The sequence below is a fragment of the Xanthomonas euvesicatoria genome, assembly GCF_013112235.1.
Taxonomy (GTDB): domain Bacteria; phylum Pseudomonadota; class Gammaproteobacteria; order Xanthomonadales; family Xanthomonadaceae; genus Xanthomonas; species Xanthomonas euvesicatoria.
On sequence record NZ_JABFFS010000001.1, the window covers coordinates 3,092,427 to 3,207,769 of the forward strand.

At 64.3% G+C, this 115,343-nt stretch carries 82 protein-coding genes, 5 tRNA genes and 2 pseudogenes (2 of these 89 cut by a window edge); 53 read left to right on the plus strand and 36 right to left on the minus strand.

All coding sequences use genetic code 11. The features are described from left to right. Positions 1–920 carry the 3' portion of a recombinase RecA gene (gene recA, locus HLH45_RS13470; protein WP_008574635.1) on the plus strand. The gene continues 115 nt to the left of window position 1, outside the view, so the window shows 920 of its 1,035 coding nt (coding positions 116–1,035); its start codon lies off the left edge, out of view; the stop codon is at positions 918–920. Between the two features lie 17 nt (positions 921–937). Here recA and HLH45_RS13475 read toward each other — a convergent pair whose 3' ends face one another. Beyond that, a complete protein-coding gene (locus HLH45_RS13475; RefSeq protein ID WP_008574633.1) occupies positions 938–1,201 on the minus strand; it encodes a hypothetical protein in 264 nt (87 codons plus the stop codon). 16 nt (positions 1,202–1,217) lie between these two features. Here HLH45_RS13475 and recX point away from each other — a divergent pair, with 16 nt between their 5' ends. From recX to HLH45_RS13500, 5 genes are all read left to right on the plus strand, one after another. Beyond that, positions 1,218–1,706 carry a recombination regulator RecX gene (gene recX, locus HLH45_RS13480; RefSeq protein ID WP_008574632.1) on the plus strand — a complete coding sequence of 163 codons (489 nt, stop codon included), beginning with the start codon at positions 1,218–1,220 and terminating at the stop codon, positions 1,704–1,706. A 101-nt stretch (positions 1,707–1,807) separates the two neighbouring features. Beyond that, positions 1,808–4,456 carry an alanine--tRNA ligase gene (alaS, locus tag HLH45_RS13485; protein WP_008574630.1) on the plus strand — a complete coding sequence of 883 codons (2,649 nt, stop codon included), beginning with the start codon at positions 1,808–1,810 and terminating at the stop codon, positions 4,454–4,456. 139 nt (positions 4,457–4,595) lie between these two features. Beyond that, the gene (gene csrA / locus HLH45_RS13490; protein WP_003481884.1) at positions 4,596–4,808 is read left to right on the plus strand and encodes a carbon storage regulator CsrA; all 213 of its coding nucleotides are present in this window, start codon (positions 4,596–4,598) and stop codon (positions 4,806–4,808) included. Positions 4,809–4,892: 84 nt separating this feature from the next. Next, positions 4,893–4,985, plus strand: a tRNA-Ser gene (locus tag HLH45_RS13495). Between the two features lie 1,140 nt (positions 4,986–6,125). After that, the gene (locus HLH45_RS13500) at positions 6,126–8,084 is read left to right on the plus strand and encodes a methyl-accepting chemotaxis protein (RefSeq protein ID WP_046932051.1); all 1,959 of its coding nucleotides are present in this window, start codon (positions 6,126–6,128) and stop codon (positions 8,082–8,084) included. Positions 8,085–8,494: 410 nt separating this feature from the next. On the opposite strand, the gene HLH45_RS13505 is transcribed toward HLH45_RS13500, so the two are convergent. Next, on the minus strand, positions 8,495–9,196 hold the full coding sequence (locus tag HLH45_RS13505) for a pirin family protein (RefSeq protein ID WP_011347116.1): 702 nt from the start codon (positions 9,194–9,196) through the stop codon (positions 8,495–8,497). A 131-nt stretch (positions 9,197–9,327) separates the two neighbouring features. Between HLH45_RS13505 and HLH45_RS13510 the strand changes: the two genes are divergently transcribed. Then, positions 9,328–10,272 (plus strand): LysR family transcriptional regulator, encoded by a 945-nt coding sequence (locus tag HLH45_RS13510; protein WP_008572145.1) that lies wholly within the window; start codon positions 9,328–9,330, stop codon positions 10,270–10,272. 44 nt (positions 10,273–10,316) lie between these two features. Then, on the plus strand, positions 10,317–11,309 hold the full coding sequence (locus HLH45_RS13515; protein WP_008572144.1) for a DedA family protein/thiosulfate sulfurtransferase GlpE: 993 nt from the start codon (positions 10,317–10,319) through the stop codon (positions 11,307–11,309). Positions 11,310–11,472: 163 nt separating this feature from the next. Here the strand turns inward: HLH45_RS13515 and HLH45_RS13520 are convergent. The 10 genes from HLH45_RS13520 to HLH45_RS13565 form a co-directional block, all read right to left on the minus strand. Continuing rightward, positions 11,473–11,549 (minus strand) — tRNA-Arg (locus tag HLH45_RS13520). A gap of 101 nt (positions 11,550–11,650) precedes the next feature. Continuing rightward, positions 11,651–11,727, minus strand: a tRNA-Arg gene (locus tag HLH45_RS13525). A 40-nt stretch (positions 11,728–11,767) separates the two neighbouring features. Next, positions 11,768–12,649 (minus strand): alpha/beta hydrolase family protein, encoded by an 882-nt coding sequence (locus HLH45_RS13530; RefSeq protein ID WP_008578185.1) that lies wholly within the window; start codon positions 12,647–12,649, stop codon positions 11,768–11,770. After that, positions 12,646–13,455: a bifunctional hydroxymethylpyrimidine kinase/phosphomethylpyrimidine kinase gene (gene thiD, locus HLH45_RS13535; RefSeq protein ID WP_046932148.1), complete on the minus strand. Its 810-nt coding sequence runs from the start codon at positions 13,453–13,455 to the stop codon at positions 12,646–12,648. The genes HLH45_RS13530 and thiD overlap by 4 nt, the downstream gene beginning before the upstream one ends. 37 nt (positions 13,456–13,492) lie before the next feature. Then, the gene (locus HLH45_RS13540; protein WP_008574753.1) at positions 13,493–14,164 is read right to left on the minus strand and encodes a YoaK family protein; all 672 of its coding nucleotides are present in this window, start codon (positions 14,162–14,164) and stop codon (positions 13,493–13,495) included. A 6-nt stretch (positions 14,165–14,170) separates the two neighbouring features. Then, positions 14,171–14,653 carry a hypothetical protein gene (locus tag HLH45_RS13545; RefSeq protein WP_008574752.1) on the minus strand — a complete coding sequence of 161 codons (483 nt, stop codon included), beginning with the start codon at positions 14,651–14,653 and terminating at the stop codon, positions 14,171–14,173. Then, positions 14,653–16,050 carry a PhoH family protein gene (locus HLH45_RS13550; RefSeq protein WP_008574750.1) on the minus strand — a complete coding sequence of 466 codons (1,398 nt, stop codon included), beginning with the start codon at positions 16,048–16,050 and terminating at the stop codon, positions 14,653–14,655. The genes HLH45_RS13545 and HLH45_RS13550 overlap by 1 nt, the downstream gene beginning before the upstream one ends. Before the next feature lie 82 nt (positions 16,051–16,132). Next, a complete protein-coding gene (locus tag HLH45_RS13555; RefSeq protein ID WP_008574748.1) occupies positions 16,133–16,615 on the minus strand; it encodes a peroxiredoxin in 483 nt (160 codons plus the stop codon). A gap of 36 nt (positions 16,616–16,651) precedes the next feature. Continuing rightward, entirely contained in the window at positions 16,652–17,002 is a 351-nt protein-coding gene (locus tag HLH45_RS13560; RefSeq protein WP_008574747.1) for a ribonuclease E inhibitor RraB, read from the minus strand. Positions 17,003–17,013: 11 nt separating this feature from the next. Further along, entirely contained in the window at positions 17,014–17,640 is a 627-nt protein-coding gene (locus HLH45_RS13565; RefSeq protein ID WP_002813792.1) for a glycine cleavage system transcriptional repressor, read from the minus strand. Between the two features lie 93 nt (positions 17,641–17,733). On the opposite strand from HLH45_RS13565, the gene dapA reads away from it, so the two are divergent. Together dapA and HLH45_RS13575 are read left to right on the plus strand one after the other, a co-directional pair. Continuing rightward, positions 17,734–18,642: a 4-hydroxy-tetrahydrodipicolinate synthase gene (gene dapA / locus HLH45_RS13570; protein ID WP_011347123.1), complete on the plus strand. Its 909-nt coding sequence runs from the start codon at positions 17,734–17,736 to the stop codon at positions 18,640–18,642. A 16-nt stretch (positions 18,643–18,658) separates the two neighbouring features. Then, entirely contained in the window at positions 18,659–19,177 is a 519-nt protein-coding gene (locus HLH45_RS13575) for a hypothetical protein (protein ID WP_008574742.1), read from the plus strand. A 119-nt stretch (positions 19,178–19,296) separates the two neighbouring features. Here HLH45_RS13575 and fdxA read toward each other — a convergent pair whose 3' ends face one another. The 5 genes from fdxA to HLH45_RS13600 all read right to left on the minus strand — a co-directional run bounded on the left by fdxA (position 19,297) and on the right by HLH45_RS13600 (position 23,261). Continuing rightward, positions 19,297–19,620: a ferredoxin FdxA gene (fdxA, locus tag HLH45_RS13580; protein WP_003481917.1), complete on the minus strand. Its 324-nt coding sequence runs from the start codon at positions 19,618–19,620 to the stop codon at positions 19,297–19,299. Positions 19,621–19,703: 83 nt separating this feature from the next. Beyond that, complete coding sequence (locus HLH45_RS13585) at positions 19,704–20,582, minus strand: 2-dehydro-3-deoxygalactonokinase (RefSeq protein WP_008574741.1); 879 nt, start codon at positions 20,580–20,582, stop codon at positions 19,704–19,706. Further along, positions 20,579–21,490 (minus strand): SMP-30/gluconolactonase/LRE family protein, encoded by a 912-nt coding sequence (locus HLH45_RS13590; protein ID WP_046932056.1) that lies wholly within the window; start codon positions 21,488–21,490, stop codon positions 20,579–20,581. The genes HLH45_RS13585 and HLH45_RS13590 overlap by 4 nt, the downstream gene beginning before the upstream one ends. Further along, complete coding sequence (gene dgoD, locus HLH45_RS13595; protein WP_008574447.1) at positions 21,484–22,632, minus strand: galactonate dehydratase; 1,149 nt, start codon at positions 22,630–22,632, stop codon at positions 21,484–21,486. Before dgoD ends, HLH45_RS13590 begins: the two co-directional genes overlap by 7 nt. Then, positions 22,629–23,261 carry a 2-dehydro-3-deoxy-6-phosphogalactonate aldolase gene (locus HLH45_RS13600; RefSeq protein WP_008574445.1) on the minus strand — a complete coding sequence of 211 codons (633 nt, stop codon included), beginning with the start codon at positions 23,259–23,261 and terminating at the stop codon, positions 22,629–22,631. Before HLH45_RS13600 ends, dgoD begins: the two co-directional genes overlap by 4 nt. 414 nt (positions 23,262–23,675) lie before the next feature. On the opposite strand from HLH45_RS13600, the gene HLH45_RS13605 reads away from it, so the two are divergent. The 12 genes from HLH45_RS13605 (at position 23,676) to HLH45_RS13660 (ending at position 48,635) form a co-directional block, all read left to right on the plus strand. Then, positions 23,676–24,647, plus strand: a complete 972-nt coding sequence (locus HLH45_RS13605) for a LysR family transcriptional regulator (protein ID WP_007966740.1) — start codon at positions 23,676–23,678, stop codon at positions 24,645–24,647. A 254-nt stretch (positions 24,648–24,901) separates the two neighbouring features. Next, complete coding sequence (locus HLH45_RS13610) at positions 24,902–27,838, plus strand: TonB-dependent receptor (RefSeq protein ID WP_014089998.1); 2,937 nt, start codon at positions 24,902–24,904, stop codon at positions 27,836–27,838. Between the two features lie 338 nt (positions 27,839–28,176). Further along, positions 28,177–30,897: a TonB-dependent receptor gene (locus tag HLH45_RS13615; RefSeq protein ID WP_033478850.1), complete on the plus strand. Its 2,721-nt coding sequence runs from the start codon at positions 28,177–28,179 to the stop codon at positions 30,895–30,897. 111 nt (positions 30,898–31,008) lie between these two features. Continuing rightward, positions 31,009–33,264 (plus strand): WD40/YVTN/BNR-like repeat-containing protein, encoded by a 2,256-nt coding sequence (locus HLH45_RS13620; protein WP_008574437.1) that lies wholly within the window; start codon positions 31,009–31,011, stop codon positions 33,262–33,264. An 88-nt stretch (positions 33,265–33,352) separates the two neighbouring features. Then, on the plus strand, positions 33,353–35,269 hold the full coding sequence (locus HLH45_RS13625; protein ID WP_033478853.1) for a sialate O-acetylesterase: 1,917 nt from the start codon (positions 33,353–33,355) through the stop codon (positions 35,267–35,269). A gap of 11 nt (positions 35,270–35,280) precedes the next feature. Then, positions 35,281–37,023, plus strand: coding sequence for a GH35 family beta-galactosidase GalD (gene galD / locus HLH45_RS13630; protein ID WP_033478848.1), 1,743 nt, complete (start codon positions 35,281–35,283; stop codon positions 37,021–37,023). A gap of 101 nt (positions 37,024–37,124) precedes the next feature. Continuing rightward, positions 37,125–40,028, plus strand: a complete 2,904-nt coding sequence (locus HLH45_RS13635; protein WP_008574431.1) for a TIM-barrel domain-containing protein — start codon at positions 37,125–37,127, stop codon at positions 40,026–40,028. A gap of 91 nt (positions 40,029–40,119) precedes the next feature. After that, positions 40,120–42,492: a glycoside hydrolase family 95 protein gene (locus HLH45_RS13640; RefSeq protein WP_008574429.1), complete on the plus strand. Its 2,373-nt coding sequence runs from the start codon at positions 40,120–40,122 to the stop codon at positions 42,490–42,492. Next, complete coding sequence (gene xylB / locus HLH45_RS13645) at positions 42,489–43,982, plus strand: xylulokinase (RefSeq protein WP_008574428.1); 1,494 nt, start codon at positions 42,489–42,491, stop codon at positions 43,980–43,982. The genes HLH45_RS13640 and xylB overlap by 4 nt, the downstream gene beginning before the upstream one ends. 46 nt (positions 43,983–44,028) lie before the next feature. Further along, positions 44,029–45,366, plus strand: a complete 1,338-nt coding sequence (xylA, locus tag HLH45_RS13650) for a xylose isomerase (protein WP_011347136.1) — start codon at positions 44,029–44,031, stop codon at positions 45,364–45,366. Positions 45,367–45,451: 85 nt separating this feature from the next. Beyond that, positions 45,452–46,879: a sugar porter family MFS transporter gene (locus tag HLH45_RS13655; RefSeq protein WP_008571269.1), complete on the plus strand. Its 1,428-nt coding sequence runs from the start codon at positions 45,452–45,454 to the stop codon at positions 46,877–46,879. 256 nt (positions 46,880–47,135) lie between these two features. Further along, positions 47,136–48,635: an MASE1 domain-containing protein gene (locus tag HLH45_RS13660; RefSeq protein WP_033478423.1), complete on the plus strand. Its 1,500-nt coding sequence runs from the start codon at positions 47,136–47,138 to the stop codon at positions 48,633–48,635. On the opposite strand, the gene HLH45_RS13665 is transcribed toward HLH45_RS13660, so the two are convergent. Then, a complete protein-coding gene (locus HLH45_RS13665; RefSeq protein ID WP_008571267.1) occupies positions 48,619–49,053 on the minus strand; it encodes a hypothetical protein in 435 nt (144 codons plus the stop codon). The two genes, HLH45_RS13660 and HLH45_RS13665, sit on opposite strands and share 17 nt — an antisense overlap. Before the next feature lie 703 nt (positions 49,054–49,756). Between HLH45_RS13665 and HLH45_RS13670 the strand changes: the two genes are divergently transcribed. Together HLH45_RS13670 and folE2 are read left to right on the plus strand one after the other, a co-directional pair. Next, positions 49,757–50,932: an N-acetylmuramoyl-L-alanine amidase gene (locus tag HLH45_RS13670; RefSeq protein ID WP_033478422.1), complete on the plus strand. Its 1,176-nt coding sequence runs from the start codon at positions 49,757–49,759 to the stop codon at positions 50,930–50,932. 36 nt (positions 50,933–50,968) lie between these two features. Then, complete coding sequence (gene folE2, locus HLH45_RS13675; RefSeq protein WP_033478421.1) at positions 50,969–51,886, plus strand: GTP cyclohydrolase FolE2; 918 nt, start codon at positions 50,969–50,971, stop codon at positions 51,884–51,886. A gap of 485 nt (positions 51,887–52,371) precedes the next feature. On the opposite strand, the gene HLH45_RS13680 is transcribed toward folE2, so the two are convergent. Then, positions 52,372–52,446 (minus strand) — tRNA-Glu (locus tag HLH45_RS13680). Positions 52,447–52,495: 49 nt separating this feature from the next. Here HLH45_RS13680 and pcnB point away from each other — a divergent pair. The 8 genes from pcnB (at position 52,496) to HLH45_RS13720 (ending at position 59,235) form a co-directional block, all read left to right on the plus strand. After that, positions 52,496–53,863 (plus strand): polynucleotide adenylyltransferase PcnB, encoded by a 1,368-nt coding sequence (pcnB, locus tag HLH45_RS13685; RefSeq protein WP_008571264.1) that lies wholly within the window; start codon positions 52,496–52,498, stop codon positions 53,861–53,863. Between the two features lie 3 nt (positions 53,864–53,866). Continuing rightward, positions 53,867–54,352, plus strand: a complete 486-nt coding sequence (folK, locus tag HLH45_RS13690) for a 2-amino-4-hydroxy-6-hydroxymethyldihydropteridine diphosphokinase (protein WP_008571263.1) — start codon at positions 53,867–53,869, stop codon at positions 54,350–54,352. Positions 54,353–54,387: 35 nt separating this feature from the next. Further along, positions 54,388–55,203, plus strand: a complete 816-nt coding sequence (gene panB / locus HLH45_RS13695) for a 3-methyl-2-oxobutanoate hydroxymethyltransferase (RefSeq protein ID WP_008571262.1) — start codon at positions 54,388–54,390, stop codon at positions 55,201–55,203. Then, positions 55,200–56,042, plus strand: a complete 843-nt coding sequence (panC, locus tag HLH45_RS13700; protein WP_008571261.1) for a pantoate--beta-alanine ligase — start codon at positions 55,200–55,202, stop codon at positions 56,040–56,042. The genes panB and panC overlap by 4 nt, the downstream gene beginning before the upstream one ends. A 175-nt stretch (positions 56,043–56,217) precedes the next feature. Continuing rightward, positions 56,218–56,598: an aspartate 1-decarboxylase gene (panD, locus tag HLH45_RS13705; RefSeq protein ID WP_008571260.1), complete on the plus strand. Its 381-nt coding sequence runs from the start codon at positions 56,218–56,220 to the stop codon at positions 56,596–56,598. Further along, a complete protein-coding gene (gene pgi / locus HLH45_RS13710) occupies positions 56,595–58,109 on the plus strand; it encodes a glucose-6-phosphate isomerase (RefSeq protein WP_008571259.1) in 1,515 nt (504 codons plus the stop codon). Before panD ends, pgi begins: the two co-directional genes overlap by 4 nt. A gap of 154 nt (positions 58,110–58,263) precedes the next feature. Further along, positions 58,264–58,608 carry a type II toxin-antitoxin system prevent-host-death family antitoxin gene (locus tag HLH45_RS13715; RefSeq protein ID WP_008571258.1) on the plus strand — a complete coding sequence of 115 codons (345 nt, stop codon included), beginning with the start codon at positions 58,264–58,266 and terminating at the stop codon, positions 58,606–58,608. Between the two features lie 3 nt (positions 58,609–58,611). Next, positions 58,612–59,235: an ATPase gene (locus HLH45_RS13720; RefSeq protein WP_008571257.1), complete on the plus strand. Its 624-nt coding sequence runs from the start codon at positions 58,612–58,614 to the stop codon at positions 59,233–59,235. A 216-nt stretch (positions 59,236–59,451) separates the two neighbouring features. On the opposite strand, the gene HLH45_RS13725 is transcribed toward HLH45_RS13720, so the two are convergent. Next, on the minus strand, positions 59,452–61,407 hold the full coding sequence (locus HLH45_RS13725) for a PhoX family protein (protein WP_033478420.1): 1,956 nt from the start codon (positions 61,405–61,407) through the stop codon (positions 59,452–59,454). Positions 61,408–61,841: 434 nt separating this feature from the next. Between HLH45_RS13725 and HLH45_RS13730 the strand changes: the two genes are divergently transcribed. From HLH45_RS13730 to HLH45_RS13735, 3 genes are all read left to right on the plus strand, one after another. Further along, positions 61,842–64,454, plus strand: a complete 2,613-nt coding sequence (locus tag HLH45_RS13730; protein ID WP_033478419.1) for a glycoside hydrolase family 3 protein — start codon at positions 61,842–61,844, stop codon at positions 64,452–64,454. A gap of 41 nt (positions 64,455–64,495) precedes the next feature. Beyond that, complete coding sequence (locus tag HLH45_RS21935) at positions 64,496–64,630, plus strand: hypothetical protein (RefSeq protein WP_008571254.1); 135 nt, start codon at positions 64,496–64,498, stop codon at positions 64,628–64,630. An 80-nt stretch (positions 64,631–64,710) separates the two neighbouring features. After that, positions 64,711–66,273 (plus strand): sodium/sugar symporter, encoded by a 1,563-nt coding sequence (locus HLH45_RS13735; RefSeq protein WP_033478418.1) that lies wholly within the window; start codon positions 64,711–64,713, stop codon positions 66,271–66,273. Between the two features lie 196 nt (positions 66,274–66,469). Here HLH45_RS13735 and HLH45_RS13740 read toward each other — a convergent pair whose 3' ends face one another. Continuing rightward, positions 66,470–68,326, minus strand: a complete 1,857-nt coding sequence (locus tag HLH45_RS13740) for a putative bifunctional diguanylate cyclase/phosphodiesterase (protein WP_008571252.1) — start codon at positions 68,324–68,326, stop codon at positions 66,470–66,472. Positions 68,327–68,779: 453 nt separating this feature from the next. Here HLH45_RS13740 and HLH45_RS13745 point away from each other — a divergent pair, with 453 nt between their 5' ends. After that, positions 68,780–69,766: a cellulase family glycosylhydrolase gene (locus tag HLH45_RS13745; RefSeq protein WP_033478414.1), complete on the plus strand. Its 987-nt coding sequence runs from the start codon at positions 68,780–68,782 to the stop codon at positions 69,764–69,766. A 183-nt stretch (positions 69,767–69,949) separates the two neighbouring features. Here HLH45_RS13745 and HLH45_RS13750 read toward each other — a convergent pair whose 3' ends face one another. Together HLH45_RS13750 and HLH45_RS13755 are read right to left on the minus strand one after the other, a co-directional pair. Next, complete coding sequence (locus HLH45_RS13750; RefSeq protein WP_008571250.1) at positions 69,950–70,516, minus strand: response regulator transcription factor; 567 nt, start codon at positions 70,514–70,516, stop codon at positions 69,950–69,952. Next, a complete protein-coding gene (locus HLH45_RS13755) occupies positions 70,513–71,739 on the minus strand; it encodes an ATP-binding protein (protein WP_008571249.1) in 1,227 nt (408 codons plus the stop codon). Before HLH45_RS13755 ends, HLH45_RS13750 begins: the two co-directional genes overlap by 4 nt. A 323-nt stretch (positions 71,740–72,062) precedes the next feature. Between HLH45_RS13755 and ispG the strand changes: the two genes are divergently transcribed. Both ispG and HLH45_RS13765 read left to right on the plus strand, forming a co-directional pair. Beyond that, positions 72,063–73,328 carry a flavodoxin-dependent (E)-4-hydroxy-3-methylbut-2-enyl-diphosphate synthase gene (ispG, locus tag HLH45_RS13760; protein ID WP_008571248.1) on the plus strand — a complete coding sequence of 422 codons (1,266 nt, stop codon included), beginning with the start codon at positions 72,063–72,065 and terminating at the stop codon, positions 73,326–73,328. Beyond that, the gene (locus HLH45_RS13765; RefSeq protein ID WP_008571247.1) at positions 73,309–74,040 is read left to right on the plus strand and encodes a phosphatase PAP2 family protein; all 732 of its coding nucleotides are present in this window, start codon (positions 73,309–73,311) and stop codon (positions 74,038–74,040) included. Before ispG ends, HLH45_RS13765 begins: the two co-directional genes overlap by 20 nt. On the opposite strand, the gene HLH45_RS13770 is transcribed toward HLH45_RS13765, so the two are convergent. The 8 genes from HLH45_RS13770 to amaB form a co-directional block, all read right to left on the minus strand. After that, positions 74,037–75,320, minus strand: coding sequence for an MFS transporter (locus HLH45_RS13770; RefSeq protein ID WP_008571246.1), 1,284 nt, complete (start codon positions 75,318–75,320; stop codon positions 74,037–74,039). The two genes, HLH45_RS13765 and HLH45_RS13770, sit on opposite strands and share 4 nt — an antisense overlap. Positions 75,321–75,513: 193 nt before the next feature. Further along, a complete protein-coding gene (locus HLH45_RS13775; protein ID WP_033478412.1) occupies positions 75,514–76,218 on the minus strand; it encodes an aspartate/glutamate racemase family protein in 705 nt (234 codons plus the stop codon). Between the two features lie 138 nt (positions 76,219–76,356). Further along, complete coding sequence (locus HLH45_RS13780; protein ID WP_033478411.1) at positions 76,357–77,268, minus strand: DMT family transporter; 912 nt, start codon at positions 77,266–77,268, stop codon at positions 76,357–76,359. Next, the gene (murB, locus tag HLH45_RS13785) at positions 77,262–78,314 is read right to left on the minus strand and encodes a UDP-N-acetylmuramate dehydrogenase (protein WP_008571243.1); all 1,053 of its coding nucleotides are present in this window, start codon (positions 78,312–78,314) and stop codon (positions 77,262–77,264) included. The genes HLH45_RS13780 and murB overlap by 7 nt, the downstream gene beginning before the upstream one ends. After that, positions 78,311–79,366, minus strand: coding sequence for a quinone-dependent dihydroorotate dehydrogenase (locus tag HLH45_RS13790; protein WP_005923429.1), 1,056 nt, complete (start codon positions 79,364–79,366; stop codon positions 78,311–78,313). The genes murB and HLH45_RS13790 overlap by 4 nt, the downstream gene beginning before the upstream one ends. Before the next feature lie 5 nt (positions 79,367–79,371). Then, a complete protein-coding gene (locus HLH45_RS13795; RefSeq protein WP_008571242.1) occupies positions 79,372–80,139 on the minus strand; it encodes a class I SAM-dependent methyltransferase in 768 nt (255 codons plus the stop codon). A 2-nt stretch (positions 80,140–80,141) separates the two neighbouring features. Further along, on the minus strand, positions 80,142–80,426 hold the full coding sequence (locus HLH45_RS13800; protein ID WP_011347158.1) for a DUF4190 domain-containing protein: 285 nt from the start codon (positions 80,424–80,426) through the stop codon (positions 80,142–80,144). A gap of 494 nt (positions 80,427–80,920) precedes the next feature. Further along, a complete protein-coding gene (gene amaB / locus HLH45_RS13805; protein WP_008571240.1) occupies positions 80,921–82,453 on the minus strand; it encodes an L-piperidine-6-carboxylate dehydrogenase in 1,533 nt (510 codons plus the stop codon). 131 nt (positions 82,454–82,584) lie between these two features. Here amaB and HLH45_RS13810 point away from each other — a divergent pair. After that, positions 82,585–82,661, plus strand: a tRNA-Arg gene (locus tag HLH45_RS13810). Between the two features lie 280 nt (positions 82,662–82,941). Here HLH45_RS13810 and HLH45_RS13815 read toward each other — a convergent pair. Both HLH45_RS13815 and HLH45_RS21805 read right to left on the minus strand, forming a co-directional pair. Beyond that, positions 82,942–83,493: a CPBP family intramembrane glutamic endopeptidase gene (locus HLH45_RS13815; protein ID WP_029819254.1), complete on the minus strand. Its 552-nt coding sequence runs from the start codon at positions 83,491–83,493 to the stop codon at positions 82,942–82,944. 298 nt (positions 83,494–83,791) lie between these two features. Next, positions 83,792–84,432: pseudogene (locus tag HLH45_RS21805) on the minus strand (VOC family protein). Between HLH45_RS21805 and HLH45_RS13825 the strand changes: the two are divergent. The 4 genes from HLH45_RS13825 to HLH45_RS13840 all read left to right on the plus strand — a co-directional run bounded on the left by HLH45_RS13825 (position 84,340) and on the right by HLH45_RS13840 (position 102,390). After that, positions 84,340–85,221, plus strand: coding sequence for an AraC family transcriptional regulator (locus tag HLH45_RS13825; RefSeq protein WP_231503127.1), 882 nt, complete (start codon positions 84,340–84,342; stop codon positions 85,219–85,221). The pseudogene HLH45_RS21805 and the gene HLH45_RS13825 overlap by 93 nt on opposite strands. Positions 85,222–86,005: 784 nt before the next feature. Next, positions 86,006–87,706, plus strand: coding sequence for a ShlB/FhaC/HecB family hemolysin secretion/activation protein (locus HLH45_RS13830; RefSeq protein ID WP_008573340.1), 1,701 nt, complete (start codon positions 86,006–86,008; stop codon positions 87,704–87,706). Positions 87,707–87,776: 70 nt separating this feature from the next. After that, positions 87,777–102,014, plus strand: coding sequence for a two-partner secretion domain-containing protein (locus HLH45_RS13835; protein WP_228996742.1), 14,238 nt, complete (start codon positions 87,777–87,779; stop codon positions 102,012–102,014). Positions 102,015–102,021: 7 nt separating this feature from the next. Then, on the plus strand, positions 102,022–102,390 hold the full coding sequence (locus tag HLH45_RS13840) for an Imm8 family immunity protein (protein ID WP_008576064.1): 369 nt from the start codon (positions 102,022–102,024) through the stop codon (positions 102,388–102,390). Between the two features lie 52 nt (positions 102,391–102,442). On the opposite strand, the gene HLH45_RS13845 is transcribed toward HLH45_RS13840, so the two are convergent. Beyond that, positions 102,443–103,557 (minus strand): IS3 family transposase gene (locus HLH45_RS13845; RefSeq protein WP_409350108.1). Its coding sequence is split into 2 segments (ribosomal slippage): positions 102,443–103,300 and positions 103,303–103,557, totalling 1,113 coding nucleotides; the frame shifts between segments, so codons are not numbered across the junction. A gap of 71 nt (positions 103,558–103,628) precedes the next feature. Between HLH45_RS13845 and HLH45_RS22080 the strand changes: the two are divergent. From HLH45_RS22080 to HLH45_RS13870, 5 genes and pseudogenes are all read left to right on the plus strand, one after another. Continuing rightward, a pseudogene (locus HLH45_RS22080) lies at positions 103,629–103,811 on the plus strand (hemagglutinin repeat-containing protein); the annotation flags it as partial. A 135-nt stretch (positions 103,812–103,946) separates the two neighbouring features. Next, on the plus strand, positions 103,947–104,231 hold the full coding sequence (locus tag HLH45_RS13855) for a hypothetical protein (protein WP_223866278.1): 285 nt from the start codon (positions 103,947–103,949) through the stop codon (positions 104,229–104,231). 28 nt (positions 104,232–104,259) lie between these two features. Beyond that, positions 104,260–104,760 carry a TspO/MBR family protein gene (locus HLH45_RS13860; RefSeq protein ID WP_008571559.1) on the plus strand — a complete coding sequence of 167 codons (501 nt, stop codon included), beginning with the start codon at positions 104,260–104,262 and terminating at the stop codon, positions 104,758–104,760. 589 nt (positions 104,761–105,349) lie between these two features. After that, entirely contained in the window at positions 105,350–107,857 is a 2,508-nt protein-coding gene (thrA, locus tag HLH45_RS13865) for a bifunctional aspartate kinase/homoserine dehydrogenase I (RefSeq protein WP_008571557.1), read from the plus strand. Further along, complete coding sequence (locus HLH45_RS13870) at positions 107,854–108,867, plus strand: homoserine kinase (RefSeq protein ID WP_008571556.1); 1,014 nt, start codon at positions 107,854–107,856, stop codon at positions 108,865–108,867. Before thrA ends, HLH45_RS13870 begins: the two co-directional genes overlap by 4 nt. Before the next feature lie 74 nt (positions 108,868–108,941). Here the strand turns inward: HLH45_RS13870 and HLH45_RS13875 are convergent, their stop codons facing one another. Beyond that, a complete protein-coding gene (locus HLH45_RS13875) occupies positions 108,942–109,256 on the minus strand; it encodes an EthD family reductase (protein ID WP_008571555.1) in 315 nt (104 codons plus the stop codon). 155 nt (positions 109,257–109,411) lie between these two features. On the opposite strand from HLH45_RS13875, the gene thrC reads away from it, so the two are divergent. Further along, positions 109,412–110,722, plus strand: a complete 1,311-nt coding sequence (gene thrC, locus HLH45_RS13880; protein ID WP_171309842.1) for a threonine synthase — start codon at positions 109,412–109,414, stop codon at positions 110,720–110,722. 101 nt (positions 110,723–110,823) lie between these two features. Next, entirely contained in the window at positions 110,824–111,567 is a 744-nt protein-coding gene (locus HLH45_RS13885; protein ID WP_014090040.1) for a murein L,D-transpeptidase catalytic domain family protein, read from the plus strand. Between the two features lie 85 nt (positions 111,568–111,652). On the opposite strand, the gene HLH45_RS13890 is transcribed toward HLH45_RS13885, so the two are convergent. Continuing rightward, on the minus strand, positions 111,653–112,318 hold the full coding sequence (locus tag HLH45_RS13890) for a Crp/Fnr family transcriptional regulator (protein ID WP_008571434.1): 666 nt from the start codon (positions 112,316–112,318) through the stop codon (positions 111,653–111,655). 203 nt (positions 112,319–112,521) lie between these two features. Here HLH45_RS13890 and hisS point away from each other — a divergent pair, with 203 nt between their 5' ends. The 3 genes from hisS to hisG form a co-directional block, all read left to right on the plus strand. Next, complete coding sequence (hisS, locus tag HLH45_RS13895; protein ID WP_008571436.1) at positions 112,522–113,970, plus strand: histidine--tRNA ligase; 1,449 nt, start codon at positions 112,522–112,524, stop codon at positions 113,968–113,970. Positions 113,971–114,184: 214 nt separating this feature from the next. Further along, on the plus strand, positions 114,185–114,511 hold the full coding sequence (locus HLH45_RS13900; protein WP_014090043.1) for a YerC/YecD family TrpR-related protein: 327 nt from the start codon (positions 114,185–114,187) through the stop codon (positions 114,509–114,511). Between the two features lie 9 nt (positions 114,512–114,520). Continuing rightward, positions 114,521–115,343, plus strand: the 5' portion of a protein-coding gene (hisG, locus tag HLH45_RS13905) for an ATP phosphoribosyltransferase (protein ID WP_008571439.1). The gene runs 92 nt beyond the window's last position; 823 of the gene's 915 nt are visible here — the first part of the coding sequence; its start codon is at positions 114,521–114,523; its stop codon lies off the right edge, out of view.

The following is a 115,343-nucleotide window of genomic DNA, read 5'->3' on the forward strand; positions in this document are numbered from 1 at the left end:
TCCCGACCGGCTCGCTGATGCTGGATATCGCCCTGGGGATCGGCGGCCTGCCGAAGGGCCGCGTGGTCGAAATCTACGGCCCGGAATCTTCCGGCAAGACCACCTTGACCCTGCAAGCCATTGCCCAGTGCCAGAAGAACGGCGGCACCGCTGCCTTCATCGACGCCGAGCACGCGCTGGACCCGATTTATGCGGCCAAGCTGGGCGTCAACGTCGACGACCTGCTGCTGTCGCAGCCCGATACCGGTGAGCAGGCACTGGAAATTGCCGACATGCTGGTGCGCTCGGGTTCGGTTGATATCGTGGTGGTCGACTCGGTTGCCGCACTGACGCCAAAGGCGGAAATCGAAGGCGAGATGGGCGACCAGTTGCCTGGTTTGCAGGCTCGCCTGATGAGCCAGGCGCTGCGCAAGCTCACCGGCAATATCAAGCGCTCCAATACGCTGGTGGTCTTCATCAATCAGCTGCGCATGAAGATCGGCGTCATGATGCCGGGCCAGAGCCCGGAAGTGACCACCGGCGGCAACGCGCTGAAGTTCTACGCCTCGGTGCGTCTGGATATTCGCCGTATCGGTGCGATCAAGAAGGGCGACGAGATCATCGGCAACCAGACCAAGATCAAGGTGGTCAAGAACAAGCTGGCGCCTCCGTTCAAGCAGGTCGTGACCGAAATCCTGTATGGCGAAGGTATCAGCCGCGAGGGTGAATTGATCGACATGGGCGTGGAAGCCAAGCTGGTCGACAAGGCCGGCGCCTGGTACAGCTACGGCGATGAGCGCATCGGGCAGGGCAAGGACAACGCACGGACCTACCTGCGCGACAACCCGCAGGTTGCGACTCGGCTGGAAGCCGAGTTGCGTGAGAAGTTCCAGCCTGCCGAAGCACCGCGCGAGGCCGGCGACGACGAAGACAAGGAATAAGTTGCAGCCGCACAACATCACCAGTCGCCGGAGTCGGTTTGCCGGGAATCGGTGACGGTGATGCTGTTGGTGAGCGGTGGGCGGAACCTCGCACGGTACGCCACCGCTCCATTGCCGCCCACGTCCGCCCGGCGCTGGGGCAACAGGTTCGAGCGTGTTTGAAGTTTTTCTATCGCGGGGACGGCGGAGTCAGTGCCGTCGCTTCTCGCGGTAGATCTATCGAAGGCCAGGAGGGCAGGCGCCATGGACGGCGCATTGATGTCGTAACTGATCTTGGCCATTCGGGACACCTCAACGATGGACGAGCAAGAGCCCGCACCAAAGCAGGGGCGCCGGTTCAAGGAACAGACGCCGGTCCAGCGCGCACTCGGCCTATTGGTGCGGCGCGAACATTCGCGCAAGGAATTGAACCGCAAGCTGCTCGCCCGCGGGATCGAGCCAGATGCGGCGCAGGCGGCCGTCGATCGGCTCACGGACGAGGGATGGCAGGACGACACCCGCTTCGCTGCTGCAGTGGTGCGCAATCGCGCCGGTTCTGGTTATGGCCCGCTGCATATTCGTGCCGAGCTCGGAACCCATGGCCTGGATAGCGAGGCCATCAGTGCCGCTTTGGCGACCTTTGAAGGGGATTGGACCGAAAACGCGCGCGACCTGATCCGCCGTCGGTTCGGCGAACAAGGCCCAACCGACCTTCCGCAGCGGCGCAAGGCCGCCGATCTGCTGGCCCGGCGGGGTTTCGACGGCAACAGCATTCGCGCCGCCACGCGCTTCGACCTTGAGGACTGAGGGCGTCAGGCCTGCTACCCTTCGTGGTTTCAGGTTGTTCCGCTCATCTGCGCCCACATGTCATTGGGTGACCGGGACTGCCGCCCGCCCAATGCCAGCACATGAACGCACCTGCCAAATTCAGCACTTCCCAGATTCGTAGTGACTTCCTCGCGTTCTTCGAGGGGAAGGGCCACACCATCGTGCCATCCGCGCCGCTGGTGCCGGGCAACGACCCCACCTTGCTGTTTACCAACTCCGGCATGGTCCAGTTCAAGGACGTCTTCCTTGGCGCGGAGAAGCGCAGCTACGTCCGTGCTGCAGACGTGCAGCGCTGCCTGCGTGCCGGTGGCAAGCACAACGATCTGGACTCGGTTGGCTACACCGCACGCCACCACACCTTCTTCGAAATGCTCGGCAACTGGTCGTTCGGCGACTATTTCAAGAAGGACGCCATCGCCTGGGCATGGGAACTGTTGACCCAGGTCTGGAAGCTGCCGGCCGACCGCCTGCTGGTCACCGTCTATCACACCGACGAAGAAGCCTTCGCGTTGTGGCGCGACATGATCGGCATCCCGGAAAGCCGCATCGTACGCATTGGCGACAACAAGGGTGCGCCCTACGCGTCGGACAATTTCTGGCAGATGGCCGATACCGGCCCCTGCGGCCCGTGTACCGAAATCTTCTTCGACCACGGCGATCACATCGCCGGTGGTCCACCGGGGTCCCCGGATGAAGACGGCGACCGCTTCATCGAGATCTGGAACCTGGTCTTCATGCAGTTCGATCGCCAGCCCGACGGCACCCTGGTGCCGCTGCCGGCGCCGTGCGTGGACACAGGCATGGGCTTGGAGCGTCTGGCTGCGATCCTGCAGCACGTCCATACCAACTATGAAATCGACCTGTTCCAGGCGTTGATCGGCAAGGCCAGTGCGCTGACCGGCATCACCGATCTGGAGAATAAGTCGCTGCGGGTAATCGCCGATCACATCCGCGCCTGTTCTTTCCTCATCGTCGATGGCGTGTTGCCCTCCAACGAAGGCCGCGGCTATGTGCTGCGCCGGATCATCCGGCGTGCGCTGCGCCATGGTTGGATGTTGGGCGTGCGCCAGCCGTTCTTCAGCAAGATGGTGCCCACGCTGGTGGAGCTGATGGGCGAAGCCTATCCCGAGCTGGTGGTGGCGCAGGACACTGTGGCGCGCGCGCTGTTGGCCGAAGAAGAGCGCTTTGCCGAGACGCTGGACGCCGGCATGAAGATCTTCGACGAGGTCGCATCGCGCTCGCAGGACATCATCCCGGGCGCCGACGCGTTTCGGCTGTACGACACTTACGGCTTCCCGGTCGACCTGACTGCCGACATCGCGCGCGAGCGCGGCATGCGCGTGGACATGGAGGGCTTCGAGTTCGCGATGGAGCGCCAGCGCGAGACGGCGCGCGCGGCTGGCAAGTTCGGCGGTGGCGTCGCATTGCCGGCGGACCTGGTCGCCAGCATGTCGCCGACCGTGTTCCTGGGCTACGAAGCGTACGATGCCGATGCCCTCAAGGTCGTGGCATTGCTCAAGCAGGGCCGCCCGGTCGAACGTGCGGAAGCGGGCGATGAGGTGATCGTGTTCACCGACCGCACGCCGTTCTATGCCGAGTCGGGCGGCCAGGTCGGCGACAGCGGCCAGCTGAGCGGCCCCGGCGTGTCGATCAACGTTACCGATACGCAGAAGTTCGCAGGCCAGTTCCACGGGCATGTGGGGCGCATCAGCGAAGGCGCGCTCGCGCTTGGCGATGTGCTTGCCGGCGGGATCGACACGCAACGTCGCGGCAAGACCATCCTCAACCACTCGGCCACCCATCTGCTGCACGCCGCCCTGCGCGAAGTCCTGGGAACGCATGTGCAACAGAAGGGTTCGCTGGTCGCGCCTGATCGTCTGCGCTTTGACTTCTCGCACTTCCAGCCGATCACTGCCGACGAGCTCGCTGTGATCGAGCGCAAGGTCAACGCCGAAGTGCGCGCCAACCATGGCGTGGAAGTGCACAACATGGCCATGCAGGAGGCGCTGGATTTCGGCGCGATGGCGCTGTTCGGCGAGAAGTACGGAGAAAACGTCCGCGTGCTCAAGATGGGCGGCTATTCCACTGAGCTGTGTGGCGGTACCCACGTCACCCGCACCGGCGACATCGGCTTGTTCAAGATCACCTCCGAAGGCGGCGTGTCGTCGGGCGTGCGTCGTATCGAAGCGGTGACCGGGCAGGGCGCGCTGGACTATGTGGCTGACGAGGAACGTCGCCTGCTGGAAGCGGCCAATCTGCTCGGCGGCAACACCAGCGAGGTGGTGGACAAGGTGCGCGCACTGACCGAGCGCCAGAAGCGGCTGGAGCGCGAGCTGGAATCGCTCAAGGCCAAGTTGGCGTCGGGTGCGACTGCCGATTTGGGCGCTAGCGCGATCGATGTTGTCGGAGTCAAGGTTGTCGCGGTGCGTCTGGAGGGCTTCGATGCCAAGGCGCTGCGCGATGCGATGGATCGCCTGAAGCAGCAGCTCGGCGATTCGGTCATCGTGCTGGCTGGCGCTTCGGGCGGCAAGGTGGCGCTCGTCGCCGGTGTGAACGGCAGCCCAACTGGCAAGGTGAAGGCAGGGGAACTCCTCGGTCACATCGCCAGTCAGATCGGCGGCAAGGGCGGCGGCCGTCCGGATCTCGCCCAGGGTGGTGGCGAGGACGGGCCCGCCCTTGCGACCGCACTCGACGGTGTGCCCCTCTGGGTCAAGCAACACTTGGGCTGAACACTTGTCCTGCTATGCCTTGCTGGCTAGCAGGATGTCCCGCTACCATTTCTGGTCTATTCCCTTTACGTAGGGCGCGTCTCAGTCAGGAGGCCGTCGATGCTGGTGGGAAATCCACCGGTTCCAGGAGATTTGCAAAATGTTGATCCTCACTCGCCGGGTAGGCGAAACCTTGATGATCGGCGACTCGGTCACCGTGACCGTTCTCGGCGTCAAGGGCAATCAGGTGCGTATCGGTATCACCGCACCCAAGGATGTGGCTGTGCATCGCGAAGAAATCTATCAGCGCATCCAGCGTGGGGATGAGCCGGTCGCTTCCGGCGCACATCACGGTGACGATTCTTCGAATTGATCGTTGTCAAGGGTTTACGTTAGCCCCTCTTACCCGGTATTCTTCGCGGCCTGCCACGGACATCGCGGCAGGCAGCAAAAAACTGGAGCGATGCCCGAGCGGCTGAAGGGGCTCCCCTGCTAAGGGAGTATAGGGTCAAAAGCTCTATCGAGGGTTCGAATCCCTCTCGCTCCGCCAGTGTTCTAAACGCCCGCAAATCACTGATTTGCGGGCGTTTTTATTTGTGCTGCGGGTTCGTCGAGAAGGCGATGCTGCTTGAGAGCGTCGCCTGCGGCAATGCGTGTCGTCGAATTCTGCGATATCCGTGGGTGCTCGCTGGCGTTGGTTCAACGCTGCAGACGCCCTGGAGCACACTCCTGCCAACAGTCCCCAGGCCATCAGTGAGGACGGCGAAAGGGTCACGCTGTGCGCGCGTCGCCAGCGGCCACAGTGCTTCAGGGAGTATCGCCTCCGAGCTCGGTTGCTAGCCGGAGGCTGGTAACGATTCTTTGCGTCTCTCACCGGCTGCATCTCAAGCATGAGAGTTGCCAGCTAGCGAAGGCCCTGGTCTTGCTCGCATCGCTCGACAGTCGATAGTGACGCCTGAGGCGCCTGCAGCGCGAGCGTGAGATTCCTTGTCGCGTTGCGAAGAGGTCGCGTCCTGCTTGCTCGCTGCCCCTCCGCCGGATTTCGGCGCATCTCTGACATGTCATTCCATTGGCATGGTTGGTGGCATGCGCTTGCGGAGAGGGCGCGACACCTGGCGAAGCAGCACTCTCCAGTGTCGTGTACGCCAACGCGCCGTGCAGCGCATCGAGCCAGGCGCATCGACGTCAGTAATGAGCCTCGTATCGATGGCGTCTTGGGCACTTTTTTTTTTTTGCCGCCTTGCGCATGCAGGCGGGTGGTGTACGACGGCGCTGATTCTGCGCGCGAGAGTACAGCGTTGGATTTGTCGCTGCTGCAACTGGAGCGATGCGCCACTGCACTCCAGCGAACCATCCAGGAATAAGGATCAAAACCAAAACCAACCAAAGCCATAACCGGGGCCGAAGACCCGGCGTGAAAGGCCTATCGATATTCGGCAGTCGAGGCTGGCAGCGCAGCTATTGAGGTCTTGCACCCCGTTGGATCGCCTGCCCGGGATGCCATAAAGGCAACTCAGGGCCAGTGCCATTGCCGCTTCGCGCCGGAGCGCGTCGCCGCTGCCTTACGCATCTGAACCGCCTTGTAGATGCGGTACGTTGTGGGGGTCAAGTAACCGGCGCATGGGTCGCTAAGGACGTGAACCATATCTCGGATGTTGACGTGATGCGCCTATCGCACCTGCTTGGACGTGTGTTCTCCTTCTGGGGTCGCGGGCTGCAACACAAGGTCGCAGCGGTGGACCGGGTGATGGCGGTGATCGAGTTCGATCTGGACGGTCGCATTCTGGATGCAAACTCGAACTTCCTGGCCCTGATGGGGTATCGGCTGGACGAGGTGGTCGGCCAGCACCACCGCATGTTCGTGACGGCCGCAGATCGCGACAGCGAAAGCTATCGGCACTTCTGGGAAGGGCTGCGGCGCGGCGACTTCAATGCCGGGCGCTTCTGCCGGCTGGACAGGCGCGGGCACGAGGTGTGGATCAATGCCTCCTACAACCCGTTGCTGGATCGATCCGGCAAGGCATATCGCGTGGTGAAGTACGCCACCGACATCACTGCGCAGGTACGCCAGACAGCCGACTTCGAGGGGCGCATCGACGCCATCGACAAGGTGATGGCGGTCATCGAGTTTTCGCTGGACGGCACCGTGCTCGCGGCCAACCAGAATTTCCTGCACGTGATGGGCTACCGGCTCGAGGAGATTCGCGGCAAGCACCATGGCATGTTTGTCGATGCCGGCACGCGCCAGTCGGCTGCGTATCGCGCGTTCTGGGATTCGCTCGGGCGCGGTGCCTTCGATGCGGGCCGCTATCGGCGCATCGGCAAGGACGGCAGGGAGGTGTGGATCCAGGCGTCCTACAACCCGGTGCTCGATGAGCACGGGCGACCGTACAAGGTGGTCAAGTACGCCACCGACGTGACCCGCCAGGTGATCGATTCGGCCGATGCGGACGGGCGTATCCGGGCGATCGACAAGGTCATGGGGGTGATCGAGTTCGACCTGCAAGGGAACGTGCTCGGTGCGAACGAAAACTTCCTGACCATCATGGGGTATCCGGCGGCCGAGGCGATCGGCCAACACCACAGCGTGTTCGTCGATGCGGCCTACTGCGCGTCCGAGGAGTACCGGCAGTTCTGGGCAAAACTGGCGAGCGGCCAGTTCGATGCGGGACGTTATCGCCGACTGCGCAAGGATGGCAGCACGGTATGGATCCAGGCTTCCTACAACCCGATCCTGGACGTCTCCGGGCGACCCTACAAGGTGGTCAAATACGCAACCGACGTCACTGACCAGGTGCGTTCGGCCGAACGGATGCGCGATTTGATGCTGCAGACCATGAGCATTGCGCAGAACGTGCAGCGCGAGGCGCACCATATTTCCGTGAGCAACCAGGAGCTGGTCAGTCGCGTGTCTACGCAGTCTGCTGCGGTGGCGCAGACCTCGAGCACGATCGATCAGCTGGCCGCAACGGTGCGGGCCAATTCCGAGAATGCCGGTTCGGCGCGGCGCATGGCCGAAGACTCGGCCACGGTGGCGCGGCGCGGTGCCGAGGTCATTGCCGATGTGGTCAAGACCACCGCCGGCATCCGCTCGGCGACCGACCGCATCGGTCAGATCATCGAGGTGATCGACGGCATCGCGTTTCAGACCAACATCCTGGCCCTGAACGCTGCGGTCGAGGCGGCGCGTGCGGGCGAACAGGGGCGCGGTTTTGCGGTGGTGGCGACCGAAGTGCGTAGCCTTGCGCAGCGCTGCAGCGTGTCGGCCAGGGAGATCCGGTCCCTGATCGACAACGCGACCGATCAGGTCGGCGATGGCTCGCGCCTGGCCGAACAGGCCGGTGTGGTGATGCAGGACATGGTGACGTCGGTCCTGCGCGTCACTGCGACCGTGGAGCAGATCGCCGCCGCCAGCCATGATCAGGCGCTGGACATTTCCAGCGCCAATACCGCGTTGCAGTCGATCGGCGTGCAGGCGCGCGACCAGGCGCAGATGGTGGGCGACCTGGCGCGTTCGGCGCGCGTGCTGGAAGGCGATGCGGATGCGCTGTTCGCCTTGGTCAATGGCGATGCGGATGGCGGGGCGGATCGCGCGCCAGTGCAGGTCGATGCGCAGGCTGCGCGGCGCGCGACAGCGAAAGTAGCGTGATGATGGTTCACTGCGTTTCGCAAGCGACGTCGTGATGTGCCCTCACATATTGCAACTTCCTTTAGGAGTGGATCTGGGCGCAAGTGCCCGAACCTGCGGTGCTGAGGCAGTCGCTGCCATCAGCGCCGCTGCGACGACCTATCGACCGCAGTAAAGATGCGAGCGGCGATTTGCAACGCATCGATCGCAGCGCGCAACCGGCAGTCGCAAATCGCATGTCCATCTCGCGGATCTTGGGCATCAAGGCACAGTGCGTAAGCCACGTGCCATCAGCTGCCGCGTCAGGTTTGGTCAGCTCCCAAGAAGCTGCGCACAAGACAAAGCCCGCGTGAGCGGGCTTTGTTTGTTTCGGCACTGGCCAGCGCATCGCACACCAATCCTGCGCAGGTACGCCATCCATCCAGCCTTGCTTACTTGGGCAGGTCGAACACCAGGACCTCGGCATCGCGTGCGTCGGCCAGTACGATTTCCGGCTCGCCGACGATCTGCACCGCGTCGCCAGCCGATAGCGCTTGCCCATTGACGCTCAGGCTGCCGCGGGCCACCTGCACGTAGCCGATGCGGCCTTCGGCCAGCGGCTGCTGCAAACGCGCCTGGCCATCCAGGATCGAGGCATACAGGCGTGCGTCCTGGTGCAGGCGCAGGGAGCCATGGTCACCGCCTGGCGAGGCGATCAAGCGCAACTGGTTACGCTTGCTCTCGGCATCGAAGTGCTTTTCTTCGTAGCTTGGCTCGATGCCGGCACGCTCGGGCATTACCCAGATCTGCAGGAAGTGCACGGGCTCGCTGGCTGAGTGATTGAACTCGCTGTGCGTCACGCCGCTGCCGGCGCTCATCCGCTGCACGTCGCCATAATGCAGGACCGAGCCGGTGCCCATGCTGTCCTTGTGTTCCAGCGCGCCGCCCAGGACATAGGAAATGATCTCCATGTCGCGGTGAGCGTGGGTGCCGAAGCCTTCGCCCGGTTGCACCTTGTCCTCGTTGATCACCCGTAGCGGGCCAATGCCCATATGGCGCGGATCGTGATAGCTGGCAAAGGAGAAGGTATGGCGTGAGGACAGCCAGCCATGTTCGGCGCGGCCACGGGTTTCGCTCTTGCGGACATTCAACATGCTGCTTCTCCTGGAAGGTTTGAAATTGGCGCTGGGCGATCGGTGTCCAGCGGCTTGATGCGTAGTCTCCACCTCTGCGTCCGGCACAAAAAGCGAGTAGATTTGGCCGCTATCATCGAAAATTTCGAACAATGAAAATCAGCCTGGAAGCACTGCAGATCCTGGATGCCATCGACCGGCGTGGCTCGTTCGCGGCCGCAGCCAAGGTGCTGTTCAAGGTGCCTTCGACGATTTCCTACACGGTGTCCAAACTGGAAGAGGATCTGGGCGTGCAGCTGTTCGAGCGGGTGGGACCCAAGGCCACGCCGACCCAGGCGGGCCGCGAGCTGTTGCGCGAGGGGCGCCACTTGCTGCGTGCCGCGCAAGAGCTGGAGGTGCGGGTGCGGCGCGTGGCCTCCGGCTGGGAGTCGGATTTTGCGATCGGGCTGGATGGGGTGCTGCCTGCGGCCTTGCTGCAGCCGCAGATCCTGGACTTCTACACCGTGGCCGACAGCACGCGGCTGCGCGTGCTGAGCGAGTCGTTGTCGGGCAGTTGGGAGGCGCTGCTGGACAGGCGCGTGGACCTGATCGTGGCGGCGGGCGAGGGGCCCAGTGGCGGCGGCTATGTGGCCGAGCCGATCGGCACGTTGCGGTTCGTGTTTGCCGTGGCATCCACGTCTCCGCTGGCGGATGCCGGCCTGCTGGGCGCGGCGGAGCTGGCCGAACACCGTGCGATTGCCGTGGCGGACTCGGCGCGGCGCCTGCTGCCGCGCACGGTCGGGCTGCTCTCCGGGCGCGATGTGCTCACCGTGCCCGACATGCAGACCAAGCTGCTGCTGCAACTGGCCGGCGCCGGCTACGGCTTTCTGCCCGAACCGTATGCGCACGGGGCGCTGCAGGAGGGCCGGCTGCGGGAGGTGCAGGTGGAAACCCGCAAGCCCGACGAAACCTTTTATCTGGCATGGCGGCCGGGCGAAGAGGGGGAGGCATTGAGCTGGTGGCGACGCGCCTTGTGTAGCGAAGGCCTGTTCGAGCGCTGGTTGCACGCCTTGGCCGCAACGTATCGTTCCGTCGCTGCCGGGCAGTCGCCGCCGTGAGGGAGGGCGGATAATGGTGGCCCGCCGTCGCGCAGGGTCGTCGCATGCAAGGCTTGATCGAACAGTACGGATTGGCGCTGGTGTTCGCCAACGTGCTGGCGTTGTCGCTGGGGCTGCCGGTGCCAGCGCTGCCGACCCTGGTGCTGGTCGGTGCCAGCTATGCGTTGCAAGGGGACGGCGATGCCTGGCTGGCCGGGCTTGCGGCGTTGGCGGTGTCTGTCGCGGCAAGTCTCTTGGGCGATCTGGTCTGGTATCTGGCCGGTCGCCGCTTCGGTAACCGCACCCTGCAGTCGCTGTGTCGGCTGTCGCTCTCGCGCGACAGCTGCATGAAGCAGACCGAGCGCTTTTTTTCGCGCTGGGGCGTGCGCGTGCTGGCGGTCGCCAAGTTCGTGCCGGGCTTGTCGATGGTTTCGGTGCCGATGGCCGGAGCAATGCGGGTACGCCCTGCGGCGTTCCTGCGATACGACGCCTTCGGTGCATCGTTGTGGGCATTGGTCGGCCTGGGCGTGGGTGCTGTGTTCGCGCGTCAGGTGCAGGACGTGCTCGCCTTGCTGTCCGAACTCGGCTCGGGCGCGATCGTGGTCTTGGCGGCCTTGCTGGCCGGCTATGTCGGTTGGCGCTGGTGGCGACGGCAGAGCCTGTTGCGATCGCTGGAGCATGCGCGCATCGCGGTAGAGGAGTTGGTGCCGTTATTGGATGGCGAAGAAAGCCTGCGACCGACCGTGCTGGATATCCGCGCTCCGGGCTATCGCCAGTTGCAGCCATACACGATTCCTGGCGCCGTGTTCGCCGATGAGCGCCAGCTGGCGCAGATCCTTGCCAGCGTGCCGCGCGATCGTAGCGTGGTGATCTACTGCGCGTGTCCGGACGAGGTGTCTGCAGCATGGCTGGCCGCGCGGATGCGCGAGCGCGGGTACCGCGATGTGCGGCCACTGTTGGGCGGTCTGGATGCATGGCGCGATGCCGGGCATCCGGTGACATCGCTGGTGCCGGTGACGGTGGTTGCCGACGCGAACGCGGCTGCTGCCACGGCCTGATTGCCCTGGAGGCGGGCCTGTGACGTCGGCGAGCGCGTTGCTCAGAGATCGGCGTCGCGCGATGGAACAGCACACTCAATGCAACGCAATGCGCGCCATCGTCTGCTTCGGCAAAAACGACGGGCAAAAAAAAGACCAGCAAGCTGGTCGTTTTCTTCAAGATTGGTGCGCCCGGAGAGATTCGAACTCCCGACCGCCTGGTTCGTAGCCAGGTACTCTATCCAACTGAGCTACGGGCGCATATCTTGTTTTGACTTGCAGATCTGACGCAGGGCGATCGGATCTTTTTAACTGAAAATCAGCGCGTGCGTGCTGTCTTCTTATTCTTCTTGTTCTGAGGATGGTGCGCCCGGAGAGATTCGAACTCCCGACCGCCTGGTTCGTAGCCAGGTACTCTATCCAACTGAGCTACGGGCGCCTCGTCAGGAGCGGAATTATGCGGATGACCGACGGGGCCGTCAATCCCTTTGTGAAATTCCAGCGCCGTCGAGGTCATGGTCAGGCGCGTCACGCAGTGCAGCGACCACGGCCGCAGGCGTTTTCATCCACGCGAAATGATCGCTGCGTGCGCCGAGTTGCCCATCGTCCAATCGCACATGGCGTGGGTGTGCCTGCGGCATCTTGTCCAGTAATGCGCGCAGCGCACCTGCCGGACCCAACGTGTCGCGCGCAAGGGTCACTGCGCGGATCGGCACGCGCAGTTGGCCCAGTGCCCGTTCCAGGTCCCATGGCGCGCCTGCCGCGCGATAGCGATTGCTGCGGCCGACCTGCGCCCAGTCGGCAATCAGGCTGCGTGCTTCGGTACCGCCAAAACCGAGCTTGCGCCCGTGCAGCACGCCCTGCCTGCGCGCCAGCCAAGGCAACAACCGAAACGCCAGGGGCAGGCCGTAACGCATCGGCACGGGAAAATTGCGCCAGTACGGCGAGCCGCTGGCCACCAGCCAGAGCTCGGCGAATTGCACCGGATGCAGCGCGGCGTAGCAGCACGCGAGCTGACCGCCGAGGCTGTGTCCACCGACCATGCGCGGCAGCTGCGGGTCGTGGATATCGAGCAGGGCGTGGCTGGCGGGAAGGTCGTCTGCAAGCAGCGTGCGATAGCCCCAATCGTGCTCACGCGACGGGCGCAGCGTGCTGCTGCCATTGCCGCGCCATTCGTGCAGATACACCGCAACGCCGGTGGACGCGAGCGCCTGTGCGAAGGGTTGGTAATGCCGCGCTGCCACGCCCAATGCCGGCAGCCACAGCAGCGTTGTCGTCGGGTGCGGCGGTGCGCAACGGATGACCTGCCAGCGATGCCCATCTGCAGCGCTGGCGAGCAGGGTGTCGGTCTGCACGCTCATGCGCCGGGCGCGGCGCCGAAGTGGTCGAGCACCAGCACATCGCTGTGGCCGGGGCGTTGGCCAATGCGGATGGCGCGTGCAACGTAATCGATCGCCGCTTCGCAGGCATTGAGCAACGACAGGCCCTGGCACAGCTGTGCGGCAATCGCCGCCGATAGGCTGCAGCCGGTGCCGTGCGCATCGACCTGCAGGCGCGGGTGCATGAACACATCCTGGGTCACGCCGTCATCGAAGCGGTCGAGCACGCGTGCGCCTTCGTGCAGATGTCCGCCCTTGAGCAGCACGGCGTTGGCGCCCAGGTCGAGCAAGGCGGCGGTGGCATGTTCGGCGGCGTCGGCGCTGTTGATGCGGCGGCCGGTCAGCAACTCGGCCTCGGGCGTGTTGGGGGTGACCAGGGTGGCCAGCGGCAGCAAGCGCGTGCGCAGCGCATCCAGTGCCGCATCTTCGAGCAGGCGCGCGCCGCTGGTGGATACCATCACCGGGTCGAGCACCACGAACGGTGGGCGATATCGCTCAAGCAGGTCGGCCACGCAATGAATGACGTCGGCATTGGCCAGCATGCCGAGTTTGACCGCCTGGATCTCGAAATCGGCGAAGCATGCATCCACCTGCGCCTGCAGAAAGGGCAGTGGTGGAAGATGCACGGCGGTGACGGCGCGGGTGTGTTGCGCGGTCAATGCGGTAATCGCCGACAACCCATGCACGCGGTGCGCGGCGAAGGTCTTGAGGTCGGCCTGGATGCCGGCGCCGCCCCCGGAGTCGGAGCCGGCGATGCTCAATGCAGACAGCGTACTGGGCGTAGTCATGTGGCGATTCTGCACTGCTGGCCGGAGGATGTGCGCATCATCCTGTGCGCCAGCGGCGCCATTGCAGGTAGGCGACATAACCGGCGCCGGTCAATCCGGTGAGGCTGGCGGGCAGGTAGAGCGCGTCGTACTGCCAGCGCTGGAACAGCAAGGTTCCGAGAATGCTGCCGCCGAGAAAACCGCTGATGATCAGCGCGCTCAGCGTGAGGCGCCGCACCTGCAGCGGACGCCCGCGCAGCAGGTGCCCCAGGCCGATGCCCAGGTCGGTGAACATGCCGCTCAGATGCGTGGTGCGGACCGCGGCGCCGCTGAGGCTGGTCGCCATCGCATTCTGCAGGCCGCAGGCGCCGGCGGCGCACAGGACGCCGCCGACATGATGCAACTTGAACAGTGCAATCGCGCCCAGCAACAGCAGCGCTTCGAGCAGCAACGCGGCGCCGTAGCGCTGTCCAAGCCGCACGACATCGTCCTGGATAATCAGTCCGCTGAGCATGGCGCCTGCGCAGAAGGCGATGAGGATGCCGCAAAGAAAGCCGGTGTCCGGGGCAGCGTCTTGCGCCAGGGCAACGCCGAGCAGGCTGGTCGTGCCGGTGAGATGGCTGACCACCTGGTGCTCGGATCCCAGGTAGCCCACCACATTGACCATGCCGGCCACGGCCGACAATGCCACCGCGCCAATCCAGACCCAGCGCGGCAGCAGGATTCCCATCTCGGGTCAGGGGCTACCGTTGATCGCAATCTGCGAGAACGCGCCTGTTTGCGGGTCGTACAGCGCACCCCAGAACATGCTGCCGCCGTCGCAGACCTGGATCGCTTCCCGCGCCGGTTTCACCGGCGGGTCGTTGGGAAGCTTGAACGCGTTGACGTAGATCAACTGCTGGCCCTGGATCACCACACCCACGTATTGGCGGTCGAACTCGCGTGGCTCGGCAATGGTGGGCGTCAACGCATCCTGCCGCGCTTCGAGCTGTTCGATCTGCTGATGGCTCGGCGCCCAATAGCCGCTGATCTGGCCTGGATGCCGTGCCGGGCTGTCGCGCGAGCAGGTCTGCAACACCTGTTCGGCCACGCTCTGCCGGGTGATGATCCAGGACTGGCCGTTCTTGAGATTGGTCGGCACGCTGGCTGGCCCCTGGGTGCTGGCGCAGCCGGCCAGCGCGATCACGGCGAGCGCCACCGCGCCGCGATAGGTGCGCATCACAACACCTCCGAAGCGAAGTCGGCCAGACGCGAGCGCTCGCCGCGACGCAGCGTGATGTGCGCGCTATGCGGCCATGCCTTGAAGCGATCCACCGCGTAGGTCAGCCCCGAAGTGGTTTCGGTGAGGTAGGGGGTGTCGATCTGTTCGACATTGCCCAGGCACACGATCTTGGTGCCGGGGCCGGCGCGGGTGATCAGCGTCTTCATCTGCTTGGGCGTGAGGTTTTGCGCCTCGTCCAGGATCAGATAGCGCGACAGGAAGGTGCGACCGCGCATGAAGTTCATCGAGCGGATCTTGATGCGACTGGCGAGCAGGTCGTTGGTGGCCGCACGGCCCCACGAGCCGCCTTCCTGATTGTGCGTGAGCACTTCCAGATTGTCGGTCAGTGCGCCCATCCACGGGGTCATCTTTTCTTCTTCGGTCCCCGGCAGGAAGCCGATGTCTTCGCCCACGCTGACAGTGGCACGGGTCATGATGATTTCCCGGTAGCGCTGCTGGTCCATGGTCTGCGCCAGGCCTGCAGCCAGTGCGAGCAAGGTCTTGCCGGTGCCGGCGGTGCCGAGCAGGGTGACGAAGTCGATCTCCGGGTCCATCAGCGCATTGAGCGCGAAATTCTGCTCGCGGTTGCGTGCCACGATGCCCCAGACCGCATGCTGGCCGCTGCGGAAATCGTCGACCAGGCACAAGGTGGCCTTGCCGCCGCCAACCTTGGCCACGCGCAGCTCCACTTCATCTTCGCCGGGCAGGTACAGGTACTGGTTCGGATACCAGTCTTCGTCCTCGGCCAGCACGATTTCGTAATGGGTGCGGCCGCGTTCGTTCCAGCTGCGCAGATCTTCGTTGTGCTTCTGCCAGAAATCTTCCGGCAGCTCGATGGCGCCGGTGAACAGCAGGCTGAAATCGTCCAGCGCACGGTCGTTTTGATAGTCCTCGGCGACCAGGCCGCTGATGTAGGCCTTGATGCGCAGGTTGATGTCCTTGGACACCAGGATGACCGGCACATCCGCATTTTCTTCGCGCAGCGCCAGCACCGAGGCCAGGATCTTGTTGTCCGGCAGCATTTCGCCGAAGGTGCGGCCCGGGTCGATCGGCTTGATCTGGAAAAACAGCCGTCCGATCGCGGCCTGGCCCTTGAGCTGGATGCCCTGTGGATGGCTGAGCAGGATGCCGGCCTGGATCTGCTCGGCGTTGGTGTTTTCCAGCAATTCGTCCAGGAAACGGCTGACCTGGCGTGCATTGCGGCTGACTTCGGAGGTGCCCTTCTTGGCGTTGTCGAGCTCCTCGATCACCTGCATCGGCAGGAACACATCGTGTTCCTCGAACTTGAACAGCGCGGTGGGATCGTGCATCAGCACGTTGGTGTCCAGCACGTAGATGCGCTTGCCTCGGGTCATTGGGTCTTCCAAGTGATGGAGCAGGGGCGAGCCATCACGCCTGCAGCTGCAGGGTGATGGAGGACGCGGGAAGCGAGGGGTGTCACTGTTTGGCGTGCGCCTTTACTGCGGCCAGCACGGCCTCGGCATGGCCGGCGACCTTGACCTTGCGCCATTCCTGCACGACATGCCCCTCGGGCGACAGCAAGAAGGTGCTGCGCTCGATGCCGAGCACCTGTTTGCCGTACATGTTCTTTTCCTTGATCACGTCGAAGGCGCGGCACAGCGCTTCATCGCTGTCGCTGATCAACGGGAAGGCGAAGCCTTGCTTGGCGCAGAAGTTGTCGTGCGACTTCACCGAATCGCGCGAAACGCCCAACACCATCGCGCCCGCTTTTTTGAACTGCGGCAGCAAGGCATTGAAGTCCAGTCCTTCGGTGGTGCAGCCGGGCGTGCTGTCCTTCGGGTAGAAGTACAGCACCAGCCATGTGCCGGCATGGTCGCGCAGGGTGGTGTGGGTGCCGCCGGACAGCGCCAGCGGCAGGTCGAAGGTTGCAGCGGGTAATTCCAGCACAGCGTCGGTCATCGTTGCTCAGCCCAAAGTGGAGGGGCGACGGCGCGGTCAGGCCGGGCCGACGTCCATCCCATCATAAGCAGCCACATGGAAGCGTTTGGCAAGTGCGTCGAACTGCGCATTGCGCTGATTCAGCGACTCGATGGTGTGATGTTCTTTCTTGTCCACATGCAGGAAGTACGACTCTTCGTCATCGCCGTCGTCTTCGTCGCGTTCGCCGAGGAAAATGTCGATGACGCGATAGCCGTCCTGGGTCAGTTGCTCGGCGAGCTTCTGCAGCGGCTCCTGCGCAGGATCGGCGAAGAAGTATTCCCAGCGCAGCGGGCCGTCGGGATTCCAATCGGTCTCGGAGCGGATGTGGTCGAACATCTGTTTTAGCGCAGAGATCGCGATGGCCATTGATGGGTGCCTCAGAACTTCATCGGGTCCATGATCGCGTCGAGATTGAGGTGATCACAGAATTCCAGGAAATCATCGCGCAATGCGGCGATGTGCATGTTGGCCGGCACGCCGATCGTCACCTGCGCCGAAAACATCTCCGCGCCGGTCTGCATGGCGCGGTAGCGCGTGCTCTGCAGGTTTTCGATGGTGATGCCCTGGCGGTCGAAGAAATCGGCCAGCTGGAACAGGATGCCCGGCTTGTCGGCGGCGATCACTTCGACGATGTAGGGCAGCAGGTTGGACTGGGTCTGCTTGGGGCCGGTGCGATACCACACCAGTTTCAATCCTTCTTCGCGTTCGAGCCGGGTCAGCATGGCTTCGAGCTTGGCGACCGAATCCCAGGAGCCGGTTGCCAGTGCGGTGACCGAGACGTCGCGCCCCACCGTGGCCAGACGGGCGTCCACGAGATTGCAGCCGCTGTCGGCGATGCGGCGAGTGACGGGCAACAGGGGGGACTCCGGATGCGTCGTGTAGGCGTTGATCAGGAGGTGATTTTCGGTCGGCGAAGGCCGGGGTGTAGAGTCGGTCAAAGGGGCTTCCGGCATTGCATCAGGCTGAATGGCCGCCCGGGCAGGCGCCCTGGCGGTGACCAGCATACTTGCCCGTGGTTTCGCGCCGCAAGTAACATGCAGGCGGTCGCAACCCGCGTGCGCGCGGGCCTTTTCCTGTCACGTAAGAGCAGCAGAATCTTGTCCCTTTCCGGCATCATCACCGCGCTGGCGACCCCCTTCGGTCCCGATGGCGCACTCGACCTGGATGCCTGGCGGCGGCTGCTGGAGCAGCAGTTGCACGGCGGCGTGCAGGGAATCGTGGTTGCCGGCTCCACCGGTGAAGCGGCCGCACTGAGCGACGACGAATACGACACGCTGCTGCGCGCGGCTGTGGCACAGGTCGCCGGCCGGGTGCCGGTGCTTGCCGGCACCGGCTTGTCCGGCACGGCAAAGACCATTGCGCAGACACGTCGCGCTGCGGCGCTGGGCGCGCAGTACGCGCTGGTGGTGACGCCGCCGTATGTGCGTCCGACCCAAGCCGGGTTGAAGGCCCACTTTCTGGCGGTGGCCAACGAAGGTGGCCTGCCGGTGGTGCTGTACAACGTGCCGGGCCGTACCGGCTGCGACCTGCTGCCGGAGACGGTGGCCGAGCTGGTGGGTCATCCGAACATCGTCGGCATCAAGGAAGCACGTAGCGAGCCCGAGCGCATCGCTGCACTGGTGGCGCTGCGCAGCGACAGTTTTGTGGTGCTCAGCGGCGACGATGGCAGCGCGGCGCACGCGATGTTGTCCGGCGCTGCCGGGCTGATCTCGGTCGCTTCTAACGCCTTGCCGGCGGCGTACCGGCGCCTGTGCGATCTGGCCCGCGACGGCCAGCGCGATGCTGCCACCGCCTGGGACGCGCGGTTGAGCGAATACCACAGCTTCTGCGGAATCGAATCCAATCCCATTCCGGTCAAGGCGCTGCTGCAGCGCGCCGGGATCGGCCACGGCCTACGCTTGCCGCTGCTGCCTCTTTCTGCGGCGCACCAGCCTGCTGCCGACCGCCTTGCCGCCGACGCCATTGCGTTGGAAGCGCTTTCCAGCCGCGAAATGCTCGCGGCCTGACCCAGGAGATCTATCGATGCGTCATTCCGTTTCCCCCGTCCGCGTGCTGTCGCTCGCGTTGCTGGCGACCGCCACTGTCGCCGCCACGAGCGGTTGCAGCTGGTTCCATAAGGGCGCGCGCGGCGACTATGCGCTGGCGCCGGAAGCTCGTCCGCTGGAAGTGCCGCCGGACCTGAACCTGCCCGACACCTCCGGTGCGATGAAGGTGCCGACGCTGGCCTCCACCACGCAGCAGAACAGCAACACGCCGCCGTCGGCGAGCGCCAACAGCGGTTTTACCGTGCCGGGCGAGCGCGACGAGGTGTTTGCCAAGGTGGGCGCGGCGTTGGCCGATATCCCGGGCCTGACCATTGCCAGCAAGGCCCAGATGCTCGGTTCCTACGATGTGAGCTACGAAGGTTCCAGCTTCCTGGTGCGCGTGGTCAAGGTCGATGCGGGCAGCTATGTGTCGGCCGTGGACCCGCGCGGCATGCCGGCCACGGCGGCTGCGCCGGTGGCGGTGATCTCCTCGCTGAAGAGCAAACTAGGCGGCTGAGGCCGGTTCGGTTTGCTGGATGGCAAACGGGCGCCTTGGGCGCCCGTTTTGCGTTAGTGCCGAGTGCACTGTGAGGTGCGTGCAGCGGTGTGGCTCCGGGCCGCGCCCGGTCGTGCAGCTCAGCGCTGCAGCAGCGGCAACTTGTTGGGCTTGCCATCCCATTCGGCGGCATCCGGTGCCGGCTCCTGGCGCACGGTCAGCACCGGCCAGGCCTTGGCGAGTTCGGCGTTGAGTGCCACGAAGGCTTCCTGGCCCGCCGGCACGTCGTCTTCGGGATAGATCGCGTTGGCCGGGCATTCCGGCTCGCACAGGGTGCAGTCGATGCACTCGTCCGGGTCGATGACCAGGAAGTTCGGGCCGACGTGGAAGCAATCCACCGGACAAACCTCGACGCAGTCGGTGTATTTGCACTTGATGCAGTTTTCGGTGACAACAAAAGGCATGGCGGAATCCGGCGTTTAGCCTTCCAATTCTAAAGCAGTCGCGTGATGGGTGTGGAGTTGTTGGCGCTTTTCGTGCCGGGCTGTCAGGCCAGTCCGCGCTGCCTCGCCAGCGCGAACAACCCTGCCGCAGCCAGATCTTCCGGATGCAGTCGGCTTTCGACGCCCAGGTGCTGCAGTGCCAATGCGTAGCGTTGCGCCAGAGCAGGGCTGCCGACCAGATGCACGATGGCGTGAGCGCCGCGGTGCGCGCGCAGTTCGTGGCCGATCAGCACGCCCGAGAGGTAGGACGGCAGCGCCGCGGAGGACAGGCGTTCGAACAGGCCGAGCGTGCGGGTGCCGAACAGGTGGTGGCTGAGGCCGCCGGGGTCGTTGCTGCGGTCGACACCTTGGAGGAATGCGTCAGCGTCCAGCGCGGCATGATCGTCGTCCATCAGCTTGCCCAGGATGCTGTGCTGACGCAGCACGGCGTACAACTCGCCGGTCATGACGGTGGCAAAACCCGTCAGCTGGCCGTTGGCGATCTGCGCCCATTTGCTGTGCGTGCCGGGCAGGCAGGCGACATGCGCGCCGTCGCCGAGCGCGGCGATCAGCCCGACCAGTTGGGTTTCTTCGCCACGCATCACATCGGGCACGCCGGCCTGTTCGCCGGTGCTGACGCCGGGCACGAACCACAGTGCGCGGCCGGGCAACAGGGCATCGTAGCAGCGCATCGCCTGGGCGAGCGCGGCGGTGTCGGCCGGGCAGGGCAGGTAAGGTTGCTCGACCCAGCCATTGCGGCTGCCGATCATGCCCGAGAGCAGCAGTGGGCCGTCCCAGCCGTCGACCAGGCCAGCCAGCACTGCGTCGAAGCGGCCCTGGCAGGCCAGGATGCCGTCGCTACCGCGGCGCTGCGCAACGACCTTGCCGTCGGCATCGAGCAGATAGCCACGCAGGCTACTGGTGCCCCAATCGATGGCGATCATGCGCTCGCCACCCGGCTTTCGGGCAAGCCCGCGATGGCGAGGTCGCAGACAAACAGGCTGCCGGCTTCGGGCATGCGCGCGAGTTCGTCGGCGCTATGGTCCAGGCGCGAGCTGATCACATGCAGGCGGTCCAGTGCCGCGCCGCCGAAGGCGCTGCAGGTGGGATGCTTGATCGGCAGCTGCACGATGCGCTCCACGCTGCCGTCGGGGCGATAACGCACTACGCGCGACGCACGCCATTGCGCGTTCCACAGGTGGCCTTCGCTGTCGATGATCGAGCCGTCCGGCTCGGCGTCATCGCGATCGAGGGTGGTGAACACACGCGTGTTGGTGGTTTGCGCCGTCTGCGGGTCGTAATCGCAGCACAGGATCTGCGGGCGCACCGAATCGCAGTAATACATGGTGCGGCCGTCGAGGCCGAAGCAGATCGAATTGGGGATCGAAACGCCCGGCAGCGGCAGGGCGCGCAAGCCGTGCTTCAGCGAAAATTGGTAGAACGCACCGCGTGCGGCCTTGCTGTCGTGCTCGTCCATGGTGCCGAACACCAGGTTGCCATGCCGGTCGACGCGGCCATCGTTGCTGCGCGTGAGCGGGTTGTCCGCTTCCACATCGGCCAGTTTCTCGAAGGGCAGCGCGTCTTCTTCGACGGTGTCCGGATCGACAATGCCGATCGCCTTGGCCAGCGCGACTAGCACGCGGCCGTCGTCCATCAGGCCGATGCAGCCGGGGCGGTCGGGCAGCGTCCAGTAGCGCGACTGCGCGCTGGCCGGGTGGTGCCGCCACAGGCGTTTTTCGCTGATGTCGACCCAGTACAGCGCCTGGCGCTGCTCGCACCACAGCACGCCTTCGCCATGCGTGCAGCGGCTGTCGACCGCCAGCACGGCGGTGTGTTCGGGCGTGCTTACCATTCGGCGATGCTGCCATCACTGTGGCGCCACACCGGGTTGCGCCAGTCCGGCGGATTTTCGTTTGCGCGCTTGAGCATCTCTTCGTCGATCTCCACACCGAGCCCAGGTTTGGGCAGGGCCGCAATGCTGCCATCCACGCAGTGAAAATCGTCTTTGTTGATGACGTAATCGAGCAGGTCGGCGCCTTCGTTGTAGTGGATGCCGATGCTCTGTTCCTGCAGCACGGCGTTGTGCGAAACGAAGTCCACGTGCAGGCACGCGGCCAGTGCGATCGGGCCGAGCGGGCAGTGCGGGGCAAAGCCCACATCGTAGGCTTCGGCCATTGCGGCGATCTTGACGCATTCGGTGATGCCGCCGGCATGCGACAGGTCCGGTTGCACCATGCCGATGCCGCCGGCGCACAGCACGTTCTTGAATTCGAAGCGCGAGAACATGCGCTCGCCGGCGGCAAGCGGAATGGAAGTGCTGGCGGCCAGGCGTGGGTAATACTCGGCCTGTTCGGCCAGCACCGGTTCCTCGACGAACAGTGGCTTGAACGGTTCGAGCTCGCGCAGCAAGGCCTTGGCCATCGGCGCGCCGACGCGGCCGTGGAAGTCGATGCCGAAGTCGATGCTGTTGCCGAAGGCCTCGCGAATTTCCGCCACCTTGACCACCGCCGCATCGACCGCGCGCGCGCTGTCGATCAGCTTCATTTCTTCGGTGCCGTTGAACTTGAAGGTGTCAAAGCCCAGCGCGCGATAGTCGGTGATCTGCTGGATGATAGCGCCGGGGCGGTCGCCGCCCACCCAGCGGTAGGTCTTCATGCGGTCGCGCACCAGCCCGCCCAGCAACTCGTACACCGGCACGCCCAGCGTCTTGCCCTTGATGTCCCACAACGCCTGGTCGATACCGGCGATGGCGCTCATCAGGATGGCGCCGCCACGATAAAAGCCGGCGCGGTAGAGGGTCTGCCACAGGTCGTTGATGCGCGCCGGATCCTTGCCCACGACATAGCCGGCCAGTTCGTGCACGGCGGCCTCCACCGAACGCGCGCGGCCTTCGATGACCGGCTCTCCCCATCCGGTGATGCCCTCGTCGGTCTCGACCTTGAGGAACAGCCAGCGCGGCGCGGCGTGGTAGGTGGTGAGGCGGGTGATCTTCATCCTTGCAGTTCCTGGTAGGCCTGCACGAAGGCGCGTGCATGCGTCTGGGTTGTCTGGAGCGATTGGCCGGGCTTGTACAGTTCGCCACCGATGCCGGCGCCGGCGGCGCCCTGGGCGATGAAGCCGGCCAGGGTCTGCGGGCTGACGCCGCCCACCACGTAGACCGGGATGTGCGTGGGCAGCACCGAGCGCAGCGCGCGCACATGCGCGGCGCCATAGGTCGCGGCCGGGAACAGCTTGAGAATGGTTGCGCCGGCGTCGATGGCGTCGAACGCCTCGCTGGCGGTGGCGAAACCAGCCACCACGGTCAGGCCGCGCGACACCGCGTGACGGATCAGGCTAGGGCGCGTATTCGGGGTGACGATGAAGCGCGCGCCGATCTCGACCAGGGTGTCGACATCGTCGTTGCGCAACACGGTGCCGGCACCGATCCAGGCGCGCTCGCCATAGGCCTGTTGCGCCAGCGCGATGCTCTGCTCCCAGCGCGGCGAGTTGAGCGGGATTTCGATCGCATCGAAGCCGGCGTCGATCAGTGCGCCGACATGGTCGAGCGTCTCTTCCGGCGTGATGCCGCGCAGGATGGCGACCAGGGGCAGGACGAACGGGCTGGCGGTGGTATCTGAGGTCATGCGGTTACTCGCGGTAGAGCGGAAAGCGGCGGTTGGCGACCGGGTGGCCGGCAACGTCGGGGGAGGCTGCGCGACTGCGGGTCGTGGCATGGCGGCCGATGCGCAACATGGGAGCAGAACGTGTGACGACGAAGGCGATGGATTCCGACCTTGAGGGAGCGCCGCCTGGACACGCGTGCGCCGTCCTACGGCCTGCAATCGGCGGGCATGATGCCGTCATCGTTCTCCACCTCCGCATATTGGGCTGCGTGTTGCCGCCCGCGGACGGGCAGGTCACGTCTGTTCTGACCGCGCCCGGGAGGTAGGGGCTCCTGCTGCGGCGTTCGATAGCCTCGCGCGGGGAGATATGTGCTGCAAATGAAATTTTCGGCATATTCTATTCCTCCGACGAATACACGGCCGCAACCGCACGCTATGGCAAATTCCGGTACTCCCTGGTTCAACGCAGCCCGGCTCAAGACGCGCCAGCTCCTGCTGCTGCTGCATTTGCACGAACAGCGCTCGGTGTTGCGCGCGGCTGAGGCCGCTAGCATGACGCAACCGGCCGCGTCCAAGCTGCTGGCGGAAATGGAAGACATGCTGGGGGTGAAATTATTCGAGCGGCATGCCCGTGGCGTTGAGCCCACCTGGTATGGCCACGTGCTGATCCGGCGCGCGCGCGCGGCCATGTCGGAGATTGGGCGGGCGCAGGAAGAAATCGCCGCGCTACGCGCCGGGCGCATGGGCCAGGCTTCGATCGGCACGGTGGTCAATCCGGGCACCAACCTGGTGCCGCAGGCCATCGCCGAGGTCAAGCGCGAGTTTCCGGACATCCTGGTGCGTGTGGAAATGGACTACAGCCGTCCGCTGGTGGCCAAGTTGCTGGACGGGCAGCTGGACATCGTGATCGGGCGCATCCTCGGCCCGGAAGGGGTGGGCGAACTGGAGTTCGAACCGCTGGCCGACGAGCCGCATTCGGTGATCGCGCGTGCCGGGCACCCGCTGGCCAGCCGCGCCGGCCTGCAGCATGCCGATCTGGTACGGCATGGCTGGATCTTGCCGCCCGCCGACAGCGTGTTGCGCGCGCGCCTGGATTCGATGTTCATGGAGCACGGCGTGCAGACGCCGACCAATGCCATCGAAACCTCATCCCTGCCGGTCACCTCGACCCTGCTGCGCGGCACCGACATGCTGACCGCCCTGCCGGTGGAATCGGTGGCGCCGTTGATCCAGGCGAAATTGCTCACCGTGCTGCCGATCGAACTGGGCGTGCGGATGGAATCGTTCGGCATCATCCGACGACGCGACTACATCCTGCCGCCCGGTGCCGAGCGCATCTTGCAGGCGTTGCGCACCACGGCCCGACGTCTGTATCCCGCGCTACGCGTGCCGGACTCCCTTGCCTGACCAATGCGTCCCTCGCTATTCCGCAGCGGAATAGCAGCCTGTGAAATTTTCATTGGCTGGCGCTGCGTGGTGCGCCTATACGTGTGAGCCAGATCGCATGCTGAAGCGCACGTAACGTCGGGCACGCGATCGGCGGCCAAGCCGCCTGCTGGAGGGAATTGACGGGCGACATCGCCCGTTTTTTGCGTGATCACGCCGCGCGTCTGCGCGGCGACAACCCGTTTCAATCGTCTTGCGTCCTGGGAGGGATTCAGATGTACCAGTGTTCCAGCCATGCCTCGGCAGGTACGGGCGTGTTCGCCCGTCGTTTGCCTTCGTTGCGCCGTTCCGCCATGGCCATCAGCATCGGGCTCTTGCTCGCTGCGCCGGTCTATGCGCAGCAGGCGCAGTCGTCCCAGAATGCTTCCTCGAGCACCGCGAGCAAGGCCACCGACCTGGATGCGGTCGAAGTGCGCGGCGTGCGCGCCAGCCTGATCAAGTCGCAGTCGATCAAGCACGATGCCGAACAGATCGTCGATTCGGTCAGTGCCGAGGACATCGGTGCGCTGCCCGACCGCAGCGTCACCGAAACCCTGCAACGGGTGAGCGGCGTGACCATCGATCACTTCATGGCGCGTAACGATCCGGATCACTTCTCTGCCGAAGGCAGCGGCGTGATGATTCGCGGCATGACCCAGGTGCGCGGCGAGCTCAATGGCCGCGACAGCTTCAGCGCCGCTAGCGGCCGCGGTCTGAGCTTCGAGGATGTGCCGGCCGAACTGATGGCAGGCGTGGACGTCTACAAGAACCCGTCGGCCGAGATCATCGAAGGCGGTCTGGGCGGGACGGTCAACCTGCGCACGCGCATGCCGTTCGACCAGCCGGGCCGGGTGATCGGTGCGACCGCCGACGTGAACTACGGCGATTTCAGCAAGACCTACAAGCCATCGGGCTCGTTTCTCTTCAGCGATCGCTGGAACACCGGCCTCGGCGAGATGGGCTTGATGGTGGATGTGGCGCATTCGGAACTGGCCACGCGCAGCGATGGCATCCAGGTCGAGCCGTTCGTGCGTCGCACCGATGCGGCGCTGCTGGAAGGCACCAGCTTCGACAAGGTCTACGTGCCTGGCGGCGTCAACTGGCGGCAGCTCGATTTCGAGCGCAAGCGCAATGGCGTGGCCGGCGCGTTCCAGTGGCGGCCTAGCGACGACACCGAGATCTACGTGCAGTACATGCGCTCCAGTTACGACATGAACTGGCAGGAGCGCGCGGCGTTCTTCAACGACGACACCAACGCGATTGGCCCGGCCCCCGGAACGCAATTTACCTACGATGCCGACGGCCGCTTCGTCAGTGGCTCGCCGGCATCCAGTTCCTGGCGCGGCAACGTCACCGGCAACGATGGCGTGCGCTTCTACACCAACAACCGCTACGCGCAGCAGAGCACGACCACCTCGGATTTGTCCGGCGGCTTTACCCACAAGCTCACCGGCAACCTCACCGTGCGCGGCGATATGCAGCTGGTGCGCTCGGAAAGCGATTCGCTGGACTTCACCCTGTTCGATTCGATCTACCTGCCGGGCCTGACCTTCGATCTGAGCGGCAAATATCCATCGGTCGGGATTGCCGACAGCACCTACACCAGCAACCCCTCCAATTATTTCTGGAGTGCGGCCATGGACCATCTGGCGAAGAATCGCGGCCGCGAACTGGCCACGCGCTTCGACCTGGAATACGCATTCGACGACAGTGCCTGGCTGCGCACCTTCCGTGCCGGCATCCGCGCCACCGACCGCACCCAGATCAACAAAAACTCCGGCTACAACTGGGGTGTGATCAGCGATAACTGGGCGCAGATTCCCGACACCGCCAATGGGACCGGACTGGCCGATCTGGCCACCTACATGACCGGCACCTCGCAGCTGTATTCGTATTCCAATCTGTTCCGCGGCAAGATCGATGTGCCCAACAGTCTCTATTTTCCGAGCAACGCCGCAGTCAAGGACTACGCCGGTACCTCGAAGATGATCGAGCAGATCGTGGCGCTGCGCGGGTCGGGCTGGGCGCCGGACAAGTACCAGCTGCAGGACATCAACCGCCAGTTCGAACGCACCCAGGCCGCCTACGCGGTGATGTACTTCGGCAACGACGAAGCGCTGGGCGTGCCGGTGGACGGCAATATCGGCGTGCGCATCGTGCAGACCAAGACCGAGGCAAATGGCTACGGCCAGTTCCCCGACCTGTCGGGAAGCGCGGGTTCGGAAGAGCTGCGCGAGCAGTACACCGGGCAGTACTTCGCCAACAACGCCAAGGGCAGCTACACCAACGTGCTGCCGAGCTTCAACATGCGCTTCAAGTTCTCCGACGCGCTGCAGTGGCGTATCGCCGCATCCAAGGCGATGGCGCGCCCGGACTACACGCAGTTGCAGCCGTACCTGCTGCTTGCGGCAAACACCGAGTCCAACGGCACGGTTTCCAGGTGGACCGGTACTGCCGGCAATCCGAATCTGCAGCCGATGAAGGCCAATCAGTACGACACCGCGCTGGAGTGGTACTTCGACACCAGCGACATGATGTACCTGACGTTGTTCTACAAGAGCGTCAAGGATTACTTCTCCAACCAGACCGTCACCGAAAATTACGGTGGGCAGGACTGGCTGGTGACGCGTCCGTACAACATGGACAAGGGGCGCATCCGCGGCTTCGAATACGGCTACACGCAGTTCTTCGATTCTTGGCCGGGTTGGCTGAGCGGGTTCGGCGTCAATGCCAACTTCACCTTCGTCGACAGCAGCGGCGGCGCGAACACCGCCACCGACCCATACACCCAGACCACCGTCACCGGTGTGAGCCTGCCGCTGGAAGGCTTGTCGCGGCGCAGTTACAACCTGGCCGGCATCTACGAGAAAGGGCCGCTTTCGTTGCGCCTGGCCTACAACTGGCGTTCGCGCTATCTGCTCACCGCCAGCGACGTGTCGACCAAGTTGCCGACCTGGTCGGACGATTACGGCCAGCTCGACGCCTCGGCGTTCTATCGCTTCAACCCGCATGTGCAGCTCGGCGTGCAGGCCAACAATCTGACCAACACGGTGACCAAGGTGTTGATGGGGCCGACGTCCTACACGGGGGGCGAGGTCGATAACCATCTGTATACGCGCAGCTGGTTCGTCAACGACCGGCGCTACTCGCTGGTGCTGCGCATGAACTGGTAAGTGCGGGCGATCACGCAGGTGACGTGCGCGGGCTCTCAGAGTTGAGTCCGCCACGTTCAATCTTGCGCCGTCACCCTGCGATGCCAGAGTTGCCGGGTTTTCTGGGGTTGTTATAGTTTTAGCGAATACCTTTCCAGGAATATTTCATTGGTCTGGCATGACGGCCGCGCCCTATGCTCCGGCCGCAGCTACCAGGTAAGCCCGCTCGGGTTTACACCGCATCTACGCAGCCACGGTCTTGCCGTCGGCAGATGCCAAGCCAGCACCAACGACGGGTCGGGCGCTCGCGCACCGGCCCGCTAAAAACTAGAAGTACATGCGTCCTGGGAGGGAGCACCATGTCAGTGCAACATCGCCACATTCCGGCAGGCCGGACTGTGGGTCAGCGTTCGATCCGTGATTTCCGCCGCTCCGTGATGGCCATCAGCGTGGCCACGCTGCTGAGCGCGCAGGCCTATGCGCAGGATGCGACCACCACCGCTACGCCGGCCTCGGCTGCGACCACGCAACAGCTGGACACCGTGCAGGTCACCGGTACCCGCAGCAGCGTGACCAAGGCGCAGTTGGTCAAGCAGAACGCAGAGCAGATCGTCGATTCCATCGTTGCCGAAGACATCGGCAAGCTGCCCGACAACAATGTGGCCGAAGCGCTGCAACGCATCTCCGGTATCCAGATTTCGCGCAACTATGGCGAAGGCAGCGCGATCGCCATCCGCGGCCTGACCCAGGTACGCACCGAACTCAATGGTCGCGACATCTTTACCGCCAACGACGGCCGGGGCCTGAGCTTCGAAGACGTGTCTGCCGAATTGCTCGGCGGCGTCAACGTCTACAAGAATCCGTCTGCCGACATGATCGAAGGTGGTCTGGGCGGCACCGTGGACCTGCGCACGCGCCTGCCGTTCGACTACGACGGCCGCAAGATCGCCGGCAGCGTGCAATACAACTATTACGACCTCGCCGACGACGGCAAGCCGGCGTTCTCGGGCCTGTTCAGCGATCGCTGGCAGACCGGCATCGGCGAGATCGGCATCCTGGTGAACTACTCGCAGCAGAAGAGCCCGTTCCGCCAGGACACCATTTCGATCGAGCCGTGGTACACCCAGACCGATCTGCCGGGCTACGAAGGGCAGGGCGTGTCGGTGCCGCACGGCGCCGGCATCAACACCACCGTCGGCGAGCGCGAGCGCAAGACCGGCGCCTTTGCGATGCAGTGGCGTCCGAACGATGCAGTGGAGGTCTATACGCAGGTGCTGCGTTCGGACTACGACTTCAGCTGGCACGATTATTCGTTCTTCGCGCTGACCGGCGCCAACCCGATGCAGGGCTTGCCTGGCATCCAGGTCAATAACCGCAACGAGTTCGTCAACGGCTCGTTCCAGAATGTGCCGACCGAATCCAATACCAGCCTGACCGAGCGCCACTCGGTGACCACCGATTACTCGCTGGGTGCCAAGTGGACGGTCAACGAAAAGCTGACCCTGAGCACCGACTTCCAGTATGTCGATGCCACCACCACCGGCACGCGCTACATCCTGTCCACCGGTCAGGTCACCAGCCCGCAGTTCAACGTCGATTTCCGGGGCGATCTGCCGCGCTTGTCGGTGACCGATGCCAGCGGTGCGGAAGGCTACCTGGCCGACGTCAACAACTACAACGGCTGGCGCTATCACCTGGACAACAAGGACGACAACAAGGGCACCGAATTCGCCTGGCGTTCGGATATGGATCTGGCCTTCGGCAGCGACTTCGTGCGCAGCTTCAAGGCCGGCGTGCGTTACACCGACCGTGATGCCGAGACCAAGGGCAACATCTATCGCTTCATGTGCATCAACAACTGCGACGGCGCACCGTTTTCGCAGTACCCCGGCATCGGTGTGATGACCAATCCGATCACCGACTTCTTCCGCGGCCAGAGTCATGCCTTCGGGCCAACCCTGACGGCATCCGATGCGGCAGTGGCGAACTATCAGCAGACCCTGGCTGCCTTCGGTGCCAGCCCGCTGGAATTTGCCCCCAACAACATCAACACGCAGAACGAGAAGACCTACGCGGCGTATGGCGTGCTGCGCTTTGGCGTGGATGGCGAGATTCCGTTCGATGGCAACATCGGCGTGCGCGTGGTGCGTACCGAAGTGGGCTCGCAGGGCGTGCGCACCGGTACCGATGCCGAAGGCGGTGGCCTGATTCCGGTGGATGCGCAGCAGACCTATACCGACGTGCTGCCCAGCTTGAACCTGCGTTGGATGCTAAGCGATCAGCTGCAGTGGCGGTTTGCCGCCTCGCGCGGTATTTCGCGTCCGACCTTCGACAAGCTCAACCCGAACCTGAGCCTGAGCACCGGTACCTCGAACGGCGCTTCCACTTTCACCGGCACCGCGGGTAACCCGAGTCTGGAAGCGGTCAAGGCCGACCAGTTCGACACCGCGCTGGAGTGGTACTTCGGCCAGGGCTCGATGATGTACGGCACCCTGTTCTACAAGAAGGTGGAAGGCTTTATCGCCAACGCCGTCTTCAACGAGGTGTACGACGGCCAGGTGTGGCAGATCACCCGTCCGGTCAATGGCGATTCGGGCAAGATCCGCGGCGCCGAACTGGGTTACACGCAGTTCTTCGACTTCCTGCCGGGCTGGTTGAGCGGTTTCGGCCTGCAGACCAACTACACCTACGTCGACAGCGAGGCGCCGAGCCCCACCGCCACCGACACCAACGGCCAGTCGCTGACGGTGCCGCTGGAGGGCCTGTCCAAGAACAGCTACAACGCGATCCTCAGCTACGAAACGGCGCGCTTCCAGGGCCGTGTGGCCTACAACTGGCGCAGCGACTGGCTGGTGACCACGGCGGGCAACGGCACCGGCAACCTGCCGGTCTACAACAAGGGCTTCGGCCAGCTGGATGCCTCGCTGCGTTTCAACATCAATGATGTGTGGTCGATTTCGCTCGATGGCGTGAATCTGCTCGATACCCGTCGCGAAAGCTATCTGGGCACCGAGTCGCGCTACCGCGATTTCGTGATCAACGATCGTCGGTATGGCCTGACGTTGCGGGCCAGCCTGTAGAACGCGCCGTAGGAAGTGCGTCGCCGGTCCGGCGAGCTGTGCAGGCAGCTCGTTGGGCCGGTGTTTTTCCTATCGATGGCCAGGCCATCGATCGCGAGGGGAGCCGGAGGAATGATCGCCGTGATCGATCCGCCTACTAAGCGCCGTTTTTCCGCAGCACATGCGTGGCTGACTGCTGTCTGCCTGACGCTGGTGGTGCTCTTCATGCCGTCCGAGGGATCTGCGGACGAGCCCGGCACGCCGGCACCGTATCAGTGGCACAGCGTGGCCATCGGGGGAGGCGGTTTTGTCACCGGCGTGCTGTTTCATCCGGCCGAACGCGATCTTGCCTATGCACGCACCGATGTCGGTGGTGCTTATCGCTGGGACGCGCAGGCGCAGCAGTGGGTCGCGCTGACCGATTGGTTGGGGGCCGACGACTGGAATCTGATGGGAATCGACGCCTTTGCGGTCGATCCTGCCGACCCGAACGCGCTGTACCTGGCTGCTGGCACCTACATGCACGAACGCGCCGGCAATGCGGCCGTGTTGCGTTCGTTCGATCGCGGGAAGCATTTCGAACGCGCCGATTTGCCGTTCAAGCTCGGTGGCAATCAATTGGGCCGCGCCAATGGCGAGCGGCTGGCGGTGGACCCGCACGACGGCCGTGTGCTGTTGCTTGGCTCGCGTGATGCAGGCCTGTGGCGCAGCGACGATCGCGGCGCGCACTGGACGCGGGTGGAGACCTTTCCAGCCGATGCAGTGGCAGGGGCCACGGCACGCAACCATGTCGGAAGCGAACAGGCCGTGGGCATCGCCTTCGTCGTCTTCGACGCCGCCAGCGGCCGTGCTGGCAATCCGACACCACGCATCTATGTGGGCGTTTCCACTGCGCAAACCAGCCTGTACGTCTCCGAAGATGCGGGGCGCACCTGGGCGGCCGTGGCCGGGCAACCCAAGGGGCTGCGCCCCAACCACATGGCCGGTAACAACGCTGGGCAGTGGTACCTGAGCTATGGCGATCACCCTGGCCCGGATCTGATGGCCGGTGGCGCGCTGTGGAATTACGACGCGACGCAGGGCCGCTGGCGCGAGATCAGCCCGATCCCGCAACCGGCGAGCGGCGATGGCTTCGGCTGGGGGGCGGTGGCAGTGGATCCGCAACATCCGCAGGTGCTGCTGACCAGCACCTTCCGCCGCCGCGCGCCGCGCGATGAGGTGTTCCGCAGCGATGACGGCGGGCGCAGCTGGGTTCCGCTGTTGGCGGGTGCGCAGTTCGATCACAGCGCCGCGCCGTGGACCGCGCACGCAACGCCGCACTGGATAGGCGCGCTGGCGATCGATCCGTTCGACGGCAACCACGCCCTGTTCGTCACCGGCTACGGCATCTGGGCCTCGCGCAACCTGCAGACGTTTTCAACGCAGCCGCCGCTGCAGTGGTGGTTCCAGGACCGTGGGCTGGAAGAAACCGTGCCGCTGGATCTGCTCAGCCCGATGGCCGGTGCGCACCTGCTCAGCGCGCTGGGCGATATCGATGGCTTCCGGCATGACGCGTTGGACACTGCACAGTTGCAGTATCTGGGCCCGCGCCTGACCAATGGCGAAAGCATCGACGCCGCCGGCCAGGCACCGCAGTGGGTGGTGCGCAGCGGCACCGTGCGCGATCGCCGCAACAACGAGATCCGCGCGCTGTATTCGCAGGACGGTGGCACGCACTGGGCTGCATTCGCCAGCGAACCGCCGCGCGGGCAGGGGGCAGGCACCATTGCCATTGCCGCCGATGCATCGCAAGTGGTGTGGGTGCCGGACCAAGGCGGGGTGTGGCGCACTGGCGATTTCGGCAAGCACTGGCAGCGCGTGCAGGGCTTGCCCGATACCGCGGTGGTGGTGGCCGACCGCGTCGATGCGCAGCGCTGGTATGCGGCCGATCGGGTGAGTGGGCGCCTGTACGAAAGCAGCGATGGTGCGGCCAGCTTTCGCGATACCGGGCAGCGGGTCGGCACCCCGGCGCGCGATGAACGTGCGCGCCCGCAACTGCGGCCCGACCCATGGCGTGCGGGTGTGGTGTATCTGGCCAGCCCGACGCTGGGCGTGATGCGTTGGCAGAACGGCCAGTTGCGCACGCTTTCCAAACCCGATGAAGCGCGCTCGTTGGGCATCGGCAAGGCGCTGCGTGCCGGCGCGCCCGCGGCCCTGTACTTGGCCGGGCGCGTGGCCGGCGTGGATGGCATCTTCCGCTCCGACGACGAAGGCGCCCATTGGCGACGCATCAACGACGATGCCCATCGCTTCGGCAAACCGTATAGCGTGACCGGCGACCCGCGGATTGCCGGCCGCGTGTACTTTGCCACCGGTGGCCGTGGCATCTTCTATGGCGATCCACGATGAGCGCCGCGTCGCTGCGCGCGTCATCGCGCTGTCTTACCGTGTACGGCGCTGCGCGCCGCCTGGCTGCGCCGACTTTGGAGATCACTGCATGACCGCTTCTTTCGTTCGTCGTGGCTGCCTGCTGGGCCTGGTGCTGGTCAGTCCGGCGGCCTGGGCGGTGCCAACGCTGCCGCTGCTGTTCGCCGATGGCGCCGTGCTGCAGCGCGATCAGCCGATGCCGGTATGGGGCTGGTCTTCGCCCAACGCCGCGATCACGGTCAGCTTCGACGGCAAGCGCGCCACCGCCAAGGCCGACGCAACAGGGCAATGGAAGGTCAGGCTGCCTGCGCACGCTGCCGGTGGCCCCTACGTGCTGCGTGTGCAGGGCGACGGGGGCGAGCTGCAGGTGCGCGAGGTGCTGGTCGGCGATGTGTGGCTGGCCAGCGGGCAATCGAACATGGAATGGCCGTTGGCCCAGGCCAGCGACGGCCCGCAAGCGGTGGCCGCTGCCAACGATGCGCAGCTACGGCACTTCAAGGTGCCCAAATCGTGGTCGGTGCAGCCGCAGGTGCGCCTGACCGGTGGCGAGTGGAAGGCCGCAACGCCTGCCAACGCCGGTGAATTCACTGCGGTTGGCTATTTCTTCGCCAAGGAGCTGCGCGCCAGCACCGGCGTGCCGATCGGCATCGTCAACAGTACCTGGGGCGGCAGCGCGATCGAAGCGTGGATGGACGCTACGTCATTGGGCCTGAGTGCCGATCAGAACCAGGGCGCGATCGAGGCGATCAAGCAACGCGACGCCGCAGCGCAGGCCGCCACCGGCAAGCGCATCGCGCGTTGGCCCAAGGTGGAAGGCGAGATGTCGCAATGGCGCGAAGCGGCGTTCGACGACAGCGACTGGGACAGCATCCCGGTCACCAAGCAATGGGAATCCAGCGGCTACGACGGCATGGACGGCATCGCCTGGTATCGCACCACCATGACGCTCAGCGCTGCAGAGGCCAAGGCCGGCATCACCTTGGGCGTGGGCCAGATCGACGATTCGGATACCACCTACGTCAACGGCCAGCAGGTCGGCAGCACCGAAAAGCAATGGAACCTGCCACGCGTGTATCAGGTGCCGGCTGCGGCGCTCAAGGCCGGCGTCAACCACATTGCGGTCCGCGTGGAAGACCTCAGCGGCGGTGGCGGCATGCATGGCCCGGATGAACAACGCTTCGTGCAGACCAGTGCCGGTGCCAAGCGTGCGCTGGGCGGCTGGAAATTCCGCCCGGCCGCGGTACGGGTGTCGTTGACCGACAACAAGAATCAGCTGCCCACGCTGCTGTACAACCAGATGATCCATCCGCTGCAGCCGTTCCCGGTCAAGGGCGTGATCTGGTACCAGGGCGAAACCAATGCCACCGAGACCGGCGCGGTGAAATACCGCGAGCAGTTCGCAGCGATGATCCGGCAATGGCGTGCCGAGCGCGGCGACAAAACGCTGCCGTTCCTGTGGGTGCAGCTGGCCAACTTCAAGGCCGGTGGCGACACGGGTGAGCTGAGCCCGTGGGCACTGTTGCGCGAGTCGCAGTCCAAGACGCTGGCGCTGCCGGCAACCGGGCAGGCGGTGATCATCGACATCGGCAACCCCACCGACATCCATCCCACCAACAAGCGCGATGTCGGTCATCGCCTTGCGCTTGCTGCACGCCATGTGGCGTACGGCCAAACGCTGGTGTACAGCGCGCCGGTATTCAAGCGCGCGCGCTTTGACGGCGGCAAGGCGGTGCTGAGCTTCGACTTGCAGGGCAGTGCGCTGCAGGTGCGTGGCGGCGGTGCCGTGCAGGGATTTCGTATTGCCGGCGCCGATCACCGCTTTCACCCGGCCAGCGCGCAGATCGAGGGCGACCGCGTGATCGTGCGCAGCGATGCCGTCGCCACACCGGTCGCGGTGCGCTACGGCTGGAGCGAAAACCCGGACGACGCCAACCTGATCAATCGCGACGCCCTTCCTGTTTCCCCCTTCCGCACCGATACCTGGTGACACGGAGTCTTATGTCCATGCATTCCCCCGTTGCACGTGCCATGTCCCATTCCAGCGCACGGCGTTGCCTGCGCCCGCTGCTGCTGTCCGCGCTGACGCTGGCCCTGGCTGGCTGCCAATCTGGCGACAAGGGCGATGCCGGCAAACCTGCTGCAACCAACGCTGCTGCAAGCACCGCTGCGGCAACGCCGGACAACGCGCAGGCGCCGGCTGCACAGACGCCCATGCCGCAGTTCGTCAGCAAGGACGGCAAGCATGCGTTGATGGTCGACGGTGCGCCGTTCCTGATCCTGGGCGCGCAGGTCAACAACTCCAGCAACTACCCCGGCATCATGGACAAGGTGTGGCCGGCCATGCAGGTGCTCGGCCCCAACACCGTGCAGGTACCGATCGCCTGGGAACAGGTGGAGCCGGAAGAAGGCAGGTTCGATTTCTCCTTCGTCGATACGCTGCTGGGCCAGGCGCGCGAGCACAAGGTACGCCTGGTGCTGCTGTGGTTCGCAACCTGGAAGAACAATGGCCCACAGTACGCGCCGCATTGGGTCAAGACCGATAACCAGCGCTTCCCGCGCGTGGTCACCCGCGAAGGCAAGTCGATCGGTTCGTTGTCGCCGCATGCGCAGGCCACGCTGGATGCCGACCGCAAGGCGTTCGTCGCCTTCATGCGGCACCTGAAAAAGGTGGACCCGCAGCACACCGTGATCATGATCCAGCCGGAGAACGAGGCGGGCACCTACGGCAGCGTGCGCGACTTCTCGCCGATGGCGCAGGAGCTGTTCGACGGCGCAGTGCCGGACGAGTTGATCAAGCGCATGAACAAGCAGCCGGGCACCTGGGCGCAGGTGTTCGGTGCCGATGCCGACGAAATCTTCCACGCGTGGTCGATCGGCCGTTACATCGACCAGGTAGCCGAAGCGGGCAAGGCCGAGTATCCGTTGCCGATGTACGTCAATGCCGCGCTGCGCGGCCCGTTCAATCCAGGCCAGCCCGGCCAGTACGCCAGCGGTGGCCCCACCGACAACGTGCTGGATGTCTGGAAGGCGGCCGGCCCGCATATCGACCTGCTGGCGCCGGACATCTACATGCCCGAATACCGCATGTACACCACGGTGCTGGAACGTTACGCACGCCCGGACAACGCGTTGTTCGTGGCCGAAACCGGCAACCGCCCGGAATACGCGCGCTATCTGTACCCCACGCTGGGCCATGACGGCATCGGCTGGTCGGCCTTCGGCATCGACTACACCCGCTATTCCAACTATCCGCTCGGTGCCAAGCACGTCAACGAAGAGACGCTGGCGCCGTTCGCGCTCGGGTTTCAGGCGGTCAGCATGGGCATGCGACCGTTCGCCAAGGCCGCTTCCGAAGGCAAGCTGCATGGCACTGCCGAAGAACCCGGCCAGGCCGTGCAGGAGCTCAAGCTCAACGACCGTTGGAGCGCCACCATCACCTATGGCGTGCCGCAGTTCTGGTTCAAGGGTGACCCGCCGGGTAACCCCGAACCGATCGGCGCCGCGTTGATCGCCGAGCTGAGCCCGGACGAATTCCTGGTGACCGGTTATCACGCGCGCGTGACCCTACATCCGGCCAGCGATGCCACCGCCAACATGATCTACGACCGTGTCGAGGAAGGTGTGTACGAAGGCAACGATTGGAAATTCCAGCGCAACTGGAATGGCGACCAGACCGATTACGGCGTCAACTTTTCCAGCGTGCCGCAGCTGCTCAAGATCAAGCTGGCAACCTACAAATAAGCGCGCCTGCCACAACGCCGCGATGCCGCGACGGCATCGCCTCGCCTTACCCATGCGCTGCCGCCCCCGCGGCACCGTTTCGTCATTCAAAGGGAGTGATCATGCAAACCACCATCCGTTCCGCCGGCGCCGTGCCTGCCAACCGACGTACGCCACTGGCCCAGTGCCTGGCCTTGTCGCTGGCCCTGTTGGCCAACGCCGCGCATGCGCAGGAAGTACGCAAGGCCGCCGATGGCGTCACCGTGGTGCCGAGCGCCAAGGGCGCCGCGCCGGTGCGCCTGCAAGTGGTCGACAGCGGCATCATCCGCGTCAGCGCAGATCCGGACGGCGATTTCGCGCGCAGCCCCAGCCTGATGCGCGTGCCGGTGCAGGGCGACACCGCATTCCAGATGGCCGAGCAGGGCGACAGCGTGCAGCTGAAGACCGGCAAGGTCACTGCCAGCATCTCCACCGTCGATGGCCATGTCAGTTTTGCCGATGCCAACGGCAAGCCGGTGCTGTCGGAAGTGGCCGGCGGCCGCAGCTTTGCGCCGTTGAAGGCCGAGGGCAAGCAGTACCTGAGCGTGCGCCAGCGCTTCCAGTCGCCCGCTGACGAAGCGCTGTACGGCTTCGGCCAGCATCAGCAGGGCTGGATGAACCAGAAGGGGCGCAACGTCGAGTTGCAGCAGAACAACATCGACATGGCGGTGCCGTACCTGGTGTCCAGCCGCAACTACGGCCTGCTGTGGGACAACAACTCGATCACCCGCCTGGGCGACCCGCGCGGCCTGCAGCCGCTGCCGAAGACGCTGAAGTTGTACGACGCCAAGGGCAAGGCCGGCGCACTGACCGCGCGCTATGCGATCAACGGCAAGCAAATCCTCGAACGCCGCGAGAGCGAGGTGAACTACCAATACCTCAGCGATCTGCCCAAGTACCCGAAGAAGGCGATCACCAAGGACAAGAACAGCCGCATGCAAGTGACCTGGGAGGGCGAGATCGAAGCGCTCACCGGTGGCGAACACACCTTCTCGCTGTATTCGAGCGAATACGCCAAGTTATATGTGGATGGCAAGCTGGTGATCGATCGCTGGCGCCAGAACTGGAACCCGTGGAATCACGAGTTCACCCTCGATCTGCAGCCGGGCCAGCGCCACACCGTCAAGATCGAATGGGATCTGATCGACCCCAGCTACATCGCGCTGCTGCACCGCGATCCGCTGCCTGCTGCCGAAGCGAAGGACCTGTCGCTGTGGTCCGAAGCAGGTCAGATGATCGACTACTACTTCGTTTCCGCCGATTCCTACGACCAGGCTGTGGCCGGCTACCGCGAACTCACCGGCAAGTCGGTGATGCTGCCCAAGTGGGCGTATGGCTTCTGGCAGAGCCGCGAGCGCTACAAGAGCCAGGACGAGCTGGTGGGCGCGGTGGCCGAATACCGCAAGCGCAAGCTGTCGCTGGACAACATCGTGCTCGATTGGTCGTACTGGCCGGAAGACGCCTGGGGCTCGCACGATTTCGACAAGCAGCACTTCCCGGACCCGGACGGCATGGTCAAGGCCGTGCACGACATGCATGCGCAGATCATGATTTCGATCTGGCCCAAGTTCTATCCCACCACCGCCAACTACAAGGAGCTGGACGCTGCCGGTTTCATGTTCAAGCGCAACGTGGAGGTGGGCGAACTGGACTGGATCGGCAAGGGCTACAAGAACTCGTTCTACGACCCGTATTCGGAAAAGGCGCAGGCGATCTATTGGCGCCAGATCAACGAAAAGCTCAACAGCAAGGGCTTCGATGCCTGGTGGATGGACGCCGACGAGCCGGACGTGCATTCCAACCTGGACATCGCCGAGCGCAAGGCCCGCACCACGCCCAACGCGCTGGGCTCGTCCACCGAATACTTCAACTCCTACCCGTTGCCGCACACGCATGGCGTGTACGTGGGCGACCGTGCGGCCGACGACAAGCGCGTGTTCATCCTCTCGCGCAAGGGCTATGCCGGCACCCAGCGCAATGCGGTGGCAGTGTGGAGCGGCGACATCGTGTCGCGCTGGGACGACATGCGCGACCAGATCTCCGGTGGCGTGAACATGGCCCTGTCGGGCCTGCCCAACTGGACCTTCGACATCGGCGGCTTTGCGGTGGAGAAGCGTTATGAAGACCAGGATCCGGCCCACCTGCCGGAATGGCGCGAGCTCAACACGCGCTGGTTCCAGTTCGGTGCGTTCGTGCCGATCTTCCGGTCGCACGGCCAGTTCCCGTACCGCGAAATCTGGAACATCGCACCGGAAGGTACGCCGTTCTACGAGAGCATGGCCTACTACAACCGTTTGCGTTATGCGTTGCTGCCGTACATCTACAGCCTGGCCGGCGACACCTACCAGCGCGATGGCGTGATCATGCGCGGCATGATGATGGACTTCCCGAACGACCCCAAGGTGCGCGACATCAACGACCAGTACCTGTTCGGGCCGGCGTTCCTGGTCGCACCGGTGACCCGCTTCGGCGCCACCTCGCGGCAGGTGTATCTGCCGGCCGGCAGCAGCTGGCTGGATTTCGCCACCGGCAAGCGTTACGAGGGCGGCCAGAGCATCGAAGCTGCCGCGCCGATCGAGCGCATGCCGTTGTTCGTGCGTGCCGGTTCCATCGTGCCCACCGGCCCGGTGCAGGAATACGTCGACCAGGTGCCGGATGCACCGCTCACCGTGGTGGTCTACACCGGCGCCGATGGCCAGTTCTCGCTGTATGAAGACGATGGCAAAGGCTACGGTTACGAGAAGGGCGAGTTCAGCCGCATCCCGCTGGTCTGGAACCAGGCCAAGGGCGAGTTGAGCATCGGCAAGCGCGAGGGCAGCTGGACCGGCATGCAGGCCAGCCGCACCATCAACGTGCGCTTCGTCGACGGCCCGCGCGCCGATGCCGGTGCGCTGGAACCTGCGACCGACACCAGCGTCCAGTACGACGGCAAGCCGGTCAGCGTGTTGCAGCGCAAGATTGCGTCCGGCAAAGCGCGTCGTCGATGATCGCAGGCTGTCTTCAGTCGATGAGCACCCAGATGCCGGAACGCCGCAAGGCAGGCGCGCGCGGTTCCGGTCAGTCAGCACGGCGGTTGCCGTGCTGAGCCGTCGTGAGCTGTGCAAGGCAACCGGGGCCGCCATTGCGGTCCTTGGCGCCGGGCCGGCGGCTGCACAGGCCGCGCAGGCTTCGAAAAAAACCGCGCTCCCGCCCGTCGCGGCAGCGCAGGCCCTGCAGCTGTGGTATCGCGAGCCGGCCAATCAATGGGTGGAAGCCTTGCCGGTCGGCAACGGGCGATTGGGCGCGATGGTGTGGGGCGGTATCGCCCACGAGCGCCTGCAGCTCAACGAAGACACGCTGTATGCAGGCGGGCCCTACGATTCCACCAGCCCTGACGCACTGGCCGCGTTGCCGCAGGTGCGTGCGCTGATCTTCGCCGGGCGCTACGCAGAGGCCGAACAACTGGCCGATGCCAAGCTGCTCTCGCGCCCGCTCAAGCAGATGCCGTACCAACCGTTGGGCGATCTGCTGCTGGATTTCGATCGCGCCGACGGCATCAGCGACTATCGCCGTCAGCTCGATCTGGACACGGCGGTGGCCACCACCACGTTCCGCTCCGGCGGCGCGGTGCATCGGCGCGAGGTGTTCGTTTCTGCGCAGGCGCAATGCATCGTGGTGCGGCTGTCGTGCGACCGCCCCGGCGGTATTTCGGTGCGTGTGGGCATCGATAGCCCGCAAACCGGCGAGGTCACCGCCGAGCAGGGCGGTTTGCTGTTCAGTGGTCGCAACGGCAGCTTTGCCGGCATCGAGGGCAAGCTGCGATTTGCATTGCGGGTGCTGCCGCAGGTGCGCGGCGGCAAACTCAGCCAAGTGCGCGACCGTCTACGCATCGACGCGGCCGACGAAGTGGTGTTGCTGCTCAGCGCCGCGACCAGTTACCAACGTTTCGATGCGGTCGATGGCGATCCGCTCGCATCGACCGCCGCATGCCTGCGCAAGGCTGCCAAGCTGGATTTTCCCGCGTTGTTGCGCGCGCACCTGGCCGATCATCAACGCCTGTTCCGGCGCGTGGCGATCGACCTCGGCAGCAGCGCGGCCACGCAGCTGCCTACCGACGAACGCGTGCAGCGGTTCGCCGAAGGCAATGATCCGGCACTGGCTGCGCTGTATCACCAATACGGACGTTACCTGCTGATCTGCAGCTCGCGGCCCGGCACCCAGCCAGCCAACCTGCAGGGCATCTGGAACGACCTGATGCAGCCGCCGTGGGAAAGCAAGTACACCATCAACATCAACACCGAGATGAACTACTGGCCCAGCGAGGCCAACGCATTGCACGAATGCGTTGAGCCGCTGGAAGCCATGCTGTTCGATCTGGCCCAGACCGGCGCGCGCACCGCCAGGGCGATCTACGACGCGCCGGGTTGGGTGGTCCACAACAATACCGATCTGTGGCGCCAGGCCGGCCCGATCGACGGCGCGCAATGGAGCCTGTGGCCGCTGGGCGGCGTATGGCTGCTGCAGCAACTGTGGGACCGCTGGGATTACGGCCGCGACCGCGCGTACCTGAGCAAGGTCTACCCGTTGTTCAAGGGCGCCGCCGAATTCTTCGTTGCCACGTTGATGCGCGATCCGCAGACCGGTGCGATGGTGACCAATCCGTCGATGTCGCCGGAAAACCAGCATCCCTTCGGTGCGGCCGTGTGCGCCGGTCCCAGCATGGACGCGCAGCTGCTGCGCGATTTGTTCGCGCAATGCATCGCCATGAGCAAGTTGCTCGGCATCGATGCGGAGTTCGCCCAGCAATTGGCCGCCTTGCGCGAGCAGTTGCCGCCCAACCGCATCGGCAAGGCAGGGCAGTTGCAGGAATGGCAGCAGGACTGGGACATGCAGGCGCCGGAGATCCACCACCGCCACGTCTCGCATCTGTACGCCCTGCATCCTTCCAGTCAGATCAATCTGCGCGATACCCCGGACCTGGCTGCGGCCGCACGCCGCTCGCTGGAAATTCGCGGCGACAACGCCACCGGCTGGGGCATTGGCTGGCGGCTGAACCTGTGGGCGCGGCTGGCCGACGGGGAGCATGCCTACCGCATCCTGCAACTGCTGATCTCGCCCGAACGTACCTATCCGAACCTGTTCGACGCGCATCCGCCGTTCCAGATCGATGGCAACTTCGGCGGCACCGCCGGCATCACCGAGATGCTGCTGCAAAGCTGGGGCGGTAGCGTGTTCCTGCTGCCGGCCTTGCCCAAGGCCTGGCCGCGCGGCAGCGTGCGCGGTCTGCGCGTGCGTGGCGGCGCCAGCGTGGATCTGGAATGGGAGGGCGGCCGCTTGCAGCAGGCACGCTTGCACAGCGATCGTGGCGGGCGCTATCAACTGTCCTACGCAGGGCAGACCCTGGACCTGGAACTGGGCGCAGGCCGCACCCAGCAGGTGGGACTCAACAACAACCGATTGGTGACGCAATGAGCTTGTATGTAGGACTGGATGTGGGCACGCAGAGCGTCAAGCTGGTGGCCTACGATCCGCAGGATCGCGCCGTGGTCGCCACCATCGCCGCGCCCATGGAGCTGATCAGCCGCGACGACGGCACCCGCGAACAACAGGCACAGTGGTGGATCGACGGCATCGTGCATTGCTTTGCGCAGCTCGATGGCGAACAGCGTGCACGCGTGCGCGGCATTTCCGTCTCCGGCCAGCAGCATGGCTTCGTGCCGGTGGCCGCCGACGGCAGCGTCACCGCGCCGGTCAAGCTTTGGTGCGATACCAGCACTGCGCTGGAATGCGATGAAATCATGGACGCCGTCGGCGGCGCCGCAGGCAGCGTGGCCGCAGCAGGCAACCCCATCATGGCCGGCTATACCGCCTCCAAATTGCCGTGGACGCGCAAGCATCGCCCCGAAGCGTATGCCGCGATGACCACGGTGATGCTGCCGCACGACTACATCAACTTCTGGCTCACCGGCGAGCGCTTTGCCGAAGTGGGCGATGCCTCCGGTACCGGCTGGCTGGACGTGCGTACGCGGCAGTGGTCCGAGCGCATGCTGAGCGCAGTGGATGCCCAACGCGACCTGCGCGATGCGTTGCCGCCGCTGGTGGACACGGGCGCGGTCTACGCGTTGTCCGATGCCGCCGCCCAGGCATTGAATCTGCCCGCTGGCGTACGCGTCACCACCGGCGGCGGCGACAACATGATGGCCGCCATCGGCACCGGCAACGTGGTGCCCGGACGTCTGACCATGAGCCTGGGCACCTCCGGCACCTTGTTCGCCTATGCCGATCACCCGGTAGTGGACGATGAGGCGCGCTGGGCCGCGTTCTGCTCCTCCAGTGGCGGCTGGCTGCCCTTGATCTGCACGATGAACTGCACCGTCGCCACCGAGGCGGTGATGCGCATGTTCTCCATCACCCGCGACCAGACCGAAGCGATGATCGCCGACACCGCGCCGGGCGCCGACGGTCTGGTGTTGCTGCCGTTCTTCAACGGTGAGCGCACCCCGGATCTGCCGGCCGCGCGCGGCTGCCTGTTCGGAATGGATCTGCACAACACCACCGCCGCGCATTTCTATCGCGCCGCGATGGAAGGTGCGACCTACAGCCTGCGCAACGGCTTCGATGCCTTCGTTGCTGCGGGGTTGCAGTTCGATACCATCCTGCTCACCGGCGGCGGCAGCAAGAGCGCGCAGTGGCGGCAGATGGTGGCCGACATCTTCAACCTGCAGGTCGTCGTGCCGACCCAGCCCGAAGGCGCTGCGTTCGGTGCCGCGCTACAGGCATTGTGGGCCTGCGAGCGCGCCGATGGCGGCGATGCCGCGTTGGCCGACGTGGTGCTGGAGCACCTGCAGGTGGACGATGGGCTTGCCGCACAGCCCAACCCGCAGCGCGTGGCCCAGTATCAGCAGCACTACCAGACCTTCCTCAAGCACCTGCATGTCGTCAGCCCGCTCTATGCCGGTTGATCGATAGTTTTCTACAACTCCCCCAGCAGCAAGGACTTCACACCCCATGAGCAACACCGTGTACATCGGCGCGAAAGAATATTTCCCCGGCATCGGCAAGATCGGTTTCGAAGGCCGCGATTCGGACAACCCGCTCGCGTTCAAGGTCTACGACGCCAACAAAACCATCGGCGACAAGACCATGGCCGAGCATCTGCGCTTTGCCGTGGCCTACTGGCACAGCTTCTGCGGCAATGGCGCCGACCCGTTCGGCCCGGGCACGCGGGCGTATCCGTGGGATGCGGGCACTACCGCGTTGAACCGTGCCGAAGCCAAGGCCGATGCGGCGTTCGAGTTCTTCACCAAGCTCGGCGTGCCCTACTACTGCTTCCACGACATCGACCTGGCACCGGATGCCGACGACATCGGCGAGTACGAAAAGAATCTCAAACACATGGTGGGCATCGCCAAGCAGCGTCAGGCCGACACCGGCATCAAGCTGTTGTGGGGCACGGCCAACCTGTTCTCGCATCCGCGCTACATGAATGGTGCATCGACCAACCCGGACTTCAATGTCGTGGCGCGTGCGGCGGTGCAGGTCAAGGCCGCGATCGATGCGACCGTTGAACTCGGTGGCGAGAACTACGTGTTCTGGGGCGGCCGCGAAGGCTATGCCTGCCTGCACAACACGCAGATGAAGCGCGAGCAGGACAACATGGCGCGCTTCCTCACCCTGGCACGTGATTACGGCCGCGCGATCGGCTTCAAGGGCAATTTCCTGATCGAGCCCAAGCCCATGGAGCCGATGAAGCACCAGTACGATTTCGATAGCGCCACGGTGATCGGCTTCCTGCGCCAGCATGGCCTGGATCAGGACTTCAAGCTCAATATCGAAGCCAATCACGCCACGCTTTCGGGCCATAGCTTCGAGCATGACCTGCAGGTGGCATCCGATGCCGGCCTGCTCGGCAGCATCGATGCCAACCGCGGCAACCCGCAGAACGGCTGGGACACCGACCAGTTCCCGACCGATCTGTACGACACCGTCGGCGCGATGCTGGTGGTGCTGCGGCAGGGCGGGCTGGCACCGGGCGGCTTGAACTTCGATGCCAAGGTGCGTCGCGAATCGTCCGACCCGCAGGACCTGTTCCTGGCCCACATCGGCGGCATGGATGCGTTCGCACGCGGGCTGGAAGTGGCCAACGCGCTGCTGACCGCCTCGCCGCTGGAACAATGGCGTGCCGAGCGTTACGCCAGCTTCGACAGCGGCGCCGGCGCGGACTTTGCCGCAGGCAAGACCACGCTGGCCGATCTGGCCAAGCACGCGGCCAGCAATGCGCCCCAGCAACTCAGCGGCCGCCAGGAAGCGTATGAAAACCTGATCAATCAGTATCTGACGCGTTGATGTCCCGTGGCCGGCGGCGCATTGCGTCGCCGGCCGATGGCGGCCACCCCCGTGGACGCTCCCTTGCACGTTCCCAGGTGAACCCATGTCCAGTGTTTCCATTGACGGCGCCCCCGATGCCGGCGAGAACACCCGTTTCATCATCCTGATTAGTTGCGTGGCCACGATCGGTGGCTTCCTGTTCGGCTTCGACAGCGGCGTGATCAATGGCACCGTCGACGGCCTGAAACAGACCTTCCAATCCACCGCCGCCGAGACCGGCTTCGAGGTCGCCTCGATGCTGCTGGGCTGCGCCATCGGCGCCTTCTTTGCCGGCCGCCTGGCCGACCGCTGGGGCCGCCGCGCGGTCCTGATCATTTCCGCTGCGCTGTTCCTGCTCTCGGCCATCGGCGCCGGTGCTTCGCACAGTTCCGGCTTCTTCATCTTCGCCCGCGTGATGGGCGGCTTCGCGGTGGGGGCGGCCAGCGTCATTTCGCCGGCCTACATCGCCGAGGTCGCCTCCGCGCGCTATCGCGGCCGGCTGGCCACGATGCAGCAGATCGCCATCATCAGCGGGCTGTTCTGCGCGTTTCTGAGCAACTACCTGCTGGCCAACGCCGCCGGCGCTTCCACCGAGCCGCTCTGGGCCGGGCAGGCCGCCTGGCGTTGGATGTTCTGGATGCAGGCGGTTCCCTCCATCCTGTTCCTGTTGCTGCTGCTGGTCATCCCGGAAAGCCCGCGCTACCTGGTGGTCAAGGGGCGCCGCGAGCAGGCGCTGGTGGTGCTCAAGCGCCTGTACGGCAACGCCGCCGCGCAGACCAAGCTGGGCGAGATTTCCGCCTCGATGGCGGCCGACCAGCACAAGCCCAAGTTCTCCGACCTGATCAACAAGGCCACCGGCAAGATCCGCCCCATCGTCTGGATCGGCATTGGCTTGGCGGTGTTCCAGCAACTGGTGGGCATCAACGTGGTGTTCTACTACGGCGCGGTGTTGTGGCAGGCAGTGGGCTTTTCCGAGCAGGATGCGCTGTTGATCAACGTGCTTTCCGGCGGCCTCAGCATCGGCGCCTGCCTGGTCACGGTGATGCTGGTGGACAAGATCGGCCGCAAGCCGCTGCTGTGGATCGGCTCGGCCGGCATGGCCGTCTCGCTGGCCTTGGTGACCTACGCGTTTGCCACTGCCTCGCTGGATCCCAACGGCAAGCTTGCGATGTCCGATGCCATGGGCATGCTCGCCCTGGTGGCCGCTAACGTCTACGTGGTGTTCTTCAACGCCTCGTGGGGCCCAGTGATGTGGGTAATGCTTGGTGAAATGTTCCCCAACCAGATCCGCGGCTCGGGCCTGGCCATTGCCGGTGCCGCGCAGTGGACGTCCAACTTCGCCATCACCGTCAGCTTCCCGATCCTGCTCGGCAGTATCGGTCTGGCCGGTGCGTACGGCATCTACACCGTCGCCGCCTTCATCTCGGTGTTCTTCGTGCTCAAGTACGTCTACGAGACCAAGGGCAAGGAGTTGGAGCAGATGGAGGGCTGATGGCATTTATGCCGATATCGGCATCGAAAACAAAGAAGGCCGCGCACTGCGCGGCCTTCTTTGTTGAGTGAGTCAAGTGAGAGGCGAGGTAACGACAGTCACCAATCGCACCACTGAAGTGCAAGAATATTGGGCAGGGATGGCGCAAAGAGCTGTTGCGCTTATCACTCTCGCGATCTGTGCGCTTCAGCTATACGCGGCGTGGCAAATGGCTTCACACTAGACAAAATTCGTCGACGAACCAGGGAGTGGTTGTATGGCAGTAGCAAGAGAGCTGGCTGAAGGGCTTCTGCTCAGTCTGGGTTATTGCGTTGTCTACTTGCTTGTCTGGCATCTGTCTGTTGATCAATGGTATCTACCGGCTGGCCTGAGGGCTGCGTCGCTTTTATTCATGCCATACCGTCGTTGGCCGTTTCTCTTAGTGGGCGATGCCGCCGCAATGCTCTGGTTGCGTGTCCCGATGTTGGAGACAAGGGATTACGCCCCGATTTGGGCATACCTGAGTCCTTTCCTATTCGCGCCTGCGGTCGCCCTCGCTGTGTCGGGAATTCGCCGTCATACACCAGACGTCATTACCCGTAATCGCATTCTTCCCATCATGGCGATTCTCGCTTTGTGGAGTACGCTGTGTGGCATGGCGTTGAATGTCACGCTTGGTGGCCCGATAGCTAGCTCTCCCCTTGAGATTCTGTTGAGGACTTGGCTGGGTTCATACCTCGGAATTTTGATGTTTTTGCTGCCGGGTTTGCTTTGGTACCGGCGTGCTGAAAGCTATCTTCGCGACGATTTGGTGCGTGACAGTGCAGTTGCCGGATTTGCGATGGCAGCATTGTTTTGCACCGCCAATGTTGTCCCTGAGCCACTCCTGCGACAGGTTTTGATGGCGTCGCTTACTGGGCCAGCAATCGTTCTGACGCTCCGTCATGGCTGGCGGGGAGCCGCGGCTGGCGCCTTGCTGGCAAACCTGATTGCAGCGTTGTCTAGGTCGAAGTACGGAATCGCCGCATATGACTCCGAATTGTTCAGTGTTCAGCTACTGATTGCAGTGATTGCGACGGGACTCTTTGTCCTCGGTTCACGGTTGGCCTCCGCATACACGCAGGCAGGGAGACAGGAGCAGGCACAACTGGCCGCATTGCAGTTTGCTCAGGCGGGCTATCTGGCTGCAGAGCGCACCCTTCGCAATCGCGTTGTGGATTATTCGGATATAAATGTTCATATAAACCGGTTACGCAAGGATTGTGTCGCTCAACTGCGTGAGCGTGGGCATCACGCAGCAGCCATGGAAATGACCAGAGCAGGAGTCATCGAGTCGCGACTGCTGCATGAGTACGTCGGGGGGTTATATCCGCTAGAAATCGAGACGCATGGGGTGTACCAGGCGCTGCGCTCACCCGTACTGGCACGATTTTATAACACTGAGATCCATCACGCGCTGCGTGGTAATTGTGGCGATCTATCACTTGGCTTGCAGCTGGCCGCGTATAGGTGCGCTCTCAACGCGTTCGAAATGCTTCCCCAAGCTAAGCGGCACCTTGTGCAAGCTCGCACATGGAAAAGTAGTGGTTCACAGGGCGTTGTTATCAGAATCTTCGCTGATAGTTCATTGCTGGATGTAGTGCAGCGCGACACAACTGAAGCGGGTGCCGAATTGCGGGCGCGACTGAAAGCGCATGGCGGCATGTTTCGCCGCCGCCATACGCGAACCCTGAGTCTGCTAGTCGCCGAGCCCGTCTCGATCACTTCGTCCGTGTGACAATCCAGCGCTCTCCAGCAGTGCCCGGGATGAGATGCACCGTGAAGTTATCGGTCTGATAAACCAATTGTGCGAGCGTTGGTCTCGTCAACGTCGAAACCGTCACACGATTGACGTCCTTACCCATCGGCAGCACCCACAGAGCTTCGCCTGCGCGACCAACCGCGCCACGCACTACGCCAGCTGCATCGTTGATCTGTAGATACAGCATGCCCTCGCGTTGAAATTCGTAAATCCGCCAGGTTGGATCTACCGCAAGATTGGTTGCGTTGGGCACGGACTCGCCCAGGCCCGTGGCAGCCAGCGTGGCAACTGTTCCATCGCCTGGGCAGCATGCACTTGCTGAACCGGTAACCGCCAGCATCGCGATGGCGGCGGCGCCTAGGGTCTTAAATGCCAGCTTTGCCTTCACTTCCATGACTTCGCCTTCTCCCGTTCACGGGAAACATTCGCCTGCAATTCAGGCATGCCTACGGTACGTGTTTCTCCGTAGTTTCGTGAGTGACTAAGTCAAAAGTTGCTGCACTTGCCTTGCGTCAATGTGTTGACGCTATCTGGGTGTCAACTCTCCTGGTTGACTTCCATAATTCTTGCTACCTTTTATTTGTATACTGTGGAATGCCGAGAGCTGACAGGATTCGTCATACATTGTGTGTCCCCACTTGCATGGACTTGATGCCACGGTTGTAGAAATTGAGAAGGCAGGTTTTTAAAGTCATATAACTTTGTGGCAAGTAGCGGTTTATTCGAAATGCGTAACCCGCCCACCTGGAAATTATTAGGTTTTCCATTTAAATGCACGATAGTCGGCGAGTCGTCTCGGATCGAATGGGTCACCGGGGTGCATAAGCGACTCATTGCAGTGCTAAAGAAATCGAGTGTCGCGGGTGGTGCGCGCCTTCCGGTTGTGGGACAAGAAGATGAACGCAAGCGCGCAGGATAGGAAGAGCTGACGTTCTTTCGCGGAATTAATGTTACTTTATAACAAATCATCGCCGCCGCGCAGTCTTGCCTCCCGTGTCCTATCTCCCGTTGTGTTGGATGTGTTGTCTGGAATCGCGCCGCAGTCAGTGCTGCGGTCTGCGGTGTCCGGTCGATTGCTCGGGTCTTGAGGTGCGCGCATGAAGCGCCGTCACCTCCTGCAGGGCGCCGCTGCAGTGTTGATGCTTTCGCCGGCGTTGGGGTCTGCACAAGGACTTCCCGTCTTACGGGCATGCAGCATGCGGCAGCAGGGCGAGCTGCTGCGCCTTCGGTTGGAGCTGGGCGCACAGGTTGCCTATCGCAGTTTCCGGTTGACCGGTCCCGAGCGTGTGGTCATCGATCTGCCTGGCGTGTCGTCGCAGTCGCCGCGCATTGATCCGATACCGGGCGGCGCTGCGGTGACCCGCATACGCAGTGCGCCGCATCTGGATGGCCTGCGCGTCGTGCTCGACCTGCAGCAGCCATGTTCGACCAACCTGCATTGGGAAGCCGGCGCGCTGGTGCTGGAGCTTGCCGCTATGCCTGGCAGCGTAGTGTTGTCCACGAGCGATGGCGCGCCAGCAGCAACGGCGACGGGGCAGACAGAGCCACCGCAGCCGGCTCATTCACGCCTGCGCCCTTACGTGGTCGCGATCGATGCCGGCCACGGCGGCAAGGATCCGGGGGCGGTCAGTGCCGATGCGCGTTACGAAAAACATGTCGCCATGGCGGTCGCCGGGCGGTTGCATCGACGCCTGGCGTCCGATGCGCGCTACCGGCCGACCATGATCCGCAGCGATGACCGCTTCGTGCCGCTGCACGAGCGCGTGTTGATCGCCCATCGCCACAATGCGGACCTGTTCGTCTCCATCCATGCCGATGCCGCACCAACGCGCCAAGCGCGGGGCGCCTCGGTGTTTGCGCTGTCGCAGACTGGCGCCAGCTCCGCACTGGCGCGCTGGATCGCCGATAGCGAAAACGCTGCCGACGACATGGGAGACACCGCGCGCCGGCTGCGGGTGCCGAGCAATCCGGTGTTGTCGCAGGTGCTGGCCGATCTGTCGCTGAGCGGCACCATCGCCAGCAGCCTGGCATTCGGCACGTTGATGTTGGAACGCCTGCAGCAGGTGACGCGCCTGCATCAGAACCAGGTGGGGCAGGCCGGTTTTGCGGTGTTGAAGTCGCCGGACATTCCGTCGCTGCTGGTGGAAACCGGCTTCATGAGCAATCGCGACGATTGCAGCCGCCTGTGCAGCGATACGCATCAGGACGAACTCGCGCAGACATTGCATGCGGGAATCGACGACTACTTCGCTGCGTTTCCTGGCCGCGCCTGAGGCGCGGTCGTCACCTTTATCTTCGACGAGATCCCGATGTCCGCTACGCTTCCCGATGTTGCTGTGACCGAACCATCAACGCTGAGCGCGCCCCTGCGATGGGTGGGCATGCAGGACATCGCCATTCCCGTGCAGTTGGAGGCCGGTGGCGGCCAGCTTGCCGCACGCGCCAGCGTGCAGGTCGATCTGCCGCGGGCAGAGCTGAAAGGCATCCACATGTCGCGGTTGTACCGCCTGCTGGATACGCAGCTGCAGCAACCAGTGTCGCCGGCCATGCTCTCGGGGTTATTGCAGGCGCTGATCGACAGTCATGCCGATTGCGCGAGCCGCGCCGCTCGGCTGACGCTGAGCTTCGAACTGATGTTGCGCACGCCGGCATTGCGCAGTGAGGGGCTCAGTGGCTGGCGTGCCTATCCAGTGCACATCGCCGCGCAATGCAGTGCAGGGCGCACCACGATCCAGCTCCAGGTGGAGGTGTTGTACGCCTCTACCTGCCCCTGTTCGGCAGCGTTGTCGCGGCAGCTGCTGAGCGATGCATTCGTGCAGCAACATGCCGGGCGCGATGCGCTGGCGCTGGACGAGGTTGCGCAATGGCTGCAGGACCACGGTTCCTACGCCACGCCGCATAGCCAACGCAGCGTGGCGCAGGTACGCGTTGAGCTGCCCGCCGATGCGCAGCGCTTGGCCATCCGGCAACTGGTCGGTCTGTGCGAGCAGGCGTTGGCGACGCCGGTGCAGGCTGCAGTGCGGCGACCCGACGAACAGGCATTTGCGCGCTTGAATGGCGCAAACCTGATGTATGTCGAAGATGCGGCGCGACGCCTGCGCCAGCAGCTGGCAGAGCACTATGCGGCCTTCCATGTGGCGGTACGCCATCTGGAAAGCCTGCATGCCCACGATGCCGTCGCCGAAACCGACAGCGACGACGCGGTGCTTGGGCCGACGACCATGTGAGCAAACGCGATGCACTGCAAATTCCCAGGGCGGCCGGCACGCATGGTGCACGGGCGAAACACCTCCACTCACGTCACCGCGCAGCGAATGCGTACCGGCGAGCGCGCAGCGATGAGGCCCGTTCTCTGTGTGCTGATGTGGCTGATCTGAGCTGCGTCCCTGAGATCGACACATCGTCTGACACTTGCCATGCGATGCCGCGAATCTGCATGCGTGTTGGCTGGAGCGCGTTGAGGGCCTTGGCCGTATTGCATCCCGACAACGCACTGCCGCATTGCGGATTTGAGATGGAATCCGGCGCCGTGGATGCGGCAACCAACCTCGACCAATCCCGGGCCCCTGCGGTCCTGACCGGGCTAGATGCGAGGCGGAGATGGTCGCGGCCTGCGCGATGGCACGCAGGCCAATGCACATGCAAAGGGCCTGCGCCACAACGCAAAAGCCCCGCATTGCGGGGCTCTGGCGTCTAGCAGTCAGACCGATCGTGGTGCTCCCTAGGGGACTCGAACCCCTGTTTTAGCCTTGAGAGGGCCACGTCCTAACCATTAGACGAAGGGAGCGCTTTTGTCACGTCTTGTGCAGCGCGCTAGTATAGTGAGGTAATAGCCGTTGGGCAATCCTGCAACACAAGACGGAAGCGCCATCATCGAACCCTCAGTTACATCTCCGTTCACGCTGCGCGTCATTCCACGCGACCAGCACACCATCTCGCGCAAGGACATCAGCCCCAACGCGTTGCGCGTGTTGTACCGCCTGCGCGAATCGGGCTTTGGCGCCTATCTGGTCGGCGGTGCGGTGCGCGACCTGCTGGTCGGCGGCCACCCGAAGGATTTCGACGTGGCCACCGACGCGACGCCGGAAGAGGTCAAGGCGCTGTTCCGCAACTGTCGTCTGATCGGCCGCCGTTTTCGTCTGGCACATGTGGTGTTCGGTCGCGAAATCATCGAAGTGGCCACCTTCCGCGCCAACGTCGACGATGGCAGCGGCGACCGCGAACTCGATAACGGCCGGCTGGTGCGCGACAACGTTTACGGCACCATCGAAGACGACGCGATCCGCCGCGACTTCACCTGCAATGCCCTGTATTACGCCATCGAGGATTTCTCGGTACGCGATTACTGCGGTGGCTTCGAAGACGTGCAGGCGCGCCTGATGAAGTTGATCGGCGACCCCGAGCTGCGCTACCAGGAAGATCCGGTGCGCATGCTGCGCGCGGTGCGCCTGGCGGCCAAGTTGAATTTCGACATCGAAGCCGGCACTGCCGAACCCATTCCGCGTCTGGCCGGGCTGCTGTCCGAAGCTGCGCCTGCGCGGTTGTTCGAAGAAATCCTCAAGCTGTTTCTGTCCGGGCACGGTGTGGCCAGCTTCGAAGGCCTGGAGCGCTATGGCTTGCTCGGCGTGCTGTTTCCCGAAAGCGCGGCGGCATTGAAGTCCAATCGCAGTGGTGCGTTGCGCGCCATGGTGCTGGAAGGCCTGCGCAATACCGATGCACGCGTGGCCAACGACGAGCCAGTGTCGCCGGCCTTCCTGTTTGCATTGCTGCTGTGGCCGGCGTTCTGCCGCACCCTGATGGCTCTGCAGGCGCAAGGCGTGCAACCGGAAGATGCGCAGCGCCGTGCGGCCGATCGCGTCACCTTGCATCAGCTGGAGCGCGTCGCGTTGCCGCGCCGTTTCTCGCTGCCGATGCAGGAAATCTGGTTGCTGCAGACGCGCTTCTCCTCGCGTCAGCGCAAGCGGGTGTTCCGCACCTTGTCGCATCCGCGCTTCCGCGCGGCGTTCGATTTCCTGGTGCTGCGTCAGTTCGCATCGCCCGATCACGCGGCCGATGTGGAGTTCTGGCGTGAGGCGCAGAAGTCGTCCGGCCAGGAGCTGGTGGATGCGATCGAATCGGCGCAGGCCGACCAAGACGGCGATGAGGGCGCACCGCGCAAGCGTCGCCGACGCCGCCGTCGGACCGGCGCGCCCGCAGGCGAGTAGGGCATGCAGACCGCCTTTGTCGGCCTGGGTGCCAACCTGGGCCAGGCCGAGGCCAGCGTGCGCGCGGCCATCGCCGCGCTGGGCGTCGTGCCGCAGACCACGCTGATCGCCGCTTCGCGTTTGTATCGCACGCCGGCCTGGGGCCGCGAAGACCAGCCCGATTTCATCAATGCTGTGGCCCAGCTGCGCACCGATCTTGCGCCGCTGCCGTTGCTGGAGGCCTTGCTCGGCATCGAAAAGGCGTTCGGCCGCGAGCGTCGCGCCGGCGAGCGCTGGGGTCCGCGCACGCTGGACCTGGACCTGCTGCTGTACGCCGATCAGGTGATCGACCTGCCGCAGTTGCAGGTGCCGCATCCGCATCTGCACGCGCGCGCCTTCGCCCTGCTGCCGCTGTCGGAGCTGGCGCCGGAGGCGATCATCCCGGGGCATGGAACAGTGCGGCGCGCCCTGCGCGCCATCGATACCTGCGGGCTGGAGCCGATTGGGTAGATAATGGCCGGCTTATCACCCCACGTAATGACTTCATGAGCAGCCACGCCGACAGCAAGCCCTGGACCGTGCCCGCCTTGGCGCAGGCCAAGCGCGAGGGTCGAAAACTGGTCATGTTGACCGCGTACGACGCCGGTTTCGCGCGCACCTTCGACGCCCATGGCGTGGACCTGATCCTGGTCGGCGATTCGCTCGGCATGGTGGTGCAGGGACACGATTCCACCTTGCCGGTGACCACCGCCGACATGGTCTACCACACCGCCGCGGTGGCCCGTGCGCTCGATCGCGCCTTGCTGGTGGCCGACCTGTCGTTCCAAGCCGATGCCACCCCTGAACGTGCATTGGATGCCGCCACCCAGCTGCTGCAGGCCGGCGCGGAAATGGTCAAGATCGAAGGCGCCGGGCACAAGCTGGAAGTCATCCGTTACCTGGTCGAGCGCGAGATCCCGGTCTGTTCGCACCTGGGCCTGACTCCGCAATCGGTGCTGCGGTTTGGCGGCTACAAGGTGCAGGGCCGCGGCGAAGCTGGCGAGCAGCTGCGTCGTGACGCACAGGCGGTGGTCGATGCCGGTGCGAGCTTGTTGGTGCTGGAATGCGTGCCGACACCGATCGCCACGCAGATCAGCGCCGACCTTAGCGTTCCCACCATCGGAATCGGTGCCGGCCCCGGCTGCGACGGCCAGGTGCTGGTGATGCACGACATGCTTGGGCTGGACAGTGGCCACCGCCGGCCCAAGTTCGTCAAGGATTTCCTGGCCGAAGGCGGCTCGGTCGCCGGCGCGGTGCGCGCCTATGCGCAGGCCGTGCGCGACGGCAGCTTTCCCGATGCAGAGCACGCGTACGCCGCATGATCCAGACCCTGACCGATCTTTCCGCATTGCGCGCCCTGGTCAATGGCTGGAAGCGCGAGGGCCTGCGCGTGGCGCTGGTGCCCACCATGGGCAACCTGCACGCCGGGCATTATTCGCTGGTGATGCTGGCGCGCCAATACGCCGACCGCGTGGTCTCCAGCGTGTTCGTCAACCCGACCCAGTTCGGCCCGAATGAAGATTTTGCGCGCTACCCGCGCACGCCTGAGGCCGACCTGCGCGGCCTGGAAGATGCCGGCTGCGATGCGCTGTGGCTGCCGGATGTGGACACCATGTACCCGCTCGGCACCGCGCTGGCCACGCCGATCCACGCGCCCGGTGTCAGCGATGTGCTGGAAGGCGAGTGCCGGCCAGGGCACTTCGATGGCGTGTGCACCGTCGTGGCGCGCTTGTTCAACCAGGTGCAGCCGGACGTGGCCGCCTTCGGCAAGAAGGATTACCAGCAGTTGGCGGTGATCCGGCAGATGGTGGCCGACCTGGCGTTTCCGATCGAAATTTTGGGCGGCAGCATCGTGCGCGAGGCCGATGGCCTGGCGATGAGTTCACGCAACCAGTATCTGTCGGCGGAAGATCGCCCGATCTCGGCCACGATCCGCAAGGTGCTGTTGCAGATGCGCGACAGCTATGCCGCCGGCACGCCGCGTGCGCAGGTGGAAGATGCCGCCAGCCAAGCGCTGGAACAGGCCGGTTTCCGGGTCGATTACGCGGTGGTGCGGCTGCCTGACCTCAGCGAGCCGGGCGACAGCCACACCGGCGCGCGCGTGGCCTTGATCGCGGCCCGCCTGGGCAACACGCGTCTGATCGACAATCTGGAATTCTGAGCAGGCCGACGCTGCGATGCGGCGTCTGAGCGGTCCGGAGCGACAGCGAACGGGCGCGCGTGTTTGTTCGCGCTGCGCGGGCCTGAAGCCCTCACCACCGGCCGCCGCGCAAGCCGGTAGGGGCGGGCGCTTTCCGCTAAAATGCCGGCTTTCCTTTTGTCGTTGCCTTCCGTCCATGCATCTGTCCCTGCTGAAAGCCAAGATCCACCGCGCCACCGTCACCCATTCCGAGCTCAACTACGAAGGCTCGATCGCCATCGACGGCCTGCTGCTGGAAGCGACCGGCATCCGCGAATTCGAACAGGTCCATATCTGGGACGTCACCAACGGTGCGCGTTTCAGCACCTATGCCATCCGCGCCGAAGAGGGCAGCGGCATCATGTCGCTCAACGGCGGCGCAGCGCGTCACGTGCAGGTGGGCGATCTGATCATCGTGGCGGCGTTCGCCAGCATGAGCGAAGACGAAGCCAAGACCTTCAAGCCCAATCTGGTATATGTGAACGCGCACAACGCGATCTCCCACACCAACCACAGCATCCCCACGCAGGCCGCATGACACAGACCAACGGATTCGACGCGCTTCACGCCCACGCCCAGCGCCTGCGCGGCGCTGCCATCCCCGCATTGCTTGCCGCCGAGCCGCAGCGGCCCACGCAGTACGCCAGGCAAGTCGGTCCGTTGTATTTCAACTTCGCGCGGCAGAAGTATGACCGCGCCGCGCTCGATGCCTTGTTCGCCATCGCGCGCGAGCGCGATCTGGCCGGCGCGTTCCAGCGCCTGTTCCGTGGCGAGCAGGTCAATGTCACCGAACAACGCGCGGCCTTGCATACCGCATTGCGCGGCGATTTGACCGACGCGCCCGTGGCATCGGAGGCCTACGCCACCGCCACAGAAGTGCGCCAACGCATGGGTGCGTTGATCCAGCAGCTGGAAGCGACCGAGGTCACCGACATCGTCAGTGTCGGCATCGGTGGCTCGGACCTGGGGCCGCGGCTGGTGGCCGATGCACTGCGTCCGGTGAGTGGGGCGCGGTTCCGCGTGCACTTCGTCTCCAACGTCGACGGTGCGGCGATGCAGCGCACGCTGGCCACGCTGGATCCGGCACGCACCGCCGGCATCCTGATCTCCAAGACCTTCGGCACCCAGGAAACCCTGCTCAACGGCAGCATCCTGCATGCCTGGCTCGGTGGCAGCGAGCGGCTGTACGCAGTCAGCGCCAACCCCGAGCGCGCCGCCAAGGCCTTCGATATCGCACCGGGCCGCGTGCTGCCGATGTGGGATTGGGTGGGCGGGCGCTACTCGCTGTGGTCGGCAGTGGGTTTCCCGATTGCATTGGCCATTGGTTTCGAACGTTTCGAACAACTGCTGGAAGGCGCCGCGCAGTTCGATGCACATGTGCTCAACACGCCCCTAGAAGAAAACGTCGCGGTGCTGCACGGCCTGACCGCAGTGTGGAACCGCAACCTGCTCGGTAGCGCCACGCACGCGGTGATGACCTACGACCAGCGCCTGGCGCTGCTGCCGGCGTACCTGCAGCAGCTGGTAATGGAGAGCCTGGGCAAGCGCGTCAAGCTCGACGGCTCGGCAGTGGACAGCGATACCGTGTCGGTGTGGTGGGGCGGCGCGGGCACCGATGTACAGCACAGCTTCTTCCAGGCGCTGCATCAGGGCACCAGCGTGGTGCCGGCCGATTTCATCGGCACCGTGCACAACGACGACCCGTACGCGGAAAACCATGTCGCGCTGATGGCCAACGTGCTGGCGCAGACCGAGGCGCTGGCCAATGGCCAGGACAGCAGCGACCCGCACCGCAGCTACCCGGGCGGCCGCCCGAGCACGGTGATCCTGCTCGATGCGCTCACCCCGCAGGCACTGGGCGGGCTGATCTCGATGTACGAGCACAGCGTCTATGTGCAATCGGTGATGTGGGGCATCAATGCGTTCGACCAGTTCGGCGTGGAGCTGGGCAAGCAGCTGGCCAGCCAGTTGCTGCCGGCGCTGAAGGGCGAAGCGGCCGATGTGGCCGACCCGGTGACTCGCGAGCTGCTGAGCAAGTTGCGCGGCTGAGCAGTTGCGCATCGTACAGACAGAGAACGGGGCCTGCGGGCCCCGTCTTGTTTTGGACGACATGGCCGACTGCGCTGAGGTCAAAATGGACAAATTTCCTAAATTGGGAATTTGAGAGTAGGCTGATCGCCGTCACTCCGTCCGGACTGCCCCCATGTCGCGCTTCCAGGATCTGCCCGATCTCGAAAAATCCCCCGCTGCCGACATCAAGGTAAAAGGTTGGCCCAGCCTGATGCGCAAGGTGCGCTCGCATGGGGCGGTGGTGATCACCAACCACAATCATCCCGAAGCGGTGGTGGTGGATGCCGAGGCGTATCGGCGCCTGGTCAATCAGGCGAGTGCGGCGGCCGCAACCTCGGCGCGCGCGCAGTCGCTGCAGGCATTGCAGGCGAAGTTCGACGCGCATCTTGCCGCAGCGACCGAGGGTGCGGGCGTGGCCAGGGCGATCGCCACGCCGGCACGCCGCGGCCGCAAGGTCGCCTTGGGCCCGTCGCTGTAAGCGATGGGCAATCTTCTGGTGCTGGCTGGCGTCAATGGCGCAGGCAAGAGTTCGTTACTGGGTCGTTTTCTGCAAGAGGACGGCGCCACCTGGTTCAACCCGGACGCCTTCACCAGGGACTTGGTGGAGCAGGGCTGGGCGCCTGCGGAAGCGAACGCGCAGGCCTGGCAGGAAGGCGTACGGCGGCTGCGCCAGGCCATGGCCGATAACAGCGATTTCGCCTTCGAAACCACGCTGGGCGCGACGACCATTCCGCGCCTGCTGCGCGAAGCCTGCGCCCAGCACACGGTGGCGGTCTGGTTCTGCGGGTTGGCGACGGTGGAGCTGCACATCGAGCGCGTGGCGGCGCGGGTTGCGGCTGGCGGACATGCCATTCCCGAACACAAGATCCGCGAGCGTTACGATGCCTCGCGCGCCAACCTGATCGCGTTGCTGCCCGATCTGGCCGTGCTGCATGTCTACGACAACAGCGCACCGGCCGATGCCGCGGGTCAGGCATCGCCCATGCTGGTACTGGAACTGGACCGCAGCGGCCTGCAATACCCGCAGACGCCGGACGAATTGGCACAGGTACCCGATTGGGCCAAGCCCATCGTGATGACGGCGCTGGAGTTACGGCAGTGCTGAGCGGCGCACTCAGGCACGTGCGTCAGATCCGTCTCACCGACGTAGCCAGAGACCCATCGACCGTACCCGTAGGAGCGCACCGGCGCGCGACAGGCCACATCGGCAACGCTCCTCGTGCCCGTGCGCGCTCCTACCGGTCTGCGACAGCAGCGGGAATGCCCCGCTGCACGTGTCGGCTGTCGCGTCATGCAGCGCCGCAACTGGAAACGGCAGCGCTTACGCCTTGCTCAACTGCACGGCCATCGGGTCGCCGGTGAGATAACCCACCGCTCCACCGAAGCGGTCCTTGTAGTTGGCGCGGACCAACGGATCCAGGGTGGCCTTGACGGTGTCGTGCAGCGGGCTTTCCCAGTCGCCGGGATGCTGGAAGTTGCTCATCACGTAGGTCCAGCCGTGGATCTCGTCGACCGCGTGCAGGCCGGTCGATTCGGCGCCGGCCGGCACCGACAGCACGCGCGTCAACGTGCCGCTGTCCACGTTGTAGGCCCACAGGAAATTGTTGACATGCAGGCTGCTGTCTTCGCCGATGAACAAGGTGCGCAGCGATTCGGAGAACTTGAGATTGTCCGGGTTGGCAATCCGTTCGGGGTCGGCCAGGTTGCCTAGTGCGTCGGCCTTGGCCAGGTTGTGGCCGGTGAGGGCAGCCGGGGCGGCCATGTCGATCGGCACCCAATCGCTGTGGATCGGGGCGCCCTGGCTGTCGCGCTGGCCGCCACGCAGGTTCAAGGCGTACACCGCGCCAGCTTCCGGACCCTGCACTTTCACATCGCCCGAGCCGTTGAGCATGCTGGTGACGATGTAGGACATCGCCATGTAGGCGACCTTGTCGCGTGCGTTGACGGTGGTGCCTTCGAGCTTGGTGAAGCCCAGGCTGCCGCCGGCCAGCGCGGCATAGCGATGGGTTTCCAGATACGTGGCAGCCTTCTCCATGCCGGGTTTGATGCGGATCCAGTTGAAGGTGCCGTTGAACGGAATCTTGGTGAACGAGGCATCGCCCGGGTCGCTCAGGTGCACGTCGAGGATGTCGGCGGCGGTAAGGCGGTCGGCCATGGCCTGGATCTCGGCACTGGTGGCGTGGCCGAGCTTGATCCAGCGCAGCGTGGCCGCGCCCGGGCCGATGCCCGAGGTCTGGTGCCACTTGCCGACATACAACGTGCCGGCGGAGAGATCGGCCTTGCGGTCGGCGATGAACATGAAGAGCCCGCCGTTGGTCGCGTCGTCGCCCATCAGCACGGTGCGCTGGTCGGGCATCACCTGCACCAGCTCGTGCGAGATGCGGCCCAGGCAGTAGTGCTTGCGCACGCTGCCGGTGCCGTCCGGGTGCACGGTGATTTCCGGCAGATGGCCGTAGTGGTACGGATTGGCTTTATTCGGGTCGCCGTACAGATGCGTGCTGTAGCTGCGGAACTGGGTGTTGCCGGCCAATGCCGTGGCATCGGGCTCGTATTCTTCGCTGGACAGGTGGGTATTCCACGGCGACAGGCTGGCGCCGCAGGTGGTCCACAGCCCATGGACCGGTGCGGTGTCGACGTTGTGGTACTTCACCAGCGACAGCTTGCCGGTGGCCGGGTCCTGATCCAGCGTCAACACGGCGATCGGCGCAGGCAGGTGACGGTTGGTGTCGTTGCCGGCCTGGTCGCGGGTGGTGTATTCGAACTGCACCACTGCGAACACGTGGTTGCCCTTGACGCCTGGCACCTTGGCATTGGGCAGGGTCAGTAGTGAGGAGCCGTCCGGGCAATCGGAAAAGAACGGACGTTCGGCACCGGGTTTGGAGCGGTCGATGATCGGGCGATGCTGGATGTCGTAGTAGCCGCCAGCCAGCACGGTGCCGCCGTTGCCGTCCGGCACCTGATCGCCGGTGATGAAGAAGGGGTGGTAGGCCAGTGCGTAGCGCTGCGTGCTGCCGTCGCTGCGGGTCACGCTGAGTGCCGAACCGACCGTGGTGGTGGCCATTGCCGCCGGGTCGGCCAGGCTCGGCGCCGGCATGCCGTGGAAGGTGGCCGAGACCAGGCGGGTCGGGTTCTCCGATGGCCGCAACGGGCGCGCGGCCCACGCCGCACCGCCAAGCTGTTGCAGGGCGGCAGCGCTGGCGTTGCCGAGCGGCAACAGGGGAACGGCCGCCAGCAATTGCATCAGGCGACGACGGGAGGGGTCGGGGGAGGGGGACATCGAAACTCCAGGCAAAGGCGACGATCGACGATGGCAATGGCGCATCGCCAAGCCGGTCACGCTAGGCCGCTGGTATGACACTTGTTTGACAGCAGGCTCACCCGTTGGCCTGGGTTCGAACGTGTCGTGGCAAGCGAGCGCTGCCAGGTTCCCTTGACACGCCGATGCTGCGCATTGGTCAGACCGGCGGGTGGTGCGATGCAGCAAAGTGCATCTGCTCGCGCTGTCAGACGCGGCAGCGGATTGGGTGGTTTTGCGCGGTTTCACAGGTGCTGCCGGTATTCCAATGCTATAGCCGCGGCCAATAAGTTGCCCGGTATTCGGCATACGGGCAGCTGTGGTTGACAGGGTAGGGGAATCACGCAAGCGTACGCCGCCTAATGGCCTGCGGCGCAACGCATCGCCGTGGGAGAACCACCCTGGAGAAACGAATCTTGGACAAGCTGCTCCGTCGTACCGCCGCGCCCGTCGCGCGTCGCGCCCTCTGCCTGGCCACCGCTGCGGCGGTGCTGATGCTGGCCGCCTGCCAAGGCAAGGACACTGCTGCCGAAGCGAGCAAGGCCGCCACGGCCGCCGCACCTGCCGAGGCGTCGACCGCCATCCATCCGGACCAGTGGCCGTCGCCGAAGTGGCCGTTCCCGCAGGACGCGGCGCTGGAGCAGCGCATCACCGATGTGATGGCCAAGATGAGCGTGGAAGAGAAGGTCGCCCAGACCATCCAGGGCGATATCGCCAGCATGACCCCGGATGACGTGCGCAAGTACCGCATCGGCTCGGTGCTGGCCGGCGGCAATTCCGATCCGGGCGGCAAGTACAACGCCAGCCCGGCCGAATGGTTGAAGCTGGCCGACGCGTTCTATGAGGCGTCGATGGACACTTCCAAGGGTGGCAACGCGATTCCGATCATCTTCGGCATCGATGCGGTGCACGGCCAGAGCAACATCGTCGGCGCCACGCTGTTCCCGCACAACATCGGCCTGGGCGCCACGCGCAACCCGGACCTGATCAAGAAGATCGGCGAAGTCACCGCTGCCGAAACCCGCGTCACCGGCATGGAGTGGACCTTCGCGCCCACCGTGGCCGTGCCGCAGGACGATCGCTGGGGCCGCACCTACGAAGGCTATTCCGAGTCGCCGGACGTGGTGGCCAGCTTTGCCGGCAAGATGGTCGAAGGCGTGCAGGGCGTGCCGGGCACGCCGCAGTTCCTGGACGGCAGCCACGTGATTTCCTCGGTGAAGCATTTCGTCGGCGATGGCGGCACCACCGACGGCAAGGACCAGGGCGACACCAAGGTGTCCGAAGCCACCATGCGCGATATCCACGCTGCCGGTTATCCGCCTGCGATTGCCGCTGGCGCACAGAGCGTGATGGCCTCGTTCAACAGCTTCAACGGCGAAAAGATGCACGGCAACAAGGTCATGCTGACCGACGTGCTCAAGGGCCGGATGAATTTCGGCGGTTTCGTGGTCGGCGACTGGAATGGCCACGGCCAGGTCAAGGGCTGCACCAACCAGAACTGCCCGGCCTCGTTCATTGCCGGTGTCGACATGGCGATGGCCGCCGACAGCTGGAAGGGTATCTACGAAACCGAACTGGCGGCGGTGAAGTCCGGCCAGATTTCGGCCGAGCGTCTGGACGATGCCGTGCGCCGCATCCTGCGTGTGAAGATGCGCCTGGGCCTGTTCGAGGCCGGCAAGCCGTCCAAGCGCCCACTCGGTGGCAAGTACGAATTGCTCGGCGCACCCGAACACCGTGCGATCGCCCGCCAGGCGGTACGTGAGTCGCTGGTGCTGCTGAAGAACCAGGCCGGCATCCTGCCGCTGAATCCGACCAAGCGCGTGCTGGTGGTGGGCGATGGCGCCAACGACATGGGCAAGCAGTCCGGCGGCTGGACCCTGAACTGGCAGGGCACCGGCACCAAGCGCAGCGACTACCCCAACGGCACCACCATCTGGGAAGGCCTGGACAAGCAGATCAAGGCCGCCGGCGGCAGCGCCGAGTTGGCCGTGGACGGCGCCTACAAGACCAAGCCGGACGTGGCCGTGGTGGTGTTCGGCGAAAACCCGTACGCCGAATTCCAGGGCGATATCGCTACCTTGCTGTACAAGCCGGGCGATGAAAGCGAACTGGCCCTGATCAAGAAGCTCAAGGCCGACGGCATCCCGGTGGTGGCGGTGTTCCTGAGCGGGCGTCCGCTGTGGATGAACCAGTACATCAACGCCTCCGACGCGTTCGTCGCTGCCTGGTTGCCGGGTTCCGAAGGCGAGGGCATTGCCGATGTGCTGCTGCGCAAGGCCGATGGCTCGGTGCAGAACGACTTCAAGGGCAAGCTCAGCTTCTCCTGGCCCAAGACCGCGGTGCAGTTCGCCAACAACGTCGGCCAGAAGGACTACGACCCGCAGTTCAAGTTCGGCTTTGGCCTGACCTATGCCGACAAGGGCGACCTGGCGGCGTTGCCGGAAGAGTCGGGCGTGTCCGGCGAGCAGTCGGTAGGCGGGATGTACTTCGTGCGCGGCAAGCCGGCACTGGGTATCGCGATGCAGCTGTCCAACGCCGGCCAGGCCAACATGCCGGCAACCACGCTGCCGGTGGGCCTGTCCGATGGCAGCCTGAAGATGAGCGCAGTCGATCACAAGGCGCAGGAAGATGCGCGCCGCCTGGTGTGGTCCGGCAGCACCGCCTCCAGCGTGTTGCTGGTGTCCGCCAAGCCGGTGGACGTCTCGCGTGAGAGCAACGGCGATGTGCAGTTGCAGCTGACCCTGCGCCGCGACAGCGCCGTGACCGCGCCGGTGTGGCTGGGCGTGGGCTGTGGCGACAAGTGCGGTGGTCGCGTGGATGTGCGCAAGACCCTGGCCGCGCTGCCGCAAGGCCAGTGGAAAGTCGTCGGCGTGCCGCTCAAGTGCTTTGCAGTGGCCGGTGCGGATGTGAGTAAGCTGACCCAGGTCGCCAGCATCGAAAGCGCCGCCGCGCTGGACCTGTCGGTGTCCAAGGTGGCGCTGGGTGCGCTCAACGAAGCCGAAGTTACCGTCGACTGCCCGGTCAAGTAAGCAGCATTCCCGCAGGCGTGGGCGCGCCTGCGGGAGATCGGATGAAACAGGCGCGTCGCCAGTGCTGGCGGCGCGGTATAGCGGCCACCCTGATCGGTGGTGTCATCAGCCGCCGCGGGACGCGCGCGTCGATCGGCCGGGATGGCCTGCAGCTGCGGTTCGCCGCGCTGCCGTGACGCACGCCGTGCGTTGCGGCGGCATTCTGCAGGCCTGTCTGGCGTTCGATGCACATCCCAGAGCCAGACAGGAGAGTGCAGTGGGTTTGGCGACGTTGGATATCGTGATCGTGCTGGTCTACCTGACCGGCATCTTCGTGCTTGCGCAGTGGGTCTCGCGCGAGAAGGCAGGCCACAGCAAGAGCGCCGAGGATTACTTCCTGGCCAGCAAGTCGCTGCCGTGGTGGGCGATCGGCGCCTCGCTGATTGCGGCGAACATTTCGGCCGAACAGATCATCGGCATGGCCGGTTCCGGCTATGCGATCGGCCTGGCGATCGCCTCCTACGAATGGATGGCGGCGCTGACGCTGCTGATCGTCGGCAAGTTCTTCCTGCCGATCTTCCTGCGCAATGGCATCTACACCATGCCGCAGTTTCTGGAGCAGCGTTACGGCAAGTGGATCCGCACGTTGATGGCGGTGTTCTGGCTGCTGCTGTACGTGTTCGTCAATCTCACCTCGATCCTGTGGCTGGGATCGATCGCGGTCAGCCAGGTCACCGGTATGGACCAGACCCTGGCGCTGGCACTGATTGGCGTGTTTGCGCTGGTCTACCAGCTCTACGGCGGGCTGAAGGCGGTGGCGCTGACCGACATCGTGCAGGTCACCCTGCTGGTGCTGGGCGGGCTGCTGGTGGCCGGGTTGACCCTGGCGCGGATCGGCGACGGTGCCGGCGTGCTGGCCGGCTTCCAGCACCTGTGGAGCGCGCACCCGGAGCACTTCCACATGATCCTGACCAAGGACAACCCGTTCTACAAGGATCTGCCGGGCCTGAGCGTGCTGCTTGGCGGGCTGTGGGTGATGAACATCAGTTACTGGGGTTTCAACCAGTACATCATCCAGCGCGCGCTGGCGGCCAAGAACATCGGCGAGGCGCAGAAGGGCATGGTGTTTGCCGCGTTCCTGAAGCTGCTGATGCCGTTGGTGATCGTGGTGCCGGGCATTGCCGCGGTGGTGCTGGCGCCGGATCTGGCCAAGCCCGATCAGGCCTACCCGACCATGATGCAGCTGTTGCCGACCGGCATCCTGGGCCTGGTGTTTGCCGCGTTGGTTGCGGCGATCGTGGCCTCGCTGGCCTCGAAGATCAATTCGGTGGCGACGATCTTCACCCTGGATTTCTACGCCAAGTTCCGCCCGCAGACCGGGCAGAAACAGCTGGTGCGCGTAGGCCGTATCGTGGCCGCGCTGTCGGTGCTGATCGGCATCCTCACCGCGCGGCCGTTGCTGGGCAACTTCGATCAGGGCTTCCAGTTCATCCAGGAATTCACCGGCTTCTTCACTCCCGGCGTGGTGGTGATCTTCATGCTCGGCCTGTTCTGGAAGCGCGCCAACGAAGCCGGCGCACTCACCGCGGCGATCGGCTCGGTGGTGTTGTCGTTCGCGCTCAAGTTCGCCTGGCCCGAACTGCCGTTCATGGACCGCATCGGCTTGGTGTTCGTGGCCGCGCTGGTGTTGGCGGCGGTGGTGTCGTTGCTGACGCCGGCCACCCAGGCACGCGATCTGATCCGTACCAACGACGTTGCCTACGGCACCACGCCCGGCTTCAAGATCGGCGCGGCGGGCGTGATCGCAATTCTGATCGTGCTGTACACCGTGTTCTGGTAAGCAGTGATGTCTTGAAACGCGGCGCGGCACCTCGGTGTCGCGCCGCGCTGCGTTGACAGCCTGCCGTTTCGGCGGCGCGAGCCCTCGTCAAGCGCGTTTGGATGGCCCGCGGCAGCCACTGCGCCCGCGTGGCAGATGCCACTCAAGTACCGCCTGCGCCGCCGAGTGGTGGACGCGGTTGGTGTGCTGGCTGCGCTTAGACGCGTGCCGCGGCCAAGCTGGCGGCAAGCAGGTTGACCGGCGCGGCATGTTGCTCGTGCCACGGCGTTTCCAGCCAGGTTTCCAGCGCGGCGGCCGGCATCGGTTTGGCGATCCAGTAGCCCTGGCCTTCGTCGCATCCCCAGGCGCGCAATTGCGCGTACGCTTCCGCCGATTCGATGCCTTCGGCCACCACGCGCTGGCCCAGACTGTGGCCAAGCTGGATCATCGCCGGCACCAGGGTGCGGTCGGTGCGGCTGTCCGGCAGCGAACGGATGAAGGATTGATCGATCTTCAACGAACTGGCCGGCAGCTGCTTGAGATAGCTGAAATTGCTGTAGCCGGTGCCGAAGTCGTCGATGGCGATATGCACGCCCAGCGCTGCAATGGTGGCCAGTTGTTCGGCCAGGTGGTCGGGGTGGCGAATCATCGCGCTTTCGGTGAATTCGATTTCCAGCCGGCGCGGGTCCAGCTTGTGACGATCCAGGCCGCGCCGCAGCAGGCCGGCAAAGCCGGGGCGATCCAGATCAGCGGCCGACACGTTCAGGGCCAGGTTGAAGTCCAGGCCTTGCTGCTGCCAGCGCGCTGCCTGCGCGATGCCGTTGTCGATGACCCAGGCGGTAATGCGGTTGATCAGCGCGGTTTTCTCGGCCATCGGAATGAAATCCGACGGCACCACCGGGCCGATCATCGGGTGCTGCCAGCGCAGCAAGGCTTCCACGCCGACGCAGCGGTGGTCGTGCAGATCCACGCGCGGTTGAAAGTGCAGGCGCAGCTGGCTGGCGCTGTCCAGGGCCGCGGGCAGGGCGGCGAGCAGGCGGAAGGTATTGCGCTGGGCAACATCGTGCTTGCGCTCGTACAGGCTCCACGGCAGGCAGCGCTCGCGCGCAATATCCACCGAGGTGGTCAGCGAGCGGATGGTATCGGCGGCGCCGTAGCTGGACTGCAGCGAGACCGCGCCGATCGAAGCCACCGCGGTGTGCGGAATGCCCTGATGTTCCAAGGGCTCGGTGAACGCCTTGGCGACCTTGGTGCATAGCGTGGCCAGACGCTGGCCTTCCGCCTGCGCCAGGAAGCCGAAGGTCGTCGGGTCCAACCGATACAACAGGGTGCCGCCGGGCAGATAGGCGGCAAGGCGACGCTGTGCCAGGGCGACGTAGCCGTCTGCGTATTCCCAGCCCAGCGCCTTGACCATATCGCGGAAATAATCGCTGCCGCAGACATCGATGGCCACCGCCGTGGTGGCCGGTGCAGTGTCGCGTTGCGACAGCCAGGTATCCAGGTCTTCGCTAAAGCGCGCGCGGTTGGGCAGCCCGGTCGGACCATCGCGGTAGGTGGTACTGCGCAGGTTTTCCACGCGCAGCACGGCCAGGTCGCGCAGGCCTTCCAGTTGCGTGATTGCTGCTGCATCTAGTCCCTCGCGCGGGCTGGTGCCGATCACGCACAAGGTGCCGATGCTATGGCCATCGCGCAGCTTCAGCGGTGCGCCGGCATAGAAGCGAATGAACGGCGGCCCTAGCACCAGCGGGTTGTCGCAAAAGCGCGGATCCAGCCGCGCATCCGGCACCACCATCACTTCGTCCGAGCGGATCGCATGCGCGCAGAACGCCTGACTCCGCGGCGTTTCGCGCGCTTCCAGGCCAATGCGTGCCTTGAACCACTGGCGGTGCTCGTCCACCAGCGATACCAACGCAATTTCCGCGTCCAGGCTGCGCGCGGCCATGGCGGCCACGGTGTCGAACACCGGGTCTGGCGGCGAATCCAGCAGGCACAGGCCGCGCAGCACCTCGAGCCGGGTGGACTCGTCGAGCGTGGGCGGAAGAAGAGACGCGACAGAGGCAGGCAGGGAAGGCATGCGCTCGTATCGGCCTGAAGCGTGATCCCTTGATTGGCGATGATTGGCGCCGTTCAGTTGCAGCACGCGGCCCAGGCCGCGTTGGGATGCATGAACAGTGCCGTGTCCGCGCCAGACGCGCGTCGCACGCGATTCCAAGGCCATCTGCGCGGCGCTGTCGCAGGCCGTACGCCGTCTGCCGGGGCTGGAATGCGTGCCAACACCCACGCGCAAGGCGCATGTGTGGTCCGGTGGCAGCGCCTAAATATCCCGCGCGCGCTGCCGATCACCTTTTGACCGCAGCGGTGCCGACGCAACGCAACCATCTGCATCGCGCATGCAGCCAATGCTCTTTCGCCGATGTCTGCTTTTGTGATGTGCATTCGCCTTATGCGTGTCACGAATTGACACAGTCTTCACTCGCGCTGTGAGTTTCGCCATCGCGGCTCTTGTCATTTCTATTTTGGAATCATCGTGAATTCATTGCTGTCTTTTGCACAACGCACGCTCCTCGTCGTCGCCGGTCTGGCGCTGTCGTCTGCCGCCCATGCAGGGCTCACGGTGTCCGGTACGCAGTTGCGCGAGTCCAATGGCAACGCATTGGTGCTGCGCGGCGTCAACCTTCCGCATGCCTGGTATGCGGGCCGCACCGATGCGGCATTGGCAGCCATCGCGGCCACCGGCGCCAACAGCGTGCGCGTCGTGCTCAGTTCCGGCTACCGTTGGACGCGCACACCGGAGGCCGATGTGGTCCGCATCATCGCGCGCTGCAAAAGCCTGGGCTTGATCGCCGTGCTGGAGGTCCACGACACCACCGGCTACGGCGAAGACACCGCCGCTGCGAATCTGGTCAATGCGACCAATTACTGGATCGGCATCCGCAAGGCGCTGATCGGCAACGAAGACCATGTGGTCATCAATATCGCCAACGAACCGTTCGGAAACAGCCTAACTGCCAGCGAATGGGTCAACGGCCATGCCACCGCCATCGCCACCTTGCGCAAGAATGGATTGACCCACGCCTTGATGGTGGATGCGCCCAACTGGGGCCAGGACTGGCAGTTCTACATGCGCGACAACGCCGCTGTGCTGCTGGCCCGCGACAGCCGCCGCAACCTGATGTTCAGCGTGCACATGTACGAAGTGTTCGGCAGCGATGCCACGATCAACAATTACTTGCGCGCCTTCAACAATAAAAAGCTGGCGCTGGTGATCGGCGAATTCGGTGGCGACCATCGCGGTGCGCATGTGGACGAAGCGGCGATCATGCGCCGCGCGCGCGACTACAACGTTGGCTACATGGGCTGGTCATGGTCGGGCAACGACAGCAGCACGAAGTCGCTGGATATCGCGATCGGCTGGAATGCGGCACAACTGAGCACCTGGGGGCGCAACTTGATCCTGGGCGCCGACGGCATCACAGCAACCTCGCGTCGGGCAAGCGTGTTCGGCCCGTTGTGAGATGAAGTCCTGCAGTCGGCCGCGGTAGTTTTTCGGTACGCACAAGGGCACTCTGCAACGCTGTCGATCTGCGCGCCGCTACAGGGCCGGCACACGGGCGCGGAACGCGCTTGCAGGTGCGTCCTTGTCAGCCTCCACACCCAGCGTCCATGCCGCGTGGGGTTCGGCGACAGGGCGGGACGGCTAGCGTAACGGCCCCGGGCTCGGGCGCTTGGTCAGCTTGCGCTGCAGCGATCGGCGATGCATGCCCAGCAGCCGCGCGGCCGCCGACACGTTGCCGCCGGTTTCGTGCAGCGCCTGCTGGATGTGCTCCCACTGCAAGCGGCTGAGCGGCGTCATCATTTCCTGCGCGCTTTCTTCTTCGTCCGGCTCTGGCAACTCGTCATCCTCTTCGCCCAGCGCGCGCATGATGGTGGGAATATTGGCCGGCTTGGGCAGGTAGTCATCGGCGCCGAGTTTGATCGCCTCCACCGCCGTGGCGATGCTGGCGTAACCGGTGACCAGCAGGATGCGCATGTCGGTGCGGATCTCGCGCAGCGGCTGAATCAGGCTCAAACCGGAATCGTGGCCAAGCTTGAGATCGATCAACGCAAAGTCCGGCAACGCGCTGCGTGCCGTGGACAACGCGCTGGCCGCATCGGTGGCGGTGAGCGTTTCCACGCCGCGGCGTGCAAGGCTGCGTTGCAGCGTGCGCAGGTACAAGGTGTCGTCGTCGACCAGCAGGCCGGTACGAATCGGGGGACTTGTCATGCGAGTGCCTCGTGGTCGGAGAGGGGCAGACGGAAACCGACGCGCGCGCCGCTGCCTTCGGCGGGCAGCATCCACAACTCGCCCTGCAGGCGTTCGACAGTGGCATGCGAGAGCGCCAACCCCACGCCCATGCCGTCGTGCTTGCCGCTATTGAACAGCGTGCCCGGCAGCATCGCTTGCGCGGTGTCGAAGCCGGGTCCGTAGTCGCGTACTTCGCCGCTGAGATGGTCGTGTTCCACCCGCAGCGTCAGATCGATCTGCGGGCGCCCGACACGTTCGCCGGCATCGGCGGCGTTGTTGAGCAACACCATCAGCAGGTGGCTGACGCCAGGCTGCAGCATCAGGCGCATGGGCGCGTCCTCGTTGCGGCGCAGTTCGATGGTGGGGCGCACCAGGCGCCATTGTTCCAGCACTTCTTTCACGGCCACCTCGCGGCTCAGATGGCCGTTGTCGGCAGGTGCCGCCAAGGCCAGGACGCGTTCGTGGCACTGCACCAGCAGCTCGCGCAAGGTATCCAGGTCTTCGCGCAATTCGCCTTGCTCGCACTGGTCGGCGATGTCGTCCACCAGCAGGGTCATGGTGGCCAGCGGCGTGTTCAATTCGTGCGCCACCGATGCCGCGTGCGTGGCCAGCGCCACGATGCCTTCGTTGCGCGCAAAGCGCTCACGCAAGGTGGAGATCTCGCGTTCGCGCTCGCGCATCGAAAAAGCCAGCCGTGTCGCGAACGCCAGCACCACCACGGTGGACAGCAGGAAGTTGGCCGCCATGCCCCACATGTGCAGGCTGAGCGGGTCGAAGCCGCCATAGGGCAGCGGCAGCCCGAACGCTGCGCTGATCACATAGCCGGCCACGCACGATGCCGCCACCGCCATCGCCCAGCTCAGCGGCAGCGCCAATGCGGCCAGCGCAATCAGCACCAGGAACAACGAACCGAACGGGTTGGCGATGCCACCGCTCCAGCCCACCATCCAGGTCAGGACCGTCACGTCGACCAGGATGTGGCCGAACTCGGTGGCCGGGCTCACCGCGCCGCGGTGCGCCACACGCAGCTGCGCATACAGGTTGAAGACCGCCAACGCGGCTACGCCGGCCCATAGGGGTTGCTGCGGCAGGTTCAGGCCCATCAGCCCGGTGGCGACCAGGATGGTGGCGGCCTGGCCGGCGGTGGCCAGCCAGCGCAGGCTGCAGAGGGTCCGCAGGAAGGAAGCGTCGGAGCTGTTCATCACGGCAATGCTATGCGCTTGGGAAGATGGTGGCCTGCGACAAACCGTCGCATCGGCCTGGAGCGTGTGATGCACGTTGAGATGAGATGCGTTGGCCGCCCGCTGCGTTCCGCTGGCGGCCAACCCTCCGGGAAGCGTCCTGTGGCGCGCCGATACCGCGTTGCGCGCCTTGCCCAGGCGTCCATCCTGGGCCGCAGCGCACGCCCTGTCTCGACGCGCCACCGGACGCTTCGCACTCACCTCAACGTACATCACACGCTCTAGAGATCGGTGCGCCTCTCGCTTCAGCTGTGAGCGCACGGCGGACAGGCTAAAATAGCGCGATGCATGACGCCGTGACCCGCCCAACCCCTCCCGCCGACGCCACCGCCTGGCCGCGTCGCATCACCCAGGCCGTCAAGATCGGCAGCGTGACCGTGGGCGGGGGCCATCCGGTCGTCGTCCAGTCGATGACCAACACCGACACCGCCGACATCGCCGGCAGCGTCAAGCAGGTCGCCGATCTGTGGCGCGCCGGCTCGGAAATGGTGCGCCTGACCGTCAACAATGCCGAGTCCGCTGCCGCCATTCCGCGCATCGTCGACAAGCTGCGCATGATGGGCATCGAAGTGCCCTTGATCGGCGACTTCCATTACAACGGCCATCAACTGCTCGCTGCCGAGCCGGCCTGTGCCGAGGCACTGGCCAAGTACCGCATCAATCCGGGCAATGTCGGGTTCGGCAAGAAGAAGGATCTGCAGTTCGGTCAATTGATCGAGTTCGCCATCAAGTACGGCAAGCCGGTGCGCATTGGTGCCAACTGGGGCTCGCTGGACCAGTCGCTGGCAGCGCAGCTGATGGACGAAAATTCGCAACGCGACACCCCGTGGGACGCCGGCCGGGTGCTGCGCGAGGCGCTGATCCGCTCGGCGGTGGATTCGGCCGAGCGTGCGGTGGAGCTGGGCCTGCCGCGCGAGCGCATCATCCTGTCGGCCAAGGTGTCCGGCGTGCAGGAGCTGATCGCGGTGTACCGCGACATGGCCAGCCGCTGCGATTTCGCGCTGCATCTTGGCCTGACCGAGGCCGGTATCGGCAGCAAGGGCATCGTGGCCTCGGCGGCGGCACTGAGCGTGCTGCTGCAGGAAGGCATCGGCGACACCATCCGCATTTCGCTGACCCCCGAGCCTGGGCAGTCGCGCACCCAGGAAGTGATCGTCGCGCAGGAACTGCTGCAGACCACCGGCCAGCGTGCGTTTACCCCGATGGTTACCGCCTGCCCGGGTTGCGGCCGCACCACCTCCGAGTTCTTCCAGGAGCTGGCCGGCGTGGTGCAGAACCATGTGCGCGCCAAGATGCCGGAATGGAAGATCACCAACCCCGGCGCCGAAAACATGACCCTGGCGGTGATGGGCTGCGTGGTCAACGGGCCGGGCGAATCGCGCCACGCCAATATCGGGATTTCGCTGCCGGGTACGGGCGAGGCACCATCGGCACCGGTGTTCATCGATGGCGAAAAGAGCGTCACCTTGCGCGGCGAAAACATCGCCTACGAATTCATTGAATTGATCGATCAATACGTCGAACGTACCTATGTCCGCCGCGCCGGCTGAATCGCCGGCCGGGTTCAAGGGATGGTTGCGTAGCAATGCGTGGCGCATGGCGTTGCTGTTTGCCGGGGTGCTGCTGCCGCTCGGGCTGTTCGTGGACCTGGCCGATGAGGTCCACGCGCTGGAAAATGTCTACTTCGACGAGCCGCTGCTGTGGAGCATGCGCAGCATCGCCACGCCCGGCCTGGATGCGTTCTTTGGTGCGATCTCCAAGGCGGGCTACCAGTACGGCGTGATTCCGGCCGATATCGCCATCGTGCTGGTGTTGCTGGTCTTGCAGCGCTGGCGCGAGGGCACGTTTGCCGCGCTGGGATTCGGCGGCTCGGCGCTGTTGAACATGGGCGCCAAGCAGTTTTTCCAGCGCGACCGCCCCAGCTTGTGGGAATCGATCGCGCCGGAGAGCACGTTCAGTTTTCCCAGCGGCCACGCGATGGGCTCGATGACATTGGCAGCGGTGGTCATCGCGCTGGCCTGGAACACGCGCTGGCGCTGGCCGGTGACAATTGTCGCCAGCGTGTTCGCGCTGCTGGTGGGCATCTCGCGCATCTACCTGGGCGTGCATTACCCGTCCGACATCCTGGGCGGCTGGTCGGCCGCGCTGGTATGGGTGGTCGGGCTGTATCTGGTGATGTTCCGCGGCGCGCGGCGGCCGCATTGGCGCACGCCGGCTGGAGCGGTGGCGGAGCAGCCCGGGCGCGTGCCGTTTGCCGATTAACCGCGGCCGATCCGCTCCCGTTGCGATAACCGGGCGCCAACCATGGCGCCGATGGAAGCCAGCAAGATGACGTAGTACGCCGGCCCCATCGGGTGCTGCTTGAGCAGCATCACCACCAGCAGCGGAGTCAGGCCGCCGAATACGGCATAGCCCAGGTTGTAGGCGAACGACACGCCGGATAGCCGAACCACCGGTGGAAACGCCTCGACCATCACGCGCGGAATCGCACCCAGCACGCCCAGCGCAGCGCCGAGCAGGGCATAGAGCGGAAACAGCAGGCGCGGGTCGCCCGCAAAGCGGTAGAACAGCCATGCGCTGATACCCAGAAGCACGCTGCCGGCCAGCAGCACACGCCCGTTGCCCCAACGGTCCGAGAGTGCCCCGGCCACTACCGAGCCGATCGCCTGCAGCAGCACTGCCAGAAGATTGGCCTGCAATGCCACCGGTGCCGGATAGCCGTACGCACTCTGCAGCAGCGCGGGTGTCATCAGCGACACCACCAGCACTGCAACGGCGATCACCCAGGTCAGCCAGAGCGACATTGCCAGACTGCGCGGGTGATCGCGCAGCACCACCTTCAGTGGCGTCTCGCGCGCCAACGCGCGCATGGCGACCAGTTCGGCGAACACCGGCGTTTCATGCAGCCATCGCCGCAGGTACACCGACAGCAGGCCGAAGATGCCGCCGGCCAAAAACGGCAGGCGCCAGGCGTACTCGGCGATTTCCTCCGGAGAAAACGCACGATTCAGTGCGCCGGCACTCAGCGAACCAAGCAGCACGCCGGCAGCCAGGCCAGCGGTCAAGGTGCCGCAGGCCAGCCCTGTGCGCCGCGCGGGGACGTGCTCTGCCACGAACACCCACGCACTGGGCACTTCGCCACCGATGGCTGCGCCCTGCAGCAGGCGCATCGTCAACAGCAGCAGCGGCGCGGCCAGGCCGATCTGCGCGTAGGTCGGCAGCACGCCGATGGCCAGTGTGGGCAGCGCCATCAATCCGATGCTCAGCGCGAACATGCGCTTGCGACCAAGCAGATCGCCAAAATGCGCCATCACAATGCCGCCCAACGGCCGGATCAGGTAGCCGGCCGCAAAGATGCCGAATGTCTGCAGTTGCCGCGTCCACTCCGGAATGCCGGGCGGAAAGAACAGCTCGCCCAGCACCTTCGCGAAAAAAATGAAGATGATGAAGTCGTAGAACTCCAGCGCGCCGCCCAGCGCGGACAAGCCCAGGGTTCTGTAATCGCTGCGGGTGAGCTGCGTCGGTGGGGCATGGGTGGTCATGCAGTCGCATCCTGTCGCGGGTGGCGCGCATTGCCATTGAAGCCTGCTGATGCGCCGAGCAGGCAATGCTAGCTGCCGGGCGGGGCCGTCGCTACGCCGTTTCGCCAATCAATTGCCGATGGCACCCATCAGGCCTGGCGCAAACACGCCTGCGGGCTTCGGTTACCGCGCGCGTTCGGGCGTTCGCTGCGCATCAGCCGGATACGCTCGCGAGCGCCGCTGCCTCGGCGTGCAGTGCGGTGGTGTCGAACAACGGCAACTGTGCATCGGTGCTGTCCACCAGCAGCGAAATCTCGGTGCAGCCCAGGATGATCGCCTGCGCACCGTGCTGGCCGAGCTCGCCCATGACTTTGCAGAAGTATTCGCGCGATTCGGGCTTGATCACACCCTGGCAGAGTTCGTCGTAGATCACGCGATGCAGTTGTGCGCGTGCCTCCGCCGGCGGCACCAGCACGTCCAGGCCGCGTGCCTGCAGGCGCTGGCGATAGAACGGCTGCTCCATGGTGAAGCGCGTGCCGAGCAATCCGACCCGGCTGATGCCCGCTGCGACCAGCGCGTCGGCGGTGGCATCGGCGATATGCAGCAGCGGCAGTGGCGTCGCGGCGGTAATCGCGTCGGCAACGCAGTGCATGGTGTTGGTGCACAGCACGATGAAGTCGGCGCCTGCTGCCTGCAACGCACGCGCGGCTGCTGCCATCGCCTGGCCAGCGCCATCCCAATCGCCGGTGTGCTGCAGTCGCTCGATCTCGTGGAAATTGACGCTATACAGCAGCAGCTTCGCCGAATGCAGGCCGCCGCATGCATGGCGGACGCGCTGATTGATGATGCGGTAGTAGGGCAGCGTGGATTCCCAGCTCATTCCACCGATCAAACCGATTGTCTTGCTTGGAACCGGCATGCGAACTCCATGACACGACAGCGGATGAGGTTGCCAGAGCTACGCCACGCAGCGTGCGCTGCGCATGGGACTGGAGTGTATGTCGGCGTCCGGACCAGATGTATTCGCGATTATGCCCAGGCAGGTCGGGATGCCGGTTCACTCGCCAGGCTTGGCGCCTTCCACTGGTGCATGCGTAGCGGCGCGACGCGCCAGCACCGTTTCGCGATGGGCGATATAGACGTTGGCGCCGATGATGATGACCGCACCGACCACGGTATGGCGTTCGATCGCCTCGCCGAACAGCCACCAACCCAGCAACGCCACCAAAGGCAGTTGCATGAAACTGATCGGCTGCAACGCAGAGACTTCGCCCAGCTTGAGTGCGCGCGTCCAGAACAACTGTCCGGCGGTGCCGAAGATGCCGGTGGCCACCAGCCATACCCAGCCGATGCCCTGCGGCCAGTTCCATTGGAACAGCGCCGGAATCAGCGACATCGGCACCCAGAACACGTAGGTGTAGAAGACCACCGTGTCGGAGTCGTCGCTGCGCGAGAGCTGTTTGATCTGGATCGCGACGATGGCGCTGATGACCGCAGCCAACAGCGCAATCAGCAAGCCGGGCGTGAACGTGGACGAGCCTGGTCGCAGGATCACCAGGACGCCGATAAAACCCGCCGCCACCGCCAGCCAGCGCCGCAGCCGGACCTGCTCATGCAGCCACACCACGGCCAACACGGTGACGAATAAGGGCGTGGAGTAGGAGAGCGAGATGGCCTGCGACAGGGGCAGATGGCCGATCGCCCAAAACCCGCACAGCATCGAGGCCAGGCCGATCAAGGTGCGGGCGAAATACTGCGGCAATTGTCGCGTGCGCGGCAGCGGCTTGCCCGGCCGCACGATCAACGGCAACAACGCCAGCAACCCGAACGCATTGCGGAAAAATGCGATCTCGGTCGTCGCAATCGTGCTCGAGGCCAGGCGGATGGTGATTGCCATCAACCCGAAGGCGAAGGTACTGGTGAGCATCCACAGCGCGGCTCGCCGCGATACCTGTGCTGGGGTCACCAATGCGCCCCGATGATGCGCGGTTCCGGTTCCAGGATCACCGAATAGCGCTCGCGCACCGACTCGGCAATGCGCCGCGCGAAATCCAGCAACTGCGCGCCCGTGGCGGTGCCGTAATTGACCAGCACCAGCGCATGCTCGGGCGACACGCCGGCATCGCCCTCGCGCCTGCCCTTCCAGCCGCATTGCTCGATCAGCCAGGCGGCCGACAATTTGCCCTGGCCGGCATGCTCGCCCGGATACACCGGCATGTCGGCAAAGCTGGCCTGCAAGGCGGCAATCTGTTCGCTCGGCAGCAATGGGTTCTTGAAGAAGCTGCCCGCATTGCCCAGCACATCCGGGTCCGGCAACTTGCGGCGCCGGATGTTGATCACCGCCTGCGCCACATCGGCCGCGCCCGCCAGTTCGGCGCCCATGCGCGCCAGTTCCTCGCGAATGCCGGCGTAGTCCAGTCGCAGTTCGTGCAGCAGCGGTAGATTGAATTCCACCGCCACGATCAGATAACGCTCGGGCTGCTGCTTGAACACGCTGTCGCGGTAGCCGAACGCGCAGTCGGCCGCATCCAGCCGCACGAACTGCTGGCTATGCCGGTCGAAGGCTTCCACCACGTGGATGAAGTCGCCCACCTGCGCGCCGTACGCGCCGATGTTCTGGATCGGGCAGGCGCCCACGGTGCCCGGAATCAGTGCCAGATTTTCCAGCCCCGACAAGCCCTGCTGCAGCGAGTACAGCACCAGCGCATGCCAGTTCACGCCGGCGCCGGCCCGCACGATGGCGTGGTCGGCACGGTGCGCGATGATGGACGTCTGGCGGTTGTCGAAGCACAGCACGCAGCCGGGCGGATCGCCGGCCAGCAGGACATTGCTGCCGCTGCCCAGCACCAGCAACGGTTGTCCGGCGATCTCGGGCGCGGCCAATGCCTGCGGCAATGCCTCGGGCGCGTGGACGTTGAGCAACCAGCGCGCGGTGGCCTCCACATGGAAGGTGTTGAGCGCGCGCAGCGGCGCCTGTTCACTCAGCTGCCAGCCTGTGTGCACTGCATCGCTCATAACGGCGACACCGCACCGCCGCTGGGTGCTTCGCGACGGCGTCGGATGGCGTTGACGCATTCGCCGATGAGCTGCGGGCCGCGGTACACCAACCCGCTGTAGCACTGCACCAGGCTCGCACCGGCTGCCATCTTGGCCACCGCATCGGCGCCGGAGTTGATGCCGCCCACGCCAATCAACGGAATCGATTCGGGCAGGCGCGCGCGCAGGCGCCGCAGCACCAACGTGGATTGCCCCAGCAGCGGCGCGCCGGACAGACCGCCGGCTTCGGCAGCCAGCGGGTGATTGGCCACCAGCGTGCGCGTCACCGTGGTGTTGGTGGCGATCACGCCATCCACTGCCAGGTCGGCCAGCACGCGTGCGGCGGCATCGATGTCGCGGTCGTTGAGGTCCGGCGCCACCTTGACCAGCATCGGCACCCGTTTGCCGTGTTGCGCGCTTAGCGCTTCCTGGGTTTCGCGCAAGTCGGAAATCAGGCGGCGCAGCGATTGTTCTTCCTGCAACTCGCGCAAGCCTGCAGTATTGGGCGAGGAGATGTTGACCGTGATGTAGTCGGCCAGCGGATACACGCGCTCCATGCAGTAACGGTAGTCACTGGTGGCCTCCTCGTTGGGCGTGTCCTTGTTCTTGCCGATGTTGATGCCGAGCAGGCCTCCCGTGCGGCGTGCGCGCTGCACGTTGGCCACCAGCGCATCCACGCCCAGATTGTTGAAGCCCATGCGGTTGATCACCGCCTGGTATTCCGGCAATCGGAACATGCGTGGCTTCGGGTTGCCCTCCTGCGCGCGCGGCGTCACCGTGCCGATCTCGACAAAGCCGAAGCCTAGCGCAAACAACGCATCGATGTGCTCGCCGTTCTTGTCCAGCCCGGCACCCAGCCCGACCGGGTTGGGGAACATCAGGCCGAAGGCCGGAGTGGGCAGCGGCACCGGGCGCCTGGCCAGCAATGCCGTGGTGCCGGTGCGGTAGGCGGTGTCGATGGAGCGCAACGCCAGCGCGTGGGCGCGCTCGGCATCCAGGGAAAACAGGAAGGGGCGGGCAAGCGAATACATGCGGGTCAGTTCAATCTCCCGGCGAACACGCGGGTTTGGTATTGGAAGTCGATCAGCCCATCGTGGGCATACGCATCGAACAACGTGCGGAGTGCGGCGAGCATCGGGGCATGCCGTGGGTCGTGCGCAAGCGGGGCGTACGAGGACGACAGCAGGCGGCCGCGCAAGCTCTCGAAGTCCAGCCGCTGCACATTCGGAAAGCGCGCCATCGCGCAGAAGCCATCGCCGAACCACGCTTGCATGGTGGCATCGTCCTGATACCGCTCGGCCACTGCGGAATAGTCGGTGCCGTAATCCAGCAGCAACTGCTCGTAGCCGCGCAGGAACGCGGTGCTGTCCAGTTCGCGCGAATTCCAGTACACCACCGCCAGCCCGCCGGGCTGCAGGATGCGCGCCCATTCGGCGTGCACGGCCTGCATGTCGAACCAGTGGAAGGCCTGCGCCGCAGACACCAGGCCCACGCTGGCATCGGCCAGCCCGGTGGCTTCGGCGGTGCCGTCGATCGCCTGAAACTTGGGAAATTCCGCCAACCACTGCAGCGCCGCGTCACGCATGGCCTGGTTGGGCTCCACCGCCGTCACCGCATGCCCGGCTTCCAGAAACAGGCGGCTGGAAATGCCGGTGCCGGCGCCGATGTCGGCCACTGCCGTTGCGGGCGTCACGCCCAGTTCGTCATGCAGCCAACGCAGCAGCTGCGGCGGGTAACTGGGCCGGTAGCGCACATAGGCCGCTACGCGGTCGTTGAAGCGCTGGGCGGAGGAGGGCGTGGCCATGCTCAACTGTTGGCGGCCGCAAGCCAGGCCATGCCGCCAAAGAACAGCAGGAAAAACGCGATTCCCACCACCCAGAGCGCCACCGCCAGCCAGCCCATGATGAGGCCGCCGATGGCCAGGCCGTCGCCGTCCAGACCCTGGGGATTGCGGCGGATTTCCGCGCGGGCCAGATGCCCGGTAATGATGGCGCAGATGCTGCCCAGGAACGGGATCAGCGTCCAGCCGAGAATGCCCGCAACCAGGCTGACGATCGCCATGGCGCTGGTCTGTCGAACGACAACGTTCATCATGAACTCCTTGAAAGGCGGGCAGCCGAAGGCTGGCGTCGCATGATTATCCCAGAGCCGCCGGGCAAAAGGCGTGCCGTTTGCGGCCAAACGTCGTTGCGGGGCTGGTTTTGCGGGCGGGAGCGGCTGAAATGGCTGCTCGTGCGGGTAGGGCGTGGTCATGCCCGTCGAGACGCGTCCTGCCGGACGCTGGCTGTCGGTGGTGCCGAACGGGCGCCATGTGGCCCGGCGGGTTCAAGCCGGGCCGGTGCCACGGGGCGCCTGCGTTGTATCGCCGGCGGACGCTGCGCCCCGTGCAGAGGTGGCGTACGTTGCACAGAGCCGGATCGGCGAACGTCGCCTGCCGCCGCCGGCGCTTCCTGGCTGCCACTGCCGCTGCGATGGCGAGAACCACCGGATTGTGTGCGTCGGCTACGCAGCGCGGGCCGCTGCAACAGGCTCGTTGCGACCATGCGGCGCGCCGAGCATATGCCCGGCGCGCCATGCAATCTCGATCAAAGATCGAACTTGATGCCCTGCGCCAGGGGCAGCGAATCGGAGTAGTTGATGGTGTTGGTCTGACGACGCATATACACCTTCCACGCATCCGAGCCAGACTCGCGCCCGCCGCCGGTTTCCTTCTCGCCGCCGAACGCGCCACCGATCTCCGCACCCGAGGTGCCGATGTTGACGTTGGCGATACCGCAGTCGCTGCCTGCCGCCGACAGGAACTTCTCGGCGGCCTTGAGGTTCTGGGTGAAGATCGACGACGACAGGCCCTGCGGCACGCCGTTCTGCAGCTCGATCGCCTCATCCAGCGTGCTGTACTTCATCACGTACAGGATCGGCGCGAAGGTCTCGTGCTGCACCACTGCGTCGCTGTTCTGCAGCCCCGTGACAATGGCCGGCAGCACGAAGTTGCCCGGGCGATCGATCGCCGTGCCGCCCACTTCGACGGTGCCGCCGGCCGCCTTGGCCTTGGCGATCGAGTCCAGGAACTGCGCAACGGCGCCCTGGCTGTTGAGCGGGCCCATCAGGTTTGCCGGGTCGGTGGGGTCGCCGATCTTGCTGTCGAGCTGCTTGTACGCCTTGACCAGCGTCGCCAGCACGGTGTCATAGATGGAAGTGTGCACGATCAGGCGGCGCGTGGTGGTGCAGCGCTGCCCGGCAGTGCCGACGGCACCGAATACGATGCCCGGGATGGCCAGCTTCAGATCGGCGGTTTCGTCCAGGATGATGGCGTTGTTGCCGCCCAATTCCAGCAGGCAGCGGCCCAGGCGACGGGCGACTTTCTCTGCCACCACGCGGCCAATCTGGGTCGAACCGGTGAAGCTGATCAGCGGCACGCGGGTGTCTTCGACCAGCTTTTCCGACAGCGCCGTGCCGGCATCGTTGATCAGGAAGAAGATGTCCGGGAAGCCGGCGTCCTTCAGTGCCGCGTTGCAGATCTTCATCGTCGCGATCGCGGTCAGCGGCGTCTTGTTGGACGGCTTCCAGATGCAGATATCGCCGCAAATCGCCGCCAAAAACGCATTCCAGGCCCACACCGCCACCGGGAAGTTGAACGCGCTGATGATGCCCACCAGCCCCAGCGGCTGGTACTGCTCGTACATGCGGTGGCCGGGGCGCTCCGAATGCATGGTGTAGCCGTAGAGCATGCGGCTCTGGCCCACGGCAAAGTCAGCGATGTCGATCATCTCCTGCACTTCGCCGTCGCCTTCTGGCTTGCTCTTGCCCATTTCCAGCGCCACCAGCGAACCGAGCGCATCCTTGTGCGCACGCAGCGCCTCGCCGCACAGGCGCACGGCCTCACCGCGACGCGGCGCCGGCGTGGTACGCCACACCTTGAAGGCTGCCTGCGCGCGCTGGACGATCAGCTCGTAGTCTTCCGGCGTGGTGGCCTGCACCTCGGCGATCACCGCATTGGTGGTCGGATTGAGCGGCTGCAGCACCCCGGCGCCGGCGGCCTGCGACCAGGTCGCCTCGCCAAGATAGGTGCCGGAATTGGACGCAGCGAGGTCGAGCGCCTTGAGCAGGTCAGCGGACATGGGATCTCCTGGAAACAGTGGCGGTCACGGTGGCCGAGCCATCCGCAACACGGTAGCCGGCGATTTTAGCAGGCTCCGCCGGCCACCTACCGGCTTGGCAATCGCAACGATCGTGCGACAATGCCGCCCTTGGCCCCGTAGCTCAGCTGGATAGAGCGTCCCCCTCCTAAGGGGAAGGTCGCCCGTTCGAATCGGGCCGGGGTCACCAGCAATCGATGGCTGATGCGCAAGATGGCAGCACATTCGTAGGAGCGGTCGGCTGGCATCGAGCAAGTCAATCTCGCCTCGCCCAGATGGGCCACGGTATCCGGCAAGGTGCTGCTCTGGTCGAGGGCGCCGCCGCTGCCGCGCTTGCTCGCTCGAAGTTGATAGGCCATGCCGCCATGCACGAATGGCAATACCGAGCCCGACGTCGCAGCCGTTGGACATGATCGAACGCTCCAGTGCCGCAGCCTGATTTACCGCGCGGGCATTAACGCATGGGGCGGTCAATACCACCCAAGATAGAGCGTCGTGACGCCCCAGGTATCGACGAGTCCGTGTGCCAGGATGAGCGCCAACAGATTGCGGTTAGAGCGCAGATACGCATAGCCGAATGCTGCGCCGACGATACCCGTCAGCGCGATTCCCGAGATGCCTTGGCTCGCATGCATGGCGCCAAACACGACACCTCCGACAATGGCTGCGGTGAGGCGACCTAGACTGCTGCGCTTGAACAAGGCTTCCAGTTGATGCATCAAAAATGCCCGAAACACCAACTCCTCACCGATGGCTGCGCTGATCCATGCAGAGCCGATTAGCTGCAGTGCAGCCGGTGCGTTATGACGAAGCGCGCCATAGGCGCTGTAGTCGGTCTTCGTGCCTGTCAGGTAGTCGATGAGCGGCTGAAAGATTGGCGTGATGAGAGCGGTGACCAGCAGCACCAGGATAGCTGTCCACCCAACTGTTGGACCAAACCGTTGCCAGCTCAGGCCGCAGGCCCAACGGCTGCGGGTCTCTTGCCACACAAGTGCGGCCCCGATCAGGCCAACCGCTGGCATGCGCCAAGGAAAGGGCAGCCAAGGGAAGTAGGCGAGCGCCATCACCACGAAGATCATCGCCAGCCTGGCGAGTGGATGGCTTAGAACGGACGGGGCATTGCGACTAGCAAGAGCAGACCACTTTGATTGAGACATGTCGACCGGATACGTCACGGGCGTTTGATAGTAGCGAGCTGTCGGTCGGCAAGACCGTGCCAAACGACACGATGACTTTTCAGCACTTGTCTCAGCGCGGACTTGGTATATGCAAGATCGATGCGCACTCCGATCTTTTTTTTTTCAGTGATCTCGCCAGCTCTCAAATCGCTTGCCACAATTCCGCTTTATTGCCGTCCGGGTCGATGACCCAGGCAAACAGGCCGAATTCGGACTTCACAATCTTCTCTGACACGCGGCAGCCCGCAGCTTTGAGCTTGGCAATCAGCGACTCCAGGTCGTCGACCCGGTAATTCACGATGAACGGGGCGGTGGTGTTCTCGAATTGGGCGCTTGTTTCGTCCTGAACAGCCCAGGCCAATGCGTTTTCAGCGCCTTCCACACCCGCGCTGGTGTCGAACACTGTGCCTCCCCACGTTTGCACCTCGATCCCCAGCTGCGCCGCGTACCACCGTTGCAATCCAGGCGCGTCCTTGGATTTGATGATGATTCCGCCGATCCCTGTCACTCCGTGCATGTCTGATCCCTTGCCAGCCTTCGTCAGTGGATTGAATGGCAGGCAACGCTGCCAACCCTGATGGAAAATGCATTGCCCACGGGATCAAGATATAGCATCGTCACTGCCGCCACTTGTCGGATCTTGCGCACATGCCGATCAGCGAAACGGTGCCCCTTACCGTGGTCCAGAGCGTGAACCGTGCGCTGGACTACATCGAGGTCAACCTTGCCGGGCAGCTGTCGCTGTCTCTGATCGCAGGTGCGGCTTGTGTTTCGCCGTTCCATTTTCAGCGCATGTTTCGCGCCGTGATGGGCGAAACCCCGCATGCATTCGTGCTGCGCCGACGGCTGGAAAATGCGCTGGGCGATATTTCCCAAGGCAATCGTCAACCTTTGACAGACATCGCGTTGGGTCGGGGATTTTCGTCGTTATCGGATTTTTCCAGGAACTTCCGAAGACACTTTGGATGCTCTCCAAGAAAACTGGATCTGGAGACGTGCCTGGCCGGCCGTCGGCGTGCGCTGGACGACACCTTGGCAGGTGTATCGGGCCTCGGTGGTAGTGCTGCAGACGATGCACAGGAATTTTCGGTCACGCTGCGCGATCTCCCGGAGCGCACGGTCCAGTACCTTCGCGTGCACCGCCCCTTTGAGGAAGGCTCCGTCCAAGCAGCAGCCATGCGCTTGGTGGCATGGGCACGAGACGCCGGCGTCGAGCATCATCAGTGGTTGGGCTACCTCTGGGATCAACCTCGTCTGGCATCTGCAGGGGATTGCCGGTACGACGTCGCGGTGGAGGTCACGCATGGGCGTCATTGCGGTGAGATCGGCGTTTTCCGATTTCCACCCATGAAGGTGGCCGAGGTCGTGATACGGGGAGGACTGGCGCTGGAAATGCGCGCGTTTGGTTGGTTACGCGATACATGGCTGCCTGCCAGCGGATATCTGCCGAAAGACCTGCCAGCGTTCGAGGCATGGTTGGGTCTTCCTTACGCGCACGGTGCCGAGCATTTCGAATTGGCATGTCAAATTCCCATCCGTGTCCCAACTGCGCCGGGCGGATGGGATCAATGACAACGGACTGGGACACCCAGCTCTAGTGAGTCAGATTCAGAAGTGAATTCTTGAAGTTCACAGCGGTCCCAGCGGCCGCATCCTCACCACTTTTCAAGCCTGGCCAGCGGTTTTTGCCGCCGCTTGATCTGCAGCAAGCGGCGCGACGCCCAGCTCGCTGGGCATGAGGCTGTGCATTGTGCTGGCCCCTTGGTCGCGCGGGTTGGCAAGCAAGACTTGTTCGTAGATGGCTGGGGCGTCCGTGTAGATCTGCTGGCCGCGTCGTTGCTCGGTCTAGGCGAATGGGGTAAGCGGTGTGAAGGCACGATTCAGTGCAGGCCCAACTTCAGCGCGATGCGCCTGGGCCACGCATGCGGCGAACGAAGCGAACTAAAGTAGGCCGGCTGATCCCTCAGATCCAATGCGGCATTGCCCACTTCATCAAAATTCAACCAAGTGGCGACGCGCGTAGTCCTTCATATGCCTCACAGGACATCCGAGAGCGCATCCAATTGGCGGCACGATAGAAGACGTTGAGGCCAAAGGTGCTGGCTTTTTACGACATAACTCGGAGCCTTCACAATCAATGGATCCGTTTTTTTAGTGATTTTCATCACAAAACACTGACGCTCGGGTTTTTCTTACAGGGTTTCCCCGACACTACGCATTGACCGTTTTTTAACATTCCGTCACAGTCGCACCGCACTCAGCGTGCTCAAGGGTGGCGCCGCCGTTTTGGTGGCCAGGCACGCTGATGCGGGTGACGGCGTGCAGTATCGCGACCGCCGCACAGGGGGCATGACAGATGTGGATGCGATCGGCGCCCTTGGCGCTGGCGGTTTGCCTGTGGGCGGTGGCCGGGCTGGCGGCTGCACAACAGTCGGCACCGACAACGCTGGATCGGCAGGAGCAATTGCGCCAGGCCGAGGAGATTCAGCATCGCCAGGAACAGGAGCGCCAAGCGCCCTTTGCCGGCCCGCGCGAGGACGCCGACCGCGTGGACGCGCGCAGCACCGTGCTGCCCAAGGAAGACCTGTGTTTTTCGATCACCCGCTTGCGCCTGTCGGGCGCAGGCGATGATGCAACGCGCTTTGCGTGGTTATGGAAGTCTCTGCGCCGTTACCAAGGTCGCTGCATCGGGCGTGCCGGCATCGACATCATCCGGCGCCGCGCCTTGGATCAGTTGGTCGCACGCGGATTGGTCACCACGCGCATCGGCGTTCCGGAACAGGATCTGTCGCGTGGCGAACTCCGTTTGGAACTGCTGCCCGGCCGCTTGCGCGAGGTGCGCGTGGTGTCCGACACCGAAGGCGCGCACTGGAAAACGGCATTGCCGCTCCGCAGGGGGGACTTGCTGGATCTGCGTGCCATCGAGCAGGCGGTGGAGCAGTTCAAGCGTCTGCCGTCGCAGGACGCAAAGATCGACATCGCCCCGGGCGAAGCACCAGGCGAATCGGATCTGGTGATCACCCTGCAGCATGGGCGACGCTGGCGCGGTGTGGCTAACGCCGACGATTCCGGTGTGGAGGCTACCGGCCGTGTGCAAGGTGGGTTGGACGTTTCGCTGGATAACCCACTGGGGCTCAACGATCTGCTCAGCATTGGCTACAGCCATGACCTGGCCACGCGCGACGAAGAACGCGGCACACGCGGCAACAGCCTGAGTTACAACCTGCCTTGGGGATGGTGGACGTTCGCGCTGTCGGCATCGTCGTACCGCTATCACCAGCGCGTAGACGGTTTTTTACAGACCTTCCAGTCCAGTGGCGAGTCCAGCAATGCGCAGCTGGATATTCAGCGCGTGCTGCATCGCGACGGCACCAGCAAGACTTCGGCCGGTGTGGTGATTGGCCGGCGGCGTGCGCGCAGCTATCTGGATGGCGTGGAGATCGGCATCCAGCGCCGTGATACCAGCAGCGCGGAGTTCTACTTCACGCATCGGCGCTATCTGGGCGCGATGCAGCTGGACATGCGTCTGGCGCATCGGCGCGGCACCCCGTGGTTCAACAGCCAGTGGACCGGCTACGACCCGCAGATCGGCTTCCCGACGTTTCGCTATGCCGTGAGCACGCTGGACGTGAGCACGGCGCTGCCGTTCAAGCTGGGCCCCGTGCCGATGGCGTGGGAAAGCAGCCTGCGTGCACAGACCGCCGGCGAACTGCTACTGGGTTCCGAGTTCGTCACCATTGGTGGCCGTTACAGCGTGCGTGGTTTCGACGGTGAAGCGACGCTTGGCGCCGAAAAAGGCGCGTATTGGCGCAATACCTTGAGTTTCCCAGTGCAGCAGATTGGGTTGACCCCGTATCTGGGCCTGGACGCCGGCCGCATCGATGGCACCAGCGCCAGCGGGCTGCGCGGTCGCAGTTTGGTGGGCGGCGCGGTGGGCCTGCGTGGCGGTTGGTTCGGTGCCAGCGTCGATGCGTTTGCCGGTTGGGCGATCCACCGCCCCGATGGATTTGCAAGTGCGCAGCCGGCCTATGGCGTGCGTGTGATCTACCAGTTCTGACACGGATCGCGTCGCCAGCCGGCTACGCGTTTGTTGATTGATGACGCCAACAGGCGGCGAGAGAGAAACGATGGATAACGAAGCGATGCGCGTGCGTGGTTACCTGGCCGAGCAGGGCAAGCGGGCGCTTGCACTGTTGCTGTGCTGCACGATCACCTGGACATCGTTTCCGGCATGGGCGCAGGTTGCGCCAACCGCCAACCCTGGAGGGCAAACGCCAGGCCAGCAGGTTGCTGCCAATGGCGTGCCGGTGGTGGACATCGTCGCGCCCAATGCACGCGGCATTTCGCACAACCGCTACAGCAACTTCAATGTCGGCCCGAATGGGTTGATCCTCAACAACAGTGCGCAGATCTCCAAGACCGAGCTGGGCGGTTACGTTGCCGGCAACAACAACCTGCAGCGTAGCGGTGCCGCGTCGCTGATCCTCAACGAAGTCACCTCGGCCAGCAGCCGCCTGCAGGGCTATACCGAAATCGCCGGTGCGAAAGCGCAGTTGGTGATCGCCAACCCCAACGGCATTTCCTGCGATGGCTGCGGCTTTCTCAATACCTCGCGCGTCACCCTGACCACCGGCACACCGAACCTGGGTAGCGATGGTGCGTTGAACGGTTTCAGCATCACCGGCGGTGCGCTGAGCATCGGTCGCAACGGTCTGGACGCATTCAATGTGGATCGCCTGGATCTGTTGTCGCGTCAGCTCAGTGTAGACGGCTCGATCTGGACCAAGGAGCTGGTCGCCGCCGCTGGTGCCGGACGGGTGAGCTACGACGGCATGCTGCTGGACGTCCTGCCAGGTGCCGACGGCGGCCTTCCTGCGATCGGTATCGATGTGGCGCAATTGGGCGGCATGTATGCCGAACGCATTCGCCTGATCGCCACCGAAGCCGGCGTCGGCGTGGTGAGCCGCGGCACATTGGCTGCGCAAAGTGGCGATCTGCAGATCGACAGCGCAGGGCAAGTGAGCCTGGGAGGCACCACCGTCGCGCGGGATGCTGTGAATGTGCGTGCCACCGGCGCGCTCGATCAGCGTGGAGTGCTTGGCTCGCAACAAGGCGACGTGTCCCTGCGTGCTGCAAGCATGACGCTTGCAGGCGACCTGGTGGCCGCCGGTGCACTGGATGCGCAAGCCGGTGGTGGGGTGACCCATGTTGGCCGCAGTAGCGCGGGGTCGATCCGTCTGTTCGGCTCGGAATTGAATGCCGATGGCAGCCTGCACGCCGCCGGCGCCCTGGATCTAGGCGCCGATGGGCTCTTGCGCAGTGGTGGCGTGGCCTATGGCGGCGCGAGCGCGAATCTGCGCGCAGCGCAGATTGCGTTGTCCGGTACCTTGCAGAGCGGCGCGACGATTGCACTGAACGCCAATACCGTCGACGCACTGGGCACGCTGGATGCGGCAACTGCGCTGCAGATCAACGGCAATGGCAACGTGCGTGTGGCTGGATTGGCGCAAGCCGGGCAGGGGGCTGATGTGCGCGCGGGTGGGCGCCTGGAACTGCAGGGAAAGCTGATCGCAGCCGATGCGCTTGCATTGAACGCAGCGTCGATCGACATCGCACAGCGCGCTGCGGTGTCTGCAGGCAACGATCTGGACCTGCGTAGCGCCGGTGCAGTCAACAACGCAGGCAGTGCGTATGCCGGCCGCGATCTGCGGCTACAGGCTGCCAACCTCACCACTGCGGGTAGCCTGTCTGCGACACGCGATGCGCAAGTGGTGGCTACCGGCCAGCTGCTCAACAGCGGCACCGTTGTCGCAGGCGACGCATTGACTGTGGACGCTGCGCAACTGGCAAGCAGCGGCGATATCGGCAGCCAGCGTGGCGATGCCACGCTGCGCAGTCGCGGCAATCTGCGCCTGAGCGGCAATACCGTCGCAGGCGGCGCATTAGCAATGGATGCCGCAAGCGGCGCCCAGGTGTCTGGTACCGTGAACGCGGCCAGCGTCGACTTACGTAGCGGCGGTGATGCCAGCTTCTCCGGCACGCTGCAGAGCACGCGTGGCGCGCTGACGGTTGTCGTGGCAGGTGAGCTTGCAAGCGATGCCGTCGTACGTTCGGCAGGCGCGCTCGATCTGCAGGCCGATGGCGCGCTGCATCAGCGCGGCCAACTGCACAGCGATGGCGCGTTGCAACTGCGTGGCGGCAGTGTCGCCCACGACGGCGTCATCGATGCTGGCGGCGACCTGCGCATCGCCAGCGCTGGGGCGTTGGCATTGGACGGCACCGTGCAGAGCGCAGGCAGTACTACCTTGCAAGCGGTCGGCGCGCTGGATAACAGCGCAAAGGTGATCGCTGCTGGTCCACTGGAGGTGGATGCGGCCAGCCTGCGCAACGCGCAAGGCGCGGCATTCTCGTCTGGCGCCGATGCGCAGCTGCGTACTGGCGGCGTGCTTGAGAATGCCGGCAGCCTGTACGCTGCCAACGCATTGCAAATCAATGCCGATTCCTTCACCCAGGGTGGAAGCGTCAGCTCCGGCAACACGCTTTCCGCAACGGTTGTCGACACGTTCGACAATACCGGCAATGTGGTGGCCCGCAATGCGCTGCAGATCGATGCTAGTCACTTGCGCAGCAGTGGCCAGCTGGGCAGCGAAGCTGCAGGCGTCGTATTGGGCAGCCAGGGCGATATCGCATTGCAAGGTGTGGTGGCTGCCGCAACCAACTTGCAGGCCACCGCCGCGGGCGATCTTCAGCAAGCCGGCTCGCTGAAGGCGCAATCGCTGGCGTTGCGTGCCGGTCACGACCTCACCGCGAGCGGCACGCTGCAATCTGCCTCGACTTTTGACCTACAGGCGCAACGAGCATTGACCTTCGCTGCGCAAGGCCAGGCTGGTGGCGACATCGGCATGCGCGCTGCCACGCTGACGACAAGCCAGGATGCGGTGTTGCAGGGCGCCGGTGCGATTGCATTGGATAGTGGCACGATTTCTAGCCGCGGCAAGCTCGATGCAGGCAGCGGTCTGCGTGTGCGTAGCCTGGGCGACCTGACGCTGGCGGGCGTTGCGCAGGGCAGCGGCGATGTTGAGCTGACGGCTACCGGGGCGCTGACCAATGCAGCGCAGGTCTTCGCCGGGCGCACCTTGACCGCGCAGGCACATAGCCTGGAGAACACCGCTGCCGGCGTATTGGCGGGCGATGGGGATGTGGCACTCACCGCGGCAGCACAGTTGAACAACGCCGGCCGCGTGCAGGCAGCCGGCGACCTGCAGATGACGGCGGCAAGTCTCGATCAGAGTGGCAGTGCATCTGCCGGCAGGATCTTGCACGGCACAGTCGCCGGCACGCTGGATAACCGCGGCAACCTGATCGCCAGGGACGCGCTGCAGATCGATGCAGGCACGTTGCGCAGCAGCGGCCAATTGGGCAGCGAGCTGGCCAGTGTTGCGTTAAGCAGCCAGGGCGCGATGCAGCTGGACGGTGTGGTCGCCGCCGCGACTGCCTTGCAGGCATCGGCTGGCGGCGACCTGCAGCAAGCTGGCTCGCTCAAGGCGCAGTCGATTGCCTTGCAGGCCGGGCAAGACCTCACTGCCAATGGCAGCCTGCAGTCTGCATCCACGCTGGATCTGCAGGCACGACGCACGCTTGCATTGAACGGCCAGGCATCCAGTGCTGCCAATGCCACGCTCAATGGTGCAAGCATCACGACCAGCGCTGCGGCGATGCTGCAGGGCGGTGCGTCGATCAGCTTAGCAGGCGACAGCATCGATAGCCGTGGCGCGCTCGATGCAGCGAATGATCTGACTCTACGCAGTGGCGGCGACTTGATGCTGGGCGGCGTAGCGCAGGCCGGCCGCGACATTGCGCTGACCGCAGCAGGTAACTTGAACAACGGTGCCCAAGTGATCGCCGCGCGCGATCTGAGCGTGCAGGCTGCCAGTGCCATGAACGCGTCCGATGCAACCCTGGGCGCCAAGCGCGATCTGCGTGTCGATGTTGCCGGGGTATTGGACAATCATGGCAGCCTGCATGGAGAGCAAGGCCTTTCGCTCAATAGCGGGTCGCTGCTGCAGCGCGGTCGTGTCTATAGCGGCGACGCGCTGTCGATCGCCACTACCGGCGCATTCGAGAATGCAGGCCAGTTGGTCTCAGGCAAGGATCTGAGCATCACGGCCGGCAGCATTGTCAGTAATGGCCAGCTGGGCTCGGTGACCGGCGCGCTGACACTGGCCAGCCAGAACGACATCGCGTTGCAGGGCGTGGTATCTGCCGCGACCACGCTGCAAGCCGCTGCAGGGGGCGACCTTTCACAGGCAGGGACGCTCAGCGCACAGACCGTCGCGCTGCAGGCCGGCCGTGATCTCGTTGCCGGCGGCACCCTGCAATCGGCTTCCACGCTGGCCTTGCAGGCACAGCGCACGCTGAGCTTGAACGGTCAGGCGCAGGCCGGTACAGATGCCGCCCTGCATGGCAACAGTATCGTGATCGGTCGCGATGCAGTGCTGAAAAGCGGTGGCGCCATCACCCTGGACGGCGCTGCAATCGACAGCCGTGGCACGCTGGATGCTGGCACTGACCTTGCGGTACGCAGCGCCGGCGATCTTTCCCTGGCGGGTGCTGCGCAAGCCAATCGCGATGTCGTGCTAAGCGCCAGCGGTGCCTTCGGCAACGCCAGCCAGGTCTTCGCGGGCCGCGACCTCTCGCTACAGGCAGGTTCGATCAACAATGCAGCAGCTGGTGCACTTGCCGCAGCGGGGGACATCACGCTGGCGACAGGTGCACTGCAGAACGCCGGTAGCCTGCAGAGCGGCGGCGATTTGCGTATCACCGCAGCCAGCATGGACCAGAGCGGCACTGCCGTGGCCGCCAAGGCCTTGACCGCCACGGTCACCGGCACATTGGATAACCGCGGCAGTCTCATCGCCAAGGATGCAGTGCTGGTGGAAGCGGACACGTTGCGTAGCAGCGGCCAGCTCGGCAGCGAAGCGGCGGACGTGACGTTGACCAGCCAGGGCGATATGACCTTGCAGGGCGTGGTCGCAGCAGCCACCACGCTGCACGCCACCGCAGGCGGCGATCTGCAACAGGCCGGTTCGCTCAAGGCGCAGTCCGTCGCGCTGCAGGCCGGGCGCGATCTCTCTGCCGCAGGCACGCTGCAATCGGCATCGCAGCTGGATCTGCAGGCACAACGCGGACTCACGTTGAACGGCCAGGCGGTGTCCGCAGCGAACGCAACCCTGCGTGGCGCGCAGATCGCGACCGGGCAAGCGGCAGTGCTGCAAAGCGGCGCCGCGATCAGCCTTGACGGCGCAGCGATCGACAGCCGTGGTGCACTCGCTGCCGCCACCGACATCAATCTACGCAGCACCGGCGATCTGGCGGTTGCCGGTGTGGTGCAGTCAGACCGCAACGTGGTGCTGAGCGCAACCGGTGCGTTGACCAACGCCGCGCAGGTCGCGGCCGGTGGCAGTCTGACTGCGACTGCTGCCAGTGCGAGTAACGCCGCGACGGGCGTGCTGCTTGCGCAAGGCGATGCCACGCTGTCCATTGCTGGCCTGCTCGACAACGCCGGTGCCGTGCGCGCCGGCAACCAACTTTCGCTTGGTGTCGGATCGCTACGCCAGACCGGTCAGGCCTATGGCCTGCAGCGGCTTGGCGTTACCGCCAACGGTGCAGTGGATAACCGCGGCGATCTGATCGGCGGCGAAGGTTTGCGTGTGGAAGCAGGGCAGCTGAGCAGTAGTGGCCAGTTAGGCAGCGAGCGTGGCGATGTGGCATTGATCAGTCGTGGCAACCTGCAGCTCGATGGCCGCTTGGCCTCAGCAGGGGCGCTCACGGCACAGGCCGATGGTGCGCTGACGCAAAGCGGCAATCTGAGCGCGGCCAGCACACTCGACCTGCGCTCCAAAGGCGACCTGACGGTTGCCGGGCAGGTCGCGGGTCAACAACTCACGCTGGTCAGTGATGCGCTCGTACGCCAGCAGGGCACGGTCAGCGGGACGACCGTCGCTGTGCAAGGTGCGCGCATCGACAACGCCGGGCAAACCACCGCAGCGGGCAATCTAAGCCTTCGCGCAGGCGAGATCGGCATCACCGGTGCGGTGGGTGCCGGCATTAACGCAGACGGCAGCCTGGGTAGCGGAAGCACGCTCAGCCTGCTTGCCGATCGTCAGCTCACTGCCTCCGGCACACTGCTGGCAGGCGGTAATCTCACCGCGCAGGGCAGTCAGCTGCAGTTGGCTGGCACCACCACGCGTGCCACCGGCAATGTCGCACTCTCTACTGGCGGTAGCCTCGATCATCGTGGCGGCAACCTGCTCGCGGGCGGAACGCTCACCGTGCAGGCCGCCGGCGCTATCGACAATGGCCGCCTCAACACTGTCGGCGGGCAACTTCAGGCTAACCAGCTGAGTATCGACGGCGGCAGCCTCAGCAATGTCGGCGGTGGTCTGGTGCAGAGCGGCGCGGGTGCGACGCGCGTGGTGATTGGGGGTGCCATCGACAACACCACCGGCACGCTGGCCAGTAACGGTCAGGATCTGACCATCACCGCTGCCAGCATTGAAAATGCGCAGGGCCGTATCGAGCATGCCGGCGCAGGCACGCTATCGGTGACCAGCGGCGGTGCACTCGGCAACGGCGGCGGACGCATCCTGACGCAGGGCCAGTTGACACTCGGCGCCAGCGGCGCCCTGAACAACCAGAATGGCGCCATCGCTGCGGCAGGCGACGCAGGCGTGAGCGCAGCCAGTCTCAATAATCTGGCCGGCTCGGTGTCGGCCCGGGCATTGAACGTGCAAACCAGCGGCACGGTCGATAACCGTAACGGTCTGCTTCAGGCCAGCGGCGGTGCATTGACCTTGCGTGCCGACAGCCTCAGCAATGCTGGCGGTACCGTGCAGGCGATTGCCAATGCGGGCGTGGGCGGGGGGCTACGCGTTGAATTGAACCGCGGTCTGGACAATGGCAATGGCACGATCGGTGCCAGTACCGATGCCGTGATCACTGCAGAAAACATCAGTAGTGCCGGCGGCAATCTGCAGGCCGGCCGCGACCTCGGCATCACTGCACGGGGCCAGTTGGACAATCATCAAGCCGGCAAGCTCAGCGCCGGCCGTGATCTGAATGTGGCGGTCACCGGTGCCTTGCTCAACAGCGGTGGCCAGCTCGATGCGGGCAACACCTTGACTGCATCCGCTGGACGGATCGACAACACCCAAGGCAGCATCGTCAACAATGGCGGTGGCCTGACCCGCATCACCACCGGCGGCGCATTAACTAACACCAACGGCAATCTGGGTGGGCGCGGCAGTGTGGTGATCGATGCGGCCAGCATCGCCAACACGAGCGGCCAGTTGGTGGCAGGCGGCGACCTGATCGCCAATACCAATGCCTTGAACAACCAGGGCGGCAGCGTTTATGCCGGCGCCAACTTCCTGTTGCAGCGCGCAGGTGCCACGCTCGATAACCAGAACGGCAAGATCAAGGCCGAGCAATCGGTTCGCCTGAATCTGCAAAACCTGAGCAATGCCGGTGGCCAGATTGGCGCAGGCAGCGTCACCGGCGGTGCCGGCGATGTGGTCATCGACACGGTCGGTTTCGACGGTGGCGGCAGTATTCTCGCGCAAAACCTACTGGATCTGACCCTGCGCAGCGATTACACGCACCGCGCCGGCGACGACCTGGTCAGCAACGGCAATTTCAACCTGCGTGTGGGTGGCAACCTGGTCAACGAGTCCACGCTCAAGGCGGCGCGCACACTCGATATCATCGCCAGCAGCATCACCAACCGCGGCGGCGCCAACATCGTCTCCAACGATACCCGCCTCAACGGCGGCAACGTCATCGACAACGCCGGCAGCATTTCCGGCAACGGGGCGTTGTCGCTTGTTGCCAACAGCGTCTACAACACCGGCAGCATCGTCGGCGGCAATGTCTCGGTGAATACCGGTACGTTGGTCAATGGCGCAGATTTTGGCGGTGCGACGGGCAACGCTGCCTACGGTTCGGCATTGCTCGGCTCCACCGGCAATATGAACCTGATCGTGCGCGATCAGCTGCTCAATCGCGATGCGCGCATCTTCAGCTTGGGCAATATCGCCATCGGTGGTGCGCAGGATGGTGGTGGCACATTGGTAGCCCGGACCGGGATGGTGAATAACCTCTCGGGTAGTATTGAGGCTGATGGCAGTATTTTGATTGCGGCCCAGCAGCTCAATAATCGGCGTCGCGTGATTAACACCACCAGCGTCTCTACCGATCCCGGCAACGACGGCGTGTATTCGGGTGGTGAACTCATCCAAGGCAAAGCGATTAGGAACCTCCAGGGAGCCCGGGCACCTTATCCTTACAAGGGGCTCGCGCCGGGAATTTATCGCAACTATCAGGTCATTCAACAGGAGCAATTGTCTTCGGCAAGCGCTGAGGGACGCATCGCGGCGGGCGGGAACATCCTGTTGTCGGGAAGCGTCACGAATGATGCCTCGACAATCGCTGCGGCAGGCCTGTTCGCTGCCAACCAGCGAGGTCTTGGCGGACTCTCGGATGGGATGATCTTGGGAAGCGAGCAGCTGCTCAACCAAGCGCTGGCCTTGAATCAAACGGTTCGACAAAGCGATGTGGAACATATCGTCACCGCGATCACCAATGACTGTATGCAGCCTGTTGGGCAGAAGGTCGTTTGTTATTACGAAGAAGAAGACCAGAGGCTGAGCTCCTCAGCGACCAATAGCAGCTATATCGCCCTAGGCGCCAGCATGACCGGCAACCAAGGCGTCAGCATCAATGGCGCCAATATCAGCAACGGCGCTGTCGGAAGCGATGGTCGCGTTATCAGTGGCGCTGCACTGCGTGGTGTAGGCGCACAAGGTGGCTTGAATGGTCGCACCGCGCAAAGCGCCGGTGGAGTGGGCGGCCAGGCAGTGGGCGGCCGTGCCAACGGCGGCGCGAGCAGTATCCAAGTTGCCACTGGCACCAGCGGCAGCGCAGGCACGCACGTCGGCGCCAACACGCAGGACGCCACGCTGGCCACATCGGGCGGCATCGTCAAGATGTCGGTCGCACCGGTCATGTCCAACGACCGCGGCCTGGTGCGCAGCAGCGTCGATCAGGCGACTGTGCAGACCACCGCCGCCGGTACCGGTGTCACGACGGGCGCGAACGCAACCCGTACGCGCGTCGACCCCGCCAGCATCCCCGTCACCAATATCGTCGGCGGCGGTCAGACCTCGCTGACGCAGATCGATCTTCCTATCGGCGGCTTGTATCGCCTGTCCAGTGGCACGGTCACCGACCGCACGGCGATGGGCCGCGCAGCAATCGGCCTGGGTGGCATCAACGCGTGGCGCAGCAACGGCCCGGGCCGTCGCTACCTGATCGAGACCGATCCGCGCTTCGTCAACTACGACAACTTCATCAGCAGCGATTTCCTGCTGGACAAGCTGGGCGTGGACCCGGAGTGGACCCAGACCCGCCTGGGCGACGGCTTCTATGAGCAGCGGCTGGTGCTGGACCAGATCACCCAGCTCACCGGTCGTCGCTATCTGGGCAATTACGCCGATGGCGTGGCGCAATACCGCGCCTTGCTGGAGTCCGGCGTGGCCGCTGCAGGCCAGCTGCAGCTGAGCATGGGCGTGGGCCTGACTGCCGCCCAGGCCGCTGCACTGACGCAGGACATCGTGTGGATGGTGGAGCAGGAGTACCAGGGCCAGACCGTGCTGGTGCCGGTGGTCTACCTGGCTTCGAACTCGCTGCAGCTACGTGGCAGCGGCGCCTTGATTGCCGGCGGCAGCGTCGAGCTCAACGCCACCAACGCCATGAGCAACCAGGGCGTCATCGCCGGTGCCGATGTCAGCATCACCGCCGGCAACCTGCTCAACCAGGGCCGTATCAGCGGCACCGGCACCGTGGCATTGGAAGCGCGCAACGACCTGCTCAACCAGGGCCAAATCGAGGGGCGCGATGTGGGGCTGGCGGCCGGCAACAATCTGGTCAGCGAAGCGTCCAAGGCCATCAATGGCGTCGGCATCCTGTCGGGCATCACTGCCAGCAACACCTTGCAACTGATGGCCGGCAATGACATGACGTTGACCGGCACCCGTGTGCAGGCCGGTGGCAGCGCAGCGTTGATCGCCGGCAACAACCTCAGCCTCACGCCCAGCGCCTTGCGTGACGACAACGGCCTGCTGCGCGGCGGCGACGCCGTGTCGGTGACCACAGGTAAGGATCTGATCGTCTCCGCAGGCAACGACCTGCAATTGCACGGCGTGACAATCGCCGCTGGCGGTAGCGCGGCACTTCAGGCAGGCAACAACCTGTCGCTGACGCCGACCGCCAGTCTGGACGGAAAGGTCGCCACCCGCACCAGCATCAGCACCGGCGACAGCCTGCAACTCAACGCGGGCAACGACCTGACCATCCGGCAGGCCGAGGTGAAGGCAGGCGGCGATCTGATCGCCGCAGCGGGCAACAACCTCAACGTCGAGTCCGTGCTCAACGAGACCGAGACCAATAGCTACAACTCGCGCAACGGCAAAACCCGCGTCACCACCACCACAGCCACGCAGACCATCGACCAGCAGGCGCTCACCGCTGGCGGCAACCTGATCCTCAGCGCCGGCAATGACGTCAATCTGGTCGCTGCCAAGCTTGATGCAGGCAAGGGCTTGGGCGTCAGCGCCGGCAACGACATCAACGCCAGCACCCTGACCACGGTGGACACCAGCGATGTCCTGGAAACGCGCAAGCGTTTCAGGCAGACCACCAGCACCCGCGATGAAACCGTCCACGGCACCGAATTCAGTGCCGGCGGCAACCTCGCCATGCAGGCGGGCAACGACATCACCCTCACCGCCGCATCGGCCGCCATCAAGGAAGGCGGCATCACCCTGGCCGCCGGCAACGACGTCAACCTGCTCGCCGCCAGCGAGCAGCACGATGCCGTGCAGGACATGACCAAGAAGAAGAAGGGCACGTTCAGTAGCAAGACGACGACAACGCATGACGAGTGGCACGACAACGTCGCGGTCACCACCACGCTCAGTGGCGACACGGTACAGATCGCGGCAGGTAATGATCTGCTGTCGCAAGGCGCACAGGTCGCCAGCACCGGCGATGTGGTGTTGGCCGCTGGCAACAACCTCACGCTGGACACGGTGCAGAACACGCACAGCGAGGAACACGAAAAGACAGTCAAGAAGTCCGGCCTGTATGGCGGTGGTGGATTTAGCGTCGCCTTGGGCGTGACCAAGAAGACCGATGGATTGGATGTCACCGAGGTCACCAACACCGGCAGCCTGGTCGGCAGCACGGATGGCTCGGTGACGATGACGGCCGGCAACAAGGTCGCCATCACAGGTAGCGAGGTGCTGAGTGCCACCAGCACCACCATCGTGGGCAAGGAAGTCACGATTGCGGCGGCAGAAAACACCGTGGACACGGTGCAGACGTCCAAGCAGCAGAGTGCAGGCATTACCTTGGGGTTGACTGGTGGGGCTGTAGATGCCGCGCAGGCGATCTACGGCGCTGTCAAGCGTGGCTCGGAGGTCGAAGACGATCGCCTGAAGGCGCTCTACGCCGCCAAGGCAGGTTACGCGGTCAGCGACACAGTGGGCTTGGTCGGCAATGGCCTGAAGGGCTACGACGGCCAGGCGGTTGCCGGCAACATGACCAAGACCGGCGCCGCCGCTGCGGATGGCGCACAAGGTGCAGCCAATGCGGCGGGCGTGAGCTTGCGCCTTGGCATCGGCGCCAGCAGCTCGTCGAGCAAGACGACCACGCACGAGGAAACCACCGGCGGTAGCCGCATCCTCAGCAACGGCGATATCACCATCGCCGCGACCGGGGGCGACCTCAACGTCATCGGCAGCAAGATTGCTGGTGAAAACGTGGCCCTGGCCGCTGCAAACAATCTCAACCTGCTGAGCAACAAGGAAACCAATACCACCAAATCGGAGAACAAGAACGCTGGCGGCGAGATCGGTGTCAGCGTCGGTGCGACGACTGGCTACTATCTGACAGTGTCTGCAGGCAAGGGCAGCGCCAAGGGCAATAGCGATTTGCGCGCGGAAAGCGTAGTCACTGCCAACGACACGTTGACATTGGTGAGCGGTAACGATACTACGATCCAGGGCGCGCAAGCTGTCGGCAACAAGGTCCTAGCCAGTGTCGGCGGCGATCTGCTGATTAAGAGCGAGCAGGACACCAATGAGTACAAAAGCAAACAACAGCAGGGCAGTCTGACCCTGGCGACCGGCTCGGGCAGCGGCGGTAGCTACAGTCAGCAGAAGGTCAACAGCAGCTATACCAGCGTGACCGAGCAGAGCGGCATCCAAGCCGGCAATGGGGGCTTCGACATTAAGGTGGGCGGCAACACGGCCTTGGTCGGCGGTGCCATTGCAAGTGCGGCCGATGCCAGCCTCAATCGGCTGTCTACCGACAGCTTGACGGTCGAGGATCTGCAGAACAAGGCGGAGTACAAGACCAGCGGCGTCTCGGTGGCTGGCGGCACGGGCAGCAGCATGGCCAGCATGGCCATCGGTACCGGGCTGAGCATGCTGGGCAACGCCAGCGACAGCTCGAGCAGCACGACCAAGAGCGACATCGCGGCCGGCACGATCCAGATCCGCAATGGCGACGAGTCCGCGCTGGCAGGATTGGATCGCAATGCAACCGAGTTGCAACAGTCCGGGCTGAAGGAGATCTTCGATCAGAAGAAGATCGAAGATCAGAAAGAGCTGATGGGGCTGGCTGGGGAGATTGGATTCCGTGCAGCGGGTGATATCGCCGGCAGTATGCAAGAGCGTGCGGCATTGGACCTTGCCTCAGCAAGAGCCACCGGGGACAAAGCTGCGGAAGCAGATGCATTAGCTCGTAAAAATAGCTGGAGTGACGGAGGAGTAAACAAAGTTTTGTTGCATGGCCTGACAGGTGCAGCCGTCGCTGCACTGGGAGGAGAGAGTACACTTAGTGGTGCCATCTCGGCTGCAGGCTCTGAGAGAGCCAAGCAGGTCATGGCTGATTATTTGGTCAGTCAACATATTGACCCCGATAGCGAGACGTTTAATAGCCTGATGGAGGCCGGTAGTGCAGCCATAGGCGGTGTTTTAGGTGGTGCACCAGGCGCAGCCATCGCAGTTGCGGGTGATCGGTTTAATCGTCAGCTGCACCCATCTGAGGTGAAGTTTTTAAAGAGTGATGAGGTTGTCCAGGAATACATTGAATACATGGCAAAAAATGGCCTCGTCCTCACGGAAGATGACGCGCGTGTCAGGTTAAACACATATGCCGCTTCAAAAGAAGACGAGAACTGGGCTGCATTGAATGGCACGGATACCCTTACTGAAAGTTTCCTTTCTAGTGAGTCGCAAGGTCGCTATTACACGGATTCGATGGGGAATCGCCACGCCTTCTTTCAAAGTACTGACCAGGAGTGGAAGGATCCAACGGTCAATCTGAATGCGCTTTATGGATCAAGATTTGATTCGTCGATAAAGAACTATATCGATGATATTCGTAGTCCTAACCATGCGCCCACTCAAGCAAATAAGGAACTGCTATTCCGAGGGACGATCCTTGGGTACGACGCTGCTGATAAGCAAGCGAGCTTTGGGGGTGACCTCATTTCCATTGGGAAAGGGATGCTTCTGGGGATAGGCTCTATTGCCTTCAGCGGATATAGCGATCAGATCGGACCCTATGATGAGCTTGCGCTGAAGAACAACTATCAACTCCTGTTGAAAGATCAAGGGCGTTGGGCGGAAGCCGGCTATGTAGAAGGCATTGATTGGGCGACGACTCAACGCCAGATGTGGGCAGGCATCGTCGTTGGGGAAGCGGGTGGCTTGGTCGGTAGCCAGTTCACAAGTATCATCCGGAATTCCATAAAGAATGCGGATCTAGAAAGTAAGGCGCTATCGACGAGGGTGTCAGCTGCTTCTGCAGATGCTGATAGTGAAGCAGGGGCGCCGCCCGCGGTGCGTTCTAATGGTGAAGCAAATATTGCGAACGGTGCAAAGCTACGCTCTGACCTCGCGAATAAAGAGCTTAGCTCGATTGCTGATCAAGATATTCGGTTGAAGGAGGCGATGATTGGAAGTGGGACCAGTAACCCGAATTTTGGTATCGGAACCGCAAATGCCCAGGAAGCAAATCGGTTAGGTATGACTTGGGTTGGCGATGGTGCGAGGCCCTTGTCCGACGGATCGGGATGGATTAGTGCTGATGGTACGAGAGTTTATAGGCCGCCCGCAGCTAAGCCTAAATCAAAAGAAGCTGTGACAGGGATTCAAGCAAATTTTGAACGATATGAAATAGATTCATACGGAAAAAAGAGTAGGATATCCAATGGGCATCTGGATATATATAAGGAATAAATAAATTATGAAGGCTAGATTGTTTGGGCTCCATTCAGACAACTGGGATCTTAAAAATGAGCAACCTGATGACCCAGGGTGCTTTAGTGAGGAGCTGAGGGCAGTAATTGGTCCAGAAGATTTTGAGGGTGGGGATAATTTCTTTATTGAGGTGTGCACGCCCGGCTGGATAAAGAAGAGGCATTATGGACCTACGTGGGGGAGATTTATGCTGATTGTTGAGAATTACGACTATGATGAAATACGTGAATTTATCTCCGAATATGTAGGAAGTTTTGAGGGCGCGGAATGGAATGAAATTGCAATAAAATTGTCTCGCGTAATGTCATGGGAATTCGAGGATTACGTTCATTCTGAAAAAAATAATAATTCGTGAGATTCCTTCAAGTCCCGAGTTTTATGGGGGGCGCTTAGCGTAAGCTCCCCCGTCAAGCAGGCACTTCAAAAGTAGAGCTTTCGGCGTACTTGTTGCGGTACTCGACCGGGGTCATTCCGCCGAGCGAATCATGGGATCTTGCTTCGTTGTAGTCGATCATCCACCAGTGGGCGGCTTCGCGCACATCGTCGAGGCAGGCGAAGAGATTCAGGTCGAGCACTTCCTCGCGGAACGTGCGATTGAAGCGCTCGATGAAGGCATTCTGATTTGGCTTTCCCGGCTGGATGTACTGTAGTGCGACGCCATTGGTCTTGAGCCAGCTGGTGAACGCTTCGCCCAGGAACTCGGGGCCGTTGTCCGAGCGCACCACCTGCGGCAAGCCATGATCGCGTTTGATCTGCTCGAACACACGCACAAGCCGTTGCGAGTTGATCGAGGTGTCAACCTCGATGTGCAGCGCCTCGCGATTGAAGTCATCCACCACGTTGAAGGTGCGAAAGCGTCGTCCGCATGCCAGCGCATCGCTCATGAAGTCGACCGACCAGACCGTGTCTGGCAGCCTCGGCACGTAGAGCGGCACCCGCTCACGCTTGGGAAGGCGACGCTTTGCAGCGCGGCGTAGGTTGAGCTTCATGGCCTTGTAAACGCGATAGATGCGTTTGGGATTCCAACCTGGTTGCTGCTTGCGAAGGTAGTCGCTGCACTTCCAGAAGCCACGACTGGGGTGCGCTTCAACGTAACGCGCGATCTCGGCAATCAGCTCGGCATCGCGCACCGTCCAGTCCAGAGGCGGTGCATACCAAGCGGCACGCGACAGCCCGACGCATGCACAGGACCGGCGCAACGGCCGCGCGTGGACCTCGATAAGGAACCGCACCGCCTCGCGTTTACGCGCCGGCCCTAGAGTTTTTTTGCGATCAGGTCCTTCATTGCCGCGTTGTCGAGCGCCAACTCGGCATACATCCGTTTGAGCTTGGCGTTCTCGGACTCGAGCTCCTTGACCCGCCGCAGCTCGGACGCCTCCAAGCCGCCGTACTTGCTCTTCCACTGGTAATAGGTCGCCGTGCTGATGCCGACTTGGCGACAGATGTCTTTGACTGGAACGCCTGCGTCGGCCTGCTTGAGCGTGGCGATGATCTGTGTCTCGGTGAACTTCGATGTGCGCATGGAACCTCCTGACTTGGGAACGATGCCAGAAAGATCTACTTATGCGGTGTCTGCGGATCGGGGGAGCTTACGTGGGCATCAGCGCCGGCAACGGCATCAACGCCAGCACGCTGACCACGGTGGACACCAGCGATGTCCTGGAAACGCGCAAGCGCTTCAAGCAAACCACCAGCACGAGCGACGAAACCGTCCACAGCACCGAGTTCAGTGCCGGCGGCAACCTCGCTATGCAGGCGGGCAACGACTTAGCAGTCTTCAACAAGGCGCAAAGTATGGGGCAAGATGCCTGGGCCAGATGCAGGCTAATCGTAGCGTTCGTCTTACAGGGTGGTAAGGAAATTCCACTGCCCTGGCAGTGTTAAGGTTGTTGGCGTCGACGGAAATTGGCAATGAACACAGATTGGTTTAAAGAGAACTTCTTATCTTTTATGAAAGGTTGCGAATTTATCTACAGTGAATTCAAGAATGGTGATTTCGGAGATCTTCAGAGAGTGGAGGTTGAAAGTTTTAACAAAATGGGGGCAGTTGAATTTTGGTCCTCAGGCTGGGTAGGAATTGATCTTGTCGATTGCGTTTCTGGAACCCAAGAAATCAGTGTGCTGCTTTCTCCGGAACAGCGCGATCTCGTTGATGGTGAGTTAAGAAGATTTTCCGACCTGATGGCGCGACGCTGACCAACGCTGATGCGAGGCTACAGCAGTCATGACCCAAGATCGTTTCAAAAAATCGCAATGGTTCGGCCTTCTCGGCTGGTTGGTGCTTTGCTATGCCGCAGCCGCGCTGGGCGCAACTGCATCGATCCAGGCCGCCAGCTTTTACGCGGAGCTGCAACGGCCGGCGTGGGCACCGTCGGGGTGGTTGTTCGGGCCGGTGTGGATGGCGCTGTACGGGATGATGGCGGTGTCGGCTTGGTTGGTGTGGCGCCGTGGGGGATGGGCTGGCGCGCGTGTCGCGCTGACACTTTTCCTGGTGCAGCTGGCGCTGAACGGGCTGTGGAGTTGGTTGTTCTTTGCATGGCACTTGGGAGCGTGGGCATTCGCGGACATCGTGGCGCTGTGGCTCGTGCTGGTGGGCACCATTGGGGCGTTTGCGAAGAGGCACGCTTTGGCGGGGTGGTTGTTGGTGCCGTATCTGGCGTGGGTGAGCTTTGCGGCGGCGCTCAATTTTTCGGTCTGGCAACTCAACCCTCAGGTGCTTGGCTGATCTGCGCTGCTGACCTTGGCCCGCACCGACTCGGGGTCGCGATAGCGACGATCTGTTGCTTGATGCGAAGTTGTCTATTGCTTGAAGCGACCTGCTGCCTGCAGCGATGTGATGCATCGAACGCTGGCGATCCAGCCAGCCTATCGCGTCGGCTGAGCACACGACTCGATCAATGAAGGTTAGAAAGCTGCGCAGCATGGCTCTGCAAGGCAGATCCAAAAGTTTCCATAGCAATCAATTGCTTGCACGCACAGTGCTTAAATCCCTGAGCAAAAAGGATTTCTGTTCCGTACGCCCAACGCATGCGCCTGCCCATTCACGCAACGCTTGACAGGCCTCGGCCCGGTGATGTCTTTTGCATGCATGGGTAACGCCTCCGCCACCGCTTCGCTTCTCTGCCAGCCGCTACTGCGGGCAGGTGCGGGCGTGGCCGGCATTACCACCATCATTACTACCGCCACCATTCGCCCGGTGCGGTCCGTCGTCTTCGCGTAACTTCCGAAAACAACGGCCCCGCACCCGGATCAGGATGCGGGGGCTTCCCTCTCTCATCCGATGCGGACGGGGCCTCCCCCAACGAGGTCTGTCGATGTCATCGCCCGCTGTTTCGTTCGAACCCGCTGCTGTTCTTGCGTCCTCTGCGCGCACTGTCGTGCACAAATTTGGCGGCACCTCGGTGGCCGATGCCGAGCGCTATCGGCATGTGGCGCAGCTGCTGCTTGCACGCAACGAGACGGTGCAGGTCACCGTGGTCTCGGCAATGAAGGGCGTCACCGATGCCTTGATCGAACTGGCCGAACTTGCGGCGAAGAATCGCCCCGAATGGCGCGAGCGGTGGCACGAAACACGTGCACGCCATCGCGGTGCGGCAGTGGCGTTGCTCGGCGAGCATTCCGGGCCAACGGTGGAGTGGCTGGACGAGCGCTTCGAACATCTGTCGCAGATCCTCGGCGCGCTTGCGGTCATCGGCGAATTGCCGCGCGAAGTGCTCGACCGCGTGCAGGGCCTGGGCGAGGTGTATTCGGCGCAGCTGCTGGGCGATCACTTCCGCGCGATCGGCGAGGACTGCGCGGTGCTGGACGCGCGCGACGTGCTGGTGGTCAATCGCGGCGAACTGGGTGTGGATGTGGACTGGGAGGCGAGTGCGCAACGTCTGGCAACCTGGCGGCAGGCGCATCCGCAAACGCGCGTGGTGGTCACCGGATTCGTGGCGCGCGACCGCGCCGATCGCATCACCACGCTGGGCCGCAACGGCAGCGATTATTCGGGTGCCATCTTTGCCGCGTTGTTCGATGCCGACGAACTGCATATCTGGACCGACGTGGACGGCGTGCTGTCGGCCGACCCGCGCGTCGTGCCTGAAGCGGTGCAACTGGAAACGCTGAGCTACGACGAGGCCTGCGAGCTGGCGTACTTCGGCGCGAAGGTAGTGCATCCGCAAACGATGTCGCCGGCGATCGAACGCGGCCTGCCGATCATCATCCGCAACACCTTCCAGCCCGAGCATCCCGGCACGCGCATCACTGCCAGCAGTGCGGTGAGCGGGCCGATCAAGGGGCTGACGTTGAGCCCGGATCTGGCGGTGCTGAATCTGGAAGGCACCGGTCTGATCGGGGTGCCGGGCACGGCCGAACGCGTGTTTGCAGCGCTGCGCACCGCGCAGGTGTCGGTGGTGATGATCTCGCAAGGTTCCTCTGAACATTCGATCTGCTGCGTGGTCAAGCAGCACGAGTCCGAACGCGCACGCAACGCATTGCTGCAGGCGTTCGCGCATGAACTCACGGTCGGCCAGGTGCAGCGCGTGCAGCTGACCACCGGCATCAGCGTGCTGGCAGCGGTGGGCGATGGTATGGCCGGCCAGCCGGGTGTGGCGGCACGGCTGTTCGAATCGTTGGGGCGCGCGCAAGTCAATATCCTGGCGATTGCGCAGGGCTCGTCCGAACGCAACATCTCGGTGGCCATCGATGCGGCGCACGCCACCAAGGCCTTGCGCGCGGCGCATGCAGGTTTCTGGTTGTCGCCGCAGACGTTCTCTGTGGGCGTGATCGGGCCGGGCAATGTGGGCGCAGCGCTGTTGGATCAATTGCGCACTGCGCAGCCACAGTTGCTGGGCAAGGCCAATCTGGATCTGCGCCTGCGTGCGGTGGTCTCACGCGGTCGCATGCTGCTGGACGAACGCGGGCTGGTCGGCGACTGGCGCGATGCGTTTGCATCTGCCGCCACGCCCACCGATCTGGAACGCTTCACCACGCATCTGCTGTCTGCGCATCTGCCGCATGCGGTGATCATCGATTGCAGCGGCAGCGCCGAAGTGGCAGACCGTTATGCGGGCTGGCTGGCCGCCGGCATCCATGTGGTCACGCCGAACAAGCAGGCCGGTTCCGGCCCGCTGGCGCGTTATGAGGCGATCCGCACCGCGGCCGATGCCAGTGGGGCGCGCTTCCGTTATGAAGCCACCGTGGGCGCCGGGTTGCCGGTGATCACCACGCTGCGCGACCTGGTCGATACCGGCGATGCAGTCACCTCCATCGAAGGCATCTTCTCCGGCACATTGGCGTGGTTGTTCAATAAATACGACGGCAGCGTGCCGTTCGCCGAACTGGTGACGCAGGCGCGTGGCATGGGCTACACCGAACCGGATCCGCGCGACGATCTGTCCGGCGTGGACGTGGCGCGCAAGTTGGTGATCCTGGCGCGCGAAGCAGGGCGCTCCATCAGCCTGGAAGACGTGCAGGTTGAAAGCCTGGTGCCGGAAGGGCTGCGTCAGGCCAGCGTGGACGATTTCATGGCGCGGCTCTCCGAAGTGGATGCGGTGTTCGCGCAGCGCCTGCGCGATGCGCGTGCGCGCGGCAACGTGCTGCGCTATGTGGCGCAGCTGCCGCCGGACCGCGCGCCCAGCGTGGGCCTGGTGGAATTGCCCGCCGATCACGCCTTCGCCAATCTGCGCCTCACCGACAATGTGGTGCAGTTCACCACGCGTCGCTACTGCGAGAACCCGCTGGTGGTGCAAGGCCCGGGCGCGGGGCCGGAAGTGACCGCGGCAGGCGTGTTCGCCGATCTGCTGCGCGTGGCGGCAGGCGAGGGCGCGCGACTATGACGCAGACTGTTGTCAGCCATGCCGGCGTGAGCCAGGCAGCGGTGGCGCAGGCGCATCGCTGCGATCGCGCATCTTTGGACAAACACGGCCTGCACGAAGCGCGCGCCTTCGCACCAGCATCGGTTGCCAATGTCGCGGTGGGATTCGATCTGCTCGGCTATCCGATCGATGGCATCGGCGACACCGTGACCGTGCGCCGTATCGAAGCGCCGGTGGTGCGCATCGCTGCGATTCGCGGCACGACGGTGGCGCTGCCCCTGGATGCCGAGCGCAACACTGCAGGCGCTGCACTCATTTCGCTACGTGCCGCCTTGCAGCTGCCTTATGGGTTCGAAGTCGAGATCGACAAAGGCATCGCGCTGAGCTCGGGCATGGGCGGGTCTGCCGCGTCATGCGTCGCGGCCCTGGTTGCGGCAAACGCGCTGCTGGCCTCGCCATTGGATCACCGCCAGCTCTACCAATACGCGCTCGATGGCGAAGCGGTAGCCAGCGGCAGCCGCCACGGCGACAATCTGGGGCCGCTGTTTGTAGGTGGTTTGGTGTTGTGCACGCTGGAACGCCTGGTGCCAATCGCGGTGCCACCCGCTTGGCATAGCCTGCTGGTGCATCCGGATGCAGTGCTGGAAACGCGGCGCGCGCGCGAAGCCTTGGCGGGCAATTATCAATTGCGCGAGTTCGTCGCGCAGAGCACCAATCTGGCGTTGGTGTTGGCCGGTTGCCATGCCGGCGATCCAGACCTGGTACGCGCAGGCCTGCGTGATGTCCTGATCGAACCGCGTCGCGCCCCATTGATCGCCGGCTTCGCAGACGCCAAACAGGCAGCGCTGGACCACAACGCCCTCGGCGCCAGCATTTCCGGCGCCGGGCCAAGTGTGTTTGCCTGGTTTGAATCGCGTGCCGCTGCAGAGGCTGCGGCAACCGCAGTGCAGGCCGGGTTTGCGGCTGCAGGGTTCGATAGCCAGGCCTGGGTCTCGCCGATCGCAAGTCCTGCGGCGCGGTTACTCGGATGAATCGGGACGCATGCAATGAAAACGCGCCGCAGGCAGCAGGCAGCAGGTCTGGCCTGCAGCTCGCCAGGCGCTGTTTAGTCGACGACGACTTCGCTGATCTGCATCACCGGGGTCAGGTCGGTGTAGTTGGCGATGTCGCCCAGGATCTCCGCCGCATGCGGCCCGAAGCTGGCATTGAAGGCTTCCTGCGACGCGCAAAAGATGTGGCACATCCCGATGAACGCCGGCGGGCTGCCGGCCTCGCCGCCGCTGATGCCTTTGTCCACCGTATATTTCAAACAGGCCGGCCCCATGCGCGCGCTCACCAGCGGCATGTGCTGGTCGCGGTAGTAGGCGTGATCGAAGCGGGCGCCTTCGCGGTACGGGTACATCACACTGACCTTGATCATCTGCCGACTCCACGGAAGGGTGCGCGCAGCATAGCCCCGCGCCATCGACCGTGCGCACCCCTTCGGCCAAATGCCGGCGCAGCCCGACGCCCGGCTCCGTCACACGCGGCACCGCTTGTCATGGGTACCGCCCAGCCTTCGCTTTATCTGGAGTCATGCTGATGTTTATCTCCACCCGTGGCGGTGCCCCTGCCGCAAGCCTGAGCCAGGCCATCGCCGCCGGGCTGGCGCCCGATGGCGGCCTCTACGTGCCGCAGACCCTGCCGCCTGCGCGTACGCTGGTTGCGGCCGCCGGCCTGGCCGACACCGCCACTGCGCTATTGCAGCCATTTTTCGAGGGCGACGCACTGGCCGCCGAACTGCCTGCCATCTGTGCTGAAGCCTTCGATTTCCCGGCGCCGTTGGTGGCGCTGGGTACGCCGGGCGATTACGCACTGGAGCTGTTTCATGGCCCCACCGCCGCGTTCAAGGATTTCGGTGCGCGCTTTCTGGCCGCCTGCCTGACCCGCCTGCGTCGTGCCGAAGACCGTCCGCTCACCATCCTGGTCGCCACCTCCGGCGATACCGGTGCCGCCGTGGCCGCCGCCTTCCATCGCCAGCCCGGCCTGCGTGTGGTGGTGCTGTATCCGGACGGCCGCGTGTCGCCGCGGCAGGCGCATCAATTGGGGTGTTTCGGCGACAACATCCAGGCCCTGCGCGTGGCCGGCTCGTTCGACGACTGCCAGGCAATGGTCAAGCAGGCCTTGAACGATGCCGCATTGCAGGCGCAGGTGCCGCTGAGTTCGGCCAACAGCATCAGTCTGGGCCGGTTGCTGCCGCAGATGAGTTACTACGCACACGCCGCCCTGCAGCACCATGCAGCCTCGGGCAGCGCGCTCAACCTGGTCGTGCCTACCGGTAACCTGGGCAACGCGCTGGCGGCGATCATCGCGCGCGCACTCGGGGTGCCATTGGGCCGCATCGCGCTGGCGTCCAACGCCAATCACGTGTTGCCGGACTATTTCGCGGGAGATGCCTACGCACCGCAGCCCAGCGTAGCCACGCTCGCCAATGCGATGGACGTGGGCGCGCCGAGCAATTTCGAGCGGCTGCGTTGGCTCTATAACGGCGACGATGCCGCCTTGCGCGAGGAATTCCGGGCCTTGTCGGTGGACGATGCGGCGATTCGCAACACTGTCCAGCAGCGCTTCGCCCGCTACGGCGAGGTGCATTGCCCGCATACCGCCACCGCGGTGCATGTGCTCGAACAATTGCGTGCCGAAGGCGCGGAGGGCGGCACTGGCGACTGGGCGGTAGCGGCCACCGCGCATCCGGCCAAGTTCGAGGGGGTGGTGGAGCCATTGATCGGCCGCGCGGTGGAGGTTCCGCCGGCGCTGGTCGCGCTGCTGCAGCGCCCAGCGCATGCCGAAGCACTGGCGCCGGACTACGCAGCCCTTCGGCAGCGCTTGCTTGCCGATGCTGCCTGACCCAACGCGTTCAGCCACCGGGGTTGGAAAGTGGCCCGCATGCGGCTATTTCTAGCCGGGTGCGGCCCCGTCGTGGCGCCGCGTCCGCTGTGGGTTGTTGCATGTCTTATCGAATGATCGCCGTTGCCGGCTTCTTGTGCGGGTGGGCAGCGGCTGGTGCGGCCAGTGCGGCCGATGCATTGGCTGGATCACCGGTCGCGCCACTGGGCGCTCCGCGTGTGGGTCTGGTCGAGGCGCTGGCGCGCCAGGCGCCGTCGCTGGACCGTCAGGTGCTGGCCCTGGCCACCGAGGCGCTGCAATGCGCCCGCCAGCGCCAGCAGGTGGGTGCCGAACGGGTGCTCAGCGTCATCGACTACAGCCGCCCCTCGACCGAGCGCCGGCTCTGGGTGTTCGATCTGGATAAGCAGCGCCTGTTGTTTCGCGAATGGGTCGCGCACGGGCGCAATACCGGCGAGAACCTGGCGGCGAAGTTCTCCAATGACGATGGCAGCTTCCAGTCCAGCCTGGGCGCGTTCACCGCGCAAGAGTCGTACACCGGGCACAACGGTTACTCGTTGCGGCTCAAGGGTCTGGAGCCGGGGTTCAACGACCACGCACGCGATCGCGCCATCGTGATCCACGGCGCGCCCTATGTCAGCGAAGCCATCATCCGCAGCCAGGGCCGGCTCGGCCGCAGCCTGGGCTGCCCGGCGGTGCGGCCAGCGGTGGCCAAGCAGTTGATCGATACCTTGCGCGACGGTGCGTTCGTGTTCGCCTACTACCCGGACCGGGCCTGGCTGCGCCAGTCGCGGCTGCTGAGTAGTGGCTGTGGCGGTGCGGCAGCGCGTGCAGTGGCCGGGCGCTGAGTGATCGCGCGTCACCGACCCGGCCGACTGCGTCGACAGGCACGCACCGACGCATCAATGAAATCCATCAATCAGCCGCCAACCCTTACACCGTATCGCCGGCCAGGCGGCGCAGTGCGGCGTAATCCAGGATCTGCACCAGCTGCAGTTGCGGTAGCGCGATCAACTGCTGCTGCCGCAGCTTGGTGAAGGTGCGGCTCACCGTTTCCACGGTCAGCCCCAGATGGTCGGCAATATCGCCGCGGCTCATCGGCAGCGCCACGGTGTCGCCGCTGGCGCCGGGCTGGGTGGAGCGAGCGGCCAGCCGCAGCAGGAAATGCGCCAGCCGTTCGCTCGGTTGCAGGCGTGCCAGCAGCAGGCCGGTGTCCTGCGCTGCAGCCAGCTCCATGCTGGCACGTTGCAGCAGCTTGCGTTCCAGCTGCGGGTAGCGCTCGCGTAGCTGGCGCATTTGCGCCATCGGCGTGCGGCACACCCGGCTGTCGACAATGGCTTCGATATCGTGGCGGTGCTGCGCGGTTTCGGTGAGCCCGACATAGTCGCCGGGCAGCACGAAGCCGGTGATCTGGCGGCGCCCGTCGGCCAGCGTGCGCACCATGCGCAACGCACCGGAGGTCACGGTATAGACGTTGTGCCGGGTCTCGCCCGCACGCACCAGGGTGCTGCCGGGCGCGTAGGCCGCCGCGTGAGTGACCTGGTCCAGCGCGTCCATCTCCTGCGCCGACAGCGCCGCACAAATGGCCCGGCCGCGCACGGCGCAAAGGGCGCAATCTGAGTTGGGCGTGCCACTGGCGGATGCCGTGCTGGGCGCCGGGCAGGTCGCGCTGGGGTCGGAAAGCTGCCGGTACATGGGCCATGCACTGCTGGGACGCATTGAATGATACGCCATGCGGTCAGCGCGGCCGCCCAGCCGGTAGAATTGTGCGTTCGCCACATTGTCCTGCAGGAGTTTCGCTCGTGATCAAGCCCCGTACGCCGCCCGGCATCATGGAATTGCTGCCGCGCGAGCAGATCGCGTTCCAGCGCATGCTGGACGTCATCCGCCGCAACTACGAGCGGTTCGGGTTCCTGCCGGTCGAGACCCCGGTGTTCGAGCTGTCGGATGTGCTGCTGACCAAATCCGGCGGCGAAACCGAGCGCCAGGTGTATTTCGTGCAGTCCACCGGCGCGCTGGCCAATGCTGCTGCGGCAGCCGATGCGGGCGCCGAGAACGGTGGCCTGCCCGAGCTCGCGCTGCGCTTCGACCTGACCGTGCCGCTGGCGCGCTACGTCGCCGAGCATGAGCACGAGCTGAGCTTCCCGTTCCGGCGCTACCAGATGCAGCGCGTGTATCGCGGCGAACGTGCGCAACGCGGGCGCTTCCGTGAGTTCTACCAGTGCGATATCGACGTCATTGGCAAGGATGCGCTGAGCATCCGCTACGACGCCGAAGTGCTGGCGGTGATCCATGCGGTGTTCGCCGAGCTGGGCATCGGCGACTTCAAGGTGCAGTTGAACAACCGCAAGTTGCTGCGCGGCTTCTTCGAAAGCCTGGGCGTGGTCGATGCCGAGCAACAGGCCCTGGTGCTGCGCGAGGTCGATAAGCTCGACAAGCGCAGCGCCGAGGATGTACGGGCCACCTTGATGGGGCCGGACTTTGGCCTAGCCGAGGACGCCGTGCGGCGCATCTTGGATTTCGCCAAAATTCGTTCGGTTTCCCATGCCGATGCGCTGGACAAGATCGATTGGGTAGTCAACGAGGTGCAGTCGCGCAGCGGTGGCAACGAAGATTTGCATGCTGGCGCGGACGATTTGCGCGAAGTGCTTGAGCTGGTCAAGGCGCTGGGCGTGCCGGAGAGCGCGTACTGCCTGAATTTCTCCATCGCACGGGGGCTGGATTACTACACCGGCACCGTCTACGAAACCACGCTGACCGACCACCCGCAGATCGGCTCGATCTGCTCGGGCGGCCGTTACGAGAGCCTGGCCAGCCACTACACCAAGTCAAAGCTGCCGGGCGTGGGCATTTCGATCGGCTTGACCCGCCTGTTCTGGCAGCTGCGCGAGGCCGGCCTGATCCAGGGCATCGCCGAAAGCAGCGTGCAGGCGATGGTGGCGCTGATGGACGAGACTCGCCTGGACGACGCGCTGGATATCGCGCGCCGGCTGCGCATCGGTGGCATCAACACCGAGGTGCAGATGGAGCCAAAGAAGGTCGGCAAGCAGTTCCAGTATGCGGCTCGTGCCGGCATCCGCTTCGTGGTGCTGGCCGGCGACGACGAACTGGCACGCGGCGTGGTGGCGGTGAAAGACCTGGTACGCGAGCAGCAGTTCGACGTCGCCCGCGATGAGCTGGCCAGCACCTTGCAGGTGGAACTGGAACAGGCCAGGGCAATGCTGGTGGCTGGCGGCGTCCAGGGCGACTGATATCGTCAGTTTGAAGACGTCACAGGCTGGGTGACCATTTCGCCGGCGACCCACGTGCCGTAGCGCAGAACGCGCCCACTGACATCAGATGTCAGTGGGCGTTTTCGTAACAGGCAGGTGGGCGAGCAGTTTCTTCATGAATGCTTCGATGCGGTCGACTTGTCCCGAGGCCGGTGTTTGCGTTAATGTACTAACACGCTATTACATTAACGCAATGAAACAACGACCTGCCCCCCGCGAGAACACCGACATTGCCGCATCTCTGACGATGCTGGCCGATGCGCTGGCGTGCCTGCGTGCGCCCGAGGCGGTCGAAGCGTTTCTGCGTGACCTCTGCACGCCTGCCGAGCTGGAAGCCATGGCCGACCGCTGGCGGGTGGTGCCGCTGCTGGTCAAGGGCGTGCCGTATCGCGAAATCCATGAGCTGACCCAGGTCAGCGTCACCACCATCGGGCGCGTTGCGCGCACCCTGGACCACGGTGCCGGCGGCTATGCCGCGGCCTTGCGCGAGCAGTCTTCGCGCCCTGACGCCTCCCACTGAGAGAACAAGATGAGTGCTTCCACGGCAGCGCCGGCACGTGACCGGCTGCGTATCGCCATCCAGAAGAGCGGCCGCCTGGCCGAGCCGGCGCGCAGCCTGCTGGCCGCCTGCGGGCTGAGCTGGCGGCAGAGCCGCGACAAGCTGTTCTGCTACGGCGAATCGTTGCCGGTGGACCTGCTGCTGGTGCGCGACGACGACATCCCCGGCCTGATCGCCGATGGCGTCTGCGACCTGGGCATCGTTGGCCAGAACGAACTGGAAGAGCAGGCCGCCGAGCGTCGCCGCAACGGCTTGCCGGCCGCCTATCACGCCGTGCGTGGAGTCGGCTTCGGCCAGTGCCGCCTGATGCTCGCCGTGCCGGAAGAATGGGACTGGCACGGCGTGGCGCAACTGGCGGGCAAGCGTATCGCCACCAGCTACCCGGCGATCCTCGCCGACTGGCTGGAGCGGCAGGGCATCGACGCGACGGTGGTGGAGTTGTCAGGTTCGGTGGAAATCGCACCGCGCCTGGGCACTGCCGATCTGATCTGCGATCTGGTCTCCAGCGGCGCCACCCTGGCCGCCAACCAGCTCAAGCCGGTCGAACTGGTGATGGAAAGCGAAGCAGTGCTGGCCGGCGCGGTGCGCGAACCTGCCGATGCGCGTGCCGGCCTGCTGGCAATGCTGCTGCGGCGCATGGACGGCGTACTCAAATTGCGCGACAGCAAGCTGCTGATGTTCCGCGCCGAGCAGACCAATGTCGATGCGCTGCGCCGCCTGCTGCCTGACGCCGACCCGCTGGTGCAGTTGCCCGACGATGGCGATGGCGCGCTGCGCCTGCAGACCATGTGCC

What these genes read in the sequence shown, in the direction of transcription:
- HLH45_RS13475 (WP_008574633.1), bottom strand. Translation starts at nt 1,201, where the DNA reads ATGGCCAAGATCAGTTACGACATCAATGCGCCGTCCATGGCGCCTGCC.
- recX (WP_008574632.1), top strand. Translation starts at nt 1,218, where the DNA reads ATGGACGAGCAAGAGCCCGCACCAAAGCAGGGGCGCCGGTTCAAGGAA.
- alaS (WP_008574630.1), top strand. Translation starts at nt 1,808, where the DNA reads ATGAACGCACCTGCCAAATTCAGCACTTCCCAGATTCGTAGTGACTTC.
- csrA (WP_003481884.1), top strand. Translation starts at nt 4,596, where the DNA reads ATGTTGATCCTCACTCGCCGGGTAGGCGAAACCTTGATGATCGGCGAC.
- HLH45_RS13505 (WP_011347116.1), bottom strand. Translation starts at nt 9,196, where the DNA reads ATGTTGAATGTCCGCAAGAGCGAAACCCGTGGCCGCGCCGAACATGGC.
- HLH45_RS13510 (WP_008572145.1), top strand. Translation starts at nt 9,328, where the DNA reads ATGAAAATCAGCCTGGAAGCACTGCAGATCCTGGATGCCATCGACCGG.
- HLH45_RS13515 (WP_008572144.1), top strand. Translation starts at nt 10,317, where the DNA reads ATGCAAGGCTTGATCGAACAGTACGGATTGGCGCTGGTGTTCGCCAAC.
- HLH45_RS13530 (WP_008578185.1), bottom strand. Translation starts at nt 12,649, where the DNA reads ATGAGCGTGCAGACCGACACCCTGCTCGCCAGCGCTGCAGATGGGCAT.
- thiD (WP_046932148.1), bottom strand. Translation starts at nt 13,455, where the DNA reads ATGACTACGCCCAGTACGCTGTCTGCATTGAGCATCGCCGGCTCCGAC.
- HLH45_RS13540 (WP_008574753.1), bottom strand. Translation starts at nt 14,164, where the DNA reads ATGGGAATCCTGCTGCCGCGCTGGGTCTGGATTGGCGCGGTGGCATTG.
- HLH45_RS13545 (WP_008574752.1), bottom strand. Translation starts at nt 14,653, where the DNA reads ATGCGCACCTATCGCGGCGCGGTGGCGCTCGCCGTGATCGCGCTGGCC.
- HLH45_RS13550 (WP_008574750.1), bottom strand. Translation starts at nt 16,050, where the DNA reads ATGACCCGAGGCAAGCGCATCTACGTGCTGGACACCAACGTGCTGATG.
- HLH45_RS13555 (WP_008574748.1), bottom strand. Translation starts at nt 16,615, where the DNA reads ATGACCGACGCTGTGCTGGAATTACCCGCTGCAACCTTCGACCTGCCG.
- HLH45_RS13560 (WP_008574747.1), bottom strand. Translation starts at nt 17,002, where the DNA reads ATGGCCATCGCGATCTCTGCGCTAAAACAGATGTTCGACCACATCCGC.
- HLH45_RS13565 (WP_002813792.1), bottom strand. Translation starts at nt 17,640, where the DNA reads ATGCTGGTCACCGCCAGGGCGCCTGCCCGGGCGGCCATTCAGCCTGAT.
- HLH45_RS13575 (WP_008574742.1), top strand. Translation starts at nt 18,659, where the DNA reads ATGCGTCATTCCGTTTCCCCCGTCCGCGTGCTGTCGCTCGCGTTGCTG.
- fdxA (WP_003481917.1), bottom strand. Translation starts at nt 19,620, where the DNA reads ATGCCTTTTGTTGTCACCGAAAACTGCATCAAGTGCAAATACACCGAC.
- HLH45_RS13585 (WP_008574741.1), bottom strand. Translation starts at nt 20,582, where the DNA reads ATGATCGCCATCGATTGGGGCACCAGTAGCCTGCGTGGCTATCTGCTC.
- HLH45_RS13590 (WP_046932056.1), bottom strand. Translation starts at nt 21,490, where the DNA reads ATGGTAAGCACGCCCGAACACACCGCCGTGCTGGCGGTCGACAGCCGC.
- dgoD (WP_008574447.1), bottom strand. Translation starts at nt 22,632, where the DNA reads ATGAAGATCACCCGCCTCACCACCTACCACGCCGCGCCGCGCTGGCTG.
- HLH45_RS13600 (WP_008574445.1), bottom strand. Translation starts at nt 23,261, where the DNA reads ATGACCTCAGATACCACCGCCAGCCCGTTCGTCCTGCCCCTGGTCGCC.
- HLH45_RS13605 (WP_007966740.1), top strand. Translation starts at nt 23,676, where the DNA reads ATGGCAAATTCCGGTACTCCCTGGTTCAACGCAGCCCGGCTCAAGACG.
- HLH45_RS13610 (WP_014089998.1), top strand. Translation starts at nt 24,902, where the DNA reads ATGTACCAGTGTTCCAGCCATGCCTCGGCAGGTACGGGCGTGTTCGCC.
- HLH45_RS13615 (WP_033478850.1), top strand. Translation starts at nt 28,177, where the DNA reads ATGTCAGTGCAACATCGCCACATTCCGGCAGGCCGGACTGTGGGTCAG.
- HLH45_RS13620 (WP_008574437.1), top strand. Translation starts at nt 31,009, where the DNA reads ATGATCGCCGTGATCGATCCGCCTACTAAGCGCCGTTTTTCCGCAGCA.
- HLH45_RS13625 (WP_033478853.1), top strand. Translation starts at nt 33,353, where the DNA reads ATGACCGCTTCTTTCGTTCGTCGTGGCTGCCTGCTGGGCCTGGTGCTG.
- galD (WP_033478848.1), top strand. Translation starts at nt 35,281, where the DNA reads ATGTCCATGCATTCCCCCGTTGCACGTGCCATGTCCCATTCCAGCGCA.
- HLH45_RS13635 (WP_008574431.1), top strand. Translation starts at nt 37,125, where the DNA reads ATGCAAACCACCATCCGTTCCGCCGGCGCCGTGCCTGCCAACCGACGT.
- xylB (WP_008574428.1), top strand. Translation starts at nt 42,489, where the DNA reads ATGAGCTTGTATGTAGGACTGGATGTGGGCACGCAGAGCGTCAAGCTG.
- xylA (WP_011347136.1), top strand. Translation starts at nt 44,029, where the DNA reads ATGAGCAACACCGTGTACATCGGCGCGAAAGAATATTTCCCCGGCATC.
- HLH45_RS13655 (WP_008571269.1), top strand. Translation starts at nt 45,452, where the DNA reads ATGTCCAGTGTTTCCATTGACGGCGCCCCCGATGCCGGCGAGAACACC.
- HLH45_RS13660 (WP_033478423.1), top strand. Translation starts at nt 47,136, where the DNA reads ATGGCAGTAGCAAGAGAGCTGGCTGAAGGGCTTCTGCTCAGTCTGGGT.
- HLH45_RS13665 (WP_008571267.1), bottom strand. Translation starts at nt 49,053, where the DNA reads ATGGAAGTGAAGGCAAAGCTGGCATTTAAGACCCTAGGCGCCGCCGCC.
- HLH45_RS13670 (WP_033478422.1), top strand. Translation starts at nt 49,757, where the DNA reads ATGAAGCGCCGTCACCTCCTGCAGGGCGCCGCTGCAGTGTTGATGCTT.
- folE2 (WP_033478421.1), top strand. Translation starts at nt 50,969, where the DNA reads ATGTCCGCTACGCTTCCCGATGTTGCTGTGACCGAACCATCAACGCTG.
- folK (WP_008571263.1), top strand. Translation starts at nt 53,867, where the DNA reads ATGCAGACCGCCTTTGTCGGCCTGGGTGCCAACCTGGGCCAGGCCGAG.
- panB (WP_008571262.1), top strand. Translation starts at nt 54,388, where the DNA reads ATGAGCAGCCACGCCGACAGCAAGCCCTGGACCGTGCCCGCCTTGGCG.
- panC (WP_008571261.1), top strand. Translation starts at nt 55,200, where the DNA reads ATGATCCAGACCCTGACCGATCTTTCCGCATTGCGCGCCCTGGTCAAT.
- panD (WP_008571260.1), top strand. Translation starts at nt 56,218, where the DNA reads ATGCATCTGTCCCTGCTGAAAGCCAAGATCCACCGCGCCACCGTCACC.
- pgi (WP_008571259.1), top strand. Translation starts at nt 56,595, where the DNA reads ATGACACAGACCAACGGATTCGACGCGCTTCACGCCCACGCCCAGCGC.
- HLH45_RS13715 (WP_008571258.1), top strand. Translation starts at nt 58,264, where the DNA reads ATGTCGCGCTTCCAGGATCTGCCCGATCTCGAAAAATCCCCCGCTGCC.
- HLH45_RS13720 (WP_008571257.1), top strand. Translation starts at nt 58,612, where the DNA reads ATGGGCAATCTTCTGGTGCTGGCTGGCGTCAATGGCGCAGGCAAGAGT.
- HLH45_RS13725 (WP_033478420.1), bottom strand. Translation starts at nt 61,407, where the DNA reads ATGTCCCCCTCCCCCGACCCCTCCCGTCGTCGCCTGATGCAATTGCTG.
- HLH45_RS21935 (WP_008571254.1), top strand. Translation starts at nt 64,496, where the DNA reads ATGAAACAGGCGCGTCGCCAGTGCTGGCGGCGCGGTATAGCGGCCACC.
- HLH45_RS13740 (WP_008571252.1), bottom strand. Translation starts at nt 68,326, where the DNA reads ATGCCTTCCCTGCCTGCCTCTGTCGCGTCTCTTCTTCCGCCCACGCTC.
- HLH45_RS13750 (WP_008571250.1), bottom strand. Translation starts at nt 70,516, where the DNA reads ATGACAAGTCCCCCGATTCGTACCGGCCTGCTGGTCGACGACGACACC.
- HLH45_RS13755 (WP_008571249.1), bottom strand. Translation starts at nt 71,739, where the DNA reads ATGAACAGCTCCGACGCTTCCTTCCTGCGGACCCTCTGCAGCCTGCGC.
- ispG (WP_008571248.1), top strand. Translation starts at nt 72,063, where the DNA reads ATGCATGACGCCGTGACCCGCCCAACCCCTCCCGCCGACGCCACCGCC.
- HLH45_RS13765 (WP_008571247.1), top strand. Translation starts at nt 73,309, where the DNA reads ATGTCCGCCGCGCCGGCTGAATCGCCGGCCGGGTTCAAGGGATGGTTG.
- HLH45_RS13770 (WP_008571246.1), bottom strand. Translation starts at nt 75,320, where the DNA reads ATGACCACCCATGCCCCACCGACGCAGCTCACCCGCAGCGATTACAGA.
- HLH45_RS13775 (WP_033478412.1), bottom strand. Translation starts at nt 76,218, where the DNA reads ATGCCGGTTCCAAGCAAGACAATCGGTTTGATCGGTGGAATGAGCTGG.
- murB (WP_008571243.1), bottom strand. Translation starts at nt 78,314, where the DNA reads ATGAGCGATGCAGTGCACACAGGCTGGCAGCTGAGTGAACAGGCGCCG.
- HLH45_RS13790 (WP_005923429.1), bottom strand. Translation starts at nt 79,366, where the DNA reads ATGTATTCGCTTGCCCGCCCCTTCCTGTTTTCCCTGGATGCCGAGCGC.
- HLH45_RS13795 (WP_008571242.1), bottom strand. Translation starts at nt 80,139, where the DNA reads ATGGCCACGCCCTCCTCCGCCCAGCGCTTCAACGACCGCGTAGCGGCC.
- HLH45_RS13800 (WP_011347158.1), bottom strand. Translation starts at nt 80,426, where the DNA reads ATGAACGTTGTCGTTCGACAGACCAGCGCCATGGCGATCGTCAGCCTG.
- amaB (WP_008571240.1), bottom strand. Translation starts at nt 82,453, where the DNA reads ATGTCCGCTGACCTGCTCAAGGCGCTCGACCTCGCTGCGTCCAATTCC.
- HLH45_RS13815 (WP_029819254.1), bottom strand. Translation starts at nt 83,493, where the DNA reads ATGCCAGCGGTTGGCCTGATCGGGGCCGCACTTGTGTGGCAAGAGACC.
- HLH45_RS13830 (WP_008573340.1), top strand. Translation starts at nt 86,006, where the DNA reads ATGTGGATGCGATCGGCGCCCTTGGCGCTGGCGGTTTGCCTGTGGGCG.
- HLH45_RS13835 (WP_228996742.1), top strand. Translation starts at nt 87,777, where the DNA reads ATGGATAACGAAGCGATGCGCGTGCGTGGTTACCTGGCCGAGCAGGGC.
- HLH45_RS13840 (WP_008576064.1), top strand. Translation starts at nt 102,022, where the DNA reads ATGAAGGCTAGATTGTTTGGGCTCCATTCAGACAACTGGGATCTTAAA.
- HLH45_RS13855 (WP_223866278.1), top strand. Translation starts at nt 103,947, where the DNA reads ATGAACACAGATTGGTTTAAAGAGAACTTCTTATCTTTTATGAAAGGT.
- HLH45_RS13860 (WP_008571559.1), top strand. Translation starts at nt 104,260, where the DNA reads ATGACCCAAGATCGTTTCAAAAAATCGCAATGGTTCGGCCTTCTCGGC.
- thrA (WP_008571557.1), top strand. Translation starts at nt 105,350, where the DNA reads ATGTCATCGCCCGCTGTTTCGTTCGAACCCGCTGCTGTTCTTGCGTCC.
- HLH45_RS13870 (WP_008571556.1), top strand. Translation starts at nt 107,854, where the DNA reads ATGACGCAGACTGTTGTCAGCCATGCCGGCGTGAGCCAGGCAGCGGTG.
- HLH45_RS13875 (WP_008571555.1), bottom strand. Translation starts at nt 109,256, where the DNA reads ATGATCAAGGTCAGTGTGATGTACCCGTACCGCGAAGGCGCCCGCTTC.
- thrC (WP_171309842.1), top strand. Translation starts at nt 109,412, where the DNA reads ATGCTGATGTTTATCTCCACCCGTGGCGGTGCCCCTGCCGCAAGCCTG.
- HLH45_RS13885 (WP_014090040.1), top strand. Translation starts at nt 110,824, where the DNA reads ATGTCTTATCGAATGATCGCCGTTGCCGGCTTCTTGTGCGGGTGGGCA.
- HLH45_RS13900 (WP_014090043.1), top strand. Translation starts at nt 114,185, where the DNA reads ATGAAACAACGACCTGCCCCCCGCGAGAACACCGACATTGCCGCATCT.